Genomic DNA, 114,513 nt, shown 5'->3' on the forward strand with positions numbered 1-114,513 from the left:
AAGCCCGAGTACACCCAGTACGAGGGCTTTCGGGCGGCACGCCGAGAGCACGCACCGGACGCCGCGCGGCCGCCCTTCGGGCGACGACGCCACTTTCGCAACAGGCCCTAGCCGAGGGGCGCCGTCCGCCGCCAGGGGTTCAGCTCCTCCAACCGGCCCGCCACGTCCAGGAGTTCGAGCTCCGAGCCCGGGCGGCCCACCAGCTGCACCGCGCAGGGCGCGCCTGACGGCAGTGTGCCGAACGGCACCGACATCGCCGGCCAGCCCGTGAGGTTCCACGGCGGCGTCAGCGGCGAGTAGTTGGTGTTGACCAGCAGATTGCGCAGCCATCCCCGCTCGTGCCAGTTCGCGGCTGCGGGCCCGCGCCGGGCGAGCGCCGGGGTGAGGAGCACATCGTGCTCGGCGAAGAACGGCTCCAGGCGGCGGCGCAACCGCTCCCGGTGGTCGCCGGTCCGCACCCCCTTCAGGAAGCGCCGCCCCACGGCCGCGTGCACCCGTGTGCGCCGGGTGAGCAGCTTCGGGTCGAGGCCCTCGGCGTCCACCGCGGTGCCCGCCGTCCAGTGCGCCAGCGAGGTGGCGCCCAGCCAGAGGGGATACGCCGGATCGGCCGGCCGGACCTCCAGCCCCGCCCCGGCCAGCGACTCGGCGGCCCGGCGCGCGGCATCGGCGTACGGGCGGGTGACGGTCACACCGACCAGGGGGCTGCGCACGGACAGGGCGATGCGGGGTGAGCGTCCGGCGGGCTCGGACGGTCGTCCGGCGTCCGAGCCCGCGAGTATCCCGAACATCAGCCGGGCGTCCTCGACGGTCGTCGCGAGCGGGCCGTTCTCGGACATGCCGAACCAGTCGCCGTGCCCGATGTCCGCCGGGACGACACCGAAGCCCGGCTTGAGGCCGAGCAGACCGCAGTTGGCGGCCGGTATCCGCAGCGAACCCATCCCGTCGTTGCCGAGGGCCAGTGGCACCAGCCCGGCGGCGACCGCGGCGGCGCTGCCGCCCGACGAGCCGCCCGTCGTACGCGAGGTGTCCCACGGATTGCGGGCGACGCCGTGCACACCGTCCGTCGTACCGAAGACACACAGCTCGGGCACGTTCGTGAGCCCCACGACCACCGCGCCCGCCGCCCGCAGCCGGGCCACCGTCACATGGTCGGCCCCGGCCGGTGTCTCCGGGGTCGCGGCGGACCCGTTCCGGGTGGACTCGCCCCGTACGGCGAGGTTGTCCTTGATCGCCACCGGTACGCCCGCCAGCGGCAGTTCGGCCAGGTCGGCCCGGCCGGCCACCTCGTCGGCCTCCGTCAGGGCCGCCTCCGCCCGGACCGTGCGGAACGCCCCGATCCGCCCGTCCAGCGCCTCGATCCGCGCCAGATGCTCCGCCACCACCTCACGCGGCGTGACCCGCTTCTCCCGCACGGCGGCGGCGATCTCGGCGGCGGTCCGGCCGACCCAGCTGGTCACGGGCGCTCCCTGGCGATGTCGTGCGCGTCGGTGTCGTACGCGACGGAGGGGCGTACTCGTGAGTAGTGATCGAGTACGGGAGCACTGTGCCCGGTGGGACGGCCCCGCGTCGAGAGCCCGCCGTGAAGAAGTCCGTCCGCGACCCGGCTACGGCCTTTTCGCGGGCGACGCGGCCAGCCGTGTCGGCGGCATGAACTCCCGTACGTACGTCCGCTCCCAGCACGCCCCGGTCTCCCGCAGCTCGCGCCAGGTCGTGTAGCGGTAGCGGAAGAGACGGGCGCGGACGAACCGGGGCGGGGCGTCGGCGGGGAAGGGGGAGCGGCGGAGCAGCCGGAGCGTGTCGCGGTCGTTCTCCAGGAGGCGCTCCACCAGGGCGCCGAACCAGGTGCCGGCGTACGCGGGGGAGAGCGCGGCGAACCACATCAGCCAGTCGAGCCGCAGATGGTACGGGGCGAACTGGCGCGGCCAGTGCCTCGGATCGCCCGGCTTGCCCTTGAACTCGTACTCCCGCCACGCCGCGTCCTCGCGCGGCACCTCCTCCGCCGTCCCCTCGACCACCACCTCGTACCGCACCCGGCTGACGCTGCCGAACGCCCCGTAGGTGTTGACCAGGTGCAGCGGGTCGAACGAGCGGTTCATCACCTGGCGGCGGGAGATCATGTTGCGCACCGGGTGATAGCTGAGCCAGAGGACCAGCACGGCGACGGCGAGCACGACGACCGTGTACCAGAGGGGCGCGTCGGAGGTGTCCGGGGCGGCCGTGCCGAAGTCGACGACGGACAGGGCCAGCACGATCGTGATCCAGTTCAGCCAGGAGAAGTTGCCCGACAGGACCAGCCACAGCTGCGTCAGGATCATCAGCGAGGCGGCGGCCGTCGCGATCGGCTGCGGGGCGAAGAGCAGGAACGGGACGACGAGCTGTGTGACGTGGTTGGCGGCCACTTCGACGCGGTGCAGCGGCTTCGGGAGGTGGTGGAAGAACCAGCTGAGCGGGCCGGGCATCGGCTGGGTCTCGTGGTGATGGTCGAGGCAGGTCAGCTTCCGCCAGCACTCGTCGCCGCGCAGCTTGATCAGCCCGGCGCCGAACTCGACCCGGAACAGCACCCAGCGCAGCAGGAACAGTACGACGACCGGCGGCGCGACCTCGTCGTTGCCCAGGAACACGGCCAGGAAGCCGACCTCCAGGAGCAGTGACTCCCAGCCGAACGAGTACCAGGTCTGGCCGACGTTCACGATCGACAGGTACATCGCCCACGGCACGAGCCACAGCACCATGCCGGCCCAGAGCGGCAGCAGCGAGTCCAGCCCCGCGAGGAGCGCCGCCGACACCGCGCAGCCCGCCCACGCCCACGCCGCGAAGAAACGGTCCGAGTAGTGGCGGTGGAACACGCTCGGTGCCCGCCGGAACGGCACCCGCTCGACGAAACGGGGCACCGGGAGCATGCCGCGCTCACCGATCAGCGCGCGGAACTGCAGGGCCGCCCCCAGGAAGGCGACCAGATAGACGACGGCCAGGGACCGCTGGAAGAGCAGCCGGGCGAGCCCGTAGTCGGGTGCGGTGAACCAGTCCACGGTTCCGACGATAGTGAGCGGATCGACGGCGGGACCGACGGCGGGTCCGGTGCCGCGTTCGATGCCTGGCCGGGCACCGGTTTCGACGCCGGTCCCTCCACTCGAATATTCGGGTAAATCCTGTCAAAGTGTCCCCATGGTTGATCGGGGAGCGAGCGACTCGGACGTCCCGGACGACTGGCTCTCCCACCCGGACCCCGTCCTGGCGCTCAACCTCATGGGCACCTTCGACTGGGACCTCGACGCCGGTGCGTTCCACATGGACGCCACGGCCCACGAGATCTTCGACGTACGCCCGGACGAATACGACGGCAACCCCGAGACCCTGTCGCTGCGGGTGCCCCCGATGGAGGGCCGCCGACTCGACACCCTCGTCTCCCAGGCCCTCAAGGACGGCAGCGAGAACTACGGCGCCTACTTCCGCATCCGACTGCGTGACGGCACCCTGCGCTGGACCCACACCCAGGGCTACATCCGCCGGGACGAGACGGGCCGCCCGTACCGCGTGATCGGCATCGTCCGGGACGCCACCCGGGAACTGAGCGAGATCCGCTCCCGCACCGAGCGCGCCGCGCACGACGAGGCCCGCCGTCGGGAGCCCAACGTCGTTCAGGTCATCACCGCCGCTCTCGCCCACGCCCGGACCGTCCAGGACGTGATCGACGTCCTGGAGGACACCGACGGCCTCACCCACCTCGGCGCGACCGACCTCGTCATGGGCCTGGTGGAGGCCGGACGCATCCGCCTGGTCGCGGCAGGCCCCGAGGACAGCTATGTGCCCGGCACCCGGATCACCCGCCTCGACGTGAAGTACCCGATGAACGAGGTCGTACGGAACCTCGTGCCGCACTTCATCGAGTCGCCGGAGGAGTTCGCCGAGTCGTATCCGCTGCTGTGGCCGCACATCACCGATCTCAAGATCACCTCGGCCGCCTATCTGCCGCTGATCGTGCAGGCCCGGCCCATCGGCGCGATGGGGCTGCTCTACAACGACCGGCGGGGTTTCACCAGGGAGCAGCGCGACGTCCTCGTCGCGCTCGGCAGCAGCATCGCCCAGAGCCTGCAGCGGGCCATGTTCTACGAGCAGGAGAAGGACCTCGCCGAGGGCCTCCAGCAGGCCATGCTGCCCCGGTCCATCCCCAGCGTCCCCGGCGCCGACATCGCCGTCCGCTACCGGGCCGCCTCGATCGGGGGCTCCCTCGGCCGGGACATCGGCGGCGACTGGTACGACCTCATCCCGCTGCCCGGCGGCCGGGTCGGCGCGGTCATCGGCGACGTCCAGGGCCACGACACGCACGCGGCGGCCGTCATGGGCCAACTCCGCATCGTCCTCAAGGCCTACGCCACCGAGGGCCACACCCCGGCCACGGTGATGGCCCGCGCCTCCGCCTTCCTCCACGAACTCGACACCGACCGCTTCGCGACCTGTCTGTACGCGGAGGCCGATCTGTCCACCGGAGTGGTCCAGGTGGTCCGGGCCGGGCACATCGACCCCCTGGTGCGGCACACCGACGGCACCTGCCACCGGGTCATCGTGGAGGGAGGGCTGCCGCTCGGGCTGTCCGCCGAGTTCGGCGGCCTGGAGTATCCGGTCACCACCGTCGAGATGTTCCCCGGGCAGACGCTGCTGCTCTGCACGGACGGCCTCATCGAACAGCCCGGCGCCGACCTCGACGACGGCATGCGGACGCTGAAGGCGCTGATCGCCACCGGGCCCGACGACGTCGACGACCTCGCCGACCGGCTCATCGACGTGGCGGAGGAGCGGGGCGGCGACGACGATGTGGCCCTCCTGCTGCTACGGCGCCGCCACCGGGGCGCCGAGCAGCCCGCCGGGCGGCTCCAGCAGCACGTCGGGCCCGGCGATCCGGAGGCCCTCACCGAGGCGCGGCACATGATCGGTGCGGCGGTGCGGACCTGGGGGGCGCGGGAGCGGGCCGACGAGATCGAGCTCGTCGCCGACGAGCTGATCACCAACGCGCTCATGCATACGGAGGGGTCCGCGATCGTGACGTTGCGGGCGCTCGTCGGGTCCGATCGGCGGTTGCGGGTGGAGGTCGAGGACTCGTCCAGCGCGTTGCCGCGGCGGCGGGAGGCGGGGGAGGCGGGGGTGTCGGGGAGGGGGTTGCTGTTGGTGGACCGGCTGACGGATGTGTGGGGGGTGGAGGCGCGGGGTGGGGGGAAGTGTGTGTGGTGCGAGTTCGTGCTGTCGGGCGCCTAAGAGCTCGGGGGTTCGGGTTGGGGGGCGGGTGCGGGTCCGGTGGGGCTTCTCGCGCAGTTCCCCGCGCCCCTGAAAAGCAGGGGCTGCGCCCACGCTTTTCAGGCCGCAGCCCCACCGCCTTTCAGGCCCGCAGCCCCACCGCCTTTCAGGCCCGCAGCCCCACCGCCTTCAGGCCCGCAGCCCCACCGCCTTCAGGCCCGCAGCCCCGTCGCTTTTCAGGCCGGCGGGGTCGTGGTCTTCAGGCCCGCAGGGGCCTGAATCTTTAGGGGCGCGGGGAACTGCGCGACCAGCCCCCACCGGGGCCGCACCCGACGACGCACCCCACATCGCACCCCGTGGCACCCTGGACGTATGCCTGAATTGCCCGAGGTCGAAGCGCTCCGGGACTTCCTCGTCGGGAGCCTGGTCGGTCATGAGGTCGTGCGGGTGCTGCCTGTGGCGATCAGTGTGCTGAAGACGTACGACCCGCCGGTCACGGCGTTCGAGGGGCGGGAGGTCACGGACGTACGGCGGTACGGGAAATTCCTCGGCATCGAGGCGGACGGCGGTGAGCTGCACCTCGTGACCCATCTGGCGCGTGCCGGGTGGCTGCACTGGAGGGACCGGCTGCCGGACGGCCCGCCGAAGCCGGGCGGCAAGAGCCCGCTGGCGCTGCGGGTCGCCCTGGAGACCGGCGAGGGCTTCGACCTCACCGAGGCGGGGACGAAGAAGGGGCTCGCGGTGTACGTCGTACGGGACCCGGCTCAGGTCCCGGGCGTCGCGCGGCTCGGTCCTGACCCGCTCGCCGACGAGTTCGACGTGACCCGGTTCGCCGGCCTGCTCGCGGGAGAGCGGCGGCAGATCAAGGGCGCGCTGCGCGACCAGAGCCTGATCGCGGGGATCGGGAACGCGTACAGCGACGAGATCCTGCACGCCGCGAAGATGTCGCCCTTCAAGCTGGCCTCGTCGTTGAGACCGGAGGAGACCCGGCATCTCCACGAGGCGCTGCGCACCACGCTCACCGAGGCCGTGGAGCGCTCCCGGGGCCTGGCGGCCGGGAGGCTGAAGGCGGAGAAGAAGAGCGGGCTGCGGGTGCACGGCCGGACCGGGGAGTCCTGCCCGGTGTGCGGTGACACGGTCCGTGAGGTGTCCTTCAGCGATTCCTCGCTGCAGTACTGCCCGACCTGTCAGACAGGCGGCAAACCCCTCGCCGACCGACGGCTGTCACGGTTGCTCAAGTAGCCCGGAACCGAGTCCGACCATGATCCGCAACCATTGAAGGTACGGACCAATCGAGGCGCTGTCCGGTGGCCCGAACGGCGGACCGATTCAGCGCCAGGCCGGGGCGTCGATGACCACCAGAAGCTCGCCCTCCTGGCTGCGCACCTCGAAGTGGCTGATGTCCTCGCGCTGCATGGTGGTGCCGCCCACCATCTCGGAGGGCTTGGTGGCGCCCTCGGGAGACTTCCAGTTGGCGGCCGTCTCCTCGGAGCCGTCCTTGCCGACCACGACGAGCCGGCAGGCGTGGGCACCGTCGGCCTCCTTGACCTTCAGCTCGATGTCGCTGCCCCAGACCCGCTCCTCGGCCTTGACCTCGGCCCATACGCCGGTCTTGGCGTCGGTGGCGGCGACCCTGTTCGGCGCCTCGCCCGGACCTGCGAGAACGGCCACGGCGGGGCCGCCCACGGCGATGACCACGGAGGCGGCCAGCGCGAACAGCCAGCGCCTGCGCTTCGCCCGGTGCCGGGCGGCGACCTCGTCGAGCAGCCGGCCCAGCATCCGGGGGCCGGGGGCCGCGAAGGGGTGCACGGCGCGCGGGGTCGCGTTGCGGTACAGCATCAGCTGCCGGGCAGCCGGACGGAACTCGGTGACCTGTACCGCGCACTGCGGGCAGCCGCGGACATGGTCCTCGAAGTGGAACGAATCCACCTCGTCCAGCACGCCCAGCGCGTACGCGCCGACGTCGTGATGACGATCCTGGGACCACATGGCGATTCCTCGGGCCGGTGTGCGGTGGGGGTTGCTTCCTGCCCCCACCGGTACGGACCAGACCGGCGAATCACTCAAGCCCACGACCAATGCCAACCAAAAGATTCGGAGCCCTCCGCCGCGCGGATTGGTCCAGGACCGAAAAAGATGGTTCACCCGGGCCGGAACAGCCGGATGGCCGGCACCTGAACACAGGGTCGCCGCGGCTAGAAGAGATGGATCGCCAAGTGCCCCAGCGGCAGACCGAGCCGCCAGGCCGGCGTCCACACCTTCGGACCGTCGTCCTCGCCCAGGATCGCGCCGCCGCCCGGCACCGCGTCCAGATCGGGTGCGAGCAGTTCCGTCTCCTCCAGCCAGCGCCAGGCCGCGGACGCCAGCTCCAGGTCCGGTGACGGGCCGCCCGACTCCAGCGCCGCGGCGGTGAAGTCGGCCATGCGCTCGCACACCCAGTCCTGCCACGGCTGGTCGTATGCCGTCAGCGACAGCCAGGTCTCCAGCTGGGTCACGACCCGGATGCCGGAGAGTTCACCGCCCGCGTCGGAGAGGAAGATGGTCAGCGCCAGGGCGTCGCGCCCCGCACGGAACTCGAAGGACGTCGGCGGCATCAGGTCGCCCGTCCGCAGCAGCTCCTCCGCGATGTACTCGGCGTAGAACCACGCCATGGGGACGGTGAGTTCGCCGCCCCCGGCGCCGTCCGTGCTCTCTTGACCTCTGTGCAGCATCCCTTCCTGCCTTCCTCCGGTGCGTGCGCGTCGCCCGACCCCGGGCCTGGAGACCAGGCCCCGGCCCCCATCCGGAACACGGATAGAAGACAGCTGATTGCTCAACCGGGGTCTTCAGCAAGGCGCTTTACGGAGGTTTGACTCGGCCATGGGTTTCACCGCAGGTCGGCCGCGTATCCGGGAAGCACCCGGCGCAGGGCGCGCAGCGCGTAGTACGCGCGGGACTTCACCGTACCGGGCGGGATTCCCAGGGCCTCGGCGGCTTCCGCCACACTCGCCCCCTGGAAGTACACCTGCACCAGTACTTCGCGGTGTTCCGGAGTGAGTGTCTTCACAGCTTCCCGCACATCGAGGCTCGCCACCGACCTTTCGGCGTGATCGGCCATCACACGGGCGTTCTCCAGCACCGCGTCCCCCACCTCGGCGGGGCGCGCCTGCCGGGCCCGCCGCGCGTCTATGGCGAGCCGCCGCCCGACGGTGAGCAGCCAGGGGCGTACGGAGTCGAAGTCGTCGGCGCGCAGCGCCTCGGGATGTTGCCAGGCGCGCACGAAGGTCTCCTGCACGAGGTCCTCGGCGCGATGGCGGTCCCCGTCGGAGAGCCGCAGCAGCAGGGCGAAGAGGGGGCGGCCGTGTTCGCGCTGGAGCTCGGCCAGCTCGTGTTCGGCGGTCGTCCCGTAGGTGATCGTGGTTCCGGCCGTCATGGCCGTATGGGAACGCGGGGCGTGTCGCGTGGACAGGGGCCGGTCACGGGTGTGCGGCGGGCGGTCGAACCTGTCGACGAACGGTGCGACGAACGGTCCGCCGGGGCGCGGCGCGGTCCCGGCCGGGCGTCGGGCGGTAGCCGTCGTACGTGCCGCCGGCCGGGGCTACGGCACCACCGTCACCGGCCAGCGGCCCGCCTTCACCAGCCGCAGGGCCACCGAGCCGACGATGCGGTGGCCCGCCTGCCGGGAGGCGCCCACCACGACCGCGTCCGCCTTGAGCCGCTCCGCCGCCGTCACGAGGCCGTTGTACGGGTCGCCGCGGAGGGTGTGGAACTCCCAGCGCACCTCGAAGACGCCCTTCACCTGCTCGGCGGCCTCCCGGATCTCCGCGACGAGCTGCTCGGCGATCTCGTCGGTGGTCCCCGCCACCGGCACCCCGAGCGCCGCACTGGCCGCCAGCGTCGGCTGCACGTACACGATGGCGAGCAGCGCGTGCTGGCGGCGGGCGAGGCCGGCGGCGTAGGACACGGCCCGCAGGGAGCTGTCGGAGCCGTCAAGGCCGACGAGGACGACCTTGGGCCCGTCGGTGCCTCGTTCGAACCCGTGTGCTTGCTGATCGGTCACGGGCGCGAGGCTATCGGGGTAGCCGGGCTCCGGCGTGCGCCGGGCGGGCGTCGGGAGCGTGGAGAACTACTCCCATCGGGTGGTTTCATGCCGCCGCACCGGTGTCGTGGTGGTGCGCCGTCCCCGCCTTGGTCGACTGATGAGTCATGACGAAGGATCAGATGTTCACACGTCGCCACCTGTTGACGGGAGGCGCCGCCCTGCTGGGCGCGGCCGGTACGGCGGGCACCGCCGCTCTGTTCATCGGCGACGGGGCCTCCGGTCCGGCACCGACCCGCGCCGGTGCCCCGGCCGCCGGCCCCGGGGCCCGTCCGGCGCTCAAGCCCTCCGCGTACCGTCTGCAGCCCATCGCCGGGTACGGCCGCCCCGTCCGGCGCCGCAGCCTCGTCCGGGCGGGCGTCCGGCGCGAGCCGTTCCTGAAGGTGGACGGGCGCGGCCGGACCATGGTGCTGACCTTCGACGACGGCCCCGACCCCCGCTACACCCCCGACATCCTGCGCATTCTGCGGGCCCACGACGTCCGGGCGATGTTCTTCGTGTGCGGCGAGATGGCGGTCCAGCACCAGGACCTGCTGAAGGAGATGGCCGACGACGGCCACACGGTCGGCAACCACACCTGGTCCCATCCGCTGCTCACCACCCTCTCCCGGCCCCGGATCCATACGGAGATGGCCCGCACCAGCGAGATCATCGACAAGGCGTACGGCGAACCGCCGCTGTGGTTCCGCGCCCCGTACGGCGCCTGGAACCGGGCCGCGTTCCGGCTCGGCGCCGAACTCGGCATGGAGCCGCTGGGCTGGACCGTGGACACCCTCGACTGGCGGACGCCCGGCGCGCACACCATCGCCGAGCGCGTGACGGACGGAGCGGGCCCCGGTGTCGTCGTGCTCTCCCACGACGCGGGCGGCGACCGCTCACAGAGCGTCGAGGCCCTGCGCGACTATCTGCCCGCTCTGCTGGACTCCGGATACCGCATCACCGTGCCCCAGCGGAAATACGCCTAGCGGCGACCACCGCCGGGACTACCGCCGGGGTTCCTGCCGGTATTCCCGCCGGTATTCCCACGGGCCTTCGCCCGCCCGGCCGGGGAACGCTCAGCGCACCTCGGCCAGGCGGGCGAAGACGACGACATTCCCGTCGTAGCCGTTCTGCTTGGAGAAACCGCCCCCACAGGTGATGACCCGCAGTTCGGGAACTCCGCTGTTCCCGTAGACCCGGTCGCCCGGGAAATTGTTCTTCTCGAAGACCTCGATGCCGTAGATCTCGAACACGGCGGTCTTTCTGTCCGCGCGCCGGATCTCGACCTTGGCGCCCTTCTTCAGCGCCCCGAGCCCGTAGAACACGGCGGGCCCCTGATCGTTGTCGACATGGCCGACGACGACGGCGGTGCCCTGCTCGCCGGGGGAGACCGCGCCGGTGAACCAGCCCGCGAGGTTCGGGTCCCGGGCCGGTGGCGCGTCCACCCAGCCCTGTGCGTCCAGCCCGACGGGCATGGCCGGCGCGTCGACCCGGATCGAGGGGATCCGCACCCGGTCGACCATGGCGTACGGCAGCGGGTCGGGGACCTTGGTGAACGTGCCGCGCGGGGTGCTGCGAGTGTCGGCGGCCGCCGCCGACGCGGGCTGCGGCGGGCCCACGTCGAACTCCCCCGAGCCGTTCCGGATCAGCGCGAGACCGGTCAGCAGAACCAGCGCTATCACGCCCCAGGGAGCGCGCTTCTTCCGCGGCTCCTCCCATTCGGCCTCGGCCGGTCCGGACGAATACATTCGCCATCCCCTCTCGACCCGGCCGTCGCCGTGTCCGTCGCGCATACGACAAAAGGTAAGCGTGCCGCACGCCGACGGCGACGGGGCAGGTGCGAACGGGTGGCGGCGAAGCGGAGTTCTGCGCCATCCGAGTTCCGCCGCCCGAGGAATTTTCTGACGGTCCGTGACCTGCGGCGATATCCGATCGTACGGAGATATCCCGGCGTGTCCCCCGACCGGCACTCACCAGGACGGACCAGCGCCGAAATGCGGGCCCGCGCACGGCATCTGAGGGTCTTTCTGGGAGACGCTTTCTCGCCGATCGACCGGGGACGGGACCCGGGGCGTCTTCCGCGGAGGATCACATGCGTACTACTAGTGTCCTGGCGGCCTCGGCCGCCGCGGTCGCCCTGGTCGGTGTCGCCGCGCCGACGGCCGCCGCCTGGGACCAGCCGAGCTCGGTCACGGCCGCCCCCAATGCCATCGCCCGCGGCGGGCAGCTCGTCCTCACCGTCAGTGGCGGTGACGCGTGCGCGATCGCCGGCAGCACCATCGGCTCGAACGCCTTCCCCACCACCAACCTCACCTCCATGGGCGGCACGACCGCCACGGCCACGGTGCGGGTCAACTCCGACGCCAGCCCGGGCTCGTACAGCGTCACCACCAACTGCGAGGGCAAGCGCAAGACGTTCACCGGCGTCTTCACCGTCATCGGCGGTGTCCGCGGCGGCATCGGCGGCAGCACCTCCACCGGGGCCACCTCGACCGACATCGCGATCGGCGGCGGACTGGTGACGGCCGCGGTCGTCGGCGGTGGCGTCTTCTGGATGCGCCGCCGCGCGGAGAACAAGGTCTGAGTCCGGCCTTCGGCCCTTCGGCTCGTCCGCCGCACCACCGGCCCCTACGCCACGACCGGCCCCCGCACCGCACAACCCTTCGCCCCGGAACCCGTAACGGTCCGGGGTGAAGGGCTGTCGGGGTGCCGCGCGGGGCGGCCGTCAGGTGTGGCTCTCGTCCTCAGGTGTGGCTCTCGTCCTCGGGGCGGCGGCGCGACCAGTGCCAGGCCGCGCCCAGCGAGCCCGCGACGAGCGCGGCGCCGAGGCCGATCTCCTGGAGGTCGAAGCCCGCGAGGGTGCCGCCGGCCCCGGCGTGGGAGCCCCGGGTGGGGTGGTGCGTGGGGTGATGGGTCGGGTGGCCGGTGGCGATGGTGAGATCGGTCCGGCCGCTCTCGTCGCCGCACCGGAACGTCACCTCGTACACCGTGCCGGGCCTGGCGTCCCGGTCGACCAAGGCCGTGGCCGAGGACTGGCCCCTGGGGATGACGACGGTGTCGAAGACGCCCGAGGAGACGGTCGTCCGGCGATGGCAGCCGTCGACGCTCAGGGTCACCTCCCCGCCGGGGGCGATCGTCGAGGGCGCGACACCGAAACCGAACGACGTGATGTCGCCGGACCGGGCCGCGTGCGCGGCGGGAGCGGTGAGGGAGAGGGCGGCCACGCCGAGCAGAGCGGCCGCAGCGACGCGTATCGCGCGCATGGATGAGCCTCCGGGTCCCCGAGGAGCCTGCCGCGGACCGATTCCGCCTGCGCCTGAAATGCACCTCGATGACCGAAACGCTAGGAAGGCGCGCCCGGTGGCGCGATCTCAGTCGCGCGAATGGGGCAAGCGTGTGCTCCACACAGGGGACGGCATACGTACGGCCGGGGGACGGGCGCGGCGTGGCACCCGTCCCCCGGCCGTAGGACCGGGCTCGCGGAACCGTCACCCGCCCGCGTTCGGGAACAGGGCCAGGAACGGATCCGCCGTGGCCGAAAGCCCCCGGCTGTAGGGCGCGTCGAAGTCCCAGACGAGGAACAGCAGGAACGCGATCAGGGCGGAGAACAGACCGGCGAGGATCAGCTCGCGCGGTGTACGCCGGATCTGCAGGGCGAACACCATGCCGACCGTCACGACGGCGCCGATGATCAGACCGAACCACACCACGCCGGGCATCGTCTCGCCGGTGGAGTCGGCGCGGGCGCCGCGCGCGGCGTCGGCCGCGGCCACCTGGTCGAGCAGCGGCTGATAGGCCTGCGCCTCGAAGTCGCTGCGCGGCTCGTAGTCGGTGACGTCGTGGCGGACCGTCTCGAACAGTTCGGCGCCGCGCTCGGTCACCTCGCCCTTCTCGGCCATGACCTTCCACTCGGTGGTCACCACATGGTCGACGTACGCGTTGATCTCGCCGCGGATGCGGTCGCGCACGTCCTCGGGGTACACCCGCACCCGTTCACTGACCTCGTGCAGGGCCTGTGCCTCCGCCTGGACCTGGTCCTGGGCGGCGCTGCGGGCCTCCCAGACACCGGCGATGGCCAGACCCAGCACGATGGCGTACACCACGCCGATCATCATGGTGATGTACTCGATCACGTCCGGGGTCTCGGACGGGTCCTCGTCCGCGGGTGCGGCGTGATGCCGTACTACGGCCACGATGAGGACGACCAGACAGGCCGCCCCCATCGCGAGGGTGAGAACAAGCCATTCCGACAAGAGGTTCCTCCAGGGGTCAGCGCGGACGCAGGGCGGCGGCGGCGAACACCGCGGGCACGGTGACGAGCAGGGCCATCGAGACGAGGGACGGGCCGGAGGGCTTGGCCGCCGAGCGGGACGGGGCCCGGTACGGCGGATAGCTCACCGGTGTCGGCGAGACCTCGGGGCGGGCGCTCGGTGTGGGTTTCGGCTTCGGCTTCGGCGGGGGAGTCGGGGCGGGGGCCGGCCGGGGCGCCTCGGTGACGGGCGGCGGCGGGGGCGGCGGTGGTGGTGGAGGCGGCGGTGGAGCGGGCCTCGGGGGCGGGGTGGGCGTCGGCTTCGGTGGGGGCGGAGGATCCGGAGTCGGATCCGGGGTGGGTGTGGGCTTCGGCGGAGGCGGTGGGTCCGGGGTGGGCGTCGGCTCCGGTGGGCACGACGGGGGCGGCGGTGGGGTCGGTGTGGGGGTCGGTGTGGGCGTGGGGGACGGCGACGGGGTGGTCGGCGGTACCGGCTCGCAGGAGTCGGTACCGCCGATCGCCACGGCGACCGCGCCGCCGCTGTCCGGGCCGACGGTGGCGTACGCGCAGGCGTCGGCGACCGCCGTGCCGCTCGGTGCTCCGGTGAGGAGCCAGGTCAGTGCGAGCAGGGCCGACAGCCGTAGGGCGAGAGCGGATCGGGTCCGCTGGGGTCCTTGCACGTCGGAGATCATCCGTGCTCGCGCGCCCGCGTACGCGGGAGCACGTACGGATTGCTCCAAAGGAGGGAAAAACGGGCCCCGAAGGTTTGAGTGCGGGGGCCCGAGGCTGACCCCCCTTTCGATACCTCCGCGGGCGGCGCGGGCAACCGCGTCACAGGCTTCGGAAAGAAATTCGTGCAGCGTTGAACACATCAGCCACTCCCGCCCGTACCTAGGACCAGCAGGTGGCGCACTAGGGCGCTGCAAACACCCACCGGATCACGGGGAGTTGGAATGAAGACCTCCTGGCGGAGCGCCTCACTCGTAGCGACAGCTGCGGCTGTGCTGGTGCTGACGACGGCGTGCGGTCAGGAACAGGGGTCCACGTCCTCGCAGAACGTGGGCGCCGCTTCCACCCCGACGCTCGGTGCCGGAACCATCGCGGGCACCGGGACCGGTACGGCCGGCGCCGGCGCTGCCGGTTCCGGTACATCGGACCAGGCCCAGTCCACGACTGCGGCCTCGGCGGGGCAGTTGACCGTGTGGAACAGCGACGAGTACGGCAAGGTCCTCACGGACAGCGCCGGTCGCACCCTGTACCGCTTCGACAAGGACTCGTTCGAGCCGCCGAAGACGACCTGTGAGGGCGAGTGCGCGGTCACCTGGCCGCCGGTGCCCGCCTCGGGCGCCACCGCCGCCCAGGGTGTCGACAAGGCACTGCTCGGCGAGGTCAGCCGTCCCGACGGCACCAAGCAGCTGACGGTCGGCGGCTGGCCCATGTACTACTTCGCCAAGGACACCAAGGCCGGTGACATCAAGGGCCAGGGCCTCAAGGGCACCTGGTTCGCCTCGGACCCCAACGGCAAGAAGGCCTCCACCAAGGGCGGTGGCGCCGGTGGCGTCGGCGGCGCGGGCGACGCCGGGGGCCAGGCTGTCGAGCAGGCCGGCCTCACCACCCGCAAGGACGCCAAGCTCGGCGAGATCGTCGTCGACAAGAACGGCATGACGGTCTACCGGTTCCTCAAGGACACCCAGTGGCCGATGTCGACCAAGTGCACCGGCGCCTGCCTCGACAAGTGGCCCGTCGTCGCCCCGGTCGACAAGAACGACACCAAGGGCATCCTGCTCAAGGGCTACACGGTCTTCGACCGTCCCGACGGAATCAAGCAGCAGACGATCAACTGCATCCCGCTCTACACCTTCGCCAACGACAAGTCGCCCGGTGACACCAACGGCCAGGGTGTCGGCGGTACCTGGTTCGCCATCAACGGCGACGGAGAGCCGATCGGCGCGGACAAGTAAGGCCACTTCCCCGAGCACCACAGCAGTCCGGCCGATCCCGGTCCGCCCCCTCCGCACCGCGCGGAGGGGGCGGACCGCTTGGCATGCCCGGGCACGGCCGAACCGGCGTGCCCGGGCGCGGTGTCGGTGACACGCCGGGACCGCGCCGCAATGCGCGGTCCCGAACAGGCATGGCCGGGGCGGCGGTTGGGCATGTGCCATCGGCAGCGGCGTTGAACGGACGGTCAATTTCCGTTTTTACTCGCTCCTTCGGCGGACGATCAGTAGCCTCAGCTCGAACACCGGATCGCCTACGCCACCCCCGACGCGTTGGAGAACACAGATGGAGCGTCCCGCCTGGGCGCCGCGGAGCATCGACATCTCGTTGCCGTCCGTGGCGCGCATGTACGACTACTACCTGGGCGGTTCGCACAACTTCGAGGTGGACCGCGAAGCGGCCCGCAAGGCCATGGAGTTCATGCCGGGCCTGCCCAAGATCATGCAGGCGAACCGGGCGTTCGTACGCCGCGCGGTGCGGTACGCGGCGGGCTCGGGCATCACGCAGTTCCTGGACATCGGATCCGGGATCCCCACCTTCGGAAACGTGCACGAGATCGCCCAGGACGCCACCCCCGGCGCACGGGTCGTCTACGTCGACCACGACCCGGTCGCCGTAGCACACAGCCAGGCGGTTCTCGAGGGCGACGACGACGCGGACGTGGTCGCGGCCGACCTCCGCAAGCCCCATGACATCCTCACGAGCCCCCAGGTCGAGCGACTGATCGACCTGAACCGGCCGGTGGCCCTGCTCCTGGTTGCCATACTGCACTTCGTGGAGGACACGGACGACCCGTACGGAGCGGTGGCCGAGCTGCGCGACGCGCTCGCGCCCGGCAGCGTACTCGTCGTCTCGCACGCCTCCTTCGAGGGAATCCCGCTCCCCCAGGAGCGGGCCGAGGGCGCGGTGGACGTGTACAAGGACATTCGCAATCCGCTGATCATGCGCTCTCGAGGTGAGATCGCGCGGTTCTTCGAGGGGTACGACATGGTGGAACCCGGACTGGTGCCGATGGCGAAGTGGCGGCCCGACACGGCTCCCGAGGACGAGGATCCGTACGCCTTCTCGGGGTTCGCCGGCGTGGGGACCAAGGCGTGAGGGCGGAGCCGGACGGGCCGGAGGACAGACTCCGCCGGTTCGCGACGATCTGGAGCCGCGCGGTCTTCCCCGCCACCTCCACGTCGCTGACCCGGCCCGAGTTCGAGGAACAACTGCTGCCGCTGGCCCGCAGGCTGAGCGAGGCGCTGCGGGCGCGGACGTACGACGCCGAGGCGGGCAGGGCCGTCGGTGCCGCCCTCGTCGGGGCGCACTGCACCGAGCCCGAGGCGCTCAGCCAGAGCCTGGACTGCGTCGACGCCTATCTGGTGCTCTACTGCGGCGGCGACGGCCCCCAGGAGGATCTGCGGGCCCGCGCCGCACGACTGCAGTCCGCGATGGCCGCCGGATACGCCGAGGCGCTGCGGCAGCGGACGCTGGCCGAGCAGGAGGCGATCGCCCGCGCGGCGCTGGAGGCCCAGGGCGCGGTCGCCCGGGCGCTGCACGCGACCGAGGCCCGCTTCCGCGCGGTGTTCGAGGGGGCCGCCATAGGCATCGGCATCGCCGACCTCGAAGGCAACATCCTCCAGGTCAACGGCGCGCTGCTGCGGATGTTCGGGGTCACCGAGCAAGCGATGCGCGGGCGCCGCGTCCCCGAGTGGAAGCACCCCGAGGACGCACCCCAGGTGTGGCGCCTCTACGACGAACTGGTCGGCGGCGAGCGCGAGCACTACCACACCGAGAAGGCGTTCCACCGGCCCGACGGAACGGTCCTGTGGACCAACCTCACGGTCTCCCTGCTGCGGGACGCGGACGGCCGGCCCCAGTACCAGCTGGCCCTGATGGAGGACACCACCGAGCGCCGGCTGCTCAACCTCCGCCTCCGCTACGAGGCCACCCATGACGCGCTCACCGGACTGCCCAACCGCACCCTGTTCTTCGAGCGCCTGGAGAAGGCCCTCGCGGCGGGCGACGGCCAGCGCTTCGGCCTGTGCTACCTCGACCTCGACGGCTTCAAGACCATCAACGACAGCCTCGGGCACGCGGCCGGCGACCGGCTGCTCGTCGAGGTCGCCGACCGGCTGCAGTCCTGCGCGACCGCGCCCGGCGAGATGGTCGCCCGGCTCGGCGGCGACGAGTTCGTGGCCCTCACCACCGGCACCGACACCGAACGCGAGGTCGACGACCTCGCCGACCGCATCATGAACGCGCTGGTCACACCCGTACGCATCGAGGGCAGGGAACTCCTCGTCCGCGGCAGCATCGGTATCGTCGAGGGCCCGGCGGGGGAGCGCGGGCCCGCTGAGGTGCTGCGCAGCGCCGACATCACGATGTACCGGGCCAAGTCGGCGGGCGGCAACCGCTACGAGATGGCCGACGCGGAGGCCGACGCCCGCGCGATCACCCGGCACGGCCTCACCACCGCCCTGCCGGCGGCCCTGGACCGGGGCGAGTTCTTCATCGAGTACCAGCCGCTGGTGCACCTCGGCGACGGCTCCGTGCGCGGCGCCGAGGCCCTGGTCCGCTGGCTGCACCCGCAGCACGGCGTCCTCGGCCCCGACCGCTTCATCCCGCTCGCCGAACGCACCGGCCTGATCGTGCCGCTCGGCCGCTGGGTCCTGGAGCAGTCGGTGCGTCAGGCCCGGGAGTGGCAGGAACGACACGGAGGTACGGGCGCCACCGGCCCGCTGCGCGTCAACGTCAACCTGTCGCCGTGCCAGCTCACCCACCCGGGGCTGGTCCAGGACACCGTCGACATCCTGGAGCGCGCGGGCCTCGAACCCGACGCCCTCTGCCTGGAGGTCACCGAGTCCGCCCTGATCGGCGCCGACGACGATCTGCTCAAACCCCTGCGCAGACTCTCCGAGATGGGCGTCGACATCGCCCTCGACGACTTCGGCACCGGCTACTCCAACCTCGCCAACCTCCGCCGGCTGCCGGTCCGGGTCCTGAAGCTGGACCGGTCCTTCACCCAGAGCATGCAGCAGTTCCCGGCCGACCCCGTCGACCTGAAGATCGTCGAGGGGATCGTCTCCCTCGCCCACAGCCTCGACCTCGCGGTCACCGTCGAGGGCGTGGAGACCGGCGCGCAGGCCGAGCAACTGCGGATACTGGGCTGCGACACGGCCCAGGGCTGGTACTACGCCCGCCCGGGCCCGCCGGAGCGGCTGCACGAACTGGCGTTGGTGGACGCGACGGGGTGAACCTGGCCCGAGGGGGACGGATGGCGGAGCGGATGCTGGACGGGCGGTATCGCCTCGTCCGCCGGATCGGCGCCGGCGGCATGGGCGAGGTGTGGCGGGCCCACGACGAGCATCTGCACCGCGAGGTGGCGGTCAAGCTGGTCAAACAGTTCGGGCCCGTCGAGGACCCGGTCGTCGCGGCACGGTTCGTCCGCGAGGCACGGGCCGTCGCGCGGTTGTCCAGCCCCCACATCGTCACCGTGTACGAGCTGGGCACCGGGTCGGTGGACGGCGGCCCGCCGGTCCCGTATCTCGTGATGGAACTGCTCGACGGGCGGCGTCTGGACCGGATCGTCCACGGGGGCGCCGGTCTGCCCGCTCTCGACGACGTGGCCCGCTGGGGCGGCCAGATGTGCAAGGCGCTGGACACCGCCCATGCGGCCGAGGTCGTGCACCGGGACATGAAGTCGGCGAACGTCCTGGTCACGGACGGCGACCCGGCCGACCCCGACGACAGTGTGGTCAAAGTGCTGGACTTCGGCATCGCTCGCGTCCTGGACGGCACGGGAGCCCAGTCGGCGCTGACCGTCACCGGGTCGCTGGTGGGCACCCCCGCCTATATGTCGCCGGAGCAGGCACGCGGAGACGCCCACGTGGACTGGCGCACCGATCTGTACTCCCTGGGGTGCGTCCTCCACGAACTGGTCACCGGACGGCTCCCGTTCGAGGCCCAGGCCTGGCATGTGCTGCTCCTCAAGCACATGAACGAGCCCCCGGTCCCACCGAGCCGGTTGCGGGCCGGACTGCCGTCCGGCTGGGACGAGTTGATCCTTGATCTGCTGGCGAAGGACGCGCAGGCCCGTCCGGGATCCGCGGGTGAGGTGCGCGACCGTCTGGCCGCCCTGGGCAACGGCGAGGCCGCGCCGGCGACTCCGGCGCCCCGCACGGCCCCTCGCGCCCGCGCGCCGGAGGCCGCCCCCACCTGGACCCGGCCCACCCCCGGGACACCCGGGCCGGCGGCTGCGCATCCACCCACTCGGCTTGATTCCGGGGCGGCGGGCCCGCGTTCCGCCGAGCGGATCCGCACCGGCGCATCGGCCCCGCCTTCTCCGCCTTCTCGGCCTTCGCCGGCCACTGCACCTGCTCCGCCCCGGCCTCGGTCGGCCGCCGCGACCCCGACGCCTGCGCCGAAGCCCGCGTCGATGCCTTCGCCCGCGGCGGATCCGGGGGCTTCCGCCCCCACACGCCCCGACTGGCTGGAGCACGCCGGATCCGCGCGGCCGGCTCCGGCCGGGCGTCGGCCCGCCGCCACGCCGGCGCAGTCGGTCCGGTCCTCGTCCCGTACGCACGAACCCTTCTCGGTCGCCGCGGTCGTCCTGGCGGTGACGATCTTCGTGGCGCCGTTCTGGCTGGCGCTCGTGTTGACGGCCCTCGCCGGAGCGGGGGCGCGCTGGGCGAACGTCCGGATGTCGCGCCGCTACCGAGGCCGGCACCTGTGACCTGAGCGGGCCCGTCACCGCTCCAACAGCATCCGCTGCAACTCCCGCGCGGCCCGAGGCGGAGCCACGTCGCTGCGGTGGGCCAGGGCGATGGTGCGATGGAGGCCGGGGCGGGCCAGCGGGGTGACCCGCAGGCCCCGGCCGGAGCGGGTGGCGACCATCCGGGGGACCACGGCGACGCCCAGGCCGGCCCGTACGAAGCCCAGCACCGCGTCCATCTCGCCGCCCTCCACCGCGAAGTCCGGCTCGAAGCCGGCGGAGCGGCAGGCGGCGACGGTGAGTTCGCGCAGGTCGTAGCCGTGGCGGAACATCACAAGGCGCTCGCCCTCCAGGTCGGGGACGCGGACGGTACGGCGGCCGTTGCCCGGCTTCGGCGAGTCCGGGGACGACACCACCACCAGGTCCTCGCGCAGCAGCTCCACCGTGGTGAGGGCGGGGGCGGGTGTGGGCAGCGGGAGCACGATCAGGGCCAGGTCCAGGGCGCCGCGCGCGAGCTGCCGTACGAGGTCGTGCGAGCCGCCCTCCTCGATCAGCAGCCGGATGCCGGGGTAGCGGTCGTGGAAGGCGCGCAGGACGTCCGGGAGCAGGCCGGTGCACAGGCTCGGGGTCGCGCCGAGCCGGACCCGGCCCCGCCGCAGTTGCACCAGCTCCTGTACCTCGTGCCGGGCGGTGTCCGTGTCCGCGAGGATGCGGCGGGCCAGCGGCAGCAGCGCCTCACCGGCGTCGGTCAGGGTGATGTTGCCGCGCGCCCGCTGGAAGAGGTCCGCCCCCAACTCCCGTTCCAGCGCCTTGATCTGCTGCGACAGCGACGGCTGCGCCACATGGACCAGCTCGGCGGCCCGGGTGAAATGCCGGGTCTCGGCGACCGCGACGAAGTACTGGAGCTGCTGGAACTGCATCCCTCCACGATACGGGACGATAGTTTCCGGCTATCGAAACGAGCTGTTTCATGTCTTGGACCGATGGGGTGAGGCGGCTCTAGCGTCGTACGCATGGCTCTGGCAACGCGGACGGAACGGGCGGAACGGTCGCAGCGAAAACCGTCCCTGGCGCGCTCGATGTGGGACAGCTCCCTCGGCAAGAAGACGGTGATGGCCGTCAGCGGACTGATCATGCTGGCGTACCTGGTCGTCCATATGCTCGGCAACCTCAAGATCTTCTTCGGCTCGGACGAGTTCAACGGCTACGCGCACTGGCTGCGCACCCTCGGCGAGCCCTTCCTGCACTACGAGTGGGCCCTGTGGATCGTCCGCGTGGTCCTCGTCGTCGCGGTCGTCGCCCACGCCACGGCCGCCTACCAGCTCAGCCGCCGCGACATCAGGGCCCGGCCGGACAAGTACGTCCACAGGAAGCGCCGGGCGAGCTACGCGACCCGCACCATGCGCTGGGGCGGCGTCATCCTCGGCCTGTTCATCGTCTGGCACATCCTCGACCTGACGACCGGCACCGTCCACCCGAACGGCTTCGAGGCCGGACACCCGTACCAGAACGTGATCGACACCTTCTCCACCTGGTACGGCAACGTCGTCTACATCGTCGCGGTGCTCGCGCTCGGCCTGCACATCCGGCACGGCTTCTGGAGCGCCGCACAGACCCTGGGCGCCGGCAGCCGCACCCGCGACCGTGCCCTGAAGACCACGGCGAACGTCCTCGCGCTGGTGCTGACCGTGGGCTTCGTCTCCGTACCCGTCGCCGTCATGACCGGAGTGGTGAGCTGACATGAGTACGTCCTCCGAGTACGCGGACTATGTGACCGGCGAACCGGTCGTCGACGGCAAGGCGCCCGAGGGCCCGGTCGCCGAGCGCTGGGACAAGCGGCGTTTCGAGGCCAAGCTGGTCAACCCCGCCAACCGGCGCAAGCACACGGTGATCGTCGTCGGCACGGGGCTGGCGGGCGGCTCGGCCGGCGCCACGCTCGCCGAACAGGGCTACCACGTCGTCCAGTTCTGCTACCAGGACTCCCCGCGCCGGGCCCACTCCATCGCCGCGCAGGGCGGCATCAACGCCGCGAAGAACTACCGCAACGACGGCGACTCGGTCCACCGGCTGTTCTACGACACCGTCAAGGGCGGCGACTTCCGGGCGCGGGAGTCGAACGTTCATCGCCTCGCCCAGATTTCGGTGGAGATCATCGATCAGTGCGTGGCGCAAGGCGTGCCCTTCGCACGGGAGTACGGGGGTCTGCTCGACACCCGCTCCTTCGGCGGCGTACAGGTGTCGCGGACCTTCTACGCCCGGGGCCAGACGGGACAGCAGTTGCTGCTCGGCGCGTACCAGGCCCTCAGCAGGCAGATCGCCGCCGGGAACGTGGAGATGCACCCGCGGACCGAGATGCTCGACCTGATCGTGATCGACGGGCGGGCGCGCGGGATCGTGGCGCGGGATCTGATCACCGGTCGTATCGACACGTACTTCGCCGATGCCGTGGTGCTGGCGAGCGGTGGGTACGGGAACGTCTTCTACCTCTCGACCAACGCCATGAACTCGAACGCCACGGCTGTCTGGCGGGCGCATCGGCGGGGCGCGTTGTTCGCCAATCCGTGCTTCACACAGATCCATCCGACGTGCATCCCGCGCACCGGCGACCACCAGTCCAAACTGACGCTGATGAGCGAGTCGCTGCGCAACGACGGGCGGATCTGGGTACCGAAGGCCCAAGGTGACACCCGCCCGGCGAACAAGATCCCCGAGGACGAGCGCGACTACTACCTGGAGCGGATCTACCCCTCCTTCGGCAACCTGGTGCCGCGTGACATCGCCTCCCGGGCCGCGAAGAACGTCTGCGACGAGGGGCGGGGCGTCGGGCCGGGCGGGCAGGGCGTCTATCTGGACTTCGCCGACGCCATCCGGCGGATGGGCCGGAAAGCCGTCGAGGCCAAGTACGGCAACCTCTTCGACATGTACCAGCGGATCACCGACGAGGATCCGTACGAGGTACCGATGCGGATCTACCCGGCCGTCCACTACACGATGGGCGGGCTGTGGGTGGACTACGACCTCCAGACCACCGTCCCCGGCCTGTTCGCGATCGGTGAGGCCAACTTCTCCGACCACGGGGCCAACCGGCTCGGCGCGTCCGCGCTGATGCAGGGCCTCGCCGACGGGTACTTCGTACTGCCGGCCACCATCAACGACTATCTCGCCCGGCATCCGAAGCAGGGGGAGATCGGGCGCGAACACCCCGTCGTGCAGGAGGTGTTGGCCGAGACCGAGGACCGGCTGAACCTGCTGCTCGCCGTCGACGGCGACCGTACGCCCGACTCCTTCCACCGCGAACTCGGCGAACTGATGTGGGAGTTCTGCGGCATGGCCCGCACCGACAGCGGCCTGCGGAAGGCCCTGGAGCGGATTCCGCAGATCCGCGAGGAGTTCTGGCGGCGGATCAAGGTCCCGGGCACGGGCGAGGAGTTCAACCAGTCCCTGGAGAAGGCCAACCGGATCGTCGACTACCTCGAACTCGCCGAGCTGATGTGCCTCGACGCGCTGCACCGCGCCGAGTCCTGCGGCGGTCACTTCCGTGAGGAGTCCCAGACGGCCGACGGCGAGGCGGAGCGCCGGGACGAGGAGTTCTCGTACGCCGCCGCCTGGGAGTTCACGGGCACCGGTACGGCGCCCGTGCTGCACAAGGAAGACCTGGTCTTCGAGTACGTCCACCCCACCCAGCGGAGCTACGCATGAAGCTCACCCTGCGCGTCTGGCGGCAGCGGGCCGCCGACGCCGACGGCGCCATGTCCACGTACGAGGTGGACGACATCTCGCCCGACATGTCCTTCCTGGAGATGCTCGACACGCTCAACGAGGAACTCATCCTGCGCGGTGAGGACCCGGTGGCCTTCGACCACGACTGCCGCGAGGGGATCTGCGGGGCGTGCTCGCTGGTCATCAACGGGGACGCGCACGGGCCGGAGCGGACGACGACCTGTCAGCTGCACATGCGGTCCTTCTCGGACGGCGACACGATCGATGTGGAGCCGTGGCGGGCGTCGGCGTTTCCGGTGATCAAGGACCTGGTGGTGGACCGGTCGGCGTTCGACCGGATCATCCAGGCCGGGGGGTACATCACGGCGCCTACGGGGGCGGCGCCTGAGGCGCATGCGACCGCTGTGCCGAAGCCGGACGCGGACTTCGCGTTCGAGCACGCGGAGTGCATCGGGTGCGGGGCTTGCGTGGCCGCGTGTCCGAACGGGGCGGCGATGTTGTTCACCTCGGCCAAGATCAACCATCTGAATGTGCTGCCGCAGGGGGCGCCCGAGCGGGAGACGCGGGTGCTGGACATGGTGGAGCAGATGGACGAGGAGGGGTTCGGGGGGTGCACGCTGGCGGGGGAGTGCGCCACGGCTTGCCCCAAGGGGATTCCGTTGGTGTCCATCACCGGGATGAACAAGGAGTGGCTGCGGGCTGCGCGTCGGGCCGGGAAGCGGTAGCGCCGTAGGGGAGTTGCTGCTTTCGGGGTGCGGGCCCTATGTGGCTGGTCGCGCGGTTCCCCGCGCCCCTTTGGGGCGCGCTGCAGCGGGCCCCTGATCACATGTGAACGTTCGCCGACCCGTGCGGACGGGCGGGGCCGGAGTGGTGCTCATTTCCGGTCCCGCCAAGGTTCCTCGGGGGCCCCGACAGGGCCTAGGAGTGGCCTAGGAGCGGATGGCCAGCGCCTCGTCCATCAGGGCGCGGATCTGCTCGTCCTGGAGGATCGCCTGGTAGTCGGCGCGCGGCGAGAGGCGGCGGTCCTGGTCGCGGAGGGTGCGCAGGGCCGTCTCGACCGCGGGGGTGAGGGTGTCGAAGCGGATGAACGCCCGTAGCGCGTCGTGGAACGTGCCGTACCACTCGCCACCGGCGGCGAACGCCAGGATCTCCTCCTCCAGAACCGGCAGGGCGGTCTCGGCCTCGCCCGTGATCGACCAGAGGGCGATCGCCGCCTGCACTCTCGTCCAGCCCTCGCCGGTGTCCAGGGCGTGGCGCACCCGGTCCGTGTACGGTGCGGCCTCGGCGCCGAAGTCGGCGAGACGGCCGACCATGCCGATGAGGGGCTCCTCACCTTCGGCCGGCAGGGTTTCGCCGACGGCCCGCAGTGCCTCGGCCGGGTCGGCGCCGCCGACGCGCCACAGGGCCCAGTGCAGCCACGGGTGGTTGCCCGGAGGTTCGAGGGACAGGCGCTCGCGCAGGGCGGGTGCGGCGGAGGCGGCGGCCGGGCCCATGGCCACCAGGGCCTCGGTGGCGTCGTGCCGGCGGAAGCGGTCGGTCACGTAGGCCGTGATCTCCGGCAGGGCCGGTAGTGCGTCCGTCTCCCAGGCTTTGAGGGTCGCCAGGAAGTCGGATGTCAGGGCGCCGTGTGCGTCGGGGTCGGTCAGGTCGCGGCGGAGTTCCTCCCGTATCGACGGCAGGAGGACGTCGGCGTGGGCCCGGAGCGGGGCCAGGACGTCCACGATCTCGGGGCGGCGGGGTTCGCCACTGCTGTAGCCGCGGCTGTACTCCTCGCGGAACGGTGCGCAGAGCCGGTCGACCAGGCCGGGCAGCGCCCGTGGATCGTCCATCCGGGTCAGCGCCCAGCAGGCGTGTTCGGCGACGGCGCCCTCCAGGAACTCCACCTCGGCCGAGTCGTCCAGCAGACCGGCCAGTTGGTCGGCGTACGCCGTGGCCCGGGGGCCCAGGATGCCGAGGAGGTGGGCCGCCCTGACGCGTACGGAGGGGTCCGGGTGATGCAGCACGCCGCCCGCGAGCCGCAGCACCGTGGGTTCCACCGACCGGCGGGCGACCAGCAGCAGGAGGCAGCGGTCCAGCACGGCCCGCCACAGATCGGCGTCCTCGCCGGGGCGCAGCGCCGAGGACAGCCGGCTCAGGAACCCCAACTGCTGGGCGGGTGTGTCGTCGAACAGGGCGGCCGTCCCGTGCGCGACGCCCTCACGGTCGCGCGGGTAGTCGTGGTCCCGCTCGTACCAGAGGGTCTCCCAACGCGACCGCGCGGTGGGGTCGGCGAGCGCCTCCACCAGCGGATCCAGCTCGCGGACCGGTACCTCGGTGTCCAGGTCCGCGTAGACCACCACGGCCGCGACCCGAAGGACGGGGTCGGGGTCCTCCAGCGAGGCGTCGAGGACGGCCCGGGTCTCGGTGACCGTCGTGGTCCCGGCGCCGGGGGCCGCCGCGAGACGGCCCAGCTCGAACAGCACCGGCAGCCGGACCGAGAGGTCCCGCTCGGTCCGCCACCGCTCCAGGAGCCGACCGGGACCGTCCGCCAGCGGGACGGCCTGCCGGCGAACCACCGGATCGGGGTCGGCGAGCAGGAGCTGTACCGCCCGGTGGGCGTGGCGCCATGCCTCGGGCCAGCCCGGGTCGACCAGTTCGGGCGGAGTCGTCTCCGGCACCTGGGACAGGAACGCGAGCAGTTCCACGAGGGTCGCGCGGGCGCCCGTCCGGGGATCGGCGGCGAGCGCGACGACGAACGGCAGGGCGGCCGTGGCGGTCGAGGAGACGCCGAGCACCGCTGCCCCCAGGTTGTCGAACAGCGGCCGGCAGTCGTCCTCCGTCGACTCCGGTCCCTTGCGGAACAACCGGGACAGCACCCGGCGTACTTCCTTGGGCGAGACCTTCGGATCGATCGCCTCCAGCCGGTCCCACGGCACCCCGTCCAGTGCCTCCGCCGACAGCTCCGCCACCCGTCACCCCGTTCGTCGATCAGTCCGTCAAGGAGACGGATTTCCCGGCCCGGAGGTTGCCCCCGGTCACGGGCCGGTCACCGCCGTCCGCCGGTCACCGCCGCGACACCCGCCCGTCGACGGAGTCGGACGCCCCGGACACCTGGTCCGAGCCGTTCAACCTCCGCACATCCTGGCTCTCGCAACCGGTCACGCGAGTGTCAGTCGGCGTCGGAAGAACTAGGGCGGCGGACCGCACGTCCCCAGGTCCGCCCCTGACGCCGCCGAGTCGGCCCGTGACCAGGAGATGACATGACCGCCTCCACCCTCGACAGCCCGCCCCAGTCGACGGCCCCCACTCGCTACACCGTCACCCTGGCCCGCAGCGAGGAGGACGTCCGCGCCGCCCAGAGGCTGCGCCACGACGTGTTCGCCGGGGAGATGGGCGCCCTGCTGGCGTCGCCGCAGCCGGGGCTGGACGTCGACCCCTTCGACGCCTACTGCGACCACCTGCTCGTCCGGGACACCCTCACCGGACAGGTCGTCGGCACCTACCGGCTGCTGCCGCCCGAGCGGGCCTCGGTCGCCGGACGACTGTACTCGGAGGGCGAGTTCGACCTCGGCGCGCTCGACGCGATCCGCCCCTCGCTGGTGGAGGTCGGCCGGTCCTGCGTGCACCCCGACCACCGCGACGGCGCGGTCATCAGCCTGATCTGGGCCGGGATCGCCCGCTACATGGTCCAGGGCGGCCACGAGTGGCTGGCCGGCTGCTGCTCCATCCCGCTCGCCGACGGCGGCGCCCTCGCCGCGGGCACCTGGGACCGGGTGCGGACCAAGAACCTGGCGCCGGAGGAGTTCCGGGTACGGCCGCTGCTGCCCTGGGTCCCCAAGGCCGAGGCCCCGGCCGACCGTACGGAACTGCCTCCGCTGCTGCGCGGCTATCTGCGGCTCGGCGCCTGGGTCTGCGGCGAGCCCGCGCACGACCCGGACTTCGGTGTCGCGGACATGTACGTGCTGCTGTCGATGCGCCGGATCAACGCCCGCTACCTGCGCCACTTCCTCTCCCTCGTACCGGCGGCGTGACCCGATGAGCGTGTGGCTGCCCAGCGCGCCCTGCAGCCCGCGGACGTGCGTGGAGGCGAGCCGGCAGGCCGCCGCGGTGCCCCGGGCCGTCGCGCGGTTCGCGGCGGTCGTGGCCCTGGTCCTCCTCGGCGTCCTGGTGAGCCTCGTCGGTCTGCGGCTGCCGGCCGGCGTCGTACGACGGTGGTGCCGGTGGACCGTACGGGCCTCGGGGGTCCGGGTACGGATCTCCGGCGCCGCCCCGCCCACCGGCGGACTGCTGCTCGTCGCCAACCATGTCTCCTGGCTGGACATCCCGCTGCTCGGCGCGGTCCGTCCCGCGCGGATGCTCGCCAAGTCGGACATCCGCGGGTGGCCGGTGGCCGGCGCCCTCGTCGCGCGGAGCGGGGTGCTGTTCATCGAACGGGACCGGATCCGCGCGCTCCCGGAGACGGTCGCGCGCATCGCGGGCGCCCTGCGCGGTGGTGCGGCCGTCGTCGCCTTCCCCGAGGGGAGCACCTGGTGCGGCCGCGCCCAGGGCCGCTTCCGGCGGGCCGTGTTCCAGGCCGCGCTCGACGCCGGCGTGCCCGTGCAGCCGGTGCGGGTCCGCTACCGGTTCACCGAGGGCGGGGCCAGCACCGCGCCCGCCTACGTCGGGGACGACTCGCTGCTCGCCTCGGTGTGGCGGGTCGTGTCGGCACGCGGTGTCGTCGCCGAGGTGGACGCACGGCCCGTCATCGCCCCGGCCGACCACCTCGACCGGCGGGCCCTCGCGGGGGCCGCGCAGGCGGCGGTGATCGACGTGGCGGCGATGGTCGAGCATGTGCCGGACGCGGGCGCCGGGGGAGCGCGGCTTCAGCCGAGGCCCGCGATCCGGGCCAGCCTCCGGTAGGAGTCCAGCAGTGCCTCGCGGTCGTACGTGCTCGTCGTGACCAGGATCTCCTGGGCGCCCGTCTCCTTGACCACCGACTCCAGTTCGTGCGCGACCTGCTCCTCGGTGCCGTACACCTGGCCGGTCAGCCCGGACTCGTAGAAGTCCCGCTCCCTGGCCGTCATCGTCCGCCGCTCGACCTCCTCCGCCGGGGCGAGCGGCGGGAACGTGCCGTGGGTGCGGGAGTACGCCATGGCCCAGGCCTCCGGGAGGAGGATCCGGCGGGCCTGCTCCGGGGTGTCGGCGACGGCGACCGTGCCGGAGACGACGACGTACGGCTCCTCGGCCCAGGCGGACGGGCGGAACCCGGCGCGGTAGCGGTCGATGCCGCGCCGCATCCGGTCGCGGTCGCGGAGGTCGCCGATCACCATCGGCAGGCCCGCCCGCGCGGCGATGTCGGCGCCCTCGCCCATCGCGAGCACGAACGGGGGTACGGCCAGGCCCTCCGCCGGGCGGGCGCGCACCCCCGTCGGGGAGGTGCCCCGGAACCAGCCGAGCAGCTCCTCCAGCTGGCCCGCGAAGTCCTCGGCGTCGTCCTTGTCCCGGCCCAGCGCCTTGCGTACGCCGTCCGTGAAGCCGACGGAACGGCCGAGGCCCATGTCGATCCGGCCCGGGAACAGGGACTCAAGGACGCCGAACTGCTCCGCGACGACCAGGGGGCGGTGGTTGGGGAGCATGACGCCGCCGGTGCCTACCCGGATCGTGTGCGTGGCCGCGGCGATGGCCGCCGCCAGGACGGTGGGGGCGGAGCCGGCTACGCCGGGTACGCCGTGGTGTTCCGCGACCCAGAAGCGGTGGTAGCCGAGGCGCTCCGTGTGCTGGGCCAGCCGCACGGTGTTCTGGAGGGCCTCGGGGGTGGGGTGGCCCTCGCGGGTGCGGGAGCGGTCGAGGACGGAGAGGCGGATGGAGGAGAGGGCCGGGGTCATATGGGGTTCAACGCTCTGGGGGTGGGGGGATTCCCTGACGTCGCGGGCTGCGGGTGCGTGGGGCTTCTCGCGCAGTTCCCCGCGCCCCTAAAGATTCAGACCCCTGCGGGCCTGAAAGACCGCGACCCCGCCGGCCTGAAAGGCGACGGGGCTGCGGGCCTGAAAAGCACGGGGCGTAGCCCCTGCTTTTCAGGGGCGCGGGGAACTGCGCGAGAAGTCCCACCGGGCCCGCGGATGACCGCGCGCCCCCCACCAACGCCGAGCGGCGCCCGGAATTGTCCGGACGCCGCTCGGTGTTGGGGTCGCTTACTTACGGCCGACAGCGATTCCCTTCGTCTTCGCGGCCGTCTTGTTCTCGTAGACCACCACCCCCGTGGACTTCTTCCAGATCTTGATCTTGAAGGTGTCCGGGCCGTCCGTGGCGGTGATGCGGAAGGCGTAGCCGGTCTTGCCGTTGACCGTGCCGGAGCCCTGGTAGACGGCCTTGGAGCCGGTGATCACTAGCCAGTCGGAGCCGGTGGAGCGGAACTTCAGCTTGGCCTTGGCGAAGTCGAGCGCGGCCTTGCCGGACGGCTTGGTGGCGCCCTTGCCGTACTTGGCGGTGAAGGAGAAGCCCGTCGTACCGGTGAGCTTCGGGCCTGCCGGGAAGGACCCGGCGGGTGAGGTGAAGCTGCTGCTGCCGGTCGCGGCACCGGCGGCCGGGTTGTAGACGATCAGTTCGGGGAGCGTGCTGCTCGCCGAGGCGCCGTCGTCGTCGGTGACGGTGATCACCGGGCGGAAGATGCCGGCCTTGCGGTAGGTGTGCTCGGCCTTGCAGGTGCCGGTGGTGACCTTGCCGGTGGTGGGCTTGGTGCCGTCCTTCCAGTCGACCTTGCAGGTGTGCTTGTCACGGGTGCCCGGGTCGGTGAACTTCGCCGTGACCGAGGTGCCCTTGCCCGCCGCCACCGGGGACTTCGGGCCGGTCACCGAGCTGATCTTCGGGGCCGCGTTGGTGACGGTGACGGTGGCCGTGTCGCTGCTGCGGCCGCCGGTCAGGGTGACCGTGTAGGTGCCGTTGTCGGCGCAGGTGACCGTGGTCTTCGCGGACTTGGCGTCGGCGAAGACGCAGGGTGCGTCCTTCTCGGCCGTCCACTTGGGCGTACCCGCGCCGGAGACCGTGCCGTTCAGCTGGATCCTGTCGCCTTCCTTGCCGGAGGCGTCCGCGCCGGCCCGGGCGATGGTGACCGGGTCGATGCCCTCCAGGGTCGGGACGACCTTCTTCAGCAGGCCGGCGGAGTCGAACTCCAGCTTGTCGATGGTGGTTTCGCGGTGGGTGCCGTCACCGCCGGGGATGGCGAAGCGGTGGTAGACGATGTACCAGTCGTCGGTGTTCGGGACGTGGACCACGGAGTGGTGGCCGGGGCCCTTGATACCGAGCGAGAGGTCCTTCTCCAGGATCACGCCCTGCTTTGTCCAGGGACCGGTGGGCGAGGAGCCGGTGGCGTAGGCGACCCGGTAGTTCTCGTCACGTGTGTCGTTCTCCGACCACATGAAGTAGTAGGTGCCCTTGCGCTTGATGACGAAGGTGCCCTCGTTGTAGCCGCTCGGCGTGATGTTGGTGATCTTCGAGGAGTCGAAGGAGACCATGTCGTCGTTGAGCGGGACCACGTAGGCGCGGCCGTTGCCCCAGTAGAGGTACGAGGTGCCGTCGTCGTCGGTGAAGACCGCCGGGTCGATCATCTGGCCCGTGTGGTCACCGGCCTTGAGGAGCGGTTTGCCGAGCGCGTCCTTGAACGGGCCGGTGGGCGAGTCGGAGACCGCGACACCGATGTTCGCGTCGGCGCAGAAGTAGAAGTAGTACTTGCCGTTCCGCTCCTCCATCGCCGGGGCCCAGGCCCTGCTGTCCGCCCAGGAGACGTCCGGACCCAGGTCCAGGATGACGCCGTGGTCGGTCCAGTTGACCAGGTCCTTGGAGGAGTACGCCTTGAACTGCGTACCGCTCCAGCCCTCGAAGCCGTCGGTGGTTGGGTAGATGTAGAAGGTGTCACCGAAGCGGACGATGTTCGGGTCCGCGTTGAGGCCGGGCAGGACCGGGCTCTTCAGCTCCCGGGCCGACACCGTCCAGGTGCGCTTCTTGCCGTCCGAACCGGTGACCTCGTACGTCACCGGCTTGCTGAAGTTCTGCACGCTGCCGGAGGCGGGGCTGATCGTCGCGCCGTGGGCGAGGGTGAACTCCGGTGCCAGCTCGGTGAGATCGGTGCCCGGCTGCATCGGCAGGGTGACGCGGCTGCCGGCGTCGTCGATGATCGCGTCGGTCTTCAGCTGCGGGTGGGTGACCTTGGCGATGCCCGTGGTGTTGCCGCTGATCTCCAGGACCTCGGCTGCGGTCAGGGCCCGGTTGTAGATCCGGAAGTCGTCGACCTCACCGCCGAAGTACGGGTCGGGGGAGTACATGGACCGGCCGATGTAGCCGCTGTAGTCCTTGTCCGCGTCGTACAGGTCGGACGGCTTGACGCTGACGTCGGTGGCGCGGGACACCTCGATGCCGTCCGCGTAGAGGACCGCCGTCTTGGAGCCGCCGTCGACGGTGACGGTGACGTGCTGCCACTTGTCGACGGGGAGCCGCGCGCCCGACAGCTTCTTCTCCGCGCCCCAACTCGCCGCCGTGATGGCCGAGTAGAGCGACGAGGAACCGTTCGAGGGGCTGGCGAAAAGGTACTTGTCGCTGTCCGGGCCGAGGCCGAACAGCCACTGCCAGTTGTCGCCGCCCTTCCACTTCGCGTACGTGGAGACGGTGACGCTGTCGGCGTTCTTCAGCACGCCGTTCGGGATCTTGACGTACGGCGAGCTGGAGCCGCTGTTGCCGCCGGACATCTTGAAGGAGCCACCGTCGACGCCGGTGCCGAAGTCGGGCGTACGGACATAGGTGCCGTGGTAGCCGTGGCCGCTGGAGTCACGGGTGATGTTGCCGCCGGTCTCGTCGAAGCCGTACCGCAGGAGCAGGTCGGCCGGGACGTCCGGGCCCTCGGCGGAGACCGTGACCTCGGCCGTGGCCTCGATCGCCGCGTCGCCCGCCACGTCGCCCTTCACCGTGAAGGTGCCGGCCTGCGCGTACTGCGACTCGGCCACATCCTCCCAGGTGACGGCGACGGGCCGCTTGGCGCCGTCCGCGAACTCCGCGATGACGGTGGCCGGGAGGACCGGGGCGTCACCGATACGCGTCTCGACCTCGACGTCCTCGACGCTCGTGACGATCCCGTCCGGCTGGTAGGTCTTCAGCAGGCGGTCGTACTCGGCCTGGGTGACCGGGAGCACCGTGCCGTGCCGGGGCTTGGACGGCAGGTCGTAGTCGCTGGACGGGGTCCAGACACCGGAGGCCAGGTCCGTCGTCTCGAAGGGGATGTACCCGCGACCGCCGAACTCGTCCAGGAACGCGTACCACTTCTCCTCGGTGTTCGACTTGAACACCAACGGGCCCTCGGCGGCGCTCATCTCGCCCTTGCCGATGCCCTCGGCGACGGCTGTCCAGGAGAGGTTGCGCAGCGTGTCGCTCTTCTCCTCGAAGATGAACTTGCTGTTGGGCGTGGAGGAGCTGTTGTTCCGCTCGTCCTTGGAGAGACGGAAGTACTCGCCGTCGTGCCGGATGACCGTGGAGTCGATGACCGAGTAGCCGCGGTCGATCCAGACCTTGGGCTCGCTGAAGGTGTAGAAGTCACGGGTGGTCGCGTACATCATGCGGTTGTACGTGTCGCCGGAGTGGGCCTCGTTGTCGTACAGCTTCGACGCCCAGAACACGACGTACTCGCCGCGCTCCTCGTCGTAGTAGGCCTCCGGGGCCCAGGTGTTGCCGGCAGAGTCGGGCGAGACCTTCACCAGGCGCTGGTTCGTCCAGTTCACCAGGTCGGTCGACTCCCAGACCATGATGGACTTGCTGCCGGTGCGCTGGGAGGCGTCCCAGTCGCCGTTGCCGTAGATCCTCAGGTCGGTGGCGATCTGGTAGAACTTGTCGCCCTCGGGGGAGCGGATGATGAACGGGTCGCGCAGGCCCTTCTCACCGAGCGTGGAGGTCAGGACGGGCTTGCCGTCGTTCAACTCCCGCCACTTCAGCGGGTCGTTGCCCTTGCTGAGGGCCGCGTAGAGCTGCTCGCCGTCCGAGGTGCCCTCGCCGGTGAAGTAGCTGAACATATAGCCCTTGAGGGCTTCCTTCTTGGGCAGCTCCGGCACCTTCGCGGTGAAGGCGCGGGTCTTCTTCGCTTCGCCCTTGGTGACGGTCGCGGTCAGTTCGACCGTCGTGGCGCCTTCACCGTGCGCGGGACGGTTCACCACGCCCTCGGCGGAGACGACGTCCGTGTTCGCGGAGGACCAGGAGACCTCCGTGCCGAAGGTGCCCTTGGCAGGGAGCGTCAGATTGCCCCGGGCGTCGTCGAGGTTGTGCACGGTCAGCGCCTCGGCGGCCTGCTCGACGGCGGTCGTGTCGTCGAAGGTGGGCAGGACCGTGACCTCGAAGGTCTTGGTGGCGCTCACGGAACCCTTCTTCAGGGTCGCCGTCAGCGTGGCGTGGCCGTCCGGCTGACCGGCGGCGGGGCGGGTCACCGCGCCGGAGTCGGAGACGACGTCGGTGTTGTCGCTCTCCCAGCTGATGAGTGAGCCGCCGGCCGTGCCGGTCTTCGGCAGGTCCAGATCGGCGGTCACCGCGCTGGTGTCGCCCAGGCTGAGGGCGGCCTTGTCGGCGGCGAGGCCCTCTTCGGCGATGGGGAGCGAGAGCTGCTCGACCTCGGAGCCGGCGAGCGCGCGGTTGTAGACCCGGAAGTCACGGATCTTGCCCTTGAAGAGCTTGTCGCTGGTGTAGACCGACTTGCCTATGTAGTTGGCGGTGGTGGTGCCCGAGCCGATCGACCCCGGGGTGATGCTGACCGAGGTGTTGCGGCCGACCTCCACGCCGTCCTCGTACAGCACGGCCGTGTTGCCGGTCTGGGTGTAGGTGAGCTGCTTCCACACCGAGCGGGTCAGGTTGTGCGAGTCGGAGGGCCGGGTGTTCTGCTCGGTCGACCAGTTGCCGGAGGCGATGGCGGTGCGCAGCGAGTTGCCGGTGGCGAAGAGGTAGCCGTTGCCCGCGCCGCTGGTGGTGTTGCCGAAGCCGTAGATGAAGTACGGGCCTACCTGCGACTCGTCCATCAGCACGTCCATGGAGACGCTGATCGAGTCCATGCCCTTCATGACGTCGTTCGGCACCTTGATGTAGGTGTCCGAGCCGTTGAAGGCGAGGCCCTGGCCGTCGCCCGTCCAGCCGGCGGTGCCGTTCACCGTGCCGTCCCGGCCGTTGCCGGAGGCGTCGGTGGCGGTGGTGCCGGAGGCGGCGTCGAGCTTGTACCAGAGGGCCAGGCCGTCGGTGAGATCGGCGTCGTCCGCCGCGGCCGGAGCGGCGGGCCCTGCCAGGCCCAGGAGCAGTGACGCGGCGGTCAGTCCGGCGAGCGGACCCGCCCAGCGTCTCGCGCGGCCGCGCAGACGTGCGATGTACGTCATGTCGAGTATCCCTGCTGAGAGCACGGCTGATGAAGGTGTGGCGAAGGCAAGGGGGAAGGAGAAGGCGGCAACGGGAAGCGGCTCGAAAGGGCGGGAAACCCTCGCCCTGGGCGCCCCGCTGTTTCGGCCTTGTGACGTCGTGTTGCGAGAGTGTCAATCGGGGTGTGGTGAGGCGTCAAGAGGTTTCGAACAATGTCCGACGGGTCGAACGGACGGAAACGCACGAAACCCCCGTTCCCTGAGGAGAACGGGGGTTCGGTGCCGCGCCTACCGCACCGGGCGTATCAATTCCCAGGTGTCGACCGCGAAGTCCAGCTTCATACCGTGCCGTTCGTAGAGCGCGAGGGCGCCGGTGCTGTTGTCGGTGTCGACGCCGAGGCCGATGCGGTCGCGGCCCAGCGCCCCGTAGTGACCGAAGGTGTGGCCGAGCAGCAGACTGCCGAGACCACGGCCCCGGGCCTCGCGCAGGACGCCGATGCTGGAGATCCAGGCCATGGCGGAACGGTCGTTGCGGGACCGCAGGGCCGCCACGTCACCGAGACCGTCGACGTGCGCGATCCAGACCAGCGACCAGTCGACGTTCTCGGCGTCGATGTCGTCCAGCCACTGCTCGTACGTACGCGGCTGGAAGTCGAAGTGCTCGGCGAAGGCCGTCTGCAGCAGGGCGTGGGCCTTCCTGCGGTCCGGCTCCGTGTCACAGGTGCGCAGGGTGACGCCGGGCGGGAGCGTCGGCAGCGGCTCGGCGGGGGAGAGCGGGCGGGCCATGACGTTGTAGCGGCGGACCGTGCGCCAGCCGCGTCCGCGCAGCGCGTCCAGGTCCATCGTCGGCGCGATGTTGAGGTGCATGTGCACGACCGCGCGGTCCGCGCCGTTGGCCGCCGCGCGCTCCGCCGCCCGGGCCTCCATCAGGTCGAACAGATGCAGGGCGCCGAGGAGTTGGCCGGGCAGCGTGTAGTGGTCCATGTCGACGCGTTCGCCGCCGGACTCGTCCCACAGCAGCCCGTACGCCACCAGGCGGTCCCCCTCGAACAGCAGCCAGGAGTCACGCTCCAGGTCCGCCTCGGGGTGCTTCAGGTCGGCCTGCACCTCGACCAGTTCGGTCTCGGCGCGGCCTACCTCCAGCAGGTCGATCTCGTTGAGCAGCGCGCACACCGCCTCCGCGTCGTCGAGCGTCGCCGGGCGCACGGTCAGGCCGGGTGGGAGGGGGGTGGGGTGCGTCGTCATGGGGCCCACTTTCGGGGGGCCGGGGGTTGGACCGCAACGGGATTTCGGGGGGCCGGGGGGTGTGGTGGGCCGGGGACGAGAGGCGCCCTCCGCCGGGGCTGGCCGGGGCTTGGAGGTGCTTTCCGGCGCTTACAGGGCGCCGCCTGCGCCCACCCGTGCCGCCCCAGCGGCACGATTGCCCGCAGTTGTTGTGGAGGGGGCGGAGCCCTCCTCCAGGGGCGCGGGGAACTGCGCGATCAGCCACCTACCACGCGCAGTCGCCCAACAACCCGCACCCCCGACCCATGAGGCGCCCCCTTCCGCACCCCGAGCCATGAGGCGCCCTTCCGCACCCCCGAGCCCCACGCGCCCTTCACGCCCTTCACGCCGCCACAGGCAACCCCGGCGTCCGGAACACCCGTTGCCGCGCATCGACCGCGAAGACCTCGCAGCCAGGCCGGGCCGCGGCCCACTCAACCCCTTCGGCGCCCATCGCGAACGCGGCGGTCGCCGTCGCGTCGGCCTCCGTCAACGACGGGGCCACCACCGTGAGGCTCAGCAGACCCGTCGCCGGGCGGCCCGTGCGGCCGTCGAGGATGTGGTCGCCGCGCTCGTAGCGGGCGGAGGTGGCGACCGCCCCGTCCGTGAGGGACAGGACCACGCAGAGGCGGTCGGCCCGCTCGGGGTGGCGTACGCCCACCCGCCACGGACCACCGGTCGCCGCCACGTCGCCCCCCGCGTTGAGGCACAGCCGCTTCGCGCCCAGGTCCGTCAGCAGTTCCGCCGCCCGCTGCACGGCCCACCCCTTCACCATGGCGCAGGGGTCGAGCCCGCGCCCCGGCAGCCGTACGTCGAACGCGCCGCCCGTAGCAACCCGGTACTCCTCGCAGAGGTCCAGCACCTCGGCCAGGTCCGCGCTGACCTCGTGCGGGGCCAGCTCACCCCGGTCCAGCCGCGACACCTCGCTGTCGGCGCGGAACGGGCTGAACCGGGCGTCGACCTCGCGCAGCCAGTCGAACGCCGGCTCCGTGGCCTCGGCGGTGGTGACCCCGTCCTCGTCGTCCTCGATCAGCAGCGAGATCGGGAACCCCATGATGTGCTCGACGCGGCGCACCGGATCAGGCCTTCGCGTCGATCGCGGCCTGGAGGGACTCCCGGTAGCCGTCGCTGGTGATGGTGGCGCCGGAGACGGTGTCGATGTCGGCGCTCTGCGCCTCCAGCGTCTCCTTGATGAGCACCGGGACGGCCGCCTCGGTCTGCGGGTGGTTCGGCTGCTTCAGCATCTCCACGGCGGCGATCTTCTCGCCCTCGAAGGTCACCTGGACCTGGACGTCGCCCTTGGAGGTGGCGACCGTCGGGCCCGCGACGGTCCGGCTCGCGCTCTCGTCCGAGGCGCCGGCCCCCTCCGAAGCGGAAGCGGACGGTGAGGCGGACGAGGAGGACGCCGACTTCTCGTTCTCGTCGATCGCGGCCTGGAGGGACTCCCGGTAGCCGTCACTGGTGATGGTGGCGCCCGAGACGGTGTCGATGTCGGCGCTCTGCGCCTCCAGCGTCTCCTCGATCAGTACCGGCACCGCGGCTTCCGTCTGCGGATGGTCCGGCTGCTGGAGCATCTTGACGGCGGTGATCTTCCCGCCCTGGAAGGTCGCCTGGACCTGGACGGGACCCTTCTCGGTGTCGACCGTCGTGCCCGGGACGACGGTGGAGCCCGCCGCGGCGGTCGCCGAGTCCGACGGGGACTCGACGGTCGTCGTCGTGGACGTCGTGTCGGTCGAGGGGGCGTAGCGCCAGACGGGAACCAGCGCGGCGGCGCTCAGGACCAGGGCGGGTATGGCTCGTTTCACAGTGCTGTCCTCGTGTCCCGGTGTCCCTCAGCCGGCCAGGCTGAAGCGTTCGAAGTGGATCTGCGGCTTGGGCACGTCCAGCTCACGCAGGCTGCCCAGGACCGCGTTCATCATCGGCGGCGGCCCGCACAGGAACACGTCCCGGTCGGTGATGTCCGGCACCATGCGCTGCAGCTCGCGCGGCGCCAGCAGATCGGGGCTGACGGGGCCGGAGACCAGGTGCAGTTCGGCGCCCTTGTCGAAGGCGAGCTGCTGGAGCTCGTTGTAGAGGACCGCGTCCTGCTTCGCGGCCACCCGGTAGATCACCACGGCGTGTCCCTGGATCTCCTCCAGCAGGGCCCGGATCGGGGTGACACCGACGCCGCCCGCGATGAGCACGGACTCCGGCCGGGTGCGGTGCATCGCGGTGAAGGCGCCGTACGGGCCCTCGGCGAACACCCGCGTGCCGACCTTCACATGCCGCAGGGCGGCGGAGCCCTCGCCGGCCGCCTTCGCGGTCAGCCGCAGCTGCCTGCCGTCGGGCGCGGCCGACAGCGAGAACGGGTTGGCCTGCCACCAGCGGTCCCGGGTCAGGAAGCGCCACAGGAAGAACTGGCCGGCCCGCGCGGGCATCCGGTCCAGGTCGCGGCCGGTCATGTAGATGGACACGACGTTGTCGGCCTCGGGGACGACGGCGGTGACACGGAGCTGGTGGCGCCAGTTGCGCCACAGCGGCAGGACCAGCCGGCCCGTGAACACCGAGGCCAGGGCCACGCCCCACAGCACGTACCAGTACGCCGTCGCGGTCTCGGACGAGGCGAACGACGTGCCCGCGGCGACCTGGTGCGTGAAGGCCAGCACCACCGCGACATAGGTGTACAGGTGGATGAAGTGCCAGGTCTCGTAGGCCAGCCTGCGCCGGGCGTACCGGGCCGAGACCACGCCGATCACGATGATGATGCCGAGCGCGACGATCGCGCGCAGCACGCCCTCGACGGTCTCGGCGAGGTCGACCAGCTGGCTGAGCGGGTCCATGTCCGAGGACTGGGCGTAGCCGAAGCTGATGAACACCCCGTGCGCGACCAGCAGCCACAGCACCGAGAAGCCGGTCCAGCGGTGCCAGGAGGTCAGCCGGTCCATGCCGATGCGCCGGTCGAACCACGGCAGCCGGGCCACCAGCAGCAGCTGGAACGCCATCAGGAGCGCGCCGTAAAGACCGGTCAGGCGGCCCAGCACGATGAGGGCGTTCGAGGCGAAGCCGGCCTGGACGAAGAAGAAGGTCACCACGGCCACGTTCGCCGCCAGCACCGTGTACAGACCGGTGCGGGCGACCACTTTGGGGCGCGCTCCCGAGCGGCTGACCGCCGCGGGGGGTTGTTGGACAGTGGTCACGGGGAGAGCTCCTTGATCGGGTGGGGATACGAGCTTCTCCGGGGAGTGCTGTCGTTTTACTGTCGGACAACTTTCAAGTTTTTATCGATCGGCTGCCAGACTGTGAGCGGCTATGGCGTGCGCCGATCGGTAGCGCAGTATGAGCACGTGGAAAAAGTGCGACTTCTCGTGGTGGACGACGACCCGCCGATCGCGGACCTGGTGGCGACCGTCGCCCGCTACGAGGGCTGGGACGCCGTCACGGCGCACTCCGGTGAGGAGGCGCTGCGGCAGGCGGCCGCGTTCCATCCCGACATCGTGGTCCTGGACCTGATGCTGCCGGGCGTGGACGGCTTCGGCGTGCTCGACCGGCTGCGGCAGTCCGGCACGATGGTGCCCGTGGTGTTCCTGACCGCCCGCGACGGCGTCGCCGACCGGGTCGCGGGACTCACCCGGGGCGGCGACGACTACCTGGTCAAACCGTTCGCCGTGGAGGAGCTGATGGCCCGGCTGCGCACCGTGCTGCGCCGCAGCGCCGGGCCCGCCTTCCAGCGCTCCGTGCTCCAGGTCGCGGACCTGTCGATGGACGAGGACACCCGTGAGGTCCGCCGCGGCGACAAACTCCTCACCCTCACGCCCACCGAGTACGAGGTCCTGCGCTACCTGATGCGCAAGTCCCCGACCGTCCTCACCAAGGCCCAGATCCTCGACCACGTCTGGGAGTACGGCTTCGGCGGCCGCTCCAACGTCGTCGAGCTGGTCGTCAGCCGGCTGCGCCGCAAGCTGGAGGACACCGGCGAACCGCTCATCCACACCGTCCGGGGCTTCGGCTACGTGCTGCGACTGGCCACCGAGTGATCGCCCGACTCAGGCAGAGCTACCGCGACATGCGCCTCGGCACCCGGCTGGCCCTCGGCCTCGGCGCCCTGGCGCTCGTCGTGTTCGCCGTCGTCGGCAGCGCGCTGACCATGTACATGCGCGACTATCTGTCCGCCCAGCTCAACGAACAGCTGAAGATCGCGCAGATCGCCCAGTCCAAGAGCATCGCGGACTACGGCACGCTCAAGGGCAAGAAGTACTACCGCTGGTACTACGCCGTGTACGACACCTCGGGCGGCGCCCCGGTGCTGCGGAAGCCCGAGGACCCCGGTGACCTGCCCAAGGACATCGACGACTTCACCCTCGTGGCCAAGGCGCTGACGGTCGAGGGCAAGGAGGTCACCCGCACCGAGCACCTCAAGGGCCAGGGCCAGTACCGGCTGCGGGCCTGCGAGGTCGAGCCCGGAGTGGTCCTGGTCAGCGCCGCGCCCATGGACGACATCGAGGACACCGTCGGCCAGCTGATCACGGTCCAGGTCGTCACCTTCGTCCTCGCCCTGATGGCGCTCGTGGTGTTCGGCCGGGCCATGCTGCGGCGCGGTCTGAAACCGCTGAGCGACATGGCGCACACCGCCCGGGGCATCACCTCGCACGATCTGACGGACTCGGCGCGGCTGCCGGTGCGCCACGACAACCGCGACGGCGGCCCCGAGGTCGAGGAGCTGCGCACCGCCTTCAACACCATGCTGGAGCACATCGACGACGCGCTCGCCGTCCGCACCGAGGCCGAACAGCGCCTGCGCCGCTTCGTCGCCGACGCCTCCCACGAGCTGCGTACGCCCCTGATGTCGGTACGCGGCTACGCCGACCTCTTCCAGTACGCCGCCGCGCACAGCCCCGAGGAACGCGACAAGCACCTGGCCCGGCTGCGCGCCGAGGCCGCCCGTATGGGGTACCTGCTGGACGACCTGCTGATGCTCGCCCGCCTCGACGCCGCCGATGTGGAGACCCCGCTGCGGCTGGAGGAGGCCGACCTGGTCGAGCTGGCGCTCCAGGCGGCGGACGCGTTCCGCGCGGGCCACCCCGACCATCCGCTGACCGTGCGGACCGGCCCCGCCCCCGTACGGCTGCGCCTCGACCCCCTGCGCCTGCGCCAGGTCCTCGACAACCTCCTCACCAACGCCGCCGTGCACACACCGCGCGGCACGAAGGTCTGCCTGGAGGTGTCCGTCACCCCCGGCACGGATGCGTCCGGTACGACCGCGTCCGGCATGGCCGCCTCCGGCACGGCCGCGTCCGCCAAGGTCTCCTCCGGTACGGCCGAGGTGCGGATCACCGACTCCGGGCCCGGTATCCCGGCCGACGACCAGGAGCGCGTCTTCGACCGCTTCTACCGCGTCGACAAGGCCCGCAGCCGCGACCGGGGCGGCAGCGGCCTGGGCCTCGCCGTCGCCCGCTCCCTGGTCCGGGCCCACGGCGGCACCATCACGCTGGCCGGCGAACCGGGCACGACGACGTTCACGGTGCGCCTGCCGTTGGGCGAGGACGGGGCGTAGGGCCCTGCGCCCGGGGAGGAAGGCGGAGGGCCCCTCCCGTGCCGCGCGCGTTCCGGCCGGTGGCCTAATCTGATCGCCATGGGCAAGACGGTGCGGCAGGCCGCGCGAGCGACCCTTCAGCTGTTCATCGCCGCCGCGATGTGCTTCGGCATGTACCTCTTCATCACGGTGCTGCTGATCACCGCGATCGCCACCGTCGCCGTGGTGGGCGCCTGGATGCTGCCCGAGACCGTGATGCTGATCCGCCGGATCGCCGGCGCGAAACGCCACCAGGTGGCCGCCTGGACCGGCCGGACCGTCCCCGAGGCCTACCAGCCCATCGAGGGCACCGTGCGCGAGCGTCTGCGGATCGCCGTCCGTGACCCCGGCACCCACACCGACGCCCGCTGGATGCTCGCGTACTACCTCTACGGCGCCCTCTTCTTCCTCGCGGTACCCCTGTGGCCGCTGGGCCTGGTCGTCGACGGCGTGTGGTGCGGACTGTTCCGCCGCGCAGCCGTCGTCCTGCCGTGGATCAGCCGCCTCGCCGGCCTCGACGCCCGCTGGTCCGAGGCCCTGCTCAGGCCCTCGCCCAAGGCCCGTCTCGCCGAGCGGGTGGAGGAGCTGACGGCGACCCGGGCCGACGCCATCGCCGCCCACGGCGCCGAACTCCGCCGTATCGAACGCGACCTGCACGACGGCGCCCAGGCCCGCCTCGTCTCGCTCTCCATGCGGATCGGGCTGGCCCAGCGCGCGTACGACCGCGACCCGGACGCCGCCCGCAGGCTGCTGGTCGACGCCCAGGACCAGGCGGAGGCCGCCCTGACCGAGCTCCGGCACGTCGTGCGCGGCATCCACCCGCCGATCCTCACCGACCGGGGCCTGGCCGGCGCCGTACGGGCCCTGGCGGCGAGCAGCGGGCTCGAAGTGGCCGTGGACGTCAGCGGGTTGGAGGTCACCGACGAGCCGCGTCCACCCGCCGCGGTGGAGGCCGCCGCATACTTCGCGGTCGCCGAGGCCCTGACCAACGCCGCCAAGCACAGCGGCTGCGACCACGCCGAGGTCGGTCTCGCCCGCACGGCCCGGGGCGTGCGGGTCCTGGTGCGCGACGACGGCCGGGGCGGCGCCGAGGCGTCCGGGGCGGCCACCAAGAGCGGCCTCGACGCGGCCTTCGCGAGGGGCGGATCCGGAATCCTCGGGATGCGGCGGCGGGTCGCCGCGCTCGACGGGACCATGGCGGTGACCAGTCCCGTCGGGGGGCCCACCGTGATCGACGTGCTGCTGCCCTGCGTATGGTGAGCGAAACGGAATCATCGGCCGATCCGGGGGCATCGCGAGCGCGGCGGCCGAGGACAGAGGTGGGACTGCCGTGCGCGTGGTGATCGCCGAGGACAACGCCCTGCTGCGCGAGGGCCTGGTCCTGCTGCTGACATCGGCCGGCCACGAGGTGGCGGCCGTCGCGGGCAGCGGCCCCGAGGTCCTCCCCGCCCTCCTGGAACACCGCCCGGACGTCGCCGTCCTGGACGTGAGGATGCCGCCCGGCTTCCGCGACGAGGGGCTGCGCGCCGCCCTGGAGGCCCGGCAGAGGATCCCCGGCCTGCCGGTGCTGGTCCTCTCGCAGTACGTGGAGGAGTCGTACGCCGCCGAACTGCTCGGCGGGGGCGCGAGCGGGGTCGGCTATCTGCTCAAGGACCGGGTCGGCCGGGTCGACGAGTTCCTGGACGCGCTGGACCGGGTCGCCGCCGGCGGCACCGCGCTCGACCCGGAGGTGGTGACCGAGCTGCTGACCCGCCGCAAGGACTCACCGCTCGACTCGCTCACCCCGCGCGAACGCGAGGTGCTGAAGCTGATGGCCGAGGGACACGACAACGCCACCATCGCCAGGACCCTCGTCGTCACCGAACGCGCGGTGAGCAAGCACATCGGCAACGTCTTCCTGAAGCTCGGCCTGCCGACCAGCGACAGCGGACACCGCAGGGTGCTGGCCGTGCTGGCGTACCTGAACAACACATAGCGGGCGGCGAGAGCGGCCGGCCCGCACGGCGAGGGGCCCGCACGGCGAGGGGCCCGCCGCCGGCGACAACCGGTGACGGGCCCCTCGCGTCCGAGGACCGTGTCGCCCTACTCGCCCTACTCGTCGTACTCGTCGTACTCGTCCTACTCGTCGAACGTCACGACGACCTTCTCCGCCGCCCCCGGCGTCAGCGCCAGCTCGAACGCGTGGGCGACATCGGTGGACGGCACCCGGTGGCTGATGAGCTTGGCGAAGCGCTCGTGGTGCTCGACGATCTCGGGCGTGACCTCGAAGATCTCGGTGGGGTAGCCCTGGGAGGCGACGAGGGTCAGCTCGCTGCGGAGCATGCCGCCGAGGTCGATCTCCGAACCCTTCTTCTGCACGGCGACCATGACGAGCTTCGCGCCCCACTTGGCCGAGCCCACCACGGTGTTGAACACGGCGGGGACACCGGCCGCGTCGATGAAGATGTCGGTGCCGGGCCGGGGCTGGCCGAGCGCGTTGGCGGACTGGCCGTGCAGGTCGGTCAGACGGGCGGCGACATCCTCCTCGGCGGAGTCGATGACGGCGTCCGCGCCCACGGCCAGTGCCTTCTCCAGCCGGGAGGGGATGACGTCGGCGACGACCACGTGCTTCACACCGCGCAGCTTCAGCCAGATCGCCGCGCCGAGGCCGATGGGCCCGGCACCGAAGACGACGACCTTGTCGTCCGGGCCCGCCTCGGAGCGGTTGACGCAGTGCCGGGACACGGCCATGGGCTCGTTGAGGGAGGCGATGTCGAAGGGCACGGTGTCGGGGAAGACCGCCACACCCTTGCCGACCTCGGCGTTCTCGATCAGCAGATACTCGCTCATCCCGCCGTACTTGCCGCCGCAGCCGATGATGCCGGTCGGCGCGTCCTGCGGGTTGACGACCACCCGGTCGCCCACCGCGAGACCGGTGACCTCGGCGCCGGCCTCGACGATCTCACCGGCCGGCTCGTGGCCGAGCGGCACCGGCACCATCTCACCGCCCTGGTGACCGCGGGAGGGCATGCCTCCCATGTGGAGGAAGGTCACGTCGGTGCCGCAGATGCCGCAGGCGCGGATGCGTACGAGCACGTCCTTGGGCCCGGGCACCGGGCGCTCGACGTCCACGACCTCGACCTTGCCGACACCGGCGGTCTGGACGGACTTCATCGTGGCCATGGGGAGACTCACTTTCTGGAGGAACTACGGGGCGGCTCGGGGACGGCCGCCGCGTGAGTGTGGGCGTACAGAGGGAGGTGTCGCCGGTCGGGCCGGGCCCCGGACGGATTCCGGTGAACCCCGACCCGACCGGGTCGGCCCCGGGCGGGGCCCCGGGCCGGGGCTGTCAGACGGCGGCCCAGGCGTCGTCGACGGGCAGGACCACGCCGTTGACGAAGGCGGCCGCGTCGGAGGCGAGGAAGAGGATCGCGTCGGCCTGCTCCTCGGCCGTGCCGAGCCGGCCGATGTTGGCGCCGATCAGCCCGCCGACGACCGCCGGGCCGTGGGCCTGCTGGTCGGCGTCGACCTGGATGTTGGTCATCGTGGGGCCGGGGGCTATCGCGTTGGCCCGGATGCCCTGCTTGCGGTACATCACCGACAGGTTCTTCACCAGGCCGACGACACCGTGCTTCGACGCGGTGTAGGCGGCACCGGCCGCGCTGCCGCGCAGTCCGGCCTCGGAGGCGGTGAAGACGATCACGCCGCGCTCCGCCGCCAGCATGTGCGGCAGGGCGGCCCGGGTGAGCAGGAACGGCGCGGTCAGGTTGATCCGGATGACCCGCTCCCACTCGGCGTCGTCGACGTCCGCGAGGGCCGACATCCGGTCCATGATCCCGGCGTTGTTCACCAGGACGTCCAGCCCGCCGAAGGCCTCCACGGCACGCGCGACGACCTCGTCGACGACCGTCTGCTCGCTGAGGTCGCCCACGACCGTGAGAGCGGTGCCGCCGGCCGTCCCGATCGCCTTGAGCGTCTCCTCGGCGGCCTCCTTGTTGAGGTCCGCGATCAGGACCTTGGCGCCCGCCGCGGCGAACTTCAGGGCCGCGGCCCGACCGATGCCGGAACCGGCGCCCGTGACGACGACACCGCGGCCTTCGAGACCGATACTGCTCATGAACTGTCCTTCTTTCGTCGGGTGGGCCGGTCGCCGGACGGGGGAGTTCCCGCCCGGTCGGGCCCACGATCAGTGGTCCGGTGGGTCATGGGAGCGCCCCGAGGGCGTGCAGGACCGCGTCGGCCATGCCGCGCTCACCGCGCTCGTTGGGGTGTACGGCGGCCGCGGGGGAGCGCGGCAGAAGTGGCTCGATCCAGCGCGTGTCCTCGGCGGAACACGCGTCGTGTCCCTCGGACGGCTCGTACGTGTCGACGTATCGCGCCCCGGCGGCCTCGGCGCGCTCGCGCAGCATGCCGTTCAGCTCGCGCTCCTTGTTCCGGACGAAGGAGACGTCACCGGGGGCGAGCTCCAGCTCGCGGCCGCAGTCCCCGTCGTCCGAGGGCAGGATCGCCGGGTAGCCGACCACATAGACCCGCGCCTTCGGTGCCCGCCGGGCGACCTCGTCCAGCGCGCGGGCGAGCCGCCCGTCGGCCGCCTCGATCCTCTGCCGCACCTGGTCGACGTCCCCGGACACGTACCGCTTCTCGCAGGGGGCGTCGTCGCCGCCGTCCCGGCCGCCGGTGACCTGGTACACCACGCCGCTCGTGACGCACCGCCGGATCGCCGAGGCGAAGCCGATGTCGTTGCCGCCGATGCCGACCGTGACCAGCCGGGTCGCGCGGGACAGGGCGTCGAACTGGGCGGGGTTGGTGCCGTCGTCGGTCGACTGGGGTGCGGACAGGTCGGCGATGGTGGCTCCGGTGCAGCTGACGTCGCGGAAGTCGGATGCCTCGATCTTCAGCTCGGCGGCGACGAGGGCCGGATAGTTCCGGCCGGACCGCTCACAGCCGGCGGGGGTGCCGCCCTGTTCGGGGATCCTCGGCCCGGCCGTGTAGGAGTCGCCGAGGGCGACGTACGGGCCCGTCGGGGGCGAGGTGGCGTCGTTGCCCTCGTCTCCGTCCCGTCCGACGCTTATCGCGGTGACCAGCACGCCGCAGGCGAGCGCCCCAGCCAGGCCGGCTCGTAGAGAGGTCCTCATCGCTGTGTCCTGTCTTCCGTCTCTGCGGGTGGTGCGGTGTTCGCTCGGCCGGGCGAGGGGCGGCTGGGGCGGCCGGGCGGGTTCGGGTCGTACGCGGTCGGGCGCGTCGTGCGTGCGGCGCCGGGGACGTGAGGGTGTCCCCGGGCCCGGCGCCGTTCGGGGGGAGGTGATCGGCGCCGGGTCCGGGGACGGCGCCGTGCCCCGTCCCCACGGGTGCGGCGCGTCGGGGCCGTTCCGCTCAAACGGCCCCGGTTCTGGGTCGCCCAGGGCGGGGGGCCCTGGGCTCGGAGGGGTCTGGCTTCGTCCGTCGCGGTCCCGTTCGGAACCACTTCGTCGCCTTGCTTGAGTTAGGCAAGCACATGTGACTTACTTGAGTCAAGCAATCGAGCCGAATGGGATTGCTTGAGTTAGGCAACGAGAAGGGTAGGGTGATGTCCATGTCCCCATCGCCGCCGGCGGCCGATTCCGCCTCCCCGGAAGTGATCGAGATCGAACGGGCGCTGACACAGATCACCTATCTGAGCACCCGGGCCCGGCAGCACGAGCGGCTGATGGCCCTCGCCGGGGTACCGCTGGACCGGGCCGCCGTGGCGCTGCTGCGTCAGGTGGCCGACTCCGAGCCGCTGCGCCCGGGGGAGCTGGCGGGCCGGCTGGACGTCGAGGCCTCCCATGTCACCCGCCAGGTGCAGCAGTTGGAGAAGTCCGGCCATGTCACCCGCGTCGCCGACCCCGGCGACCGCCGCGCCCTGCGCATCCGTCTCACGCCCACCGGCCAGGAGGCCATCGACCGCATCCGTGAGGCCGGCGCGGTCGGTATGCGCATGGCCCTCGCCGACTGGTCCCCCGACCAGATCCGCCAACTCGCCGCACTCTTCCACCGCATGGTCGAGGTCTTCCTCACCTACGCGGTCGACGAGGGCCAGGGCCCTGACGCGGGACCCCCTGCCCCGGCCGACTGAGGAGGGGGGGCGGTGAGCCCCGTAAGGGGCGCGGGGAACTGCGCGAGCAACCACGAAGCACGGAACGCCGCCCACGAAGCAGAACCCCCGCGGCGAAGAGGCATCCACAGCCCCCGAAGCCGCCGCTCCTCCCCCCGAAGCCGCCGCTCCTCCCCCCGAAGCCGCCGCTCCTCCCCCCCCCGAAAGCCCCCCCCCGAAAGCCCCCGCCCCGCACGACAACCGGCCCAACAGCCACCGCACACCCCCGACGAAAGAGCCCGACACGAATGGCGTTAACCATGTACGGCAGTGCCAGTGAGAAACCGTCACTTCCCCGGGGCGCGGGCCAGCACGTCCTGATCGTGGTCCACGATCCGGACGTCGCCGAACTGCTGTCCACGACACTGGAGTTGGCGGGCTACCGGATCCAGACGGCGGAGTCGGGCGCGGAGGCGGTGGCGCGGCTCACCGAGCAGCGCTTCGACCTGGTGGTGCTCGATCTGGCCCTGCCGGACCTGGAGGGCCTCGGGCGGGAGCGCCGCACGGTCGCCCACCGCCCGCCCGTGCTGTTCCTGACGCAGTACGACTCCCTGGGCAGGCTTCTGCCCGAACTCGGCCTGGGGGAGCAGGACTACGTCACCAAACCCTTCCGTATCGCCGAGGTCCTGGCCCGCGCCCAGGTCCTGCTCCGTGGCCGAAAACCCGTCCGGCGGGACAACGAACTGTCGTACTGCGACCTGGTCCTGGACGACCCCGCCTGTCAGGCCCTGCGCGCGGGCCGGGCGTTGAACCTCACGCCGGCGGAGTACCGGCTGCTGCGCTATCTCCTCGTCAACGCGCACAAGGTCCTGTCGAAGGAGCAGATCGGCCGCTATGTGTGGGGCGACTTCCACGGCGACAACGCCATCGAGCAGCTCGTCTCCCGCCTCCGCCGCAAGGTGGACCGCGACGGCCCGCCGCTGATCCACACCCGCCGGGGCTTCGGCTACTGGCTCGGCGGTTCGGCCGGCCAGGAACACTGAATGAAGTTTCCGAGGGCACTTCGAGAAGCAAATGTGTCCGAAACGCGTCTGTCCACCTGACCGCCGCGAGGTCGCCGGAAGGGCGGCGCCAGACCGTTCTGGCGCCGCCCTTCCTCGTTCCCGCGACCCCGACTCCGGACATTGGTGTGGACGTCAACTGGGGCTCGGTGGAAGCCTGTTGTGGCCGGATATCCGTCCCGCGCGTCCCATCGTCACCACTCGACATGTGATCCGGGTCACGTCAGCTTCCTGTCAGGTAACTGGCCGGGAGCCGTCAGACCGCTCTGTTTGCATGTGTTCATCGAGGCCTCGAAACATCCCCCGGCGCTCCACCCCCACCGGAGCCCCCACCACCGAGGAGAGACCATGGCCGACACGCTGACCGACGCCGCGTCCGACACCAGCGGACAGTGCCCCGAGTACCCGATGCCCAGGGCCACGGGCTGCCCGCTCGCGCCGCCGCCCGCCGCGACGGAGCTGCGCGGCCGTGAGCAGCCGATCACCAAGGTGCGGATCTGGAACGGCAGCACCCCGTGGCTGATCACCCGGCACGCCGACCAGCGCACCCTGCTCACCGACCCGCGGATCAGCAACGACGACCACGAGCCGGCCTTCCCCCACGTCAACGCCCACCGCGCGGCCATCGCCCCGCACACCCCGAAGCTCATCACCAACACCGACGCGCCGGAGCACACCCGGCTGCGCCGCTCGGTCAACGCACCGTTCCTGGTGAAGCGGATCGAGGCGATGCGTCCGACCGTGCAGAAGATCGTCGACGACCTGATCGACGCCATGCTGGCCGGCCCCGACCCGGCCGACCTGCTCACCGCGCTGGCCCTGCCCGTGCCGTCGCTGGTCATCGCCGAGCTGCTCGGAGTGCCGTATGAGGACCACGAGTTCTTCCAGGAGAACAGCAACCGGGTCCTCGACAGCTCCCTCACGCCGGAGGAGGCGGGCCTGGCCGGCCGTGCTCTGAACCAGTACCTGGACAGCCTGTTCCGGGAGAAGCTCGTGGAGCCGGCCGACGATGTGCTCTCGGAGATGGCCGGCCGGGTCAAGGCGGGCGAGATGGAGCACGAAGAGGCCGTCAACATGGGCGTCGCCATGCTGATCGCCGGGCACGAGACCACCGCCACGATGATCAGCCTCGGCACCCTCGCCCTGTTCGAACACCCCGACCAGCTCGCCGTGTTGCGCGAGACCGACGACCTGAAGGTCATCAACGGCGCCGTCGACGAACTGCTGCGCTACCTCTCCATCGTCCAGACGGGCCTGCGCCGCGTCGCCAAGGACGACATCGAGATCGGCGGCCAGGTCATCCGCAAGGGCGACGGCATCCTCTTCGACCTCCAGACCGCCAACTGGGACCCGAACGCCTTCCCCGAGGCCGAGCGACTGGACCTCAGCCGCCCCGCCCGCCAGCACAACGCGTTCGGCTACGGCCCCCACCAGTGCCTGGGCCAGAACCTGGCCCGGCTGGAGCTCCAGGTCGTCTACGGGACGCTCTACAAGCGCATCCCCACCCTGAGCCCGGCCGCCCCGGTCGAGCAGCTGGCGTTCAACCACACCGGGACCGCGTACGGCGTGAAGTGCCTGCCCGTGACCTGGTGACGCCCCCCACGCGTTCCAGGACGTGACCTGGTCACACCCCCCCGTGTTCCAGGGCGTGACCCGGTGACACCCCCCCCACAAGTACCGAACCCCCCCACAAGTACCGAGAATTGAGGAGCGACCCATGCGTGTGGACCTCGACGAACCGAAGTGCGTGGCCTCCGGCCAGTGTGTGATGGCCTCCCCCGAGGTGTTCGACCAGCGCGACGACGACGGCGTGGCGATCCTGCTGGTGGAGCACCCCGACGACGACCTCATGGACGGCGTGCGGGAGGCCATCGCGATCTGCCCCGCCGCCGCGATCCGACTGGTGGACCAGTGAGGCGGATCCTGGTCGTGGGTGCCTCGGCCGCCGGACTGGCGGCGGCCGAGACGCTGCGCCGCGAGGGCTACGACGGCACCCTCACCCTCGTCGGCGACGAACCCCATGCCCCGTACGACCGGCCCCCGCTGTCCAAGCAGCTCCTCTCGGCGGAGTGGGACACCGACCGGCTGACCCTGCGTACCCCGGCCCATCTCGACGGGCTCGACGTGGACCTGCGCCTCGGGGCCGCCGCGACCGGCCTGGACCTGGGGGAACGCGAGGTACGGCTCGCCGACGGCTCCTCGCTGCCGTACGACGGACTGGTCATCGCCACCGGCGTACGCCCGCGCAGGCTGCCCGGTGAGGGCGCGCACGTGCTGCGCACCCTGGACGACGCGCTGACCCTGCGGGAGCGGCTGACGCCGGGGACGCGGCTGGTCGTGGTCGGCGCCGGGTTCCTCGGCGCGGAGGCCGCGGCCGTCGCCTGGCGGCTCGGCGCGAAGGTCACCCTCCTGGAACCGGCACCGGTGCCGCTGGCGCACGCGGTCGGCGGGGAGGTCGGCGCGGTGCTGTCCCGGGCCCACCTCGACCACGGGGTCGATCTGCGCACCGGCGTCACCGTCACCGAGGTCACCGAGGACGGCGTACGCCTCGCCGACGGCGAGGTGATCGAGGCCGAGGAGGTGCTGGTCGCCATCGGCTCGCTGCCCAACACCGAATGGCTGGTGGACAGCGGCCTGGCCGTCGGCGACGGCGTGCTGTGCGACGAGTACTGCGAGGCCGCGAGGAACGTCTACGCGGCCGGTGACGTCGCCCGCTGGCACAACCCGCTCTTCGGCACCTCGATGCGCATCGAACACCGTACGAACGCCGCCGAGCAGGGCATGGCCGCCGCCCGCAACCTGCTCCACCCCGACGCCCGCAAGCCGTTCGCGCCCGTGCCGTACTTCTGGTCCGACCAGTACGACATGAAGGTCCAGGCCTACGGCTATCTGCGCGGCCACGACGAGGTGGCGGTCGTCGACGGGGAGCCGGCCGAACGCCGTTTCGTGGCCGTCTACCGCACCGGCGACCGGGTCACCGGTGCCCTCGCGGTTGGTATGCCGCCCAAGGCGATCCGGCAGTGGCGGCAGGCCATCGCGTCCGGTGCGTTGTGGCGGGAGGCGGTCCCCGACGAGAGATCGACTCTGCTGGAGGAGGTCGAACATGGCGGGACAGCCGCCTGACCGAGGCCGTGACGTGGTCGTCGTCACCGGAGCCGGCGGCATGGGCGTGGCGATCGCCCGCCGGATCGGCAGCGGGCGGAGCCTGCTCCTGGCCGACGCCTCGCGCGCTCAACTCGACCGGGCCGTCGACGCGTTGCGCGACGAAGGGTACGCGGTACGGGGTGTCCTGACCGATGTCTCCGATCGCGCGGCCGTCGACGCGCTCGCGGCGGAGGCGGCCGGCGAGGGCCGGGTGGCGGCCGTCGCGCACACCGCGGGTGTCGCCGCCGCCCAGGGCGCGGCGAGGACGATCCTGGAGGTCAACGTGCTCGGCACGGCCCATGTCATCGACGCCTTCGAGGGCGTGGCCGTGCCGGGGACGGCCATGGTCTGTGTCTCCAGCATGGCCGGCCATGTCGCCTCCCTCAGCCGCGAGGACGAGACCGCCCTCGCCACGGCCCCGGCGGAGGAACTCCTCGGGATCGGTGCCGTCGCAGCCGTCGGGGACAGCTCGACGCGTGCGTACATCGTGTCCAAGCGGGCCAACCAGGTGCGCGTCGAGGCCGCCGCGCTCGCCTGGAACCGGCGCGGCGCCCGGATCAACAGCGTCAGCCCCGGAGTCATCGCCACCGCCATGTCGAGGACGGAGGCCGAGGGCCCGAGCGGTGCGCGCATGCTCGCGATGCTGGAGGCGAGCGGCGCGGGCCGCACCGGCACCCCGGCCGAGATCGCCGACGCCGTGGCATTCCTCACCGGCCCCGAATCGCGTTACATCACCGGCACGGACCTGCTCGTCGACGGCGGCCAGGCCGCCTGGCTACGACGCCACCGACCGGCCTGAGCACAGGGTGGCCGGCCGGGAACAGGACCCGCGAGCGCCCCACCGCACAACTCCACACCAGACGTATCCACACCAGACGTACGAGGACCGCAGAGAGGACACCGATGTCCACCCCCCACACGCCGTCCGGCCCCACATCGCTCGACCCCGAGGAACTGGGCTTCGACCCGGAAGCCCTCCGCGCCCGCTACCGGGCCGAGCGCGAACGCCGGATCCGGCCGGACGGCGGCGCGCAGTACCAGCGGATCGCCGGTGAGTTCGGGTACTACGACGACGACCCCTACGGCGACCAGGAGTTCACCCGCGAACCGCTGCACGACCGCGTCGAGGCCGTCGTCATCGGCGGCGGCTTCGGCGGACTGCTCGCCGGGGCCCGGCTGCGGCAGGCGGGCGTCGAGTCGATCCGGGTGATCGAGAAGGGCGGCGACTTCGGCGGCACCTGGTACTGGAACCGCTACCCCGGCATCCACTGCGACATCGAGTCGTACATCTACCTCCCGCTGCTCGAAGAGCTGGGCTACGTCCCGAAATGGAAGTACGCGCCGGGCGAGGAGATCCGGCAGCACACCCGCGCCATCGGCCGCCACTTCGACCTCTACCGGGACGCGGCCTTCCAGACCGTCGCCACCGAACTGCGCTGGGACGAGACCGAGTTGGAGTGGATCGTCGCCACCGACCGCGGCGACCGCATCCGGGCCCGCTATGTCGTCGTCTCCAGCGGCACCCTCAGCCAGCCCAAGCTCCCCGGCATCCCCGGCATCGAGACCTTCAAGGGCCACACCTTCCACACCAGCCGCTGGGACTACGACTACACCGGCGGCGACGCGAACGGCGGCCTCACCGGGCTCGCCGACAAGCGCGTGGCCGTCATCGGCACCGGCGCCACCGCCATCCAGGTCGTCCCCCACCTCGGGGCCGACGCGGCACACGTCTACGTCTTCCAGCGCACGCCTTCCACGGTCGACGTACGCGGCAACGGCCCCACCGACGAGGAGTGGGCGAAGACGCTCACCCCCGGCTGGCAGGGGCAGCGCATGGACAACTTCCTCAAGACCGTCACCGGCGTCCGGGCCGACGAGGACCTGGTGAACGACGCCTGGACCAGCAGCGCCCGCCTCCAGGAGAAGCTGATCCCGACCGACGCGTACGCGGACGTCCCGGCGGACGAGCGCGAACGGGCCTACGAGATCGCCGACTTCCAGAAGATGAACGAGCTGCGCGACCGCGTGGCGGCGATCGTCGAGGACCCGGAGACCGCCGAGAAACTGAAGCCCTGGTACCGCTACATGTGCAAGCGGCCCACCTTCAGCGACAGCTATCTGCAGACCTTCAACCGGCCCAACGTCACCCTCGTCGACACGGCCGACACCCACGGCGTGGAGCGGATCACCGACAAGGCAGTCGTGGTCGGCGGGGTCGAGTACGAGGTGGACTGCGTCATCTTCGCCACCGGCTTCGAGGTCGGCGTCTCGGGGCTGCTCTCCGGCAAGCTCCCCGCGTACGGCAGGGACGGTGCCGGTCTGCTGGAGACCTGGATGACGGCCGGCCCGAAGACCCTCCACGGCTTCTACAGCCACGGCTTCCCCAACCTCTTCCAGCTCGGCCCGATGCAGAACGCCAGCGCCGTCAACTACGTCCACATCCTCGACCAGCAGTCGATCCACGTCGGCGAGGTCGTCGCCGAGGCCCGCAGGCGCCGCGCCCGGTACGTCGAGCCGACCGCCGAGGCCGAGGCCGCCTGGGTCGCCACCATCCGCGAGAAGGCCGCCGACCTGTACAAGTTCCAGGCGGAGTGCACCCCCGGCTACTACAACAACGAGGGCCGGCCCAGAGAGCGCAGCGAGTCGTACGGCGACGGACCGGTCGCCTTCCACGAACTGCTGCGGCGCTGGCGCGCGGACGGCGGCATGGACGACGTGCTCGTCGGTGCCGAGTGAAGCGGGGACCGAGGGCCGGACAGCCAGCGGGACAAGGGCGGGACAGAGGGCGGAGGACGAGATGAGCACACGGCCCAACCGGTACGACGAGACCGGTGAACTCCGTACCACCAGCGCCCGTTGGGAGGCACGGCGGCTCAACCCGCCCAGCCCGCTGTGGGGTTCCAACGGTGTCGCCTTCGGCCCCGACGGACGGCTGTACGTGGCGCAGTTCCTCGCCGGGCAGATCAGCGCCGTCGACACGGCCACCGGGGACGTCGACATCGTCGTCCCCATGGACAGCCCGGTGCAGTCGCCGGACGACCTCGCCTTCGGCGCCGACGGCTCGATGTACATCGCCGACCTGGTGCCGGGCCTGGTGTGGCGGCGCAGCCCGGCGGGGGAGTACAGCCTCGTCTCCGACGAGGTGACGAACCCCAACGGCATCACCTGTGTCGGGGACCGGCTCTTCGTCAACGAGATGAAGCCCAACGGCCGGCTGCTGGAGCTGTTCCCGGACGGCGGCGACCCGGTGGTGCTCACCGAGGGCCTGGCCCTCGGCAACGCGATGCAGCGCGGCCCGGACGGTCATCTGTACTACCCGCACATGATCACCGGCCAGGTCTGGCGGATCCCGGCGGACGGCGGGACGCCCGAGGTGGTCGCCGAGGACGTGCACGAACCGGTCGCGGTCCGCTTCGACCAGGGCGGTGTCCTGCATGTCGTCTCGCGCGGTGTGGAAGGCATCGTGACCCGTATCGACCTGCACGGCGGCGGGTCCCGGACGCTCGTCACCAGCGGACTGAAGGGCCTGGACAACGCGGCGTTCGACGCGGAGAACCGCATGTTCGTCTCCAGCTACGCCGCCGGCGGAGTCAGCGAATTGCACCCCGACGGCCGCACCCGTGACCTCGTGCCCCGCGGCTTCGACGGCCCCTACGGCGTCACGGTCGACCTCGGCGGCACGGTGTACGCCGCCGACCACTACCGGCTGGCGAGCCCGGCGACGAGCGACGAGGGCGAACCGGTCGGCGGGTCCGAGGTCACCGGGCCCGGCGGGGTGAAGACCCAGCTCCTGCTGCCCTTCGCGCACGGCATCGCCGCCGAGGGCGAACTGCTGCACTACACCTCGCAGTTCGGCATGGTGCAGACCTACCACCGGGAGAGCGGGACGCTCCTGGAGCGGGCACGGGGGCTGAACCGGCCCATCGGTATCGCGGTCGGACCGGACGGTTCGCTCGTGGTCGCCGAGACGGGCGCGGGCCGGGTCGTGGCCGTCGGGAACGACGGAGGCGGCTCCGCGCCCGTGACCGTGCTCCGCGAAGGCCTCGACCAGCCCACGGACGTGGCCTTCGACGCGGACGGCCGCCTCTACGTCAGCGAGGAACGGCTCGGGACGGTGCTCCGGATCGAGGCGGACGGCAGGACGGTCGTCGTCGCGGACGGGCTGGGCGCACCCCAGGGTCTGGCGGTCCTCGGCGAGGAACTGTTCGTGGTGGAGACCGGGCACCGCACGCTGCGCGCGGTCGACCTCACCACGGGGGAGCGGCGGATCGACGCGGAGGACCTGCCGGTGGGGCCGCCCCCGGGCGTCGTCCCCCGCACCGAACCGGCGCTCTTCGCGGACATCCTGCCCGGCATGGCCCGCCGCTTCGCGGGCCTCGCGGCGGCACCGGACGGGACCCTCCTGCTGTCGGCCAACGGCGAGGGCACCGTGCTGCGGCTCACCCCGAAGGCGAAGGCGAAGGCGAAGGCGAAGGCGGGCGCGGGGGCGGGGGCTCAGCCGGAGCGGTAGAGCGCCGTCAGCAGTTCGATGGCGGCCGGGGTGGCGGGATGCGGGTCGTCCCGCCACCAGGCGAGCCGGACGGCGATCGGCTCGGCGTCGCGCACCGGCCGGTAGACGACGCCGGGCCGCCGGTACTGGTTGGCGGTGGACTCCGCCGTCACCCCGACCGCGCGGCCCGTCGCGATCATGGTGAGCCACTCGTCGACGTCGTGCGTCGTCTCCGTCGCCGGACGGGAGCCGGGCGGCCACAGGTCGGTGGTGGTCGTGCCGGTGCGGCGGTCCACCAGCAGGATGCGCCCGCTCAGGTCGGCGAGCCGCACCGACCGGCGCCGGGCCAGCGGATCGTCGCTCGCCATCGCGCACAGCCGCCGCTCCAGCCCCACGATCGCCGAGTCGAACCGGCGGTCGTCCACCGCCCGCCGGACCACGGCGAGATCGCAGGAGCCCTCCGCCAGCCCGGCCGTCGGGGAGTTGGCCCGCACGAACTGCAGATCCGTCTCCGGATGCGCGGCACCCCAGCGGCGCTGGAACGTCAGTGTGTGCCGGCCGAGCGCCGACCAGGCGTATCCGATCCGCAGCCGCACCTGGCCCGAGGTCGCCTCCCGCACCAGGTCGTCCACCTCACCGAGCACCCGCCGCGCGTGCGACACCACCCGCAGCCCGGTCGGCGTCGGCGTCACCTCGCGCGAGGTGCGCCGCAACAGCCGTACGCCCAGGGCCCGTTCGAGCGAGGCCAGGGTGCGGGACACGGCCGCCTGGGAGACACCGAGGGCGATGGCCGCGTCGGTGAAGGTGCCCTCCTCGACGATCGCCACGAGACAGCGCAGCTGCCGCAGCTCTACCTCCCTGACCGCCGGGTCCCTGTCATCCATGACTCCAGCGTATAGATCGCGAAGAGGATGCATTTTGCGCAACGGTCGGCCGGGCGCACGATCGGCCCATGGACTCCGCCGCAGTCTCCGCCCCCGCCTCCGCCGGTACGGGTCTCGCCTCCTCCGGTAAGGTCCCCGCGTCCTCCGCCCTGTCCCCGTCTTCGTCCTCGGCACCGGCCGCCGCCCCCGAGCCGGGCGGGGGGCGGCTACTGGCCGTGCTCACCATGGTCGGCTGCGGGGCGTCCAACCAGGTCGGGGCCGCGCTGGGCTCGCTGGCCTTCCCGGTGCTCGGGCCCGCCGGGGTCGTCGCGATACGGCAGTACGTGGCCGCGCTCGTCCTGGTGGCCGTCGGTCGGCCGCGGTGGAGGTCCTTCACCGCACGGCAGTGGTGGCCGGTGGTGCTGCTGGCGCTGGTGTTCGGGACGATGAACCTGTCGCTGTACACCGCCATCGACCGCATCGGCCTGGGGCTCGCGGTGACCCTGGAGTTCCTCGGCCCGCTCGCCATCGCCCTGGCCGGCTCGCGCCGCCGTATCGACGCGTGCTGCGCGCTGATCGCCGCCCTCGGCGTGGTCACCCTGATGCGGCCGCAGCCCTCCGCCGACTACCTCGGCATGGGGCTCGGCCTCCTCGCCGCCGTCTGCTGGGCGTCGTACATCCTGCTCAACCGTACGGTCGGCCGCCGTATCCCCGGCGCCCAGGGCTCCGCCGCCGCTGCCGCGCTCTCCGCCCTGGCCTTCCTGCCGGTCGGCGTCGGCGTCGTAGCACGGCAACCGCCCACCGCCGGTGCCGTCGGCTACGCGATCGCCGCCGGGATCCTCGCCTCGGCCGTGCCGTACCTCGCGGACGTGTTCACCCTGCGTCGTGTGCCCGCCCAGGTCTTCGGGCTCTTCATGAGCGTCAACCCCGTCCTGGCCGCCCTGGCGGGCTGGATCATGCTCGGGCAGGCCCTGGGCCGGTGGGAGTGGGCCGCCATCGGCGCGGTGGTCGCGGCGAACGCGCTGAGCATGCTCGTACCCCGCCGCCCCTGACGCTGTCCGTCGCCGACTCGGTGCAATGTTCATGGACACTTGCTCATTTCTTGACAGGTGTCCATTATCTTCGTCATGAAGCCGGAACCCTCGGCACCCGCCGGGCCGACGACCCCGCGCCCGCCCATGGACCGCCGGGTCCGCCGCTCCCGCTCCGCGCTGATGCGGGCGGCGATCGCCCTGGTCACCGAGCGCGGCACGACGGCGATCCCGGTGTCGGAGATCGCCGAGGCCGCGGATGTCAGCCGTCAGGTGCTCTACCAGCAGTTCGGCGACCGCGACGGGCTGCTGCTCCGGGCCGCGCTGGACCTCGCCCGGCGCGAACTGATCGAGGGCCCCGCGTACGAGGCGGCGGACGCGACGGACCGGGCCGGAGTGCTGGCCATGGCACGCCATTTCGCGGAACACCGCGGCTTCTACCGCGCGATGCTCACCGGGTCCCGCGCGTTCGACCTGAACAGGGGGCTGACCGAGCTGATCGTCCCGGCCAACCGGGAGGTCGTACGCCGGCGGTACGGCACCGACCTGGCACCCGAACTGGTCGACGACCTCGCCACGTTCCTCACCGGCGGCGCCTCCGCCGTCGTCAACACCTGGGTCGTGGAGGGCGAAGACCCCCTCGACCCCGAGGAGTTCACCGACCGGCTCATGCGGATGCTGCCCGTGGTCGCCACCGCCCTGGGCCGGTCCACCACGCCCGCACCGAACCAGGAGCAACGCCGGTGAACCTGAGCAGCCACCTCATCCAGCGCGCGCTGAAACTGCCCCCGCCGCTCACCCGGGACCTCGTCGTCGAACGGGACCTCCGGGTGCCGATGCCCGACGGGGTCGAGCTGCTGGCCGACCGCTGGGCGCCCCGCACCGGCGGCGAGGGTTTGCCGACCGCGCTGATCCGCTGCCCGTACGGCAGGCGCGGCGCCATCGCCCTCGGGGCGGTCCGGCCGCTGGCCGAGCGCGGCTACCAGGTACTGATCCAGAGCACCCGGGGCGGCTTCGGCTCCGGCGGCACCCCCGACTACATGCGGCAGGAACGCGCGGACGGCCTGGCCACCCTGGACTGGCTGGTGGAGCGCCCGTGGGCCGGCGACGCGATCGTGCTGATCGGCACCAGCTACATGGGCTATGTGCAGTGGGCGGTGGCCGACCGGGTGCCGCCGCAGGTCAAGGCCATGATCCCGCACATGACGGAGTCCGCGCTCACCCTGGAGTTCCTGCGCGGGGACGGGATGTCGCTGCAGACGCCGTTCGGCTGGGGCGCGATGATCGCCAAGCAGGAACGCCCGTTCGCGATGGTCCGCCAGCCCCTGGAGCTGAGGCGCGTCCGCCGCGCCCTCGACACCCTGCCCCTCGCCGACGCCGACCTCGCCGCCCTCGGACAGCGCTCCCCGTACATCCAGGACATCCTCGCCCACGACGCCGACGACCCGCGCTGGGCCGGCCTCGACCACCGGGACCGGGTGGCCGACGTGACCGTCCCCGTCAGCTCCATCGGCGGCTGGTACGACATCTTCCTGCCCGGCCAGATACGGGACTTCACGGCTCTTCAGGCGGCGGGCCGCGAGGCCCGGCTGACCGTCGGGCCCTGGACGCACACCTCGATCGACAACACCCTGACGCGCGAGGCCGTCGAGTTCGGCCTCGCCCACGCGCGCGGCGAACAGCCCCCGGAGCGCGCCCCGGTACGGCTGTACGTGACGGGCGAGGAGGCCTGGCGCGACTTCGCGTCCTGGCCGCCGAAGGGGTACGAGGAGCGGCGCCTCCACCTCCGGCCCGGCGGAGCCCTGGCCGCCGAGCCGCCCACCGCCCCGGAATCCGACGGGTACCGCTACGACCCGGCGGACCCGACCCCCTCCGTCGGCGGGGTGGCCATGCCGCCCGGCGCCGGGCGCGTCGACAACACCGCGCTGGAGGCCCGCCCGGACGTACTCACCTACACCACCGCCGTGTTGGAGGAGGACGTCGAGGTCGTCGGCGAGGTGAGCGCCGAGATCTGGTTCCGCTCCAGCCTGCCGTACGCCGATGTCTTCGTCCGGCTCTGCGAGGTCGACGACAAGGGCCGCTCGGTCAACGTCTGCGACGGACTGACCAGCCTCACCGGCGCCGACGAACTCGGCCGCGCCACCGTCCGGTTGTGGCCCACCGCCCACCGCTTCCGGCGCGGCCGGCGCATCCGGGTCCAGGTCTCCAGCGGCGCCTTCCCGCGCTACGCCCGCAACCCGGGCACCGGCGAGCCCCTCGCCACCGCCACCACCCTCCGGGCGGCCGACCAGAGCGTCCACCACGGTCCGGAGCACCTCTCGGCGGTGATCCTGCCGGTGCGCACGGCCGTTTGAGCGGCCCCGCGAGCAGCCACGTGAGCAGTCCCGTGAGCAGCCCCGCACGAGGCCTCACAAGGGGCCTCACAAGTGGAGCGACCATGTGCCAACGAAATTGTTGACAATCTTGTTGACGTAGATTTACGTTCGACAGGCACTCACTCAGGGAGGGCACGATGCGGGAGGAAGCCCGTCCGGGCACCGGAGAGCAGGCCAAGCAGCTCGCGCTGGCGCAGCTGCGGCAGGCGATCCTGCACGGCGAGATGGCACCGGCTCAGCGGCTGGTGGAGAACGAACTCGCCGAGCGGTTCGGTGTGACACGGGCCAGCATCCGCGCGGCGCTGATCGATCTGGAGGCTGAGGGACTGGTCGAGCGGATCCGCAACCGGGGCTCGCGGGTGCGGGTCGTGAGCGTGGAGGAAGCGGTCGCCATCAGCGAGTGCCGCATGGCACTCGAAGGGCTGTGCGCGGCGAAGGCGGCCACCGAGGCCACCGACGACCAGCTCGCCGAACTGGCCGACATCGGCACGGCGATGACCAAGGCCGTGGCCGACGGCGAACCGGTGACGTACTCCGAGCTGAACCAGCGGCTGCACGCCCGCATCCGGGAGATCTCCGGCCAGCGGACGGCGGTGGAACTGCTGGAGCGGCTCAACGCCCAACTGGTGCGCCACCGCTTCCAGTTGGCGCTGCGACCGGGACGGCCCCAGCACTCCCTGGGTGAACACCTGGCCATGATCGAGACGATCACGGCGAGGGACCCACGGGCGGCCGAGGAGGCCGTCCGCGCCCACCTCACGAGCGTGATCACCGCGCTGCGCGCCTAGCCGCGCCGCGCACGACGCTCCGGGGTGGGCGGACCCGCCCGTCCACCGAGGAGAGCTGACACATGACCGACGGCACGGCTTCCGCCGCCCCACCTCGATCGACACTCGTCATCACCGCGCACGCGGGGGACTTCGTGTGGAGGGCCGGCGGCGCCATCGCCCTGGCGGCCTCGCGCGGGGAGAAGGTCACCATCGCCTGTCTGACCTTCGGCGAGCGCGGCGAGTCCGCGAAGGCCTGGCGCGAGGGCCGGAAGCTGGACGAGATCAAGGCGATCCGCCGGGACGAGGCGGAGAGGGCCGCCGCCGCCCTCGGCGCCGGGATCGTCTTCTTCGACGCCGGCGACTACCCGCTGACCGGCACCCCCGAACTCACCGACCGCCTGGTCGCCGTCTACCGCGCGGCCCAGCCGGACGTCGTCCTCACCCACCCGCTGGAGGACCCCTACAACGGCGACCACCCGGCCGCCGCCCGCATGGCCCTGGACGCCCGGGTCCTCGCCCAGGCCATCGGCTACCCCGCCGAGGGCGAGATCATCGGCGCCCCGCCGGTGTTCTTCTTCGAGCCCCACCAGCCCGAGATGTGCGGCTTCAGGCCCGAGGTCCTCCTCGACATCACCGACGTCTGGGAGACCAAGCGCGAGGCCATGGAGTGCCTGGGCGCCCAGCAACACCTGTGGGACTACTACACCGACCTCGCCGTACGCCGGGGAGTCCAGCTCAAACGCAACGCGGGCCCCAACCTGGGCCTCGCCCACCGGACCATGGCCGAGGCGTACATGCGTCCCTACCCGCAGGTCACGGAGGTGCTGGACTGATGGCCGGTGTGATCGTCACCAACCCGCCGAAGGCGGACCCCGAGGACGTCGAGGCGCTCGGCCGGTACGGCGTCGCCACCGTCCACGAGGCGATGGGCCGCACCGGTCTGCTCGGCACCCACCTCCGCCCGATCCAGCAGGACACCCGGATCGTCGGCACAGCCGTCACCGTCCTCTCCTGGCCCGGCGACAACCTCATGATCCACGCGGCCGTCGAACAGTGCGGCGACGGCGACATCCTGGTCGTCACCACCACCTCGCCGTCCACCGACGGCATGTTCGGCGAACTCTTCGCCACCGCCCTCCGACGGCGGGGCGTACGCGGCCTGGTCATCAACGCGGGCATCCGTGACACCGCCGAACTGCGGGCGATGGACTTCCCCGCCTGGGCCGCCGCCGTCAGCCCCCAGGGCACCGTCAAGGCCACCGGCGGCTCCGTCAACGTCCCCGTGGCCATCGGCGGCCAACTCATCCACCCCGGCGACGTGATCCTCGCCGACGACGACGGCGTGGTCGTCGTACCCCGCTCACAGGCCCGGCGGACGGCCGAGGCGTCCGAGGCCCGCGAACGCAAGGAGGCCGCTTCCCGCGCCGCCTTCCTCGACGGCCAACTCGGCCTGGACCGCTACGGGTTGCGCGAGACCCTCGTACGCCTCGGGGTGACCTACCGGTCGTACGAGGAGTACGCCGCGGAGAGCGGCGAGTCGTGAGCCCGCGCGAGGCGCACGCCGGCGAGGAGGCCCGGCCGTGACCGGGTGGTCCGGGGGAGTCCGCTGCATGCTGATGCGCGGCGGCACCTCCAAGGGCGCCTACTTCCTCGCCGAGGAACTGCCCGTCGACCCGGCCGACCGCGACGACCTGCTGCTCCGCGTCCTGGGCAGCCCCGACCCACGCCAGATCGACGGCCTGGGCGGGGCCCACCCCCTGACCAGCAAGGTGGCAGTGGTGTCCGCGTCGGCCGCCCCGGAGGTCGATGTCGACTACCTGTTCCTCCAAGTCGGCGTGGACACACCGGAGGTGAGCGACCGTCAGAACTGCGGCAACCTGCTCGCCGGAGTCGGCCCGTTCGCCGTCGAACGCGGGCTGGTGACCGCCGGCGAGCCGGAGACGTCCGTACGCGTCCGCATGCTCAACAGCGGTGACCTCGCCGTCGCCACCTTCCCCACCCCCGGCGGCCGGATCGCGGTCACCGGGGACACGGAGATCTCCGGGGTGCCGGGGACGGCCGCGCCCGTGGTGATCGAGTTCCCGGGCGGCGGCAGCCCCCTGCTGCCCACCGGGAACGCCCGGGACGTCGTCGCCGGCACGGAGGTCACCTGTGTGGACAACGGCATGCCGACCGTCCTGATCCCCGCGACCGCCCTGGGGGTCACCGGCCACGAGGCCCCCGAGGACCTGGAGGACGATCCGGCCCTCGCCGACCGGCTGCGGGAAATCCGGCTGGCGGCGGGCCGGTTGATGGGCCTCGGCGACGTCGAGCACACCACCGTGCCCAAGCTCGGCCTGCTCGCCCCGCCCCGGGACGGCGGCGCGGTCGCCACCCGCACCTTCATCCCGGTGCGCTGCCACACCTCCATCGGTGTGCTGGGCGCGGCGAGCGTGGCCGCCGGGCTGCGCATCACCGGGGGAGTGGCCGAGGGCATCGCCCGACTCCCGGCCACCGGCGACCGGTTGCGCATCGAACACCCCACCGGCTTCCTCGACATCGAGTCCGGTGTGACCTACGGCCCCGACGGCACCCCCTCGGCGAGCCGCACCGCCGTCGTCCGCACCGCCCGCAAGATCTTCGACGGCACGGTCTTCCCCCGCCCCGCCGCCCGCTCTTCCCGCCCCTAAGGAGTCACCGATGCCCCCGCCGCTCGGCGACATCGCCCACCTCGGGCATGTCGAACTGCTCACCCCCGACCTCGACGGCAGCCTCTGGTTCTTCACCGAGATCCTGGGCCTGACCGAGAACGGCCGCTCCGGCGGCTCGGTCCACCTGCGGACCTGGGACGACTACGAACACCACAGCCTCACCCTCACCGCCCACTCCACCAACGGCATCCGCCGCACCGCCCTGCGCACCTCCGGCGAGGAGGCCCTGCGGCGCCGGGTCGAGGAACTGGAGAACACCGGGCGCGCGGGCCGCTGGGTCGAGGACGAACCCGGCATCGGCCCGCTCTACGTCACCACCGACCCCGACGGCCACGAGGTCGCCCTGTACTGGGAGAGCGAGTGGTACGAGGCACCGGCCGACCTCAGACCGGGCCTGAAGAACCAGCCCCAGGCCAAGCCCGGCCACGGCGTCGGCGTACGCCGCCTCGACCACCTCAACTTCCTCGCCGCCGACGTCGGGGCCAACGCCGCCTTCACCCGCGACCTCCTCGGTGCCCGCCCCACCGAACAGATCGTCCTCGACACCGGGAAGGTCGCCGCCCAGTGGCTGACCTTCACCAACAAGTCGTACGACGTCGTCTACACCGAGGACTGGACCGGCTCACGCGGCCGGCTGCACCACATCGCGTTCGCCACCGACACCCGCGAGGACATCCTGCGGGCCGCCGATCTCTGCCTGGACCAGGGCGTGTTCATCGAGACCGGCCCGCACAAGCACGCCATCCAGCAGACGTTCTTCCTCTACGTCTACGAGCCGGGCGGCAACCGGATCGAGCTGTGCAACCCGCTCACCCGGCTCGTCCTCGCCCCCGACTGGCCGCTCATCACCTGGACCCAGGCCGAGCGCGCCAAGGGCCAGGCCTGGGGCCTGAAGACCATCGAGTCCTTCCACACACACGGCACACCCCCGGTCGACTGACGGGCCCACGCTGGTCCACCGCACGAAGGGCCGGCCCACGGATCCGGGCCGGCCTCCCCCCTGTGCCATGGCGCCATTGTCATGACGCCCGTGTCTGACGCCCGTGTCTGACGCCCGTGTCTGACGCCCGTGCCATGACGCCCGGAGGCGACCGTCCTACACGGCCCCCTTGTCGAACACCCGCCGCACCTGCTCCGCGATCAGCGGGTACACCTCGCGGGCCTTGTCCTCGTCCTGGGTGTCGTAACCGTGGTCGACTCCGACGATGTCGTGGTGGCCGACCAGTGATCCGGCCGTGCGGAGCCGGTCGGCGTACGCCACGCCCTCGGCCTTGAGGAGGTCGTACTCGGCGGTGACGACGAAGGCCGGGGCGATGCCCTTGAGGTCGGCGGTGTCCGAGGGGTGCGCGGGCGAGACAAGGCGGTCGGCGCGCTGCTTCGGGTCCGGGACGTACGCGCTGTCGAAGACGTCCGCCATCCACGGGCGCAGCATGGGCCTGGCGATGGCGGCCCGCTTGTCGCGGGCGCCGGTGGCCAGGTCGAGCGGGGGATAGTGCAGGACCTGGAGGGCGATCGAGGGCCCGCCCTGCTCCAGCGCCTGGCGGGCCACCGCGGCAGCGAGTCCGCCGCCCGCGCTCTGGCCGCCCACGGAGAGCCGGCCGCCGTCCCAGCCGTGCTCGCTCCCGTGCTCGGCGGCCCATGTGACGATCTCGTAGGCCTGCCGGGGCGGCGCGGGGAACGGGTGCTGCGGGGCGACCACGTAGTCCACGTTGAGCACGGCGACGCCCGCGACGGCCGCGATGCACCGGCACAGCGAGTCGTCCAGCTCGATCTGCGGCATGACATAGCCGCCGCCGTGGAAGTTGACGTGGACCGGCGGCGGAAGGGCGCCCTCTGTGTCGGCGGGCAGATACAGCACGGCGCGGGCCGGGCCGAACGAGGTGGGGACGGTCAACTCGCGGGTGGCGCAGGTGTATTCGGGGAGACGGGCGAGCCAGAAGGCGGTGGAACCGCGCCCGGTGGCCCGGCGGTTCGCCAGGGCCTGGAGGCGCTGCATCGCCTTGGCGGCGAAGACGGCCACCGCCGGACGGGCGAGAAAGGACATGGGGGCTCCATTCGGTCCGAGGGCGCTGCCCGAGCGATGAACTTACTTGAGTCAGGCAACAAGATGGTAAAGTAGATCCCATGTCCCCATCACCGCTACCCTCCGACCCCTCCTCCCCAGAGGTGATCGAGATCGAGCGAGCCCTCACTCGCATCACCTACCTCAGCACCCGGGCCCGGGCGCACGAGCGCCTGATGAGCCTCGCGGGAGTGCCGCTGGACCGGGCCGCCGTGGCTCTGCTGCGCCAGATCGCCGACTCCGAGCCGCTGCGGCCGGGAGAGCTGGCCAACCGCCTGGGCGTCGAGGCCTCCCATGTCACCCGCCAGGTCCAGCAGCTCCAGAAGACCGGTTACGTCACCCGCGTACCCGACCCGGACGACCGCCGCGCCCAGCGCATCGAGCTGACGGCGCTCGGCCGGCAGGCCATAGACCGCATCCGCGAAGCGGGTGTCCGCGGTATGCAGATGGCGCTCGCCGAGTGGTCGCCCGAGGAGCTCCAGCAGCTCGCGGGGCTCTTCCATCGGATGGTCGACGACTTCCTCGCCCACGCCAACGACCTCGAACCGGCGGATCAGATCCGGACCGGCTGAAACCGCGGCGGGGTGCGTTGTCGGGTGCGGGCGGGTGGGGGCTGGTCGCGCAGTTCCCCGCGCCCCTGAGAACTTCAGGCCCCTGCGGGCCTGAAAAGCAGCGGGCGCAGCCCCTGCTTTTCAGGGGCTGCGGGGAACTGCGCGAGAAGCCCCACGCACCCGCACCCGGCACACGACCGTCAGTACCCGAGCTGCCTCCGCACATACGGCGTCATCAACGTCCTCGCCTTCGCGAGCGTCGACGTCCGAGCCCCCAACACGGCGGTCTCACCCCCGGGCACCGGCAACAGCGTGATCCCGTCGGCCGACCCGAGCGGCACGATCAGCGGGGTCCGCCGGACGGGCCGGTACAGCCGCGGCTCCTTGCGGTGCTTGCCCGGACTCGCCAGATACGCACGGATGTTGTGGGCGGCGAGATCCGCCTGGGCGATCGCCATCGGAGTGATCTTCAGGTCGGTGACATCGTTCACGTCACCGACCGCGAACACATCCCGCTGTCCCCCGACCCGCAGCATCCGGTCGACCTTGACATGCCCGGACGCGCTGAGCCAGCCCCCGTGCCCGGCCAGCCGCAGCCACAGCGTGTTCGGCGTGGTGCCGGTCGACCAGAAGGAGAGATCGGCCTCGATGACGTTGCCCCGGCCGTCCCGGTAGGTGCCGAAATCCGTCCCGGGGGAGATGAACGAGTCGAGCCGCACCTCCACGTCGTGCGCCTCCAGCCAGGCCAGGGCCCGCCGCCCGGCCCAGGTGCTGCCGGTGGAGTTGAGCAGCACCGGCCCGGCGTGCGCGAGCGTGACCCGCGCGTCCGGCCGGGCCAGCCGGATCTCGGCGGCCAGCTCCACACCGCCCGGCCCGCCGCCGACGACCAGGACGTGCTCGGCGGCGGCCACGCTCTCCTGGTGCGCGGTGAACGTCTTGCCCGCCTCCTCGGTGGTGGTGCCCAGGAAACGGGCCGGCTCCGGATAGTCCGCGCCGGTCGCGATCACCACCACGTCGTACGGCAGCCGCTCACCCGTGGCGAGCTTCACCCGCCGCTCAGCGGTGTCGATGTCGATCACCTTGCCCGCCACGACCCGGCCGTTGCGCAGCAGCCGGTCGTACGGGATGAAGGGCGTCGTCGTCCAGGCCTCGTGCACACCCGCGCGCAGTGCGGCGATGCGGTGGAAGAAGACCTCCTTGCGGTCCACGAGGGTGACCCGCGCGACCTCGTCCAATCGTTTGGCGAGGCGGATGCCCCCGTATCCGCCGCCGATCACGATCACTTCGCCGTCAAGCACACCGATTCTCCTGTGCTGGGTGGGGGGAGAGATGCCGAGCCTAACGCTTGAAACTTAAAGCTACTGGCGGGCTTTGTGCTTGTTGTGTGAAGCGACGACGGACGACACGAGTCATCAGCTGCCTAGGCTGGGGCCGTGACCGACAACGACCGGCCCCTCGCCGTCTTCGACCTGGACAACACCCTCGCGGACACCGCTCACCGGCAGCGGTTCCTGGAGCGCAAGCCGCGCGACTGGGACGCGTTCTTCGCCGCCGCCCCGCAGGATCCGCCGCTGGCCGAGGGCGTCGCGCTGGCGCGGGAGAGCGCGCAGCGGTGCGAGGTCGTGTATCTCACCGGGCGCCCGGAACGCTGCCGCCGCGACACCGTCGCCTGGCTCGCCGCACAGGAGCTGCCCGAGGGGCGGATCTGGATGCGGCGGAACAACGACCGCAGGCCGGCCCGCAGCACCAAACTGGAGATCCTCCGCGACCTCGCGCGCACCCGGGAGATCCACGTCCTCGTGGACGACGACGAACTGGTCTGCGCGGACGCGGAACGCGCGGGCTTCACGGTCGTACGGGCGCGGTGGGCCGCCGAGTCCGCCGCGCTGAAGGCGGCGCAGGAGCGGGAAGGGCGGACCTGAGGGCCCGCCCCGCCGGAACCGCTCCGTCAGTCGGTGTCGTCGTCCAGCCGGAAGCCGACCTTGAGGCCGACCTGGTAGTGCGCGATCTCCCCGTTCTCGATGTGCCCCCGGACCTGTGTCACCTCGAACCAGTCCAGGTTGCGCAGGGTCTGGGCGGCTCGGGCGACGCCGTTGCGGATGGCGTGGTCGACACTCTCGCCCGAACTGCCGACGATCTCGGTGACCCGGTACACATGGTCGGTCATACGGGTTCTCCTTGTCGCGTGCTCCACCGTGGCCGATACGCCACACGTCATTCCACGGTGCCTCAGGCTCCGCCGGTTCGCGAGATGTCCGGGGTGCGGGTGCGGGTGCGTTGTCGGGTGCGGGCCCGGTGGGGGCTGGTCGCGCAGTTCCCCGCGCCCCTAAAAGATTCAGGCCCCTGCGGGCCCAAAGAGCGACGGGGCTGCGGGCCTGAAAAGCAGCGGGCGCAGCCCCTGCTTTTCAGGGGCGCGGGGAACTGCGCGAGAACCCCCACCGAACCCGCACCCGAAACCCGCCCCCAGGGGGTCGAAGGGGCGCAGCCCCTTGAGGATGGGACGGGTAGGGGCGGCGGGGGCGAAAGGAACCCCGCTATGCCACACCGCTCAGCGACACCGCGAACCGCCCCTCCTCATCCGTCCACCAATGCGTCAACTCCATCCCGGCGGCAGCCAACTCCCCCCGCACCCCCTCCTTCCGAAACTTCGCCGACACCTCGGTCCGCATCTCCTCCCCGACCCCGAAATCGACCGCGAGATCAAGCGCGGGAATCTTCACCGTCTGCCCCACCCGACACCGCAACCGCATCTCGATCCACTCACACTCGGCATTCCAGAGCGCGACATGATCGAAGTCGTCGGGATCGAAATCCGCCCCCAGCTCCCGGTCCACGACATTCAGCACGTTCTTGTTGAACTCGGCGGTCACCCCGGCCGCGTCGTCGTACGCGGCGACCAGCACCGCCTCGTCCTTGACCAGATCCGTCCCCAACAGCAGCGCGTCCCCGGGCGAGAGCAGCGCCCGCACGGCCGCCAGGAACGCGGCACGCTCCACGGGCACGAGATTGCCGATCGTGCCCCCCAGGAACGCCACCAGCCGAGGTCCGGGCGTCTCGGGCAGTTCGAGCCCGGCGGTGAAGTCGGCGATCAGGGCGTGCACGTTCAGCCCCGGCCGCTCGGCGACCAGCGCCTCGCCGGCCTGCCGCAGCGCGCTCTCACTCACGTCGACCGGCACATACGTGTGCAGATCCGGCATCGCGTCCAGCAGATGCCGGGTCTTGTCGGAGGAACCGGACCCCAGCTCGACCAGGGTGCGCGCCCCGCTCGCCGAGGCGATCTCCCCCGCCCTGCCGACGAGGATCTCCCGCTCGGCACGGGTCGGGTAGTACTCGGGCAACTCGGTGATCCGCTCGAACAGTTCGCTGCCGTGCGCGTCGTAGAACCACTTCGGCGGCAACGTCTTCGGCGTACGGGTCAGACCGTCCAGGACATCGGCGCGCAGGGCGGCCTCGGTGGCGTCCTCGGGCAGGGTGCGGGTGAGAAGGAACGGACTCACGCAGGGGGCTCCTTCGGTAGAACGGGTGATACGAGGGATACCGGCGGTACGAGGGACGAGTCGTCGTGACCCGGATCCGAGCCCGGGCGAACGGGATCCTCCGGCTCCTTCAGCGGGGTCAGCAGCACATCCGTACGGCTCGCCGCGAGCAGCGTGCGGTCCGGGACCTCCACCCAGTGCGGATCGTCGTCGTACGGCTCGGACGCCACGACCGTGCTGCGGCCGGGCGCGGCGAGGTACCACAGGGTGTCGCCCCAGGCCGTCGCGGCGATGGTGTCGCCGTTGGTGAGCAGCAGGTTGAGCCGGGAGCCGGGGGCCGCCCGGGCGACCTCCAGGACCGTGTCGGCCAGCGCCTGCCCCTCCTCGTCGCCCGCGCGCAACCGGTTCAGGACCAGCGCCCACACGAGCGCGGAGTCGTTGCGGGCCTCCATCGACAGCAGCTCCACGGCGGGCAGACCGTCGGCGAGATGGGCCAGCGACCGGGGCCACCCGGCGACCGCCCCGTTGTGACTGAACAGCCACACCCCGGCGGCGAACGGCGCCGCCGCGGCCTCGTCGTCCGCGCCCGCCACCGTCGCGTCCCGTACGGCGGCCAGCAGTGCCCCGGTGCGGACCACCCGGGCGAGGTCCGCGAAGGACTGGTCGCCCCAGATCGGCCCGGCCCGCCGGTAGCGCCCCGGCACCGGGTCGCCCTCGGCGTACCAACCGACCCCGAAACCATCGGCGTTGACCGTCCCGTACCGCTGCCGACGGGGCGCCCACGACTGCCGGAACAGCGCGTGCGGCGGGTCCACCAGAACCCAACCCAGCGCCAGATCCGGCCCGAGATAAGCGATGTGACGACACATCAGACGACCTCCGGTGAGGCGTCCCGGGCCGTGCGGAACCCGCTGAAGATCTGCCGCCGGATCGGATAGTCCCAGTTGCGGAACGTCCCCCGGCACGCCACCGGGTCCACGGCGAACGCGCCACCGCGCAACACCTTGTACTCGGGGCCGAAGAACACCTCCGAGTACTCCTTGTACGGGAACGCCGTGAACCCCGGGTAGGGCAGGAAGTCGCTCGACGTCCACTCCCACACATCACCGATCAACTGCCGTACCCCGAGCGGCGATTCACCCGCCGGGTAGCTGCCGGCCGGGGCCGGGCGCAGATGCCGCTGTCCGAGGTTGGCGTGCTCGGGCGTCGGGTCGGCGTCGCCCCACGGGTAGCGGGTCGAGCGGCCGGTGACCGGGTCGTGCCGGGCGGCCTTCTCCCACTCGGCCTCCGTGGGCAGCCGGCGCCCCGCCCAGCGGGCGTACGCGTCCGCCTCGTACCAGCACACGTGCAGCACCGGCTCGTCGGCCGGGACGACCTCGGTGACACCGAAGCGCCGCCGCAGCCACTGCCGGCCGTCGCGCCGCCAGAACAGCGGCGCGTGGATGCCGTGCGCACGGATGTGGTCCCATCCCTCGGCCGTCCACCAGCGCTCGTCGTCGTAGCCGCCGTCCGCGATGAACGCCTGGTACGCGCCGTTCGTCACCGGCGTGGTGTCGATGTGGAACGCCGGGACGGTCCTGCGGTGCGCGGGCCGCTCGTTGTCCAGCGCCCAGGGCTCGGTGGACGTGCCCATCGTGAACTCCCCGCCGGGCACGAGGACTTCGGAGGGGCCCGTGAAGAGAGGGGCGGGCTCCGGGTCCGGCGCCGACAGCACGGCGGGGCCCTTGCGGAGCTGATGGGTGATCAGCATCGTCTCGTCGTGCTGCTGTTCGTGCTGGGCGATCATGCCGAAGGCGAAGCCCGCGTCGGTGAGCCGGGTGCCGTGGAAGTCGGCGCTCTCCAGCACGTCCAGCGCCCGGCCGCGCACCTCACGCAGATACTGCCGGGCCTCCTCGGGCGCCAGCAGCGGCAGCGAGGGCCGCGCGGCACGCGGATGCTCGAAGGCGTCGTACAGCCCGTCGATCTCGGGCCGCATCGCCTCCCGCCCGGCGACATTGCGCAGCAGCCACAGCTCCTCCTGGTTGCCTATGTGGGCGAGGTCCCACACCAGCGGGGACATCAGCGGCGAGTGCTGCGCGGTGAGATCGGGCTCGTCGACGGCGGTCGTCAGGAGCGCGGTGCGGGCCCGGGCCTCGGTCAGCGCCGCCAGCGCGCGCTCCCGGAGTATGTCGGGGTCGGCGCCGGCCGTCGGGGCCGGCGTCTCGGCTGCGGTCATGCGGGGATGTCCTTCCCGTGGAACAGGTCGAGCAGATCGTCGGCGGGGCAGCGCCCCCGGGCCACATAGCGGTCGATGTACCGCGCGACCGCGTCCCGCACCTCGGAACTCGCCCCGATTCTGGGCAGTGCCTCGGCCGCCGCGGCGAAGCAGACGGCCGCCGCCTCCCGCAGTTCGGGATCGGCCAGACCGTCACGGATGGCCGCGTCCCACAGCGGATTGCGCGGCGCGGGCCGCGAACCGGCCCGCTCGGCAAGCGGCTTCACGGTCCGATAGGCCGTCTCGGCGGCCTCCGGGTCCTCGAACAGCGCCGTCGTCACGGCGAGCGGCACGATCCACCCGTCCTCACCGGGCTGGGCGTCGATCATGCGCAGTTCCATGTGACCGCGCGGGCGCACCGGCGGGAACAGTGTCGTCAGGTGGTAGTCGAGGTCGGCCCGGGTCGGCGGGGTGTCGGATCTCGTCCACTCCCGGAACGTCATGGCACCGGGTATGCCCCAGGGCCCCTCGTCGGCCCGTACGCACATCACGGGCGCGTCCAGCACCAAGCGCGCCCACGCCCCGCGCGGGTCGCCGTCGAGCGCCGGCGCGTTCGTCCGGGCCGGGTCCATCGCCGCCCACAGCGCCTGGCGGGTCGAACGCCAGCCGGTGACCCGGCCACGCGCCAACGGGGAATGCGCGAACGCCGCCACCAGCACCGCGCCGAGCTGGTGCGCCAGCCACCAGCGCCGCTGATGGCCGAGGGGTCCCGGCTCCTCGTACCCGGCGTCGAGACACACCTGCACCGAGGCGGACGAGCACATCATGGAGCGCCCCTCGGGTCCGAAGCGGTCGAGATAGATCTCCATCGCGTCGTACCGGGGCTCGTGGAGGTAGCGGGTCGGGGGGTTCCAGGGTTCGTGGCCGAAGCCACTGATGCCGAGACCCGCCTCGCGCAGCGTCGCGCGTACGGCGGTCAGATCGGCCGAGACGGACCCGACGCACTCCATCAGGGAGGCGGCCGGTGCCGAGCTGAGCTCCAGCTGGCCGCCGGGTTCGACGGTCAGCGGTGAGTTCAGGGTCAGGGTCCGCAGTGCGGCGTAGGCCGCTTCCAGTTGTGCGGGTGACGCGGGGAGCCGCGGATCACGCAGCTCGTGGACGTGCCATTCCAGCTCGACACCGAGGGTGCGGGGTGGACCGGTCTTGAAGCAGATGCCCCGGACCAGGGCCTCCACCTCCGCCTCGGTGACCGCGGAGCGTTGCTCCGTACAGCCACTCAGCGAATCTGACATGTCGGGATCCTCCTGAGATGCCAATCTCGTCGGCCAAGCCGCCGATCCGTTCCCGATGAGGTCGGACCGGCGGTGCTCGTCCCACCCAAAACCCTCGCGCCGCTTTCGCACAAGGGGGCACATCGTGGCAATGCGGATCGACGATCTCCGTTTCCGGGACTTCAGGCACCTCTTCCCGTACCCGTACCGGCCCGTTCACACCGGGAAACTCCGTTGCGGCCTTTCACCAGCATCGCCCAGGATGCGCCCATGAGCACGACGGGGGAGAACGCGCGGGCAGTGCGCGAGGCGCACTCGGGGGTGTCGCCATGAGCGCGCGCCTCCGCGGAATCGCACGCGAGACCGAACAGATCGTCGCGGCCGGGCACTATCGCGCGCCCTCGGGCCACGAGGTCTCCGTCGTGGCCGAGGTGGCGTCCGCCCGGGCCGGCACCCGCCTGTACGGCCCGGACCCCGTGGAGACACCCCAGGCCGATCCGGTGCGATCGACCATCGAGGTGACCGGCGAGAGCAGCCTGGCAGCCGCCCACCGTCTGACGACCACCGACGCCACCCCCGTGGCCGTCCTCAACTTCTCCTCCGCCCGCAACCCCGGCGGCGGCTACCTGAACGGCGCCCAGGCCCAGGAGGAGGCCCTCTGCCGGGCCTCAGCGCTCTACACGTGCGTCCGGGAGGCCCCCGCCTTCTACGACCACCACCGCACCCACCGCGACCCGTTCTACACGGACCGTGTCATCCACTCACCGGCCGTCCCCGTCTTCCGGGACGACCGAGGCACCCTCCTCGACACCCCGTACACAGCGGGTTTCCTCACCTCGGCGGCCCCGAACGCCTCGGTCGTCCTGCGTACGACACCGGAACGCGCCCCCGACCTCCCCCGAGCCCTGGCCACCCGCGCCGAACGCGTCCTGGAAACGGCGACGGCGAACGGCTACCGCCGCCTGGTCCTGGGCGCCTGGGGCTGCGGGGTGTTCGGCAACGACCCGACCCAGGTGGCGACGGCGTTCCGGACCCTGCTCATGGACGGCGGACGCTTCGAGGGCACCTTCGACCACGTGGTGTTCGGCATCCTGGACCGCACAAAGGGCACGACGATCCGGAGCGCCTTCGAACGAGAGTTCGCGGCAAGCGTGCCCCGTTAGGGGCGCGGGGAACTGCGCGACAAGCCCCCACCGACCCGCACTCGGCACACGGCCTACCGCCACCCGTACCGTTCCCGCAACCGCCGCACAACGGAGTTGAACCGCATCCGGTCCAACGCACAGGCCTCCCGCCGCATCCCCGCCTCGTGCAGCCGCAACACCCGGTCCACATCCACCCAGGAGTCCCGCCCCGACCGGTCCCACGGCCCGCTCCCGATCGGCACCCACTCCCGGTCCCCGTCATGCCGCTTGCTGGACAACTGCACGGCGAGGAACGTCCCCCCGGCCTCCCGGGCCACCACCAGCACGGGCCGGTCCTTCCCCCGCCCGTCGTTCTCCTCGAACGGCACCCAGGTCCAGACGATCTCACCGGGATCGGGATCCCCGTCATGCGCGGGCGAGTACTCGGTCCGCACCCGCCCGACATCACGGGGATCGGCTTCGACGGTGGCGGTGGGCCCGTAGCGCCCGGGCACTTCTTGCTCGGCAAAGGATGTCACCGCCACACGCTAACCCGCGCCCCGTCAGGGGCGCGGGTCTGTGCCGATATGCGGCTCCGCCGCGCGGGCGCGACAAGCCACGACCAACCCGCAGCCGCCCACCCACAGCCGAAGCCACGGCGCTACGACTCCCTGTCCACCTGCACCTTCTCCACGGCCACTTTCTCCACAGGCACCCCATTGACCCCGGCGGAGCCCCCCGCAGGGGTGGGCGCCCCATTCATCGACGACAGCAACTGCCGAGCCAGTCCCAACCCGGTCCCACCCATCGTGAGCGCCTTGGCCAACATGTCCGCCATTCCGTCGGCCCCGTTCAACACCACCATGTTGTCGACGTTCCCGAACGCGGACGCCCCGGCCTCCACGATCTCCGGCCACCGCTCGGCCAACTGCTGCGCGATGACCGCTTCCTGGTTCTCCGCCAACGCGGCGCTCCGCGCCTTGATGCCCTCGGCCTCCGCGAGCCCCTTCGCCCGCGTGGCCTCGGCCTCGGCGAGCCCCCTGGCCTGCTGGGCGGCGGCCTCGGCCTCACCGGAGATCTGCGTCGCGGTCGCCTCGGCGGCGGCCGCCAGCTCCGTCTCCTTGGCCTTGGCCTGCGCGGCGGAGATACGGGCGTCGCGCTCGGCCTCGGCGAGAGTCCGTTTCTCATAGGCCTTGGCGTCGGCCGGCTTGCGGACGTCCGCCTGGAGCTGCTGCTCGCGCCGGGCCGCCGCGAGTTCCGCGACCCGGGTCTCCTGGACGACGACCTCCTGCAGTGCGGCCGCCTCGGCGAGCGGGCCGGCCTGCTTGGACTCGGCGGCGGCCTTGTCCCGTTCGGCCTGGTAGCCGGCCTGGAGGATCTCGCTGTCACGGGTGGCCTCCGCCATCCGCGCCGCGGCCATCTGCTCGGCCTCGGTGGCGAGTCGGTTGGCCTCGGCCTGCGCGATCCGGGCGTCGCGCTGGACGGCCGCCGCGTGCGGCATGGCCAGGTTCTTGATGTAGCCGGTCGGGTCCTCGATCTCGTGGATCTGCAGCGAGTCGACGATCAGACCCAGCTTCTCCATCTCCGTACCGCACGCCGCCCGGGTCTGGCCGGTCAGCTTGTCGCGGTCGCGGATCATGTCCTCGACCGTCAACCCGCCCACGATGGATCGGAGATGACCGGCGAACACGTTGTGCACCCGCTCCGACACGCGCTTCTGCTGGTCGAGGAAACGACGGGCCGCGTTGGCGATGGACACGAAGTCGTCGCCCACCTTGAAGATGACGACACCACGGATCTTCAGCGGAATGCCCTGATGGGTCACGCAGTCCACGGACAGCTCGGTCTGGTTCAGATCGAGCGAGAGCTTGCGCACCGCCTGCACACCGGGCAGCACGAGGGTGCCGCGCCCGGTGACGATACGGAAGTTCATGCCCTCCTCCAGGCCCTCCATCCTCGTCTTGGAGCCGGAGATGATGAGCGCCTCGTTGGGTTCGGCGACCCGCCACATCAGTTTGAACAGACCGATCAGTACCAGGGCGGCTCCTAGGGCCGCCCCCGCGATCATGCCGATGAACATCGGCACACCCCCTCTGCCAGGTGCCCTTTCGGCACCGAACGTCGGGAGTGTCCCGCGTGGTTCAGCGGTGGAACAGGGCCTCGGGGACCGTTGTTGCAGTCCTGATGCGAACCGGTTCCCGAAGACCGACAGTCGGGGAGCGGAGGACCCGACGAACCGTCAACTGTCGTACGCCGCCGACACGTACACCGTGCGCGGCGGCAGATACTCCATCACCATCACGAGCGTCCCCGGAGCGATCCGGTCCTTCGCGGAGGCGGGGTACGCGAGGAAGTGCTCGGCGCCGCCCCGCACCCGGAGGATCACTTCGCCGACGAGCCCGGGACCGACCGCACCGGTCACCCGTCCCATCAGCCCGATCATCGACGGTTCGTCCATGGTCACAGCGTACGGGTCACATCGCGGGCGCCGAACCCACTCCCGGAGCGGGCGACGAACCCACTTCCGTCGTGGGCGCCGAACCCGCTCATCCCGCGGGCGAGTCCGCGGCCTCCCGCCGCGGCGGCCACAGCTCGTGCCAGCGCTGGTCCGCCTCCAACTGCGCGGCCAGCGACAGCAGCAGGGGCTCACTGTTCGCCGGACCGAGCAACTGCGCGCCCACCGGCAGCTCTTCGTCCACGAACCCCGCCGGTACGTTCACCCCGGGCCAGCCCAGCACGTTCCACGGCCAGGCGTACGGGCAGGCCGCGATCATCGCGCGGTCGGTGCCGAGTCCGCCGAGGTTCAGCATGGAGCCGACGCGCGGCGGGGGAGCGGCGGTCGTCGGCGCCAGCAGCACGTCGTACGTCGTGAACAGCGCGCCGATCCGCCGGTGCAGGGTGACCTCGGCGCGGCGGGCCAGCCGCAGGGGCGCCCCGGCGAGCAGTCGGCCGAGGCGGGCGGCGTCGAGGGTGCGCCGGTCGAGGAGCCCCGGTTCGGTGATGGCACCGACGCGTTCGGCGATACCGGCGGTGGCGCGCGGGATGAAGGTCAGCCCGATCTGCCCGTACCGGGGCTCCGCCTCCTCCACCACATGCCCGAGCGCGGCGAGCCGCTCCGCGACGGCCCTTACCCGCTTCTCCACGCGGGGGTCGAGGCGGGCGGGCAGCGCGGTGAACGGCGGCTTCAGGGACAGCGCGATCCTGAGCCGCCCCGGGTCCCTTCCGACGGCCTCGGAGGCGTTGACGGCGAGGGGCCGGTGCAGATCGCCCTCGTGGTTGCCGCTCGCCGCGTCCAGCAGGAGAGCGGCGTCGGCGACCGTGCGGGCGAGGGTGCCGTTGACGGTGATGCCCTGGAAGGACTCCGCGTGCGGCCAGGTCGAGATGCGGCCCCGCTGCGGCTTGATGCCGATGAGATGCGTCCAGGAGGCCGGGATACGGACCGAACCGGCGCCGTCCGAGCCCAGCGCGGCCGGCACCAGCCCAGCGGCGACGGCCGCCGCGGAACCACCGGAGGAGCCGCCCGGGGTGTGGTCGGGGTGCCAGGGATTGCGGGTCGCCCCGAACGCCGGCCCCTCCGTGAACGGCCACTGCCCCAGCTCGCACGTGTTCGTCTTGCCGACGACGATCGCCCCGGCCGCGCGCAGCCGCCGTACGGCCTCGCCGTCCTCCGGCAGCGACGGGAACTCGCCCCGGCAGCCGAACGCGGTCGGTTCGCCCGCCACGTCCATGTCGTCCTTCACTGCCACCGGCACGCCGAGCAGGGGCCGCCGTCCGCCCTCCGCCAACTCCTTGTCCGCCGCCTCGGCCTCCACGAGTGCCGCCTCGGCCCGCACCCGCCGGAACGCGTTCACCGTCCCCTGACTCGCCTCGATCCGGGCGAGCGTCGCCTCCACCAGCGCCCGCGACGTCACCTCCCCGGCAGCCAGCGCACGAGCGCACTCCACGAGACCCGGCGCACGGTCGACACCCATTACGGAACACCTCCGGAAGCAGCCTTTCTACCGAACGGTAACGTCCACGCGGGCGCGGTGGTACAGCGACGACGACTTGCCTGACGAGGGCGGCGATTCGTGGTGGCGTAAGGGTGAGGGGCGGGGGTGCCGACCGGCGCGCGCACCCACAGCGAACACATAGTTCACGCCATAGGTTTCGGGCGTCACCACCCCTGGGCGCCCCCACGGACGGCCGGTCGCCTGCCGGGGGAGGGGCGCCCCGCGAACGCCGCCGGGAGCCGGCCGCACGTCCTTGGCCAGGCACGCGACCGCCCACCGGACGCCGACTCCGACCAGCGGATCGGCACCCGTCACCCGTGCGACCCCGGTGCGCCCGCCGCGCCGCGCGACCCGCTCGGGGCACGGCGCGAGACGGTTCAGCCGCACACCGACCGGGCACGGAAAGCCCGTCACCCGCACGTACGATGCCCCCGTCTCCGGACCTCTGTGGAGATGGCGTGAAATGGCTGTCGGGTTGAACAGATTTCGAACACATTCGCCAAACTGCCCAGCCACAAAGATCGGTGGCCCGAACCCGAGCTCCCGCGTGGCCGGTCCTCCCCCGGCCGGAACGACCTTCACCGCTTCTGCAAGGATGCCGTCCTCATGGTGCAGATACCGAAAGAGCCCGCCCCGCCCTCGCCCCTGCAGCGATCCGTGCCCACGAGCGCCGATGTGGCACGCCTCGCGGGTGTCTCCCGCGCGACGGTCAGCTACGTCCTCAACAACACCAGCGCCGTCCGAATCAGCGAGCCCACCCGCCGCCGGGTCCACGAGGCCGCCAAGGAACTCGGCTACGTGCCGCACGCGGCGGCCCGCAGTCTGCGCGCCGGCCACAGCCGTCTGGTGCTGATGCCCACCCCGAACGTGCCCATCGGCCCGCTCTACAGCCAGTTCATCAACGAGATCCAATGGGCCCTCAGCCGGCTCGACTACACCGTCGTGCAGCACGGCGGCATCGGTCTGCGCGGCGACGACGCCGCCCGCGCCTGGGCGGAACTGCGCCCCGTCGCGGTGATCGTGCCCGGCGTGGGGATCGGCCCGCAGGGTGTGGCCGTCCTCAAGCGCTCCGGCGCCAAGGCCGTCGTCACCCTCACCCCCGAACCCGTCGAGGGCGCCCACGCGTTGATCCTCGACCACGCGGGCGTCGGCCACAGCGCCGGCCGGCACCTGGTCGAGCGCGGTCGTCGCCGTATCGGTGTCGTCGTGCCCGAGGAGCCCGGCTTCGGCGTCTTCTCCCTGCCCCGGCTCGCCGGCGTACGACGCGCGGTGCAGGGCACCGACGCGACGGTCACCGAACTGCCGCTCGCCTACGACGAGGCGGCCGCCGCCCGGCTCGCCCGCGACTGGCGTTCACTCGGCCTGGACGCGGTGTTCGCGTACAACGACGAATACGCGATGCTGGTGATGCGGGCCCTGCAGGACGAGGGCATCGGCGTCCCCGAGGAGACGGCCGTGGTCGGCGCGGACGACCTGATGCTCGGCCGGCTGCTGCGGCCACGCCTCAGCACCGTCCACCTGGAGCTGCCGTCCGGACGTGAGCTCGCGGAACTGGTCGACCGCGTGGTGCGCGACCCCGCGTCGGTCCCCATGACCCACGACGTACTGGGTGCGACGATCGTGCACCGCGAATCGAGCTAGCCGGACCCTCCTACGGGGACCGGCGCACAACTCCTCGACCCCTGCCGGGAGTTGTGCCTCGACCGGGACCACCGCCGACCTGGTGGACCGGTCGGCTCACCGGCCGTTGTGCTCATGGGCCGTTGTCGTGCTCACGGGCCGTTCCGCTCACTGGCCGTTCTGCTCGACCTGCGCCTGCTGCTCGGCGACCGCCTTGCGGACCTCGTCCATGTCCAGCTTGCGGGCCTGCCCGATCACATCGGTCAGCGCGGCCTCCGGCAGCGCGCCCGGCTGCGCGAACACGGCGACCTGGTCACGGACGATCATCAGCGTCGGGATCGACTGGATACCGAAGGCCTGGGCCAGCTCCGGCTGCGCCTCGGTGTCCACCTTGCCGAACACCAGGTCGGGGTTGTCGTCGGCCGCCTTCTCGTAGACCGGGGCGAACTGCCGGCACGGCCCGCACCAGGACGCCCAGAAGTCGATCAGCACGAACTCGTTGTCGGTGACCGTCTGGTCGAAGTTCTCCTTGGTGAGCTCCACGGTGCTGCTCATGGCGTGCATCCCTCTTCCTGGTATCGGTGCTCGGGCGAGCCGCTTTCGACAACGTCGGCCCGAGGCGGCGTATTCCGCGCGCGTACCCGTGTGGCCACCGCGCACACCACCAACCAGACTGGCCCCATGACGGATACGGAAAACACCGGAACCACCGACAGCACGGACGAAGCGACGACGACCGAGTACGACGTCGTGGTGCTCGGGGCCGGACCCGTGGGGGAGAACGTCGCCGACCGCACCCGCGCGGCCGGCCTGTCCACCGCGGTCGTGGAGAGCGAACTGGTCGGCGGCGAGTGCTCGTACTGGGCGTGCATGCCCAGCAAGGCCCTGCTGCGCCCCGCGATCGCCCGCGCCGACGCCCGCCGCGTACCCGGCCTGCGGCACCTGGTCGACGGCCCGCTCGACGCCGCCGAGGTCCTCGCCCACCGCGACTACGAGACCTCCCACTGGAAGGACGACGGCCAGATCGGCTGGCTGGACAGCATCGGGGCGGTGTTCCACCGGGGCCACGGCCGCCTCGCCGGGCCCCGCCGCGTGGTCGTGGCCGCCCCCGACGGCGGGCGCCACGTCCTCACCGCCCGGCACGCGGTGGTGGTCTCCACCGGCAGCCGCGCCCTCCTGCCCGACCTGCCGGGACTCGCCCAGGTCAAGCCCTGGACCAGCCGTGAGGCCACCAGCGCGCAGGCGGTCCCCGGCCGCCTGATCGTCGTCGGCGGCGGTGTCGTCGCCGTGGAGATGGCCACCGCCTGGCGCTCCCTCGGCTCCGAGGTCACCCTCCTCGTCCGCGGCAAGGGCCTGCTGCCCCGGATGGAGCCCTTCGCCGGTGAACTGATCGCCGAGGCGCTCGTCGAGGCGGGCGCGGACGTCCGCACCGGCACGTCCGTGACGGCGGTGTCCCGGGAGAACGGGACCGTGGTGGCGCTCACCGACACCGGCGACCGTCTGGAGGCCGACGAGATCCTCTTCGCCACCGGACGCGCCCCGCGCACCGACGACATAGGCCTCGACACCGTCGGCCTGGAGCCGGGCTCGTGGCTGCCCGTGGACGACAGCCTCCGGGTGACCGGCAGCGAGTGGCTGTACGGGGTCGGGGACGTCAACCACCGGGCGCTGCTCACCCACCAGGGCAAGTACCAGGCCCGGATCGCCGGGGCCGCCATCGCCGCCCGCGCGGCCGGGGTCCCGCTGCTGGAGAGCGACCCGTGGGGTGCTCACGCGGCCACCGCCGACCACGCCGCCGTCCCCCAGGTCGTCTTCACCGACCCCGAGGCCGCCGCCGTCGGCCTCTCCCTCGCCGAGGCCGAACAGGCGGGCCACCGCGTCCGCGCGGTCGACGTCGAGTTCTCCTCCGTCGCGGGGGCGGGCCTGTACGCCGACGGTTACCGGGGCCGCGCCCGCATGATCGTCGACCTCGACCACGAGATCCTGCGCGGCGTCACCTTCGTCGGCCCCGCCGTCGGCGAACTCATCCACTCCGCCACCGTCGCCGTCGCCGGAGAGGTCCCGATCGGCCGCCTCTGGCACGCGGTGCCCTCGTACCCGACGATCAGCGAGGTCTGGCTGCGGCTGCTGGAGGCGTACCGGGGCTGAACCGGTCGGCGCCGGCCGCACGGGCCGGGGCGTCAGTCGGGGAGCAGGAAGCCCAGCTCCCGTGCCGCCCTGGCCGGGGTCGGGTCGTTCCAGCGGTCGGCCATCGCCTGGTTCGAGGAGAGCGAACGCGACTCGGCGTGGTCGAGGTAGAGCGTGCCGTTCAGGTGGTCCGTCTCGTGCTGGACGATCCGGGCGGGCCACCCCGAGAACTCCTCGTCCACGGCCCGCCCCCGCTCGTCGAGCGCCCGGAGCCGCACCTTGGCGTGCCGGGCCACCACGGCCTGCCAGCCCGGCACGCTCAGACAGCCCTCGAAGAACGCGTCACGGAACGGCCCGACGGCCTCGTACGCCGGATTGACCAGGACCCGGAACGGCTGCGGCACCCGGCCCCGGGCGAGCCGTACCTCCTCCGGGACCGGCGCCGGATCCTCGATCACCGCGATCCGCAGGCCCACCCCGACCTGGGGCGCGGCGAGGCCGACGCCGGGTGCCGCGTGCATGGTGGCGCGCAGGGCGGCGACGAAGCGGGCCAGGAGGCCCGGGTCGAGCTGGCCGTCGAAGGGCTCGGCGGTGCGGCGCAGCACCGGATCGCCCGCGGCGACGATCGGCAGCGGCCCCTCGTGGGCGAGGAGTTCCTCGACCCGGTCGCTCAGGGGGCGGGACTCGGAGCGATCGGAGCGATCAAGGCGATCAGCGGGATCGGTGCGATCGGGGCGATCGGTGCGGTCACGTTCGGAAGCCATCGGGCCAGGATGCCAACCGCGCCCCGGCGACGCGAGGCGGCTCCAGCGGAGCCCCGATCCCACCGCCGACAGATGCGTGTGACCCAGCTCACACAAAGTGCCGGGAACTCGAAGCCCTCACGCCCCGACTACTGAACCGCCACGACGTCCCCGCATCCCGGAGCATCCGCCGATGACCATCGCCCCCTCGACCGAGACGGACGAGCCCCAGAAACCCGTCGCCAAGCCCGACGGCACCACGAAGGGCTGGGCCTCCCTCCGGCCCCTCGTCCTGCGGCTGCACTTCTACGCGGGCGTCCTCGTCGCCCCGTTCCTGTTGGTCGCCGCCCTGACCGGCGGGCTGTACGCCGCCTCGTTCTCGATCGAGAAGATCGTCTACGCGGACCGGACGACCGTCGCCGAGGTCGGCGACGAGAAGCTGCCGATCTCCGAACAGGTCGCCGCCGCCCGCAAGGAGCACCCCGAGGGCACCATCTCCGCCGTACGCCCCTCCCCGGAGGACGACGCCACGACCCGGGTGATGCTGACGGGCGTCGAGGGCATCGACGAGGGCAACACGCTCGCGGTGTTCGTCGACCCGTACACGGCCGAGGTGCGGGGCGCGCTGGAGCAGTACGGCTCCACGGGCGCGCTGCCGGTGCGGACCTGGATCGACAAGTTCCACGCCAACCTCCACCTCGGCGAGACCGGCCGCCTCTACAGCGAACTCGCCGCCAGCTGGCTGTGGGTCATCTCGGGCGGCGGACTCGTGCTCTGGTTCGCCCGCCGCCGCGCCCAGCGCAAGGTACGCGGCACCACCGGGCGCCGCCGCACGCTCGGCCTGCACGGCACGGTCGGCGTCTGGGCCGCCGCCGGGTTCTTCTTCCTCTCGGCGACGGGCCTGACCTGGTCGACGTACGCGGGCGCCAACATCGAGGTGCTGCGCACCGAACTCCACCAGGCGACCCCGGCCATCTCGGCCGCGGCGGGCGACCACGGCGGCCACGACGCCGCGGCGACGGACGGCGGGGCCGCCCCGGAGGGCGACCTCGACAAGATCCTCGCCGCCGCCCGCACCGAGGGCCTCGGTGACCCGGTGGAGATCGTGCCGCCCGCCGACGCGGCCTCCACATACGTCGTACGGCAGGTCCAGCGCAGCTGGCCCACCAAGCAGGACGCGGTGGCCGTGGACCCGGCGACCGCCGAGGTCACCGACACGCTCCGCTTCGCCGACTACCCGGTCCTCGCCAAGCTGTCCCGCTGGGGCATCGACGGCCACACCGGCGTCCTGTTCGGCCTGGCCAACCAGCTCCTGCTGATCGCCCTCGCGGCCTCCCTGGTCGTGCTGATCCTCTGGGGCTACCGCATGTGGTGGCAGCGCGGTCGCGCCTCGTCGTTCGGCCGCCCGATCCCGCGCGGCGCCTGGCAGCAGGTACCGCCCCAGATCCTGGTCCCCGCCCTCGCGGTCATCGCCGTCCTCGGCTACTTCGTGCCCCTCCTCGGCATCCCGCTCGCGGTGTTCATCGCGGTGGACGTCGTCCTGGGCGAGATCGCGTACCGGCGCGGCAAGCGGTCGTACGGGGGCCGGGCGGAGGCGAAGTAGGGCGCGCAGCAGCAGCCGGGCGGCAACGGCCCGGGCCTCCAGGGGAGGCGAAGCGGCGAGAGGGGGCGCGTCCGACCGGACGCGCCCCCTCAGCGCGTAGTACTCCGTACTTCCTCTACTCCCTCTGCTCCCTCTGCTCCCTTTACTCCTTGTGCTCCTCGACCGTCAGAGCCGCTCGAAGTCGCCCGCGAGCGCGGAGGCGATCCGCAGATGGGACTCCGCCTCCTCGTGCCGGGCCTGCCGTTCGAGCGTGCGGCCCAGCATCAGCCGGGCGTAGTGCTCCACCGGGTCCCGCTCGACGAGGACGCGCAACTCGGCCTCGGCGCGGCGCAGTTGGGCCGAGTGGTAGTAGGAGCGGGCCAGCAGCAGCCGGGGTCCGGTCTGCTCCGGGACCTCCTCGACCAGCGGGCCGAGGACGCGCGCGGCGGCGGCGTAGTCCTTGGCCTCGAAGAACATCCGGGCACGCTCCCAGCGCTCGGCGGGTGTTCCGTGGTCGTAGTACGTCGTGTCCACTGGTGACCTCCTTCGAGGCCCACAACCCGCACGGGCGGTTGGCTATTCCACTACTTCAGGGCGGCGAGCTCCGCGTTGGCGCGCTCGGTGACGAGGGTCAGTACGCGACCGGCCGCCGCCAGGTCCTCGGCGGGGATGCCGGCGTAGATCCGGGCGGAGACGGGCGCGACCTCGGCGGCGGACCCGGTGAACGCCTCCCGTCCGGCGTCCGTGATCCTGACCCGGGACGGCCGCGCCGGGTCCGTCTCCACCAGCTTCGCGGAGACCAACTCCTCGACGACGGCCCGTATGTCGGCCTGCTCGACCTTGAGGAAGCCGACGACCTGATCCACGAGCCCGTCCCGGTTGACGGGTTCGTCGGCGACCGCGACGACCCGGAGGGCCACCGACTGCTGGAACGTCAGTCCGTAGCCGGTCAGCACGCGCTCCAGGACCGCGCGGCTCGCGTAGTGGGCGAGGGCGACGACGCGGCCGTTGACGGTGGGTGCGGTGGTGGTCATGACTGCTCCTTCTCGTGCTCGTGGTCGTGCTCGTGCTCGTGTTTGTGGTCGGGGTTGTGCTCGTGGTCGGGGGGCGGGACGAGCGGTACGTCGAGCAGGGCGGTCAGTTCGCGTGCGAACTCCCCGGTCCGGGCGCCGTCGAGGCCGCCGAGCGGCTCCAGCAGCTGGTGCATCAGCCCCTGGACGACCTCGATCGCGCGCCGGGTGACATCGCGGCCCTGCTCGGTGAGCGCCAGCCGCACCGCACGGGGGTCGCGGGGGTCACGCGTGCGTTCGAGGAGACCGGCGGCCTCCAGGGCGCGGGCCAGCTTGGAGACGTACAGGGCCTCCAGGCCGGTGTGGTCCGCGAGCTGCCGCTGACTCGGCCGCCGGCCGGCCCGGTGCATGCCGTACAGCGATGCCACCAGCGCGTACTGCGCGTGCGTCAGCCCCAGCGGGGCGAGGGCGCGGTCGACCGCGACCCGCCACTTCATGGACAGCCGCCAGACGAGGAAACCGGGGGTCGCGCCTTCGAGAGCCGAACTCATAGGGATAACGTACATGGCTACTATAGCCATGGCTACTAATTTTCACCGCCCTCGCGACCGGCTCCGCGCCCGCTTCTGAGCCAAGTGCCCCGAGGTGGGCGGGGGGATGGCTGACGGCGGGAGCCGGACGGGTCTAGGTTGTGGACATGAGCAATCTTGATCGCGAGGCGGTGCCCGCGGTGTGCGGCGGCCGGGGGTTCGTGGTGGCCGAGCCGGTGCGTGAACTTCTCAGCCCCCGCCGGGTGAAGCTCGGCGAGTCCACCGAGGTGCGGCGGCTGCTGCCCAACCTGGGCCGCCGCATGGTGGGCGCCTGGGCCTTCGTCGATCACTACGGCCCCGACGACATCGCCGACGAGCCCGGTATGCAGGTGCCGCCGCATCCGCACATGGGTCTGCAGACGGTCAGTTGGCTGCACGAGGGCGAGGTGCTGCACCGCGACTCCACGGGCAGCCTCCAGACGATCCGCCCGCGCGAGCTGGGTCTGATGACCTCCGGACGGGCCATCAGCCACTCGGAGGAGAGCCCGAGGCCGCACGCCCGCTTTCTGCACGGCGCCCAGCTCTGGGTGGCCCTGCCCGACAGCCACCGGCACACCGACCCGCGCTTCGAGCACCACGCCGAACTGCCCGTCGTCACCGCCGCCGGCCTGAGCGCCACCCTCATCCTCGGCTCCCTGGACGGCGCGACGTCGCCCGGCACGACCTTCACCCCGATCGTCGGCGCCGACCTCACCCTGACGTCCGGCGCCGACGTGCGCCTCCCCCTCGAACCCGACTTCGAGTACGCCGTCCTCGCCATGTCCGGCGAGGCCCACGTCGACGGCGTCCCCGTCCTGCCCGGCTCCATGCTCTACCTCGGCTGCGGCCGCACCGAACTCCCCCTCCGGGCCGACTCGAACGCCTCCGTCATGCTCCTCGGCGGCGAGCCCTTCGAGGAAGAGTTGATCATGTTCTGGAACTTCATCGGCCGCACCCAGACCGAGATCGAACAGGCCCGCCAGGACTGGATGACCGGCGACCGCTTCGGTGAGGTGAAGGGATACGACGGCGCACCGCTGCCCGCCCCCGCGTTGCCGGCGGTACCGCTGAAGCCGCGCGGAAGGGTGCGCTGACCAGCAGGACCCATGCTGACCTTTGCTGACAACGGTGCGGGGGACGCCCCCAGACGATCGGTGAGCGGGTGCGCGAGTACATCCGCCTGATCGCCCGGACGTCCCTCGTCCGACTGGAACACCGCCGCCATCGCCGCCCATGTCCGCCGGCGCGACGTACGCGCCGAGCCGAAGGCCAAGTTCGCCCCGACTCATCCATCCGCACGTGGACTCAGTACCCGGCCACGGCTGCACGAGGGGTCGGCCAGGGCTCTGCCCCCAGCGGATACGGCGGCATCCTGGCCGCAGCCGCCGATCCGGTCTGCGCCGTCACCCCGAGACGGGCATGACCAGCGTCTTCACGAAGTCGACGGCGCCTTCCCGCTGATAGAAGCGCAGGGCGCCATCGTTGCCCGCGACGACGGAGATCTTCATGACCTGGACACCCGACTCGGCGAGACGCTCGCGCACGGCCCTGACAAGGGCCTGCCCGACTCCGGTACCGCGAGTCTCGTCATCGACCACAAGGGTTTCCAGCACGCCGACCTGGTCCCCCCACTGCCATGAACCCGGGGCGTCCAGGACACGCACGACCGCATAGCCGAGCAGGTGATTCCCGTCCCGAGCGACCAGTACCGCGGTGAGCGGCTCCTGCAGCCATTCGAGGTACTGTCCCCGCCGCAGACGCCACGAGTCCTCGGGCGAGCGAACCGCACCGAGACCCGCCAGGTGTGCCGCCTCCCGACTGTGGTGGACCAGGAGCTGCCCCCACAGGCGCTCCAGGCAGTCCACCTCGGAAGACGCCAGGACGTCGATCACGGGATCCATGCCAGGAAGCGTAGCCAGCGAAAGCTCCTCGCCTCCAACCGATTACCTGGTCAGCCATCCACGCGGAGCCACTGGCCGATGGCCGCGACCTTCACCAGCACCTCGTCCGGGCCGGGGACCGGGCGTGGGATGTCGGCGATCTCGGGGGTGGCGCCGTAGTCGGTGGTGATCGGAGCACGCATGTGTGCTCCTTCATTTGTCGGTGATGAACGGTGCTGCGCCGATATGGGCGGAGTCGGTGGCCTGCTGGAGGAGGAACGCGGCCGCGTTGGTCCGCGAGAGGCGGACACCGCCCTTGTCGCCGACCGCGCGGACGTTGATCGCGGTGGTCTTCGGGCCGTTGGTCAGCAGCGGGACGCGGACGATGGTCCACTTCAGCCCGGAGTCGCGGACCGTCTGCCCGATGCGGACGATGGCGTCGTAGGCCACGGGCTGGAACTTCCGGATGCCGGTGACCATGAGCCCGACTTTGAGCTCCCTGCGGTCGGCCGGGTCGGTGATGCTCGGGGTGCCCAGCGCGACGAGGCGTTCGACCTCGTGTTCCCGCATCGCCGCGATGATGCTGCGGTAGCCGGAGACCAGCGGGGGAATCTCCGCCTTGTCGGTGCCCGGGCCCAGCACGCTGAGCACGGCGTCGCTGCCGCGCACCGCCTCGCCGATGGCCAACGCGTCGTCGAGTTGTCCCTGAATCGCCGTGAGCCGCTGGTGGGAGGGCAGTTTCGCGGGCGTACGGGCATAGGCGACGACCTCGTGGCCCTCGGCCAGGGCCTGGTTGATCAGGAGCAGGCCGGTGGGACCGGTACCGCCGAAGACGGTCATGCGCATGGGTTCACCTCTACGGGACCGGGCCACAGGGCAGGGTTCAACTCCGTGACTCCGTCCGAGCAGTGGCCTAGGGCGTCGCAGAACGCGCCTTCCGGAGCGCTGATGAGCGTGAGCGCGGGCGGAGGTGTGGCGTGGGAATCACCGTCGCCGGCCGCGACGAGGGTGTCGCAGTCGGCCGACTCGGTGTGACGGGTGGTGGGTGCGGTCATGCGGACGCTCCCCGTGCCTGCGCGATGGCGGTCGCGTAGCCCTGGACATGGGTGGCGCCGGCAACGGCGTGAGTGCCGTCGAAGACCGCGAACGGCACACCCGTGATGCCGAGCGCCCGGCCCGCCGCCCGTTCGTCGCGGACGGCCTGTGCGTAGGTGTCCCCGGACAGCACCGCGCGGGTCTCCCGCGCCGGAACTCCGGCGTCGGCGGCGACCCGGACCAGTACGTCGTCGTCGAACGGGTCGAGCTCACCGGCGAAGTAGCCGCGCTGCAACGTCGAGAACATCGGTGTGGCCACGCCGTGAGCGCGGGCGAGATGCAGAACCCGGTGGACGTCGAAGGTGTTCGCGGCCGGGCGGTCCACGCTGTACGGCAGGCCCTCGGCGCGGGCCAGTTCGGCCATCCGCGATTCCATCCGGCGGGCCTGCTCCGCCGTACCTCCGTGCTTGGCGACGAACACGTCCGGCACCGATACCGGTGTCGAGGCCATGTCCTGATCCAGCTGGAAGGAACGAAGGACCACCTGTACCTGCCCGGCCGCGGCTGTGGCGATGGCCTGCTCCAGCCGGTGCTTGCCGATGTAGCACCAGGGGCAGCCCAGATCGGTCCACAACTCGATGACCAGAGGGGTGCCGGTGTCCGGTGTCGATGATTCCGGCGCGGTGGACGTGGTCATGGAAGCCTCATTCCTGTGCACGGGTCTTTCCGATCGGGGGGGGGCGGGTCACGGAGACGGCCGGCGATCGCGGGTCCGCCGGGCAGTGCCGTACGGGGATCGCCGACGTCCGGCTGCGCGGGTCTGCGCCGAGAGCGCCCCTTTCAGGCCCTACAGGGCGGCCTGGAAGGCTTCGGCGAGCTTGCGGGCCTGCTCATGGGAGTCCGCCAGGGACGCCTCGTGCAGCGGTATGAGTTCGGACATGTAGGGGACGACCGGGGCGAGGGTGAGCTCGGGGGTCAGGACGCTCACGTCGAGGCCGAGCGCCTGCTGGTGTCCCAGGACGGTTTCCAGGGTGGGGATCACATGGTCCATGCCGTGGTTGGGGGTGCCGGGGCCGTAGCCGCCGCCACGGGCGGATACGACCAGGGCGGGGCGGCCCGCGGCCGGCGGCCCGTCGGGAAGCGCCACCGTGGCACCCACGGTCATGACCTGGTCCAGCCATGCCTTGAACACCGAGGGCATCGAGTAGTTGTACATCGGCACCGTGAACAGATAGGCGCTCGCGCCGAGGAACTCCCCGATCAGCTCTTCCTGGATCGCCCCGGCCGCGGCCTGCTCCGGGGTGCGCGAGGCCTTGTTTGCGCTGCGCGAAGCGATGCCGGCGGCGGTGAGGTGAGGCACCGGTGCGGCTCCGAGGTCACGGTGGACGACCGGGCCCCGCCAGGAATCCCGAAAGGACCGGGCGACCTGCCGGGACACCGAGTCGGCGCCCAGGGAGGAGGAATCGATGTGCAGCAGAGAGGACATGAAGGTGCCTCCGAAACCGAAACTTATCTTTTGTGCGCAGCACCATCATGCGACAGTATGGAGACCTCTACAAAAGGCACATTCATGTCTGTGCCGAAGGAGTATGTGCGTCATGGACACCGCCGGCGTAACGGCCGACACGATGCCGACAGGGCCGTGCGCCCGTATCCCCGCGGGGCAGTCCGCCTTCATCCGCGAGATCCTCGACCGTGTCGGCGACAAGTGGACCCTGCTCGTGATCGCCACTCTGCAACAGGGCGTGCGTCGCTACTCCGATCTGCACCACACCGTGCCGGGGATCTCCCAGCGCATGCTCACCCTTACGCTGCGGCAGCTCGTCCAGGACGGCCTGGTCACCCGAACCGCATACGCCGAAGTCCCCCCACGCGTCGAGTACGGCCTCACCCCCCTCGGGGTCAGCCTCCTCGACATCGTCGGCTCCCTGATCGACTGGGTCTCGACCCATCACGACGAGATCCGTGAGCACCGCGCACACGCCGGCCAGGCGACAACGAAGCCGACACCCACGCACGCGAAAAGCTGACCCTCTCCAGGCCCTGAGCGGTCGGCCCTGCCCGTGCGTCGGGGTGGGCCCCGGCTCCGAGCACGAACGCCTGGATGAGACCGAGCAGCCCCGGCCGCGGTGGCAGTGGCGTGTCGGCCTCCACGGGGTGTCGGAGGTCATCGCCACTGCGCGCGGCCGGGGCTGTCCGCCCGGGTGGGGGTGTCTCGGCTCAGCAGCGGTCGCCGCTGTTCACCGCGCGGTCGCGGGCCACGATCTGGCCGACGGGCGAGCCGTCGTTGTTGGTCACGTTGGCCTTGGCGTCGTAGTAGGCGCCGTGCGACTTGATGTCACGGTAGCCGCGGCCGCGCCAGCTGTTGACGGTCGTCCAGTTCGCGAAGGGAAGCGTGTTCCAGGTGTAGGCCTCGACGTGGAAGACCGGGTTGCTGCGCACCGTGCGCATCTCCGGTCGCTGAACCATCCAGCCCACCCGGCGGGCCGGCACGGTGAGGGTGCTCGTCTTGGACCAGCCCTTCGTGGTCGCGTACGACCAGGTGCGCGTGTACTCGCCACCCGCCTGGACCGACAACACGTCCTTGAGGGGGGTCCACTGGATGCCGACCGAGCCGGTGACGCTGTTGCTCGTGGTGCTGGTCGTGCTTCCGCTCGACGTGATGCCCTGGCTCAGCGAGGATCCCGAGCTGCAGTTGACGATGGTGTCGCTGACGCGCTGCTCGCCGCCGGTCCAGGTCCAGCTGGACGCCTTGGGGTAGGAGCACCAGCCTCTGTAGCGCTCCCAACGACCGCGGATGTCGTTCCAGTTGTTGAGGGACCTGAGTTCGCCGGTGTCGACGTTGATCAGGCCTTCCTGGGTGCCGGTTCGCCCGTTGCACAGGCTCATCAGGAGCTTGTCGGTGTTGAACGGCTCCGCGCCGCGGATGTTGGTCGCCGCGCTGGCCGGCGAGACGGCGGTCATCACCGTGGCGAAGCTCAGCACCGTGGCCAATCCGGCGCGCTTGATCGTGGAACGCGATATCACTGGGGACCTCTTATCGTGTTCAAGGATGACTGTCGCCAACCCGTGGAGATGGGCGTGTGCGGGGCTTCGGGGCGAGGGGCCGCACGGACGGTGACGAACGAACGAGCGGCACCGGTGCCGGGGGCTGAAGCTGACATGTCAGATTGAAGTGCTTGAAGTTCAAAGTGATTTCAGAGCCGCATCACGATCTGCTCAGAGTTCGGCGCCCGGCGGGCCGCCGTCCCCCGGTGAGTGGTGCGACGGGGTGCCGCCACCCATCCCCTCCCGTGCTGTCGGCAGTGCTCAGCCGGGCGGTGTCGACCTCTAGACATCCGATCTATTCACCGGCGACGATGATCGAGTCCTCGACAGGAGTCGATGTGACTGTCACATCCCCGTGAAAGAGCCGATGAATGGGCCGGGAGATCTCACTGTGATCAATGAATCCGAACCGCAGCGACGAAGCCTCCTCAAGTTCGGCGGTGCCCTCGCCTTCACACCTTTGATCACTCAGCTGACCGGAGGCACCCCCGTGGGACAGGCCCTCGCCGCGGAGGCCGAGGCGTCGGCTGCCCTCCCGTGGCCGACTCTTTCGCGCAAGGCGCTCAAGTACCGCCTGCCCGCGGCGGACTGGCAGTCGCAGGCCCTCCCGATCGGCAACGGCCGGCTCGGCGCCATGCTCTTCGCCGGCCCCTACGAGGAGCGCGTCCAGTTCAACGAACAGAGCCTGTGGGGCGGGGTCAACAACTACGACAACGCTCTCGCCGGCAAGCCGGACAGCGACTTCGACACCGGAATGACCGGCTTCGGCTCGTACCGGAACTTCGGAGACGTCGTCGTCACCTTCGCCTCCCGGTCGAGCCCGAAGGTGACGGCTCCGGGGGGACCGTACAGCAGCTCCGCGTCGGAGGGTGTCGACAAGACGTACGACGGTGAATCGAGCACCAAGTGGTGCATAGAGGGGCCCGGTTCGAAGGTGCGGTGGCAGGTCGAGCTGCCCGACCCCGTCGAGGTCGCGTCGTACCGTCTGACGAGCGCCAACGACGTGCCGCAGCGCGACCCGAGGGAGTGGACGTTCTCGGGTTCCGCCGACGGCACCTCCTGGACCACGCTGGACAGCCGCACGCTTGCCGCGCCCTTCGAGAACCGCTTCCAGACCAAGGAGTTCACCAGCGCCGACAGCGCCGCCTACCGCTTCTACCGGTTCGACTTCGTCCCCACGGCCGGCGTCAGCCACTTCCAGGTGAGCGAGATCGGTCTGGCCGGCGTCGACCTCGGCGGGGGCGGTTCGGTGTATCTGTCCTCGCCGAGCGGGCACTCCGGTGGGCAGTCCAAGGGATCCGGCGCGGGGGCCGGGGTGCGGGCCACGGACATCTCGAAGTCGGTGGACGGTGATCCGGCGACGGTCTGGCGGGTCACCGGCGGCGCACCCTCGGTCGTCTGGCAGGCCGAGCTGCCCCGCGCGGTCGTCGTCACCTCGTACGCGCTGACGTCGGCCCCGGACCGGCCACGGGACGACCCCCGTGGCTGGGTACTGGAGGCGTCGCGGGACGGGCGGGCCTGGACGACCCTCGACACCCGGAACCCCGGCGCGCCCTTCGCCGGCCGCGGCGAGAGACGGACCTTCGGGATCACCAACAGCACGGCCTACCGCGTGTACCGGCTCACCCTGACCCCCGGTGCGTCCTCAACAGGCTTCCAGATCGCGGAGGTCGCGCTGGAAGGCAGGGGCTTCGACTCGCGTACGCAGCGGGCGGTCGTCGACTACCAGCGCTCCCTCGACTTCGTGAACGGCGTCCACATCACCCGCTTCGGCGCGCCGGGGCGGCGTGTCGTGCGTGAGGCGTTCGCGAGCCGGTCCGCGGACGTCATGGTCTTCCGGTACACCTCGGACCGTGCCCGGGGGCTCTCCGGGGCGATCGCGCTGACGTCCGGACAGGACGACGCTCCGACGACCGTCGACGCGGGCGCCCGACGGATCGCCTTCGCGGGTGTCATGGGCAACGGCCTCAAACACGCGTGCACGGTCCAAGTCGTGCACACCGACGGCGACTTCGGCGTCGACGGATCGACGCTCCGGTTCAGCGACTGCACGACCCTGACCCTGCTCCTCGACGCCCGCACCGACTACCGGCTCGACGCCGCCGCCGGGTGGCGCGGAGCCGATCCGGAACCGGTCGTCGCCAGAACGCTCGCCAAGGCCGCCCGGCGGTCCTACGACAAGCTGCGCGCCGAGCACATCGCCGGGACGCGGGCCCTCATGGACCGTGTCTCGGTCGCCTGGGGCACCTCCGACGCGGACGTCGTCGCGCTGCCGACCGACGCCCGGCTGGCGCGTTACGCGGCCGGTGGAGCCGACCCCGGCCTCGAACAGTCGATGTTCGACTACGGCCGCTATCTGCTGATCAGTTCCTCCCGCCCGAACGGCCTGCCCGCCAACCTCCAGGGCCTCTGGAACGACAGCAACCAGCCCGCGTGGGCCTCCGACTACCACACCAACATCAACATCCAGATGAACTACTGGGGCGCCGAGACGACGAACCTGTCGGAGTGCCACCAGGCTCTCGTCGGCTTCATCGAGCAGGTGGCGGTACCCAGCCGCGTGGCCACCCGCAACGCCTTCGGCGCCGACACCCGCGGCTGGACCGCCCGCACCAGTCAGAGCGTCTTCGGCGGCAACTCATGGGAGTGGAACACCGTCGCGAGCGCCTGGTACGCCCAACACCTGTACGAACACTGGGCGTTCACCCAGGACCTGGAGTACCTCCGCACCCTCGCGTACCCGATGATCAAGGAGATCTGCGAGTTCTGGGAGGACCATCTCAAGGAGCGCGAGGACGGGCTCCTCGTCGCGCCGAACGGCTGGTCCCCGGAGCACGGGCCGCGCGAGGACGGCGTGATGTACGACCAGCAGATCATCTGGGACCTGTTCCAGAACTACCTCGACTGCGAGGCGGTGCTCGGCACGGACCCCGCCTACCGGGCCGTGGTCGCGGACATGCAGGCGCGCCTGGCGCCGAACAAGATCGGCAGATGGGGTCAGCTGCAGGAGTGGCAGGAGGACATCGACAGCCCCACCGACATCCACCGCCACACCTCGCACCTCTTCGCGGTCTACCCGGGCCGCCAGATCACCCCGGACACCCGTGACTTCGCGGCCGCCGCCCTCGTCTCGCTCAAGGCGCGGTGCGGCGAGAAGGAAGGCGTCCCGTTCACGGCCGCGACGGTCTCGGGCGACAGCCGCCGCTCCTGGACCTGGCCCTGGCGTGCCGCGCTCTTCGCCCGCCTCGGCGACGGGCAGCGCGCCCAGATCATGCTGCGCGGACTGCTGACCTACAACACGCTGCCCAACCTGTTCTGCAACCACCCGCCCTTCCAGATGGACGGCAACTTCGGCATCTCGGGCGCCGTAGCGGAGATGCTGCTGCAGAGCCACGACGGAGTCATCCACCTCCTGCCCGCCCTCCCGGACGACTGGAAGGCCAAGGGCTCCTTCACCGGCCTCCGCGCCCGCGGCGGCTACGAGGTCGACTGCGCATGGCGTGACGGCGAGGTCACGTCGTACCGCATCGTGGCCGACCGGGCGCGGAACCGGAAGCACGTCACCGTGCGGGTGAACGGCGTCGACAAGAAGGTGAGGCCCGTCAAGCCGTGACGGGGTGCCCGGCGCGTGTCACGCCGGACGGCCTCACCCCCGCCCGCGTACGGCGTGTCAGCGCACCGGTTCGTTGTCGCTCCGTAGTGCCGAGAGCATGAAGCGGAAGCGGTCGAGGGAGCGGCGGCGCATCCAGAGGATCCAGCAGCAGAACGCGAACACGCCCACGGCGAGGACGAGCGGGGCGGTCAAGGAGCCGGAGGCCACGCCGAGGGCGAGGGCGCCGACGGAGATCAGGCCCATGACGCCCAGCCAGTACGGCAGCCACCGGGCCCCCCGCTCGATCTGCGCCGACTGCTCGGCGACCAGTCGGCGCATGGCCGCCCGCTCCTCCGGCCCGCTCGGTACCTCGCCGTGCCGGAGCTTGCGGTTGAGCTCGGAGACGCCACGCGCGTCGGTGCCTACGGCACGGCCGATCCTGCGGCGTTGCAGGGCCAGGAAGGTGATGACGACGGCGGAGTAGATCCCGCCCTGAACCACCCACCACACCGGATGCTCGTTCCGGCGGACCAGGGCGGCCACCCCCACCAGCAGCACAGAGATCAGCACCGCCTGGGCGGTGAGACTGTGGTCGAGCCAGCGCTTGAAGGAGCGCACGGCACGTACCTCCTCGGAATCGACGGGATCCGTTGAACCATCGAACTCCCCGAGTACCCCGCCGAGTCGGGCCCACGGCACCGCTTCCGGCCATCGACGGACCGCCCCCCGTACGGCCCGTACGACGCCCGTCTCACGCCTCAGAGCCCCCACGCCTCAGACCCGGCTCATGCCGCACGTCGGCCCCGCCCGCCTCGTCGTGCTGGACGACGGCGAGGCGGGCGGGGCGGGCACGGGCTGGGGTGTCAGGCCGACTGAGGCGCCTTTCTCAGCGGTAGCAGGTGGTGACCCCCGGGCGCCAGGGGCAGGCGAGGGCGGCGAAGCCACCGTTGGTGGTGATGTCTACGGTGAATGTGTCGCCGCCGCGCATCACCCGCCGGTCCTGGACGAGGCCGTCGGCGCCGTCCTGGACCGTCTCGACCAGCCAGCGGCCGGGGGAGAGGGACAGCGGGACCTCCGCCGTGCGGGCCGCGCCCGCGTACACCCCGCCCAGGAACCAGCGGTCGCCGCTGCGGCGCGCGAGCACCGCCTCCTGGCCGGGCTGTCCGGCGAGGAGCCGGGTGTCGTCCCAGGCGGCGGGGACCTGGTCGAAGTAGGCGCGGGCGAGCGGGCGGGCGTCGTACGACTCGGGGGTGCCCGCGAACATCTGCAGGCCCGACTCGTAGGCGACGGTGAGCCCGACCTCGGCCGCGTCGGAGTTGGGGCGCAGTCCGACGCGCTGGAAGGCGCCGGGGGTGAAGTCCATGGAGCCGATGACGTTACGGGTGAACGGCAGGGTGGTGAGGTGGGCGGCGGTGTTGGTGCGCTTCTCCTCGCCCGCCACGCCCTCCAGGGTCATCACATGCGGCCAGGTGCGCTGGATGCCCTTGGGGATCGTGGAGCCGTGGAAGTTGACCAGGAGGTGGTGGGCGGCGGTCTCGGGGAGGATCGCGTCGTACCACTTCAGCGTGGCCTGCGCCTCCGAGTCCATGAAGTCGATCTTGACGCCCTTGACGCCCCAGCGCTCCAGGGTGGGCAGCCACTGGGCGCGTTCCTCGGCCGTGTCGAGGTCGCGCTGATGGATCCAGACGATGATGCCGACGCCCTTCGCCCGCGCGTACTCCACGAGTTCGGGCATCCAGCTGTTGGTCTGCCACTCCGGGTCGGTGGTGTCCCAGGCGTCGGACCTGAAGTACCAGCCCGCGTCGACGGCCTCGTACGGCCAGCCGCGTTCGGCGGCGTAGTCGACGTAGGCCTTCTGCGCGGTGAGGCTCTGACCAGCGGGCCGGCCGCCCGCGAGCCAGGTCCACAGGGCGGTGCCGGGCCGGATCCAGGAACGGTCGCGGACCTTGGAGGTGGGCGCGAGGTCGTCGGTGAAGGTGGAGCGGGTGACGGTGGCGAGGTCGCCGGTGACCATGGCCCGCCAAGGGGTGGCAAGGGGGCCGCCGTCGGCCGTGATCCGCTCGTCGGCGAGCTTGATCCGGTAGGTGCCCGAACCCTGTTCGTGGGTGAGGCGGGCGCCGGAGTAGGCGCCGGTGAGGTCGGACTCGGCGAGCAGGGTGTAGCCGCCGTCGGTCGCGAACAGCGCCTGGTCCGAGTACGCGCCGGTCGGGGCGCTCGCGGCGGTGTACTGGACGAACTGCCCCTCGTTGTCGGCCCGGTAGGTGCCGAGCCATGCCTTCGCGTCCGCCGGGAGGTTGAACGCGGAGGTCTCGCCGAGGACATCACCGTGGCCGGCGGGCAGGACGTACCGGTAGGCGACACCGTCGGCGGAGGCTCGGACGACGAGGTCGAGCCGGGCACCGGCTGCGGTCGCGAACGACAGCCGGCTCTCGTTCATCCGCACCCGGCGGTCCAGCCGCTTGCCCGCCTTCGTCCGGTACCGCTCGTCGATCGTCCTGTCCTTGCGGTGCAGGAAGCGCAACCCCTGCGACAGATCGGCCTGTTCGGTGACGATGCCGACGGGCGACGGCTCGACGACCGTACGGCCGCCGCGGGACACCGCGAGGCTCAGGGCGCCGGTGGTGGAGTCCAGGGACACCCGGGCGCGCGGCGCGTGTGCCGAGGCGGACACCGCCCAGGCGCGGTCGTGCGGTTCGGCCCGTGCGGGCACGGTCGTGAGCAGTGCGGCCACCAGCCCGGCGCAGAGCCCGGCGACCGCGGTCCTGATCGGGACAGCCATCGGAACAGCCATGGGAACAGCCATGGGAACCTTCCTGTGGTGCGTGCGGACGTGCGGTGTTGACGAGGGCGGTCGACGAGGGGGGTTACGGCATCCCCAGGCCGCGCCCGGGGGTTACGGCAGTCCCCAGGCCGCGCCCGGTTCGCTGACGGTGACGGGTGCGATGACGAGGTCGGGCCGGGCGCCCGAGTGGACGAGCACCTCGCGGCCCTCGGGCAGATCGATGGCGAGGGTGCCGTCGCCCAGGTCCTGGGTCCGGGCCGGGGTGCCGTCGTCGAGGAGCACCGTGAGACGGCCGCCCAGCCCGTGCCGCAGCTTCAGCGGCTCGCCCGCCAGGCTCCTGACCCGGATGAACCGGGTCGCCCCGCCCTTCCGGACGGCGCTGACCAGGAAGGCGCCCTGGGTACGGAAGTCGTGCAGTGTGACGTCCGCCCAGGCGGACGGGACGGCGGGGAAGACACGGATCACTCCGCCCCAGCTCTGGCAGAACATGTCGTGCAGCGACTGCGAGGCGGACAGCGGTGTCTCGATCACCGGACCGGCCTCGGTGTAGTGGGTGTTGGCCTGGCACGGATAGCGGGTGCTGGGGTCGAAGAACCTCCGCAGATAGGTGATCGCCGTGTCACCGTCCCCGGTCATCGCGTACATCGAGGCGGCGCCCGTGTAGCTGTACCCCCGGTGCGCGCTCGGCAGCGCGTGCCAGCGGACCACCGACTTGGTGATCAGGTCGCGGTTCTCCGGCTGCTCCCAGTTGACGAGATACAGCGGATAGATCATCAGCAGATGCGAGTAGTGCCGGTGGGACTGCGCGTACGGGGTGTCGGCGCCGATCATGTAGCCGGTGTCGTCGACCGGGTACGGGGTGAGCCGGGTCAGCACCTCCTGCCAGCGCGGGATCAACTCGTCGTCGACACCGAGCAGTTCGGCGGACTCGATGAGCGTCTGGCAGCCCCAGCGGATGAGGGCCAGGTCGTAGTTGGTGTCCTGCGGTGGTACGACCGGGTACTCGGGGGAGAGCGTGCTCGGCAGATGCAGCTTGCCGTCGCTGCCCGGCGTGAGGAAGTGCAGGTAGTAGGTGATCGCCCGGCGCAGGATCGGGAAGACCGTGTCGCGCAGCAGGGCTTTGTCCATGGAGTGTCGGTAGGTCAGCCATACGTTGTGCAGCGCCCAGGTGAGGTTGCCGACCTCGGTGCCCTGGCCAGGCCGGCCCACGCCCCGGTTGGCGAACATGTCGGAGCTGCGCCCGACGCCGGAGCTGTCCGCGCGGTAGGCGGAGGGCACATTGGCGATCAGCTGTTCCTGGTTCTGGCGCACGGTGGTGGCCAGCGAGTCGAGTTCCAGGTGGTTGGAGCCGTGGACGAGCCAGTACTCCAGCTGGATGTTGAGGTTCCACCAGACCGCGGGCCATGGGGTCGGCTCCAGCCAGGGGCCACAGGTGGCCATGACGGGGCCGCCCGCGCGGCTGGCGGAGGCGACCTTGTAGAGCTGGATCCAGTGGAAGCTCTGCAGCCGCTCGTCGGGGAACGACACGAAGCTCTTCGGGTAGAAGGCGTGCCACCAGCGCCGGTGCCGCCGGCGGAGCGCGGCGTACGACCGGGCGCGCCGCAGGTGCCGCAGCGAGTCGGCCCCGGCGGCGGTCGTGGAGGGGGCGCTGTGGCCGACGCTGAGCAGCAGTTCGTCGCCGTCGCGGCGGTAGGCGGTGGCGGTCTGGCCGGTGAGCAGGGGCTGCAGGACCTGTTCGGTGCCGTCGTCCGTGGTCCGGGTGGTCCAGGGCGGGTTGGGGGTGTACCCGGCGGGCGGGGCCTCGCTGATCTTCCGGGGGCTGATGGCCTCCTCGGGGTGGAAGGTCCAGACGACGCGCTCGCCGCCCTCGGCCGTCACCCGCGCGGCCAGGACCTCGTCGTGGATGAGGGCGGAGAGGGTGAGGGTGCCGGCGGTGGTGGTGACGGTGCCGGTGAGTTCGGCGTTCCACAGGCTCAGCCGCCAGTCGACGGCGGTGATGGTGCCGACCGGGTCGAGAGTGAGGTGGCCGACCGGCAGCCGGCAGGTGCCCCAGCCGCTGCCGAACTCGGGCCGGTGGTCCTGGACACGGCCGTGCTGGACGGTGAAACGGATCCGGTTGGCGCCCGGCTCCTGGTAGACCATGCTGCCGAGCAGCCCGTCGCCGAGGAACGGACCCTCGTACCAGCGGGTGGGCAGTCTGCTCCAGCGGAGGTCCTGGTCACGCAGGAACCGGTCCCAGGAGCGGTCGGTGGTCATCGTGTCGCGGAGTCTCCAGGGGCGTCTGCCGCCCGTGGCCACCGCGTCGGTCTCGGCGGACGGTGCCGCCGCCGGTAAGGACTGTCCGGCGTGGGCCGTCGCGGGCAGGGCGGCCACCGCCGCTCCGCCCAGCGCGGTACCGAGCACGGCACGGCGGGGCAAGGGTGAGGGCAGGGGTGAGCGCCTCCCCGACTGCGAGGTCATCATCGTCCTCCAGGCCTGAGGGCCGTCGATACGGCGGTTCTTCATGCGGCGGGTCATCTATACGGCGGTCATCGATACGGCGGGTCATCGATACATCGGGTGTCTCGGCGAACCTAGGCAGGGTTCGTGTACCTGTCAATGGTCTGAGGGGTGGCGAGATTCGGCTCAATCTGGGCTGAAATTAGGCTACTGGGGAGTGGAATTGGCCTCCATGCTCACTTGGGCAACATGGTCCAGACGTTTAACCCGGACGTTAACCCCTCCGATGTATCCGCACCGGAAAGGACCCATGATGAAGAGGCGAACCGTCCTACGGGCGGGAGCCGGCCTGCTGGCCGGCGGTGCCGCGCTGACCCTGCCGCAGTCCCCGCTCACCGGCGCCGCGACGGCGGCCCCGGCGGCACCTGCCGCCGATCCGACCGACGGCTGGACGCGCACCTCGTTCACCTACAGCTGGCAGAAGCCCTGGAACCTCGACCTGAGCGAGCGCCACAGCCACAGCGGCGGCGTCCACCGCATGTGGGTGTACTCCACCGACGAGCCGTTCGAGCAGGGCAACACCACCGACCCGCGCACCGAGATGCGCTGGAAGAACGACTACACGACCGGTGACCGCATGTGGGACGCCGACGTCTACCTCCCGGCCGGTACCGACCGCGCGTCCTTCGTCCAGATCCTGCGCACCCGCCGCCCCTCGGGCACCCCGGCCACGGACATCATGCTCAACGCCCACAACACGGGCGGCGGGACCGTGCGCCGCTACGACGGCACGGTCCTCAAGACCAACGCCTACGACACCTGGTTCAACGTGAAGATCGCCCACCAGGCGAGCGGCGGGACCGGCACCATCAAGGTCTACCTCGACGACTCCCTCGTCCTCACCGTCGACGACCGGGGCCCCGCCACCCGCTACTTCAAGAACGGCGTCTACAACCACGGCTCCGGCCGCGCCGAGGCCCGCTTCCGGAACATCGCCTACTGGACGCGCTGACCGCGCCCGCCGCCGGACCACGAGGGCCACGGGACAGGAACCCGGGCACAGGCGCGCAGGTCACCGCCCAGTAGAGTGCGCCTCTGTCGTCCCCGAGAACCGCCCCCGAACCGCCGAGGTATCGCGCAGTGACCCCCGCACGACCAGGACCGCCGTACGCCGTCACCGTCGTCGGGCTCGGCGCCGACGGCTGGCGAGGCGTCCCCGACGCCTCCCGGGCGGTCCTGCGTGACGCCGAGGTCCTGATCGGGGGCCCACGACAGCTCGACCTGCTGCCCCCGGAGTGCGCGGGCGAGCGGATCGCCTGGCCCTCGCCCCTGCGCCCCGCCGTCCCCGCCCTCCTCGCCGAGCACGCCGGCCGCCGGATCGCCGTCCTGGCCAGCGGCGACCCCATGTTCTACGGCATCGGCCGCGCTCTCGCCGAGGAGGTGGGCGACCGGCTGCGCGTCCTGCCGCACCCCTCCTCCGTCTCCTACGCCGCCGCCCGCCTCGGCTGGCCGCTGGAGGACACCGAGGTCGTCACCCTCGTCGGCAGGCCCGCCGCCCGCTTGGCCGCCGCCCTCCACGACGGCCGCCGGCTCCTCGTGCTCAGCGCGGACGCCGGTACGCCCGCCGAGGTCGCCGCCCTGCTGCGGGACCGGGGCTTCGGACCGAGCCGGCTGCGCGTCCTGGAACAGCTCGGCGGGGAGAGGGAACGGACGGGCGACGCCGTCACCGCCGACGACTGGGCGGCGCTCACACCCCCGCCCGGCGACCCCCTCAACATCGTCGCCGTCGAGTGCCGACGAGCCCCCGACGCCCTGCGGCTCGGCGCCGTACCCGGCCTGCCGGACGAGGCGTACGAGCACGACGGGCAGCTCACCAAGCGGTACGTCCGCGCCGCCACCCTGGCCGCGCTCGCCCCGGCACCCGGCGAGCTGCTGTGGGACATCGGCGGCGGCTCGGGCTCCATCGCGATCGAGTGGATGCGCACGCACCCCTCCTGCCGGGCGGTCACCGTCGAACGCGACCCCGTGCGGGCCGCACGCATCACCCGCAACGCCGAGCGGCTCGGCGTCCCCGGCCTACGGGTCGTCACGGGAGCCGCGCCCGCCGTGCTGGCCGAACTCGCCGGAGCCGCCGAAGCCGCTGAAGTCGCTGAACTTCCGCCGCCGGACGCCGTGTTCATCGGCGGCGGGCTCACCGTGCCGGGCCTGCTCGAAGCCTGCTGGTCGGCGCTGCCCGTGGGAGGACGACTGGTCGCCAACACCGTGACGCTGGAGTCCGAGGCGGTGCTCGCCGACGCCCACCGCCGCCACGGCGGCGAGCTCGTACGGCTCGCTGTGGCGCACGCCGTGCCCGTGGGCGGCTTCACCGGGTGGCGGCAGGCGATGCCGGTGATCCAGTGGGCCGTACGGAAATCCCTTGAACCCCTCGAACCCTTCGACACCGTTGACACCGTTGACGCCACTTCGGGAGCAGACAGATGACCGTGTACTTCATCGGCGCCGGACCCGGTGCCGCCGACCTGATCACGGTCCGTGGCGCCCGTACGCTCGCCGCCTGCCAGGTCTGTCTGTACGCCGGCAGCCTCGTCCCGCGCGAACTGCTCGCCGAATGCCCGCCGGACGCGCGGCTCGTGGACACCGCCCAGCTCGATCTGGACCAGATCACCGCCGAGTTGGTGCGCGCGCACGAGGAGGGCCATGACGTGGCCCGGCTGCACTCCGGGGATCCGTCCGTGTTCAGCGCGGTCGCCGAGCAGATGCGGCGGCTGGACGCGGCCGGGGTGCCGTACGAGGTGGTGCCGGGTGTGCCCGCGTTCGCGGCGGCGGCGGCCGCGCTGAAGCGGGAGCTGACCGTGCCGACGGTCGGGCAGACCGTCATCCTCACGCGGATCGCGCAGCGGGCGACGGCGATGCCGGAGGGGGAGGATCTGGCCACGCTCGGGCGTAGCGGTGCGCTGATCGTGCTGCACCTCGCCGCGCGGTATGTGGACCGGGTCGTGGAGGAGTTGCTGCCGCATTACGGTGCGGACTGTCCCGTCGCGGTCGTCGCGTATGCCTCGCGGCCGGACGAGGTGATCCTGCGGGGTACGTTGGACGACATCGCCGGGCAGGTGAAGGGTGCGGGTGTGCTGCGCACGGCTGTGATCATGGTTGGTCGAACGCTGGGGGCGCGGCAGTTCCGGGACAGCCACCTGTACTCGCCGGAACGGGATCGGCATAGCTGCTGAGTGGCTGGGTGGGTGCGTTGTCGGGTGCGGGTCCGGTGGGGGCTGGTCGCGCAGTTCCCCGCGCCCCTAAGAGATTCAGGCCCCTGCGGGCCTGAAAGGCACGGGGCGCAGCCCCGGCTTTTCAGGGGCGCGGGGAACTGCGCGAGAAGCCCCACCGGAGCCGCGGTCGCCAACGTACCCAAGGCACCCGAGCTCGAAGGCGCCCCCAGTCAGCGAACCCCGCTGCGCCCCACGACCGTGCCCGCGCGGTCGATGCAGATGACGTCGACCGCGACGGGCGCGCCCCGCAGCACGGCCAGGGCCTCGTCGCGGGCCCTCTCGGCCACCAGGTCACCGAGCGGCACCCCGGCCGCCGCGCACAGCTGGAGCGCGGCGAGCCCGGTGTTGGCGCCCGCCACCTCGGCGGCCAGCGCCTCGTCCGCGCCGCCGCGCCGGGCCAGGTCGGCGAGGAAGCCCTTGTCGACCTGGGAGCGGGCGGAGTGCAGATCGAGATGGCCGGCGGCGAGCTTGGAGAGCTTGGCGAAGCCGCCGCAGATGGTCAGCCGGTCGACGGGATGCCGGCGCACGTACTTGAGCACGGCCCCCGCGAAGTCGCCCATGTCGAGCAGCGCGTCCTCGGGCAGGTCGTACTCGGCGACGACCGTCCTCTCCGACGTCGACCCCGTGCAGCCGGCGACATGCGTACGCCCGGCCGCCCGCGCCACGTCCACGCCCCGCCGGATGGAGTCGATCCACGCCGAGCAGGAGTACGGGACGACGATCCCGGTGGTGCCGAGGATGGACAGACCGCCGAGGATGCCGAGGCGGGGGTTCCAGGTGGAGCGGGCGATCTCCTCGCCGTGGTCCACGGAGAGGGTGATCTCGACGTCGCCGGTGCCGCCGTGCCGGGCGGCGACCTCGGCGACGTGGTCCCGCATCATCTGCCGGGGGACCGGGTTCACGGCCGGCTCGCCGACGGGCAGGGGCAGGCCCGGGCGGGTGATCGTCCCGACGCCGGGACCGGCCCGGAACACCACCCCGGCCCCGGCGGGCAGCCGCCGCACGGTGGCCCGGACCAGCGCGCCGTGCGTGACGTCCGGGTCGTCGCCCGCGTCCTTCACGATCCCCGCCATCGCGCTGTCCTCGGTCAGCTTCTCGACCGCGAGCGCGAAGGACGGGGTCTGCCCCTTCGGCAGGGTGATGGTCACCGGGTCGGGAAACTCGCCGGTCAGCAGCGCGGTGTACGCGGCCGTCGTGGCGGCGGTCGCACAGGCACCGGTGGTCCAGCCGTGCCGCAGCCCGGTGTGCTTGAGTTGGGCCGCGCGACCACCCTTGGCCTCGCCGGCACCCTTCACCGCACCGCCGTCCTTCACCGCACCGTCGTCTTTCGCCCCGCCCCCGTCCTTCGCCCCACCGAAGCCCCTCGGCTCACCGCCGTCTTTCGCCGTACCGCTCATGAACGGACCCGTACTTCCATGCACGTACTGATACTCGGCGGAACCACGGAGGCCCGCCGCCTCGCCGAGCTCCTGCACGGCACCCCCGGCCTGCGGCTGACCAGCTCCCTCGCCGGACGGGTCGCCAGCCCCCGGCTGCCCCCGGGCGAGGTCCGTGTCGGCGGCTTCGGCGGGGCCGAGGGGCTGGCCGCCTGGCTGCGCGAGCACGGGGTGGACGCGCTCATCGACGCCACCCATCCTTTCGCCGGGACCATGAGTTTCCACGCGGCACGGGCTGCCGCCACCACCCATGTTCCCCTGCTCGCGCTGCGCCGGCCCGGCTGGGTCCCGGGCGCGGGCGACGACTGGCACGACGTCGGCTCACTGGCGGACGCCGCGAAGCTGCTGCCCACGCTCGGCCGGCGTGTGTTCCTCACCACCGGGCGCATGGGCCTGGCCGCCTTCGCCGCCCTGGACGACCTGTGGTTCCTCGTACGGTCCGTCGACGCGCCCGAGGCCCCGCACCCGGCCCGTATGGAGGTGCTGCTCGACCGGGGCCCCTTCACCCTCGACGGGGAGCGGGAGCTGCTGCGCCGCCACCGCGTCGACGTCGTCGTGACGAAGGACAGCGGGGGAGCCGCCACCGCGCCGAAACTGACGGCCGCCCGGGAGGCCGGGCTGCCCGTCGTCGTGGTGCGTCGGCCGCCCGCGCCCGAGGGCATCACCACGGCACCGGACCCGGAGACGGCGGCCCACTGGGTCCACGAACGACTCCGAGCCCGCTGACCCGGCAGCCCCCGCTCGCGCCACCACCCAGCCCCGCCCCGCTCACCCCTCCGGATACCGGCGCGGCGTCCAGACGATCTCCTCGCCGTCCCCGCGCCGTACGACCTGGGTCTGGGACGAGCCGACCAGCAGGATCGTGCGCATGTCGACCTCGGCCGGGTCCAGGTCGGCCAGCCGTACGATCCGTACGCGCTCCCCGGAGCCGCCCACGTCCCGTGCGACCACGACCGGGGTGTCCGGCGCCCGGTGCTCCAGCAGCAGTTCGCGTGCCTTGCCCACCTGCCAGGTGCGGCTGCGTGAACCGGGGTTGTAGAGGGCCAGCACCAGATCCGCCGAGGCGGCCGCGCGCAGTCGCTCGGCGATGACCTCCCACGGCTTGAGGCGGTCGGAGAGGGAGATCGTGGCGTAGTCGTGGCCGAGGGGGGCGCCCGCGCGGGCGGCGGCCGCGTTGGCGGCGGTCACCCCCGGCAGCACCCGCACCGGGACGTCCGCGTACTCCTGCTGCGCGGCGACCTCCAGCACGGCCGTGGCCATGGCGAAGACCCCGGGGTCGCCCCCGGAGACGACCGCGACCCGCCGCCCCCGCCGGGCCAGGTCGAGGGCGAACTCGGCGCGCTCCGACTCGACCTTGTTGTCCGAGCCGTGCCGGACCTGTCCCGCCCGCTGCGGTACCCGGTCCAGATAGGTGGTGTAGCCGACCAGATCGTCGGCGGCGGCGAGCGCGCCCCGCGACTCGGGCGTCAGCCACAGCGGACCGGCCGGACCGGTCCCGACCACGACGACCTCGCCCCGCTCCCGGGCCTCGGGCCGTTCGGTGTCGACCTGGCTGGGCAGCACGGCCACCGAGAAGTACGGCACCGACTCCGGGTCCACGTCCGCCAGTTCGGCGATCCGCTCCCCGGGCATGGTCGCCCGCTCGACATAGCGGGCCTCGCCGAGCCGCCCCGAACTCTCCAGCGCGCCGCGCACCTTGGTGAAGGTCCGCCCCAGCTTCATCACCACGGCCACGTCCGTCGCCGCGAGCCGCGCCGTCAGCTCCTCCTCGGGCAGGGTGCCCGGCAGGATCGTCAGTACCTCCTCGCCCTCGACGAGCGGGGTGCCGAGGCGGGCCGCGGCGGCGGACACCGACGTGACACCGGGGACGACCTCGGTGTCGTAGCGGTCCACCAGCCGCTTGTGCATGTGCATGTAGGAGCCGTAGAAGAGCGGATCGCCCTCCGCGAGGACCGCGACCGTGCGCCCCGCGTCGAGATGCGCGGCCAGTCGCGCCGACGCCTCCGCGTAGAACTCCTCCATCGCGCCCTTGTAACCGCCCGGATGGTCGGTGGTCTCCGTCGTCAACGGGTACATCAGCCGTTCCTCGATCTGGTCGGCGCGCAGATGCTTCGCCGCGATCGAACGGGCGATGGAACGGCCGTGCCGGGCGCTGTGATACGCGATCACATCCGCCTGGGAGATCACCTCGACGGCCCGGACGGTCATCAGGGACGGATCACCGGGGCCGAGCCCCACCCCGTACAGCTTGCCGCGCACTGTCTTGCCGCGCACAGTCTCCCCGCTCACTCTTCCTCACTCGCGATCGCGTTGAGCGCGGCGGCGGCGATGGCGCTCCCGCCCCGACGGCCGCGTACGACGATGTGCTCCAGGCCCGAAGGGTGCGCGGCCAGGGCGTCCTTGGACTCGGCGGCGCCGACGAACCCGACCGGCACACCGATGACGGCGGCGGGCCGGGGCGCGCCCTCCTCGATCATCTCCAGCAGGCGGAACAGCGCGGTGGGCGCGTTGCCGACGGCCACGACCGCACCCTCCAGCCGGTCCCGCCACAGCTCCAGGGCGGCGGCGCTGCGCGTGGTGCCCAGCCTCGCCGCCAGCTCGGGGACGGCCGGGTCGGAGAGCGTGCACAGCACGTCGTTGTCGGCGGGCAGCCGCTTGCGGGTCACCCCGCTGGCCACCATCTGGACGTCGGTGAAGATGGGCGCCCCGGCGCGCAGGGCCGCACGGGCGCGGGCCACGGCGTCGGGTGTGTACGCCAGGTCCCGTACGAGGTCGACCATTCCGCAGGCGTGGATCATCCGGACCGCGACCTGGCTGACATCGGCGGGCAGGGCCGCGAGGTCCGCCTCCGCGCGGATGGTGGCGAAGGACTGCCGGTAGATCGCCGGGCCGTCCTTCTCGTAGTCGTACGTGGTCACGGTGGTCTTCTCGCTGCTCTCGGTCGTCGTACGGGTGTCGGCTGTGCGGCTCATGCGGCTTATACGGCTCATGGTGTTGACGGGGCTCATCAGGTGATCGCCGCCAAGGCGGTGGCGAGTTGATCAGGGGCGGCCATGGAAGTGGTGCGTGGGTTCTGTCCGGGGGTCGTGCGGGTGAGTTCGTAGCCACCGCCCGACACGGCCACCACGTCGATCCGTTCGCCCCGTGGGTGCCCGCAGCGGCGCTCGCATCCGGACCAGTACAGCGGGAGTCCGCCGCGCCCGGCCGCCGCCAGGCTGTCGGCCGCGTCCGCCCGTACGTCCGCGAGGGACTTGGCGCAGCCGGGCCGCCCGATACAGGCGCCGACACGCAGCCAGGGCGAGGCGGGGTCGGTGACGAGGCCGGTCACGGAGAGCCGGGCGAGCGCCTCGGACGCCTGCTCCTCGCTCAGGCCCGGAGTGGGGACGACGACTCCGCGCCACGGGGTCAGCCGCAGTTCGCGGCTGGAGGTCGTGGACGCGAGGTGCGTCAACTCCCGCCACTGCTGGGGGGTGAGGCGCCCGAGGGGAGGGTGTACGGAGAGGGCGTCGCCGACGACTCCGGGAGGGGGCCCCTCGACTCGGGGCGACCCAGCCCCAGCCCCGGCCTCAGCCTCAGCCCCAGCCCCCGTCCCAGCCCCAGCCCCCGTCTCAGCCCCAGCCCCGGTCTCGGTCCCAGCCCCGGTCCGGGCGTGGCCCGCTGCGTCGATGCCGACGGCGGCCAGACGCGCGCGGACCAGGCCGAGCAGCTCGCTCCGGAGTGGGAGTTCGGTCACACGCCAGACCCGGGCTCCGCTCTCCCGCGCCACCGTCAAGAAGGTCTCGGCGGCCGTCAGCGCGGCCTTGGGCGCGTCCTCGGCGGGCACCGACAGGGCCTCGTCGGCCGTTCCGAGGGTCAGCAGCGCACCGCCGGCATTGCCGCCGTACGCCCGGACGGTGACATCGGCGTCGAGCCCGGCCACGTCCCCGCGCCCGTCGTCGAGCGCGAACAGGAACCGGCCCGACAGCTCCCGCGCCGCCTCGCTCGCGCACAGCGCCGTGTCGAGGGCGGACAGCCAGGGCCGTACGTCCCGCAGGCCCCGCCCGTCGAGGCCGGACAGGGGCGAGGCGACGATGTTGCGCACCCGCTCGTGCCCGGCGGAGGGGAGCAGCCCGGCCGCGTCCAGCGACTCGGCCAGCGCGCCCCCGCAGCCGTCGGCCAGTCCGCGCAGCTGCACATTGCCGCGCGAGGTGAGGTGAAGATCACCGTCGCCGAGCCGCCGGGCCGCCTCCGCGAGCGCCTCGGCCTGGCGGACGGTCAGCACACCGCCGGGCACCCGGACCCGGGCCAGCGCCCCGTCGTCCGCCGCGTGCAGCCGCAGCGTTCCCGGGCAGGCGTCGCCACGGTCCCGTGTGACCGCTGTGGCCTGGGACGATGATCGGACGGGAGGCGTGGACATGGCCGCGAGCATACCCACCGGCATCCCGGACGTATGCTCCGCCCTTTTGAGGCGACCCTTACTATGCTGCTTGGCGGATCATCCGGTCCGCCGACGCCACCACGGCGACAGGGGAGGAAGCCGGTGTGAGTCCGGCGCGGTCCCGCCACTGTGAGTCCGTCCCAGGAAGGGCGGGCGAGTCAGGAACTCCCTTCCCCGTACGCCTCGGTCCCGCCCGAGCAGGGGAGACTCCGATCCGACACCGCCCGGGGCGCGGACCCCGAGGAAGGCCAGCAGCCGCATGCAGCCATCGTCCGGGGAGCGCTCCGCGCAGCCCCACATCCTGCTCCTGTCGACGTCCGACACCGATCTGCTCAGTGCCCGCGCGGCCGACGGCCCGGTCCCGTACCGCTTCGCCAACCCCTCCCGTCTCGCGCTGGACGACCTCCCCGCCCTCCTCGACGGCGCCGGCCTGGTCGTCGTACGTCTCCTCGGCGGTGTCCGCGCCTGGCAGGACGGCCTCGACCTGCTGCTCGCCGACGGCCGCCCGGTCGTCGTCCTCACCGGCGAACAGGCCCCCGACGCCCAGCTGATGGCCGCCTCGACCGTCCCGGTCGGTATCGCCGCCGAGGCCCACGCCTATCTCGCGCACGGCGGTCCCGCCAACCTGGAGCAGCTGGCCCGTTTCCTCTCCGACACGGTCCTGCTCACCGGCCACGGCTTCGACGCGCCCGCGCCCGCCCCGTCCTGGGGTCCGCTGGCCCGGGAGGCGAGGGACACCGACGGCCCGACCGTCGCCGTGCTCTACTACCGGGCCCACCACATGAGCGGCAACACCGCCTTCGTGGACGCCCTGTGCGAGGCGATCGAGGACACCGGCTCCCGGGCGCTCCCGCTGTACGTGGCCTCGCTGCGGGCCCCCGAGCCCGAGCTGATCGAGGAACTCCGCGCCGCCGACGCCATCGTCACCACCGTCCTCGCCGCGGGCGGCACCAAGCCCGCCGAGGCCTCGGCCGGCGGCGACGACGAGTCCTGGGACGCGGGCGCCCTCACCGGCCTCGACGTGCCGATCCTCCAGGCCCTGTGCCTGACCGGCTCGCGCGCCCACTGGGAGGAGAACGACGAGGGTGTCTCCCCGCTCGACGCGGCCAGCCAGATCGCCGTACCCGAGTTCGACGGCCGGCTGATCACCGTCCCGTTCTCCTTCAAGGAGATCGACGAGGACGGCCTCCCGGCGTACGTCGCCGACCCCGAGCGCGCCGCCCGCGTCGCCGGAATCGCCGTACGCCACGCGCGACTCCGCCATATCGCCAACGCCGACAAGCGCCTCGCGCTCGTCCTCTCCGCCTACCCGACCAAGCACTCCCGCATCGGCAACGCGGTCGGCCTCGACACCCCCGCGAGCGCGGTGGCCCTGCTCCGCCGACTCCGCGAAGAGGGCTACGACTTCGGGGACACGGACGTCCCCGGGCTGGCCTCCGGCGACGGCGACGAGCTGATCCGCGCCCTCATCGAGGCGGGCGGCCACGACCAGGACTGGCTGACCGAGGAGCAGTTGGCCCGCAACCCGGTCCGGATCCCGGCGGCCGACTACCGCCGCTGGTACGCCACCCTCCCCGAGGAGCTGCGCTCGGCCGTCGAGGAGCACTGGGGCCCGGCGCCCGGTGAGATGTTCGTCGACCGCAGCGCCAACCCCGAGGGCGACATCGTCCTCGCGGCCCTCCGTTTCGGCAATCTGCTGATCCTCATCCAGCCGCCGCGCGGCTTCGGCGAGAACCCGATCGCGATCTACCACGACCCGGACCTCCCGCCCTCCCACCACTACCTCGCCGCCTACCGCTGGATCGCCGCCCGCGCCGACGACGGCGGCTTCGGCGCCGACGCGATGATCCACCTCGGCAAGCACGGCAACCTGGAGTGGCTGCCCGGCAAGAACGCCGGCCTCTCGGCCGCCTGCGGCCCGGACGCCGCCCTCGGCGACCTGCCCCTGATCTACCCGTTCCTGGTCAACGACCCGGGCGAGGGCACCCAGGCCAAGCGCCGCGTCCACGCCACCCTCGTCGACCACCTGGTCCCGCCGATGGCCCGCGCGGACTCCTACGGCGACATCGCGCGCCTGGAGCAACTCCTCGACGAGTACGCCCAGATCTCCTCCATGGACCCGGCGAAGCTCCCGGCGATCCGCGCCCAGATCTGGACCCTCATCCAGGCCGCCAAGCTCGACCACGACCTCGGCCTGAACGACCGCCCGGAGGACGACGGCTTCGACGACTTCCTCCTCCACGTCGACGGCTGGCTCTGCGAGGTCAAGGACGCCCAGATCCGCGACGGTCTGCACGTTCTCGGCACCCCGCCGGGAGGCGCCGACCGGGTCAACCTGGTCCTCGCCATCCTCCGCGCCCGCCAGATCTGGGGCGGCACCCAGGCCCTGCCCGGCCTGCGCGAAGCCCTCGGCCTCGACGAGTCCGCCGCCACCCGTACGACGGCCGACGAGGCGGAGGCCAAGGCCCGCGCGCTGGTCGAGCGGATGGAGGAACTCGGCTGGGACCCGGACTCCGTACCCGACGACCACGGCGAACAGGTCACCGCCATCCTGGAGTTCGCCGCCCGCGAGGTCGTGCCGCGCCTCCAGGCCACCACCGCCGAACTCCACCACACCGTCCACGCCCTCAACGGCGGCTTCGTCCCGGCCGGCCCCTCGGGCTCCCCGCTCCGGGGCCTGGTCAACGTCCTGCCGACCGGCCGCAACTTCTACTCCGTCGACCCCAAGGCCGTCCCCTCCCGTCTCGCCTGGGAGACCGGCCAGGCCCTCGCGGACTCCCTCCTGGAGCGCTACCGCACCGACAACGGCGAATGGCCCACGTCGGTCGGGCTGTCGCTGTGGGGTACGAGCGCGATGCGCACCGCCGGCGACGACGTGGCCGAGGCGCTGGCCCTGCTCGGCGTCCGGCCCGTCTGGGACGACGCCTCGCGCCGGGTGACCGGCCTGGAGGCCATCCCCGCCGAGGAGTTGGGCCGCCCCCGTATCGACGTCACCCTGCGCATCTCGGGCTTCTTCCGGGACGCGTTCCCGCACACCATCGGGCTGCTCGACGACGCCGTACGGCTGGCCGCGTCCCTGGACGAACCGGCCGAGGCCAACCACGTACGGGCCCACGTCCAGGCGGACCTGGCGGACCACGGCGACGAACGCCGGGCCACCACCCGGATCTTCGGCTCCCGGCCCGGCACGTACGGCGCGGGGCTGCTCCAGCTCATCGACTCCCGGGACTGGCGCACCGACGCCGACCTCGCCGAGGTCTACACGGTGTGGGGCGGCTACGCCTACGGCCGGGAGCTCGACGGGCGCCCGGCCCGCGAGGAGATGGAGACCGCGTACAAGCGGATCGAGGTGGCCGCGAAGAACACGGACACCCGTGAGCACGACATCGCCGACTCCGACGACTACTTCCAGTACCACGGCGGCATGGTGGCCACCGTCCGCGCCCTGCGCGGCACGGCCCCCGAGGCGTACATCGGCGACTCCACCCGCCCGGAGACGGTCCGCACCCGCACCCTCGTCGAGGAGACGTCGAGGGTCTTCCGGGCCCGCGTGGTCAACCCCAAGTGGATCGAGGCGATGCGCCGCCACGGCTACAAGGGCGCCTTCGAACTCGCCGCCACCGTGGACTACTTGTTCGGTTACGACGCCACCACGGGCGTGATCGCCGACTGGATGTACGACAAGCTCACCGAGACCTACGTCCTCGACGAGACCAACCGCGAGTTCCTCCAGCAGGCGAACCCCTGGGCCCTGCACGG

Annotated in this window: 99 protein-coding genes and 1 riboswitch (1 of these 100 only partly in view); of the genes, 47 read left to right on the forward strand and 52 right to left on the reverse strand. The window is 71.8% G+C overall.

The genetic code is table 11. The annotated features are described in order from the left end of the window. Positions 1-107: 107 nt before the first annotated feature. Entirely contained in the window at positions 108-1,457 is a 1,350-nt protein-coding gene (locus ABT147_RS25335) for an amidase (protein ID WP_351409976.1), read from the reverse strand. A gap of 147 nt (positions 1,458-1,604) precedes the next feature. Continuing rightward, on the reverse strand, positions 1,605-3,029 hold the full coding sequence (locus tag ABT147_RS25340; RefSeq protein ID WP_351409978.1) for a lipase maturation factor family protein: 1,425 nt from the start codon (positions 3,027-3,029) through the stop codon (positions 1,605-1,607). A 136-nt stretch (positions 3,030-3,165) separates the two neighbouring features. Here ABT147_RS25340 and ABT147_RS25345 point away from each other — a divergent pair, with 136 nt between their 5' ends. Continuing rightward, positions 3,166-5,250, forward strand: a complete 2,085-nt coding sequence (locus ABT147_RS25345) for a SpoIIE family protein phosphatase (protein WP_351409980.1) — start codon at positions 3,166-3,168, stop codon at positions 5,248-5,250. A 351-nt stretch (positions 5,251-5,601) separates the two neighbouring features. Then, complete coding sequence (locus ABT147_RS25350) at positions 5,602-6,471, forward strand: Fpg/Nei family DNA glycosylase (protein ID WP_351409982.1); 870 nt, start codon at positions 5,602-5,604, stop codon at positions 6,469-6,471. An 87-nt stretch (positions 6,472-6,558) separates the two neighbouring features. Here ABT147_RS25350 and ABT147_RS25355 read toward each other — a convergent pair whose 3' ends face one another. From ABT147_RS25355 to ABT147_RS25370, 4 genes are all read right to left on the reverse strand, one after another. Then, positions 6,559-7,218 (reverse strand): hypothetical protein, encoded by a 660-nt coding sequence (locus ABT147_RS25355; RefSeq protein ID WP_351409984.1) that lies wholly within the window; start codon positions 7,216-7,218, stop codon positions 6,559-6,561. A gap of 206 nt (positions 7,219-7,424) precedes the next feature. Continuing rightward, on the reverse strand, positions 7,425-7,940 hold the full coding sequence (locus ABT147_RS25360) for a hypothetical protein (protein ID WP_351409986.1): 516 nt from the start codon (positions 7,938-7,940) through the stop codon (positions 7,425-7,427). A 155-nt stretch (positions 7,941-8,095) separates the two neighbouring features. Then, positions 8,096-8,641 (reverse strand): sigma-70 family RNA polymerase sigma factor, encoded by a 546-nt coding sequence (locus ABT147_RS25365; protein WP_351409989.1) that lies wholly within the window; start codon positions 8,639-8,641, stop codon positions 8,096-8,098. Between the two features lie 165 nt (positions 8,642-8,806). Then, positions 8,807-9,268, reverse strand: coding sequence for a universal stress protein (locus tag ABT147_RS25370; protein WP_351409991.1), 462 nt, complete (start codon positions 9,266-9,268; stop codon positions 8,807-8,809). 146 nt (positions 9,269-9,414) lie between these two features. Here ABT147_RS25370 and ABT147_RS25375 point away from each other — a divergent pair, with 146 nt between their 5' ends. Next, a complete protein-coding gene (locus ABT147_RS25375) occupies positions 9,415-10,272 on the forward strand; it encodes a polysaccharide deacetylase family protein (RefSeq protein ID WP_351409993.1) in 858 nt (285 codons plus the stop codon). A gap of 90 nt (positions 10,273-10,362) precedes the next feature. On the opposite strand, the gene ABT147_RS25380 is transcribed toward ABT147_RS25375, so the two are convergent. Continuing rightward, positions 10,363-11,034 carry a class F sortase gene (locus tag ABT147_RS25380; protein WP_351410232.1) on the reverse strand — a complete coding sequence of 224 codons (672 nt, stop codon included), beginning with the start codon at positions 11,032-11,034 and terminating at the stop codon, positions 10,363-10,365. 344 nt (positions 11,035-11,378) lie between these two features. Here ABT147_RS25380 and ABT147_RS25385 point away from each other — a divergent pair, with 344 nt between their 5' ends. After that, entirely contained in the window at positions 11,379-11,870 is a 492-nt protein-coding gene (locus ABT147_RS25385; protein ID WP_351409995.1) for a hypothetical protein, read from the forward strand. Positions 11,871-12,030: 160 nt separating this feature from the next. Here ABT147_RS25385 and ABT147_RS25390 read toward each other — a convergent pair whose 3' ends face one another. The 3 genes from ABT147_RS25390 to ABT147_RS25400 form a co-directional block, all read right to left on the reverse strand. Beyond that, complete coding sequence (locus ABT147_RS25390) at positions 12,031-12,549, reverse strand: hypothetical protein (protein ID WP_351409997.1); 519 nt, start codon at positions 12,547-12,549, stop codon at positions 12,031-12,033. A gap of 225 nt (positions 12,550-12,774) precedes the next feature. Beyond that, positions 12,775-13,539, reverse strand: a complete 765-nt coding sequence (locus ABT147_RS25395; RefSeq protein ID WP_351409999.1) for a bestrophin-like domain — start codon at positions 13,537-13,539, stop codon at positions 12,775-12,777. A 16-nt stretch (positions 13,540-13,555) separates the two neighbouring features. Then, positions 13,556-14,215, reverse strand: coding sequence for a hypothetical protein (locus ABT147_RS25400; RefSeq protein ID WP_351410001.1), 660 nt, complete (start codon positions 14,213-14,215; stop codon positions 13,556-13,558). A 273-nt stretch (positions 14,216-14,488) separates the two neighbouring features. On the opposite strand from ABT147_RS25400, the gene ABT147_RS25405 reads away from it, so the two are divergent. The 4 genes from ABT147_RS25405 to ABT147_RS25420 all read left to right on the forward strand — a co-directional run bounded on the left by ABT147_RS25405 (position 14,489) and on the right by ABT147_RS25420 (position 20,250). Further along, positions 14,489-15,496, forward strand: a complete 1,008-nt coding sequence (locus ABT147_RS25405; RefSeq protein WP_351410003.1) for an SCO0930 family lipoprotein — start codon at positions 14,489-14,491, stop codon at positions 15,494-15,496. Positions 15,497-15,818: 322 nt separating this feature from the next. After that, positions 15,819-16,631, forward strand: a complete 813-nt coding sequence (locus ABT147_RS25410; RefSeq protein WP_351410006.1) for an SAM-dependent methyltransferase — start codon at positions 15,819-15,821, stop codon at positions 16,629-16,631. Next, a complete protein-coding gene (locus ABT147_RS25415; RefSeq protein WP_351410008.1) occupies positions 16,628-18,772 on the forward strand; it encodes a putative bifunctional diguanylate cyclase/phosphodiesterase in 2,145 nt (714 codons plus the stop codon). Before ABT147_RS25410 ends, ABT147_RS25415 begins: the two co-directional genes overlap by 4 nt. A 20-nt stretch (positions 18,773-18,792) precedes the next feature. Continuing rightward, complete coding sequence (locus ABT147_RS25420) at positions 18,793-20,250, forward strand: serine/threonine-protein kinase (protein WP_351410010.1); 1,458 nt, start codon at positions 18,793-18,795, stop codon at positions 20,248-20,250. Between the two features lie 14 nt (positions 20,251-20,264). Here the strand turns inward: ABT147_RS25420 and ABT147_RS25425 are convergent, their stop codons facing one another. Then, positions 20,265-21,149 carry a LysR family transcriptional regulator gene (locus tag ABT147_RS25425; protein WP_351410012.1) on the reverse strand — a complete coding sequence of 295 codons (885 nt, stop codon included), beginning with the start codon at positions 21,147-21,149 and terminating at the stop codon, positions 20,265-20,267. A gap of 147 nt (positions 21,150-21,296) precedes the next feature. Between ABT147_RS25425 and ABT147_RS25430 the strand changes: the two genes are divergently transcribed. Genes ABT147_RS25430 through ABT147_RS25440 form a run of 3 tightly spaced genes read left to right on the forward strand, consistent with a single transcriptional unit; the run spans position 21,297 to position 24,674 of the window. Next, the gene (locus tag ABT147_RS25430) at positions 21,297-21,968 is read left to right on the forward strand and encodes a succinate dehydrogenase (RefSeq protein ID WP_351410234.1); all 672 of its coding nucleotides are present in this window, start codon (positions 21,297-21,299) and stop codon (positions 21,966-21,968) included. A gap of 1 nt (position 21,969) precedes the next feature. Beyond that, positions 21,970-23,928 carry a fumarate reductase/succinate dehydrogenase flavoprotein subunit gene (locus tag ABT147_RS25435; protein WP_351410015.1) on the forward strand — a complete coding sequence of 653 codons (1,959 nt, stop codon included), beginning with the start codon at positions 21,970-21,972 and terminating at the stop codon, positions 23,926-23,928. Continuing rightward, entirely contained in the window at positions 23,925-24,674 is a 750-nt protein-coding gene (locus tag ABT147_RS25440) for a succinate dehydrogenase/fumarate reductase iron-sulfur subunit (RefSeq protein ID WP_351410017.1), read from the forward strand. The genes ABT147_RS25435 and ABT147_RS25440 overlap by 4 nt, the downstream gene beginning before the upstream one ends. A gap of 204 nt (positions 24,675-24,878) precedes the next feature. Here ABT147_RS25440 and ABT147_RS25445 read toward each other — a convergent pair whose 3' ends face one another. Beyond that, positions 24,879-26,897: a hypothetical protein gene (locus ABT147_RS25445; protein ID WP_351410020.1), complete on the reverse strand. Its 2,019-nt coding sequence runs from the start codon at positions 26,895-26,897 to the stop codon at positions 24,879-24,881. A 291-nt stretch (positions 26,898-27,188) separates the two neighbouring features. On the opposite strand from ABT147_RS25445, the gene ABT147_RS25450 reads away from it, so the two are divergent. After that, entirely contained in the window at positions 27,189-27,959 is a 771-nt protein-coding gene (locus tag ABT147_RS25450; protein WP_351410022.1) for a GNAT family N-acetyltransferase, read from the forward strand. Between the two features lie 4 nt (positions 27,960-27,963). Continuing rightward, positions 27,964-28,827: a lysophospholipid acyltransferase family protein gene (locus ABT147_RS25455; protein WP_351410024.1), complete on the forward strand. Its 864-nt coding sequence runs from the start codon at positions 27,964-27,966 to the stop codon at positions 28,825-28,827. Here the strand turns inward: ABT147_RS25455 and ABT147_RS25460 are convergent. The 6 genes from ABT147_RS25460 to ABT147_RS25485 all read right to left on the reverse strand — a co-directional run bounded on the left by ABT147_RS25460 (position 28,791) and on the right by ABT147_RS25485 (position 39,712). Next, a complete protein-coding gene (locus ABT147_RS25460) occupies positions 28,791-29,792 on the reverse strand; it encodes an LLM class flavin-dependent oxidoreductase (protein WP_351410026.1) in 1,002 nt (333 codons plus the stop codon). The genes ABT147_RS25455 and ABT147_RS25460 overlap by 37 nt on opposite strands. A 306-nt stretch (positions 29,793-30,098) precedes the next feature. After that, complete coding sequence (locus ABT147_RS25465) at positions 30,099-35,294, reverse strand: family 43 glycosylhydrolase (RefSeq protein ID WP_351410028.1); 5,196 nt, start codon at positions 35,292-35,294, stop codon at positions 30,099-30,101. A gap of 267 nt (positions 35,295-35,561) precedes the next feature. Then, positions 35,562-36,518, reverse strand: coding sequence for a GNAT family N-acetyltransferase (locus tag ABT147_RS25470; protein WP_351410031.1), 957 nt, complete (start codon positions 36,516-36,518; stop codon positions 35,562-35,564). A gap of 361 nt (positions 36,519-36,879) precedes the next feature. Then, positions 36,880-37,611 carry an FAD:protein FMN transferase gene (locus tag ABT147_RS25475; protein WP_351410033.1) on the reverse strand — a complete coding sequence of 244 codons (732 nt, stop codon included), beginning with the start codon at positions 37,609-37,611 and terminating at the stop codon, positions 36,880-36,882. Between the two features lie 4 nt (positions 37,612-37,615). Continuing rightward, complete coding sequence (locus ABT147_RS25480; RefSeq protein WP_351410035.1) at positions 37,616-38,341, reverse strand: FMN-binding protein; 726 nt, start codon at positions 38,339-38,341, stop codon at positions 37,616-37,618. Positions 38,342-38,368: 27 nt separating this feature from the next. After that, positions 38,369-39,712, reverse strand: a complete 1,344-nt coding sequence (locus ABT147_RS25485; RefSeq protein ID WP_351410037.1) for a ferredoxin reductase family protein — start codon at positions 39,710-39,712, stop codon at positions 38,369-38,371. Between the two features lie 147 nt (positions 39,713-39,859). On the opposite strand from ABT147_RS25485, the gene ABT147_RS25490 reads away from it, so the two are divergent. From ABT147_RS25490 to ABT147_RS25505, 4 genes are all read left to right on the forward strand, one after another. Continuing rightward, complete coding sequence (locus tag ABT147_RS25490; protein WP_351410039.1) at positions 39,860-40,549, forward strand: response regulator transcription factor; 690 nt, start codon at positions 39,860-39,862, stop codon at positions 40,547-40,549. After that, positions 40,546-42,066, forward strand: a complete 1,521-nt coding sequence (locus ABT147_RS25495; RefSeq protein WP_351410041.1) for a sensor histidine kinase — start codon at positions 40,546-40,548, stop codon at positions 42,064-42,066. Before ABT147_RS25490 ends, ABT147_RS25495 begins: the two co-directional genes overlap by 4 nt. A gap of 78 nt (positions 42,067-42,144) precedes the next feature. After that, entirely contained in the window at positions 42,145-43,344 is a 1,200-nt protein-coding gene (locus tag ABT147_RS25500; RefSeq protein WP_351410044.1) for a sensor histidine kinase, read from the forward strand. Between the two features lie 70 nt (positions 43,345-43,414). After that, the gene (locus ABT147_RS25505) at positions 43,415-44,059 is read left to right on the forward strand and encodes a response regulator (RefSeq protein ID WP_351410046.1); all 645 of its coding nucleotides are present in this window, start codon (positions 43,415-43,417) and stop codon (positions 44,057-44,059) included. Between the two features lie 143 nt (positions 44,060-44,202). On the opposite strand, the gene ABT147_RS25510 is transcribed toward ABT147_RS25505, so the two are convergent. The 3 genes from ABT147_RS25510 to ABT147_RS25520 all read right to left on the reverse strand — a co-directional run bounded on the left by ABT147_RS25510 (position 44,203) and on the right by ABT147_RS25520 (position 47,198). Continuing rightward, on the reverse strand, positions 44,203-45,246 hold the full coding sequence (locus ABT147_RS25510; protein ID WP_351410048.1) for a zinc-dependent alcohol dehydrogenase: 1,044 nt from the start codon (positions 45,244-45,246) through the stop codon (positions 44,203-44,205). Between the two features lie 166 nt (positions 45,247-45,412). Then, on the reverse strand, positions 45,413-46,180 hold the full coding sequence (locus tag ABT147_RS25515) for an SDR family NAD(P)-dependent oxidoreductase (protein ID WP_351410050.1): 768 nt from the start codon (positions 46,178-46,180) through the stop codon (positions 45,413-45,415). 85 nt (positions 46,181-46,265) lie between these two features. Further along, positions 46,266-47,198 carry an SGNH/GDSL hydrolase family protein gene (locus ABT147_RS25520; protein WP_351410052.1) on the reverse strand — a complete coding sequence of 311 codons (933 nt, stop codon included), beginning with the start codon at positions 47,196-47,198 and terminating at the stop codon, positions 46,266-46,268. Positions 47,199-47,635: 437 nt separating this feature from the next. On the opposite strand from ABT147_RS25520, the gene ABT147_RS25525 reads away from it, so the two are divergent. The 8 genes from ABT147_RS25525 (at position 47,636) to ABT147_RS25560 (ending at position 56,830) form a co-directional block, all read left to right on the forward strand. Further along, positions 47,636-48,157, forward strand: coding sequence for a MarR family winged helix-turn-helix transcriptional regulator (locus ABT147_RS25525; protein ID WP_351410055.1), 522 nt, complete (start codon positions 47,636-47,638; stop codon positions 48,155-48,157). Positions 48,158-48,435: 278 nt separating this feature from the next. Further along, on the forward strand, positions 48,436-49,158 hold the full coding sequence (locus ABT147_RS25530; protein ID WP_351410236.1) for a response regulator transcription factor: 723 nt from the start codon (positions 48,436-48,438) through the stop codon (positions 49,156-49,158). A 366-nt stretch (positions 49,159-49,524) separates the two neighbouring features. Further along, positions 49,525-50,769 (forward strand): cytochrome P450, encoded by a 1,245-nt coding sequence (locus ABT147_RS25535; RefSeq protein ID WP_351410057.1) that lies wholly within the window; start codon positions 49,525-49,527, stop codon positions 50,767-50,769. 124 nt (positions 50,770-50,893) lie between these two features. Next, positions 50,894-51,091: a ferredoxin gene (locus ABT147_RS25540; protein WP_351410059.1), complete on the forward strand. Its 198-nt coding sequence runs from the start codon at positions 50,894-50,896 to the stop codon at positions 51,089-51,091. Further along, positions 51,088-52,299, forward strand: coding sequence for an NAD(P)/FAD-dependent oxidoreductase (locus tag ABT147_RS25545; RefSeq protein WP_351410061.1), 1,212 nt, complete (start codon positions 51,088-51,090; stop codon positions 52,297-52,299). Before ABT147_RS25540 ends, ABT147_RS25545 begins: the two co-directional genes overlap by 4 nt. Beyond that, entirely contained in the window at positions 52,280-53,119 is an 840-nt protein-coding gene (locus ABT147_RS25550) for an SDR family oxidoreductase (protein ID WP_351410064.1), read from the forward strand. Before ABT147_RS25545 ends, ABT147_RS25550 begins: the two co-directional genes overlap by 20 nt. A gap of 104 nt (positions 53,120-53,223) precedes the next feature. Beyond that, complete coding sequence (locus ABT147_RS25555) at positions 53,224-55,056, forward strand: flavin-containing monooxygenase (protein WP_351410066.1); 1,833 nt, start codon at positions 53,224-53,226, stop codon at positions 55,054-55,056. 61 nt (positions 55,057-55,117) lie between these two features. Then, positions 55,118-56,830 (forward strand): hypothetical protein, encoded by a 1,713-nt coding sequence (locus ABT147_RS25560; protein WP_351410068.1) that lies wholly within the window; start codon positions 55,118-55,120, stop codon positions 56,828-56,830. On the opposite strand, the gene ABT147_RS25565 is transcribed toward ABT147_RS25560, so the two are convergent. Then, complete coding sequence (locus tag ABT147_RS25565) at positions 56,815-57,693, reverse strand: LysR family transcriptional regulator (protein ID WP_351410071.1); 879 nt, start codon at positions 57,691-57,693, stop codon at positions 56,815-56,817. The two genes, ABT147_RS25560 and ABT147_RS25565, sit on opposite strands and share 16 nt — an antisense overlap. A 224-nt stretch (positions 57,694-57,917) precedes the next feature. On the opposite strand from ABT147_RS25565, the gene ABT147_RS25570 reads away from it, so the two are divergent. From ABT147_RS25570 to ABT147_RS25605, 8 genes are all read left to right on the forward strand, one after another. Continuing rightward, a complete protein-coding gene (locus tag ABT147_RS25570; protein WP_351410238.1) occupies positions 57,918-58,724 on the forward strand; it encodes an EamA family transporter in 807 nt (268 codons plus the stop codon). Between the two features lie 75 nt (positions 58,725-58,799). After that, on the forward strand, positions 58,800-59,450 hold the full coding sequence (locus ABT147_RS25575; protein ID WP_351410073.1) for a TetR/AcrR family transcriptional regulator: 651 nt from the start codon (positions 58,800-58,802) through the stop codon (positions 59,448-59,450). Continuing rightward, the gene (locus ABT147_RS25580; protein WP_351410075.1) at positions 59,447-61,057 is read left to right on the forward strand and encodes a CocE/NonD family hydrolase; all 1,611 of its coding nucleotides are present in this window, start codon (positions 59,447-59,449) and stop codon (positions 61,055-61,057) included. The genes ABT147_RS25575 and ABT147_RS25580 overlap by 4 nt, the downstream gene beginning before the upstream one ends. A 158-nt stretch (positions 61,058-61,215) precedes the next feature. Beyond that, positions 61,216-61,866 carry a GntR family transcriptional regulator gene (locus ABT147_RS25585; RefSeq protein WP_351410077.1) on the forward strand — a complete coding sequence of 217 codons (651 nt, stop codon included), beginning with the start codon at positions 61,216-61,218 and terminating at the stop codon, positions 61,864-61,866. A gap of 62 nt (positions 61,867-61,928) precedes the next feature. Then, positions 61,929-62,681 carry a PIG-L deacetylase family protein gene (locus tag ABT147_RS25590; protein WP_351410079.1) on the forward strand — a complete coding sequence of 251 codons (753 nt, stop codon included), beginning with the start codon at positions 61,929-61,931 and terminating at the stop codon, positions 62,679-62,681. Continuing rightward, positions 62,681-63,391, forward strand: coding sequence for a 4-carboxy-4-hydroxy-2-oxoadipate aldolase/oxaloacetate decarboxylase (locus tag ABT147_RS25595; protein ID WP_351410082.1), 711 nt, complete (start codon positions 62,681-62,683; stop codon positions 63,389-63,391). The genes ABT147_RS25590 and ABT147_RS25595 overlap by 1 nt, the downstream gene beginning before the upstream one ends. A gap of 67 nt (positions 63,392-63,458) precedes the next feature. Next, entirely contained in the window at positions 63,459-64,517 is a 1,059-nt protein-coding gene (locus ABT147_RS25600) for a 4-oxalomesaconate tautomerase (RefSeq protein ID WP_351410240.1), read from the forward strand. A gap of 10 nt (positions 64,518-64,527) precedes the next feature. Then, positions 64,528-65,478 (forward strand): catechol 2,3-dioxygenase, encoded by a 951-nt coding sequence (locus tag ABT147_RS25605; protein WP_351410084.1) that lies wholly within the window; start codon positions 64,528-64,530, stop codon positions 65,476-65,478. A 156-nt stretch (positions 65,479-65,634) separates the two neighbouring features. On the opposite strand, the gene ABT147_RS25610 is transcribed toward ABT147_RS25605, so the two are convergent. Next, positions 65,635-66,582, reverse strand: coding sequence for an alpha/beta hydrolase fold domain-containing protein (locus tag ABT147_RS25610; RefSeq protein ID WP_351410086.1), 948 nt, complete (start codon positions 66,580-66,582; stop codon positions 65,635-65,637). A gap of 80 nt (positions 66,583-66,662) precedes the next feature. On the opposite strand from ABT147_RS25610, the gene ABT147_RS25615 reads away from it, so the two are divergent. Next, positions 66,663-67,172, forward strand: a complete 510-nt coding sequence (locus tag ABT147_RS25615; protein ID WP_351410088.1) for a MarR family winged helix-turn-helix transcriptional regulator — start codon at positions 66,663-66,665, stop codon at positions 67,170-67,172. A 179-nt stretch (positions 67,173-67,351) separates the two neighbouring features. Here the strand turns inward: ABT147_RS25615 and ABT147_RS25620 are convergent, their stop codons facing one another. Continuing rightward, positions 67,352-68,449 carry an NAD(P)/FAD-dependent oxidoreductase gene (locus ABT147_RS25620; protein ID WP_351410090.1) on the reverse strand — a complete coding sequence of 366 codons (1,098 nt, stop codon included), beginning with the start codon at positions 68,447-68,449 and terminating at the stop codon, positions 67,352-67,354. Between the two features lie 135 nt (positions 68,450-68,584). Between ABT147_RS25620 and ABT147_RS25625 the strand changes: the two genes are divergently transcribed. Next, a complete protein-coding gene (locus tag ABT147_RS25625) occupies positions 68,585-69,073 on the forward strand; it encodes a phosphatase domain-containing protein (protein WP_351410092.1) in 489 nt (162 codons plus the stop codon). A 26-nt stretch (positions 69,074-69,099) separates the two neighbouring features. On the opposite strand, the gene ABT147_RS25630 is transcribed toward ABT147_RS25625, so the two are convergent. From ABT147_RS25630 to egtA, 5 genes are all read right to left on the reverse strand, one after another. Next, positions 69,100-69,318, reverse strand: a complete 219-nt coding sequence (locus ABT147_RS25630) for a dodecin (RefSeq protein WP_351410094.1) — start codon at positions 69,316-69,318, stop codon at positions 69,100-69,102. 367 nt (positions 69,319-69,685) lie between these two features. Beyond that, positions 69,686-70,648 (reverse strand): L-histidine N(alpha)-methyltransferase, encoded by a 963-nt coding sequence (egtD, locus tag ABT147_RS25635; RefSeq protein WP_351410097.1) that lies wholly within the window; start codon positions 70,646-70,648, stop codon positions 69,686-69,688. Further along, the gene (gene egtC / locus ABT147_RS25640; protein WP_351410098.1) at positions 70,645-71,496 is read right to left on the reverse strand and encodes an ergothioneine biosynthesis protein EgtC; all 852 of its coding nucleotides are present in this window, start codon (positions 71,494-71,496) and stop codon (positions 70,645-70,647) included. The genes egtD and egtC overlap by 4 nt, the downstream gene beginning before the upstream one ends. Further along, positions 71,496-72,842 (reverse strand): ergothioneine biosynthesis protein EgtB, encoded by a 1,347-nt coding sequence (gene egtB / locus ABT147_RS25645; RefSeq protein WP_351410100.1) that lies wholly within the window; start codon positions 72,840-72,842, stop codon positions 71,496-71,498. The genes egtC and egtB overlap by 1 nt, the downstream gene beginning before the upstream one ends. Beyond that, positions 72,839-74,113 carry an ergothioneine biosynthesis glutamate--cysteine ligase EgtA gene (egtA, locus tag ABT147_RS25650; protein WP_351410102.1) on the reverse strand — a complete coding sequence of 425 codons (1,275 nt, stop codon included), beginning with the start codon at positions 74,111-74,113 and terminating at the stop codon, positions 72,839-72,841. Before egtA ends, egtB begins: the two co-directional genes overlap by 4 nt. A 308-nt stretch (positions 74,114-74,421) precedes the next feature. Between egtA and ABT147_RS25655 the strand changes: the two genes are divergently transcribed. Continuing rightward, entirely contained in the window at positions 74,422-75,255 is an 834-nt protein-coding gene (locus ABT147_RS25655) for a TIGR02452 family protein (RefSeq protein ID WP_351410104.1), read from the forward strand. A gap of 53 nt (positions 75,256-75,308) precedes the next feature. Here the strand turns inward: ABT147_RS25655 and ABT147_RS25660 are convergent, their stop codons facing one another. From ABT147_RS25660 to ABT147_RS25675, 4 genes are all read right to left on the reverse strand, one after another. Continuing rightward, on the reverse strand, positions 75,309-75,755 hold the full coding sequence (locus tag ABT147_RS25660; protein ID WP_351410107.1) for a type II toxin-antitoxin system PemK/MazF family toxin: 447 nt from the start codon (positions 75,753-75,755) through the stop codon (positions 75,309-75,311). Between the two features lie 122 nt (positions 75,756-75,877). After that, entirely contained in the window at positions 75,878-77,296 is a 1,419-nt protein-coding gene (locus tag ABT147_RS25665; protein ID WP_351410109.1) for a flotillin family protein, read from the reverse strand. Positions 77,297-77,455: 159 nt separating this feature from the next. Beyond that, positions 77,456-77,674: an NfeD C-terminal domain-containing protein gene (locus tag ABT147_RS25670; RefSeq protein WP_502983155.1), complete on the reverse strand. Its 219-nt coding sequence runs from the start codon at positions 77,672-77,674 to the stop codon at positions 77,456-77,458. A gap of 88 nt (positions 77,675-77,762) precedes the next feature. Further along, on the reverse strand, positions 77,763-79,187 hold the full coding sequence (locus ABT147_RS25675) for an amidase (protein WP_351410113.1): 1,425 nt from the start codon (positions 79,185-79,187) through the stop codon (positions 77,763-77,765). 627 nt (positions 79,188-79,814) lie between these two features. Between ABT147_RS25675 and ABT147_RS25680 the strand changes: the two genes are divergently transcribed. Beyond that, positions 79,815-80,849: a LacI family DNA-binding transcriptional regulator gene (locus ABT147_RS25680; protein WP_351410116.1), complete on the forward strand. Its 1,035-nt coding sequence runs from the start codon at positions 79,815-79,817 to the stop codon at positions 80,847-80,849. A 147-nt stretch (positions 80,850-80,996) separates the two neighbouring features. Here ABT147_RS25680 and trxA read toward each other — a convergent pair whose 3' ends face one another. Then, the gene (gene trxA, locus ABT147_RS25685) at positions 80,997-81,383 is read right to left on the reverse strand and encodes a thioredoxin (RefSeq protein WP_220644908.1); all 387 of its coding nucleotides are present in this window, start codon (positions 81,381-81,383) and stop codon (positions 80,997-80,999) included. 126 nt (positions 81,384-81,509) lie between these two features. Between trxA and ABT147_RS25690 the strand changes: the two genes are divergently transcribed. Further along, on the forward strand, positions 81,510-82,976 hold the full coding sequence (locus ABT147_RS25690) for a dihydrolipoyl dehydrogenase family protein (protein ID WP_351410118.1): 1,467 nt from the start codon (positions 81,510-81,512) through the stop codon (positions 82,974-82,976). 32 nt (positions 82,977-83,008) lie between these two features. Here the strand turns inward: ABT147_RS25690 and ABT147_RS25695 are convergent, their stop codons facing one another. Further along, entirely contained in the window at positions 83,009-83,719 is a 711-nt protein-coding gene (locus tag ABT147_RS25695; RefSeq protein ID WP_351410121.1) for a peptide deformylase, read from the reverse strand. 172 nt (positions 83,720-83,891) lie between these two features. On the opposite strand from ABT147_RS25695, the gene ABT147_RS25700 reads away from it, so the two are divergent. Then, on the forward strand, positions 83,892-85,301 hold the full coding sequence (locus ABT147_RS25700) for a PepSY-associated TM helix domain-containing protein (protein WP_351410123.1): 1,410 nt from the start codon (positions 83,892-83,894) through the stop codon (positions 85,299-85,301). Between the two features lie 165 nt (positions 85,302-85,466). Here ABT147_RS25700 and ABT147_RS25705 read toward each other — a convergent pair whose 3' ends face one another. From ABT147_RS25705 to ABT147_RS25715, 3 genes are read right to left on the reverse strand one after another with little or no spacing between them, the layout of a single operon-like run. Continuing rightward, the gene (locus ABT147_RS25705; RefSeq protein ID WP_351410126.1) at positions 85,467-85,814 is read right to left on the reverse strand and encodes a tetratricopeptide repeat protein; all 348 of its coding nucleotides are present in this window, start codon (positions 85,812-85,814) and stop codon (positions 85,467-85,469) included. 50 nt (positions 85,815-85,864) lie between these two features. Continuing rightward, a complete protein-coding gene (locus ABT147_RS25710; protein WP_351410128.1) occupies positions 85,865-86,314 on the reverse strand; it encodes a MarR family winged helix-turn-helix transcriptional regulator in 450 nt (149 codons plus the stop codon). After that, positions 86,311-86,841, reverse strand: coding sequence for a MarR family winged helix-turn-helix transcriptional regulator (locus tag ABT147_RS25715; protein WP_351410130.1), 531 nt, complete (start codon positions 86,839-86,841; stop codon positions 86,311-86,313). Before ABT147_RS25715 ends, ABT147_RS25710 begins: the two co-directional genes overlap by 4 nt. 146 nt (positions 86,842-86,987) lie before the next feature. On the opposite strand from ABT147_RS25715, the gene ABT147_RS25720 reads away from it, so the two are divergent. After that, positions 86,988-87,953, forward strand: coding sequence for a pirin family protein (locus tag ABT147_RS25720; RefSeq protein ID WP_351410133.1), 966 nt, complete (start codon positions 86,988-86,990; stop codon positions 87,951-87,953). Between the two features lie 309 nt (positions 87,954-88,262). On the opposite strand, the gene ABT147_RS25725 is transcribed toward ABT147_RS25720, so the two are convergent. The 6 genes from ABT147_RS25725 to ABT147_RS25750 all read right to left on the reverse strand — a co-directional run bounded on the left by ABT147_RS25725 (position 88,263) and on the right by ABT147_RS25750 (position 91,260). Then, positions 88,263-88,760 (reverse strand): GNAT family N-acetyltransferase, encoded by a 498-nt coding sequence (locus ABT147_RS25725; protein WP_351410135.1) that lies wholly within the window; start codon positions 88,758-88,760, stop codon positions 88,263-88,265. 50 nt (positions 88,761-88,810) lie between these two features. After that, positions 88,811-88,942, reverse strand: a complete 132-nt coding sequence (locus ABT147_RS25730) for a hypothetical protein (protein WP_351410137.1) — start codon at positions 88,940-88,942, stop codon at positions 88,811-88,813. 10 nt (positions 88,943-88,952) lie between these two features. Beyond that, positions 88,953-89,585 (reverse strand): NAD(P)-dependent oxidoreductase, encoded by a 633-nt coding sequence (locus ABT147_RS25735; protein ID WP_351410139.1) that lies wholly within the window; start codon positions 89,583-89,585, stop codon positions 88,953-88,955. Further along, entirely contained in the window at positions 89,576-89,794 is a 219-nt protein-coding gene (locus ABT147_RS25740; RefSeq protein WP_351410142.1) for a hypothetical protein, read from the reverse strand. The genes ABT147_RS25735 and ABT147_RS25740 overlap by 10 nt, the downstream gene beginning before the upstream one ends. Next, positions 89,791-90,471: a DsbA family oxidoreductase gene (locus ABT147_RS25745; RefSeq protein WP_351410143.1), complete on the reverse strand. Its 681-nt coding sequence runs from the start codon at positions 90,469-90,471 to the stop codon at positions 89,791-89,793. The genes ABT147_RS25740 and ABT147_RS25745 overlap by 4 nt, the downstream gene beginning before the upstream one ends. A gap of 150 nt (positions 90,472-90,621) precedes the next feature. Beyond that, complete coding sequence (locus ABT147_RS25750; RefSeq protein WP_351410145.1) at positions 90,622-91,260, reverse strand: FMN-dependent NADH-azoreductase; 639 nt, start codon at positions 91,258-91,260, stop codon at positions 90,622-90,624. 112 nt (positions 91,261-91,372) lie between these two features. On the opposite strand from ABT147_RS25750, the gene ABT147_RS25755 reads away from it, so the two are divergent. Continuing rightward, entirely contained in the window at positions 91,373-91,804 is a 432-nt protein-coding gene (locus ABT147_RS25755; protein ID WP_351410148.1) for a winged helix-turn-helix transcriptional regulator, read from the forward strand. A 190-nt stretch (positions 91,805-91,994) separates the two neighbouring features. Here ABT147_RS25755 and ABT147_RS25760 read toward each other — a convergent pair whose 3' ends face one another. Then, positions 91,995-92,768, reverse strand: a complete 774-nt coding sequence (locus tag ABT147_RS25760) for a hypothetical protein (RefSeq protein ID WP_351410150.1) — start codon at positions 92,766-92,768, stop codon at positions 91,995-91,997. Between the two features lie 445 nt (positions 92,769-93,213). Here ABT147_RS25760 and ABT147_RS25765 point away from each other — a divergent pair, with 445 nt between their 5' ends. Further along, positions 93,214-96,435 (forward strand): glycosyl hydrolase family 95 catalytic domain-containing protein, encoded by a 3,222-nt coding sequence (locus ABT147_RS25765; RefSeq protein WP_351410152.1) that lies wholly within the window; start codon positions 93,214-93,216, stop codon positions 96,433-96,435. Between the two features lie 57 nt (positions 96,436-96,492). Here the strand turns inward: ABT147_RS25765 and ABT147_RS25770 are convergent, their stop codons facing one another. The 3 genes from ABT147_RS25770 to ABT147_RS25780 form a co-directional block, all read right to left on the reverse strand. Beyond that, positions 96,493-97,032 (reverse strand): hypothetical protein, encoded by a 540-nt coding sequence (locus ABT147_RS25770; protein WP_351410155.1) that lies wholly within the window; start codon positions 97,030-97,032, stop codon positions 96,493-96,495. A 268-nt stretch (positions 97,033-97,300) separates the two neighbouring features. Next, positions 97,301-99,193 (reverse strand): glycoside hydrolase family 97 protein, encoded by a 1,893-nt coding sequence (locus tag ABT147_RS25775; protein WP_351410158.1) that lies wholly within the window; start codon positions 99,191-99,193, stop codon positions 97,301-97,303. Between the two features lie 114 nt (positions 99,194-99,307). Further along, positions 99,308-101,656, reverse strand: coding sequence for a glycosyl hydrolase family 95 catalytic domain-containing protein (locus ABT147_RS25780; protein ID WP_351410242.1), 2,349 nt, complete (start codon positions 101,654-101,656; stop codon positions 99,308-99,310). Between the two features lie 292 nt (positions 101,657-101,948). On the opposite strand from ABT147_RS25780, the gene ABT147_RS25785 reads away from it, so the two are divergent. The 3 genes from ABT147_RS25785 to cobM all read left to right on the forward strand — a co-directional run bounded on the left by ABT147_RS25785 (position 101,949) and on the right by cobM (position 104,862). Beyond that, complete coding sequence (locus ABT147_RS25785; RefSeq protein WP_351410244.1) at positions 101,949-102,647, forward strand: polysaccharide lyase family 7 protein; 699 nt, start codon at positions 101,949-101,951, stop codon at positions 102,645-102,647. 128 nt (positions 102,648-102,775) lie between these two features. Next, positions 102,776-104,116 carry a precorrin-6y C5,15-methyltransferase (decarboxylating) subunit CbiE gene (gene cbiE, locus ABT147_RS25790; RefSeq protein WP_351410160.1) on the forward strand — a complete coding sequence of 447 codons (1,341 nt, stop codon included), beginning with the start codon at positions 102,776-102,778 and terminating at the stop codon, positions 104,114-104,116. Further along, positions 104,113-104,862 carry a precorrin-4 C(11)-methyltransferase gene (gene cobM, locus ABT147_RS25795; RefSeq protein ID WP_351410162.1) on the forward strand — a complete coding sequence of 250 codons (750 nt, stop codon included), beginning with the start codon at positions 104,113-104,115 and terminating at the stop codon, positions 104,860-104,862. The genes cbiE and cobM overlap by 4 nt, the downstream gene beginning before the upstream one ends. 209 nt (positions 104,863-105,071) lie before the next feature. Here cobM and ABT147_RS25800 read toward each other — a convergent pair whose 3' ends face one another. Beyond that, positions 105,072-106,298: a cobalt-precorrin-5B (C(1))-methyltransferase gene (locus tag ABT147_RS25800; RefSeq protein WP_502983156.1), complete on the reverse strand. Its 1,227-nt coding sequence runs from the start codon at positions 106,296-106,298 to the stop codon at positions 105,072-105,074. An 18-nt stretch (positions 106,299-106,316) separates the two neighbouring features. On the opposite strand from ABT147_RS25800, the gene ABT147_RS25805 reads away from it, so the two are divergent. Beyond that, positions 106,317-107,063, forward strand: coding sequence for a cobalt-precorrin-6A reductase (locus ABT147_RS25805; protein ID WP_351410164.1), 747 nt, complete (start codon positions 106,317-106,319; stop codon positions 107,061-107,063). 42 nt (positions 107,064-107,105) lie between these two features. On the opposite strand, the gene ABT147_RS25810 is transcribed toward ABT147_RS25805, so the two are convergent. Genes ABT147_RS25810 through cobG form a run of 3 tightly spaced genes read right to left on the reverse strand, consistent with a single transcriptional unit; the run spans position 107,106 to position 110,745 of the window. Continuing rightward, positions 107,106-108,596: a precorrin-2 C(20)-methyltransferase gene (locus ABT147_RS25810; RefSeq protein ID WP_351410248.1), complete on the reverse strand. Its 1,491-nt coding sequence runs from the start codon at positions 108,594-108,596 to the stop codon at positions 107,106-107,108. Positions 108,597-108,622: 26 nt separating this feature from the next. Then, positions 108,623-109,309 carry a precorrin-8X methylmutase gene (locus ABT147_RS25815; RefSeq protein WP_351410166.1) on the reverse strand — a complete coding sequence of 229 codons (687 nt, stop codon included), beginning with the start codon at positions 109,307-109,309 and terminating at the stop codon, positions 108,623-108,625. Between the two features lie 35 nt (positions 109,310-109,344). Beyond that, positions 109,345-110,745 carry a precorrin-3B synthase gene (cobG, locus tag ABT147_RS25820; protein ID WP_502983157.1) on the reverse strand — a complete coding sequence of 467 codons (1,401 nt, stop codon included), beginning with the start codon at positions 110,743-110,745 and terminating at the stop codon, positions 109,345-109,347. A 101-nt stretch (positions 110,746-110,846) separates the two neighbouring features. After that, positions 110,847-110,922: riboswitch (cobalamin riboswitch) on the forward strand. A 91-nt stretch (positions 110,923-111,013) separates the two neighbouring features. Here cobG and cobN point away from each other — a divergent pair. Beyond that, positions 111,014-114,513, forward strand: the 5' portion of a protein-coding gene (gene cobN, locus ABT147_RS25825; protein ID WP_351410170.1) for a cobaltochelatase subunit CobN. It continues 127 nt past the right edge of the window; 3,500 of the gene's 3,627 nt are visible here — the first part of the coding sequence; it begins with the start codon at positions 111,014-111,016; the stop codon falls past the right edge of the window.

Source organism: Streptomyces sp. NPDC001868 (genome assembly GCF_040297125.1).
In the GTDB taxonomy this organism is placed as follows: domain Bacteria; phylum Actinomycetota; class Actinomycetes; order Streptomycetales; family Streptomycetaceae; genus Streptomyces.

Coding starts and splice junctions, on each gene's coding strand:
- ABT147_RS25345 (WP_351409980.1), top strand. CDS start 3,166: ATGGTTGATCGGGGAGCGAGCGACTCGGACGTCCCGGACGACTGGCTC.
- ABT147_RS25350 (WP_351409982.1), top strand. CDS start 5,602: ATGCCTGAATTGCCCGAGGTCGAAGCGCTCCGGGACTTCCTCGTCGGG.
- ABT147_RS25355 (WP_351409984.1), bottom strand. CDS start 7,218: ATGTGGTCCCAGGATCGTCATCACGACGTCGGCGCGTACGCGCTGGGC.
- ABT147_RS25360 (WP_351409986.1), bottom strand. CDS start 7,940: ATGCTGCACAGAGGTCAAGAGAGCACGGACGGCGCCGGGGGCGGCGAA.
- ABT147_RS25365 (WP_351409989.1), bottom strand. CDS start 8,641: ATGACGGCCGGAACCACGATCACCTACGGGACGACCGCCGAACACGAG.
- ABT147_RS25375 (WP_351409993.1), top strand. CDS start 9,415: ATGACGAAGGATCAGATGTTCACACGTCGCCACCTGTTGACGGGAGGC.
- ABT147_RS25380 (WP_351410232.1), bottom strand. CDS start 11,034: ATGTATTCGTCCGGACCGGCCGAGGCCGAATGGGAGGAGCCGCGGAAG.
- ABT147_RS25385 (WP_351409995.1), top strand. CDS start 11,379: ATGCGTACTACTAGTGTCCTGGCGGCCTCGGCCGCCGCGGTCGCCCTG.
- ABT147_RS25390 (WP_351409997.1), bottom strand. CDS start 12,549: ATGCGCGCGATACGCGTCGCTGCGGCCGCTCTGCTCGGCGTGGCCGCC.
- ABT147_RS25405 (WP_351410003.1), top strand. CDS start 14,489: ATGAAGACCTCCTGGCGGAGCGCCTCACTCGTAGCGACAGCTGCGGCT.
- ABT147_RS25410 (WP_351410006.1), top strand. CDS start 15,819: ATGGAGCGTCCCGCCTGGGCGCCGCGGAGCATCGACATCTCGTTGCCG.
- ABT147_RS25420 (WP_351410010.1), top strand. CDS start 18,793: ATGGCGGAGCGGATGCTGGACGGGCGGTATCGCCTCGTCCGCCGGATC.
- ABT147_RS25425 (WP_351410012.1), bottom strand. CDS start 21,149: ATGCAGTTCCAGCAGCTCCAGTACTTCGTCGCGGTCGCCGAGACCCGG.
- ABT147_RS25435 (WP_351410015.1), top strand. CDS start 21,970: ATGAGTACGTCCTCCGAGTACGCGGACTATGTGACCGGCGAACCGGTC.
- ABT147_RS25440 (WP_351410017.1), top strand. CDS start 23,925: ATGAAGCTCACCCTGCGCGTCTGGCGGCAGCGGGCCGCCGACGCCGAC.
- ABT147_RS25450 (WP_351410022.1), top strand. CDS start 27,189: ATGACCGCCTCCACCCTCGACAGCCCGCCCCAGTCGACGGCCCCCACT.
- ABT147_RS25455 (WP_351410024.1), top strand. CDS start 27,964: ATGAGCGTGTGGCTGCCCAGCGCGCCCTGCAGCCCGCGGACGTGCGTG.
- ABT147_RS25460 (WP_351410026.1), bottom strand. CDS start 29,792: ATGACCCCGGCCCTCTCCTCCATCCGCCTCTCCGTCCTCGACCGCTCC.
- ABT147_RS25465 (WP_351410028.1), bottom strand. CDS start 35,294: ATGACGTACATCGCACGTCTGCGCGGCCGCGCGAGACGCTGGGCGGGT.
- ABT147_RS25470 (WP_351410031.1), bottom strand. CDS start 36,518: ATGACGACGCACCCCACCCCCCTCCCACCCGGCCTGACCGTGCGCCCG.
- ABT147_RS25500 (WP_351410044.1), top strand. CDS start 42,145: ATGGGCAAGACGGTGCGGCAGGCCGCGCGAGCGACCCTTCAGCTGTTC.
- ABT147_RS25510 (WP_351410048.1), bottom strand. CDS start 45,246: ATGGCCACGATGAAGTCCGTCCAGACCGCCGGTGTCGGCAAGGTCGAG.
- ABT147_RS25515 (WP_351410050.1), bottom strand. CDS start 46,180: ATGAGCAGTATCGGTCTCGAAGGCCGCGGTGTCGTCGTCACGGGCGCC.
- ABT147_RS25520 (WP_351410052.1), bottom strand. CDS start 47,198: ATGAGGACCTCTCTACGAGCCGGCCTGGCTGGGGCGCTCGCCTGCGGC.
- ABT147_RS25525 (WP_351410055.1), top strand. CDS start 47,636: ATGTCCCCATCGCCGCCGGCGGCCGATTCCGCCTCCCCGGAAGTGATC.
- ABT147_RS25530 (WP_351410236.1), top strand. CDS start 48,436: ATGTACGGCAGTGCCAGTGAGAAACCGTCACTTCCCCGGGGCGCGGGC.
- ABT147_RS25535 (WP_351410057.1), top strand. CDS start 49,525: ATGGCCGACACGCTGACCGACGCCGCGTCCGACACCAGCGGACAGTGC.
- ABT147_RS25540 (WP_351410059.1), top strand. CDS start 50,894: ATGCGTGTGGACCTCGACGAACCGAAGTGCGTGGCCTCCGGCCAGTGT.
- ABT147_RS25550 (WP_351410064.1), top strand. CDS start 52,280: ATGGCGGGACAGCCGCCTGACCGAGGCCGTGACGTGGTCGTCGTCACC.
- ABT147_RS25555 (WP_351410066.1), top strand. CDS start 53,224: ATGTCCACCCCCCACACGCCGTCCGGCCCCACATCGCTCGACCCCGAG.
- ABT147_RS25560 (WP_351410068.1), top strand. CDS start 55,118: ATGAGCACACGGCCCAACCGGTACGACGAGACCGGTGAACTCCGTACC.
- ABT147_RS25565 (WP_351410071.1), bottom strand. CDS start 57,693: ATGGATGACAGGGACCCGGCGGTCAGGGAGGTAGAGCTGCGGCAGCTG.
- ABT147_RS25570 (WP_351410238.1), top strand. CDS start 57,918: ATGGTCGGCTGCGGGGCGTCCAACCAGGTCGGGGCCGCGCTGGGCTCG.
- ABT147_RS25575 (WP_351410073.1), top strand. CDS start 58,800: ATGAAGCCGGAACCCTCGGCACCCGCCGGGCCGACGACCCCGCGCCCG.
- ABT147_RS25585 (WP_351410077.1), top strand. CDS start 61,216: ATGCGGGAGGAAGCCCGTCCGGGCACCGGAGAGCAGGCCAAGCAGCTC.
- ABT147_RS25590 (WP_351410079.1), top strand. CDS start 61,929: ATGACCGACGGCACGGCTTCCGCCGCCCCACCTCGATCGACACTCGTC.
- ABT147_RS25595 (WP_351410082.1), top strand. CDS start 62,681: ATGGCCGGTGTGATCGTCACCAACCCGCCGAAGGCGGACCCCGAGGAC.
- ABT147_RS25600 (WP_351410240.1), top strand. CDS start 63,459: ATGCTGATGCGCGGCGGCACCTCCAAGGGCGCCTACTTCCTCGCCGAG.
- ABT147_RS25605 (WP_351410084.1), top strand. CDS start 64,528: ATGCCCCCGCCGCTCGGCGACATCGCCCACCTCGGGCATGTCGAACTG.
- ABT147_RS25610 (WP_351410086.1), bottom strand. CDS start 66,582: ATGTCCTTTCTCGCCCGTCCGGCGGTGGCCGTCTTCGCCGCCAAGGCG.
- ABT147_RS25615 (WP_351410088.1), top strand. CDS start 66,663: ATGTCCCCATCACCGCTACCCTCCGACCCCTCCTCCCCAGAGGTGATC.
- ABT147_RS25630 (WP_351410094.1), bottom strand. CDS start 69,318: ATGACCGACCATGTGTACCGGGTCACCGAGATCGTCGGCAGTTCGGGC.
- egtC (WP_351410098.1), bottom strand. CDS start 71,496: ATGTGTCGTCACATCGCTTATCTCGGGCCGGATCTGGCGCTGGGTTGG.
- egtB (WP_351410100.1), bottom strand. CDS start 72,842: ATGACCGCAGCCGAGACGCCGGCCCCGACGGCCGGCGCCGACCCCGAC.
- egtA (WP_351410102.1), bottom strand. CDS start 74,113: ATGTCAGATTCGCTGAGTGGCTGTACGGAGCAACGCTCCGCGGTCACC.
- ABT147_RS25655 (WP_351410104.1), top strand. CDS start 74,422: ATGAGCGCGCGCCTCCGCGGAATCGCACGCGAGACCGAACAGATCGTC.
- ABT147_RS25665 (WP_351410109.1), bottom strand. CDS start 77,296: ATGTTCATCGGCATGATCGCGGGGGCGGCCCTAGGAGCCGCCCTGGTA.
- ABT147_RS25670 (WP_502983155.1), bottom strand. CDS start 77,674: ATGGACGAACCGTCGATGATCGGGCTGATGGGACGGGTGACCGGTGCG.
- ABT147_RS25675 (WP_351410113.1), bottom strand. CDS start 79,187: ATGGGTGTCGACCGTGCGCCGGGTCTCGTGGAGTGCGCTCGTGCGCTG.
- ABT147_RS25680 (WP_351410116.1), top strand. CDS start 79,815: ATGGTGCAGATACCGAAAGAGCCCGCCCCGCCCTCGCCCCTGCAGCGA.
- trxA (WP_220644908.1), bottom strand. CDS start 81,383: ATGAGCAGCACCGTGGAGCTCACCAAGGAGAACTTCGACCAGACGGTC.
- ABT147_RS25690 (WP_351410118.1), top strand. CDS start 81,510: ATGACGGATACGGAAAACACCGGAACCACCGACAGCACGGACGAAGCG.
- ABT147_RS25695 (WP_351410121.1), bottom strand. CDS start 83,719: ATGGCTTCCGAACGTGACCGCACCGATCGCCCCGATCGCACCGATCCC.
- ABT147_RS25700 (WP_351410123.1), top strand. CDS start 83,892: ATGACCATCGCCCCCTCGACCGAGACGGACGAGCCCCAGAAACCCGTC.
- ABT147_RS25710 (WP_351410128.1), bottom strand. CDS start 86,314: ATGACCACCACCGCACCCACCGTCAACGGCCGCGTCGTCGCCCTCGCC.
- ABT147_RS25715 (WP_351410130.1), bottom strand. CDS start 86,841: ATGAGTTCGGCTCTCGAAGGCGCGACCCCCGGTTTCCTCGTCTGGCGG.
- ABT147_RS25720 (WP_351410133.1), top strand. CDS start 86,988: ATGAGCAATCTTGATCGCGAGGCGGTGCCCGCGGTGTGCGGCGGCCGG.
- ABT147_RS25725 (WP_351410135.1), bottom strand. CDS start 88,760: ATGGATCCCGTGATCGACGTCCTGGCGTCTTCCGAGGTGGACTGCCTG.
- ABT147_RS25730 (WP_351410137.1), bottom strand. CDS start 88,942: ATGCGTGCTCCGATCACCACCGACTACGGCGCCACCCCCGAGATCGCC.
- ABT147_RS25735 (WP_351410139.1), bottom strand. CDS start 89,585: ATGCGCATGACCGTCTTCGGCGGTACCGGTCCCACCGGCCTGCTCCTG.
- ABT147_RS25740 (WP_351410142.1), bottom strand. CDS start 89,794: ATGACCGCACCCACCACCCGTCACACCGAGTCGGCCGACTGCGACACC.
- ABT147_RS25745 (WP_351410143.1), bottom strand. CDS start 90,471: ATGACCACGTCCACCGCGCCGGAATCATCGACACCGGACACCGGCACC.
- ABT147_RS25750 (WP_351410145.1), bottom strand. CDS start 91,260: ATGTCCTCTCTGCTGCACATCGATTCCTCCTCCCTGGGCGCCGACTCG.
- ABT147_RS25755 (WP_351410148.1), top strand. CDS start 91,373: ATGGACACCGCCGGCGTAACGGCCGACACGATGCCGACAGGGCCGTGC.
- ABT147_RS25775 (WP_351410158.1), bottom strand. CDS start 99,193: ATGGCTGTCCCGATCAGGACCGCGGTCGCCGGGCTCTGCGCCGGGCTG.
- ABT147_RS25780 (WP_351410242.1), bottom strand. CDS start 101,656: ATGACCTCGCAGTCGGGGAGGCGCTCACCCCTGCCCTCACCCTTGCCC.
- ABT147_RS25785 (WP_351410244.1), top strand. CDS start 101,949: ATGAAGAGGCGAACCGTCCTACGGGCGGGAGCCGGCCTGCTGGCCGGC.
- cobM (WP_351410162.1), top strand. CDS start 104,113: ATGACCGTGTACTTCATCGGCGCCGGACCCGGTGCCGCCGACCTGATC.
- ABT147_RS25800 (WP_502983156.1), bottom strand. CDS start 106,298: ATGAGCGGTACGGCGAAAGACGGCGGTGAGCCGAGGGGCTTCGGTGGG.
- ABT147_RS25805 (WP_351410164.1), top strand. CDS start 106,317: ATGCACGTACTGATACTCGGCGGAACCACGGAGGCCCGCCGCCTCGCC.
- ABT147_RS25815 (WP_351410166.1), bottom strand. CDS start 109,309: ATGAGCCGCACAGCCGACACCCGTACGACGACCGAGAGCAGCGAGAAG.
- cobG (WP_502983157.1), bottom strand. CDS start 110,745: ATGCTCGCGGCCATGTCCACGCCTCCCGTCCGATCATCGTCCCAGGCC.